General features: G+C 71.0%; 107 protein-coding genes and 3 pseudogenes. 61 read left to right on the plus strand and 49 right to left on the minus strand.

Annotation, left to right across the window (positions count from 1 at the left end; all coding sequences use genetic code 11):
• A pseudogene (locus MKK55_RS15220) lies at nt 1-274 on the plus strand (porin); the annotation flags it as partial.
• Between the two features lie 128 nt (nt 275-402).
• On the opposite strand, the gene MKK55_RS15225 reads toward MKK55_RS15220, so the two are convergent.
• From MKK55_RS15225 to MKK55_RS29340, 7 genes are all read right to left on the minus strand, one after another.
• Nucleotides 403-1,302, minus strand: coding sequence for a hypothetical protein (locus tag MKK55_RS15225; protein ID WP_243935908.1), 900 nt, complete (start codon nt 1,300-1,302; stop codon nt 403-405).
• 156 nt (nt 1,303-1,458) lie between these two features.
• On the minus strand, nt 1,459-1,713 hold the full coding sequence (locus MKK55_RS15230) for a hypothetical protein (RefSeq protein WP_243935910.1): 255 nt from the start codon (nt 1,711-1,713) through the stop codon (nt 1,459-1,461).
• Nucleotides 1,710-4,904: a hypothetical protein gene (locus MKK55_RS15235; protein WP_243935912.1), complete on the minus strand. Its 3,195-nt coding sequence runs from the start codon at nt 4,902-4,904 to the stop codon at nt 1,710-1,712. Before MKK55_RS15235 ends, MKK55_RS15230 begins: the two co-directional genes overlap by 4 nt.
• A 438-nt stretch (nt 4,905-5,342) precedes the next feature.
• Nucleotides 5,343-5,954: a hypothetical protein gene (locus MKK55_RS15240; RefSeq protein ID WP_243935914.1), complete on the minus strand. Its 612-nt coding sequence runs from the start codon at nt 5,952-5,954 to the stop codon at nt 5,343-5,345.
• Between the two features lie 10 nt (nt 5,955-5,964).
• Entirely contained in the window at nt 5,965-6,411 is a 447-nt protein-coding gene (locus MKK55_RS15245) for a hypothetical protein (RefSeq protein WP_243935916.1), read from the minus strand.
• On the minus strand, nt 6,408-6,941 hold the full coding sequence (locus tag MKK55_RS15250) for a hypothetical protein (protein ID WP_243935918.1): 534 nt from the start codon (nt 6,939-6,941) through the stop codon (nt 6,408-6,410). Before MKK55_RS15250 ends, MKK55_RS15245 begins: the two co-directional genes overlap by 4 nt.
• Nucleotides 6,942-8,166: 1,225 nt before the next feature.
• The gene (locus tag MKK55_RS29340; protein WP_409566071.1) at nt 8,167-8,301 is read right to left on the minus strand and encodes a hypothetical protein; all 135 of its coding nucleotides are present in this window, start codon (nt 8,299-8,301) and stop codon (nt 8,167-8,169) included.
• A gap of 243 nt (nt 8,302-8,544) precedes the next feature.
• On the opposite strand from MKK55_RS29340, the gene MKK55_RS15255 reads away from it, so the two are divergent.
• Nucleotides 8,545-8,895: a helix-turn-helix domain-containing protein gene (locus tag MKK55_RS15255; RefSeq protein WP_243935920.1), complete on the plus strand. Its 351-nt coding sequence runs from the start codon at nt 8,545-8,547 to the stop codon at nt 8,893-8,895.
• A 242-nt stretch (nt 8,896-9,137) separates the two neighbouring features.
• Here the strand turns inward: MKK55_RS15255 and MKK55_RS15260 are convergent, their stop codons facing one another.
• Nucleotides 9,138-9,590 (minus strand): hypothetical protein, encoded by a 453-nt coding sequence (locus MKK55_RS15260; protein ID WP_243935922.1) that lies wholly within the window; start codon nt 9,588-9,590, stop codon nt 9,138-9,140.
• 680 nt (nt 9,591-10,270) lie between these two features.
• On the minus strand, nt 10,271-11,446 hold the full coding sequence (locus tag MKK55_RS15265; protein WP_243936112.1) for a helicase RepA family protein: 1,176 nt from the start codon (nt 11,444-11,446) through the stop codon (nt 10,271-10,273).
• Here MKK55_RS15265 and MKK55_RS15270 point away from each other — a divergent pair.
• From MKK55_RS15270 to MKK55_RS15285, 4 genes and pseudogenes are all read left to right on the plus strand, one after another.
• Nucleotides 11,363-12,094: pseudogene (locus MKK55_RS15270) on the plus strand (DUF2891 domain-containing protein); the annotation flags it as partial. The gene MKK55_RS15265 and the pseudogene MKK55_RS15270 sit on opposite strands and share 84 nt — an antisense overlap.
• Nucleotides 12,095-12,331: 237 nt before the next feature.
• The gene (locus MKK55_RS15275; protein WP_187274833.1) at nt 12,332-12,493 is read left to right on the plus strand and encodes a YqaE/Pmp3 family membrane protein; all 162 of its coding nucleotides are present in this window, start codon (nt 12,332-12,334) and stop codon (nt 12,491-12,493) included.
• Nucleotides 12,494-12,518: 25 nt separating this feature from the next.
• Complete coding sequence (locus tag MKK55_RS15280; RefSeq protein WP_243935925.1) at nt 12,519-12,770, plus strand: hypothetical protein; 252 nt, start codon at nt 12,519-12,521, stop codon at nt 12,768-12,770.
• A gap of 131 nt (nt 12,771-12,901) precedes the next feature.
• Nucleotides 12,902-13,105, plus strand: coding sequence for a hypothetical protein (locus MKK55_RS15285; protein WP_147727083.1), 204 nt, complete (start codon nt 12,902-12,904; stop codon nt 13,103-13,105).
• Between the two features lie 175 nt (nt 13,106-13,280).
• Here the strand turns inward: MKK55_RS15285 and MKK55_RS15290 are convergent, their stop codons facing one another.
• From MKK55_RS15290 to MKK55_RS15300, 3 genes are read right to left on the minus strand one after another with little or no spacing between them, the layout of a single operon-like run.
• A complete protein-coding gene (locus MKK55_RS15290) occupies nt 13,281-13,847 on the minus strand; it encodes a YceI family protein (RefSeq protein WP_243935927.1) in 567 nt (188 codons plus the stop codon).
• Nucleotides 13,844-14,449 (minus strand): cytochrome b, encoded by a 606-nt coding sequence (locus MKK55_RS15295; protein WP_243935930.1) that lies wholly within the window; start codon nt 14,447-14,449, stop codon nt 13,844-13,846. The genes MKK55_RS15290 and MKK55_RS15295 overlap by 4 nt, the downstream gene beginning before the upstream one ends.
• A gap of 52 nt (nt 14,450-14,501) precedes the next feature.
• The gene (locus MKK55_RS15300) at nt 14,502-15,077 is read right to left on the minus strand and encodes a YceI family protein (RefSeq protein ID WP_243935061.1); all 576 of its coding nucleotides are present in this window, start codon (nt 15,075-15,077) and stop codon (nt 14,502-14,504) included.
• A 137-nt stretch (nt 15,078-15,214) separates the two neighbouring features.
• Between MKK55_RS15300 and MKK55_RS15305 the strand changes: the two genes are divergently transcribed.
• The gene (locus MKK55_RS15305) at nt 15,215-16,162 is read left to right on the plus strand and encodes a LysR family transcriptional regulator (RefSeq protein ID WP_243934960.1); all 948 of its coding nucleotides are present in this window, start codon (nt 15,215-15,217) and stop codon (nt 16,160-16,162) included.
• Nucleotides 16,163-16,232: 70 nt separating this feature from the next.
• Here MKK55_RS15305 and MKK55_RS15310 read toward each other — a convergent pair whose 3' ends face one another.
• Complete coding sequence (locus MKK55_RS15310) at nt 16,233-16,610, minus strand: hypothetical protein (RefSeq protein WP_147727087.1); 378 nt, start codon at nt 16,608-16,610, stop codon at nt 16,233-16,235.
• A 97-nt stretch (nt 16,611-16,707) separates the two neighbouring features.
• On the opposite strand from MKK55_RS15310, the gene MKK55_RS15315 reads away from it, so the two are divergent.
• Entirely contained in the window at nt 16,708-17,646 is a 939-nt protein-coding gene (locus MKK55_RS15315; protein ID WP_243935932.1) for a LysR family transcriptional regulator, read from the plus strand.
• A gap of 244 nt (nt 17,647-17,890) precedes the next feature.
• Here the strand turns inward: MKK55_RS15315 and MKK55_RS15320 are convergent, their stop codons facing one another.
• From MKK55_RS15320 to MKK55_RS15330, 3 genes are all read right to left on the minus strand, one after another.
• Nucleotides 17,891-19,543 carry an ABC transporter substrate-binding protein gene (locus MKK55_RS15320; protein ID WP_243935940.1) on the minus strand — a complete coding sequence of 551 codons (1,653 nt, stop codon included), beginning with the start codon at nt 19,541-19,543 and terminating at the stop codon, nt 17,891-17,893.
• A gap of 210 nt (nt 19,544-19,753) precedes the next feature.
• Nucleotides 19,754-21,385: an alpha-D-glucose phosphate-specific phosphoglucomutase gene (locus MKK55_RS15325; protein WP_243935942.1), complete on the minus strand. Its 1,632-nt coding sequence runs from the start codon at nt 21,383-21,385 to the stop codon at nt 19,754-19,756.
• A gap of 60 nt (nt 21,386-21,445) precedes the next feature.
• Complete coding sequence (locus tag MKK55_RS15330) at nt 21,446-22,066, minus strand: WHG domain-containing protein (RefSeq protein ID WP_243935944.1); 621 nt, start codon at nt 22,064-22,066, stop codon at nt 21,446-21,448.
• Between the two features lie 205 nt (nt 22,067-22,271).
• On the opposite strand from MKK55_RS15330, the gene MKK55_RS15335 reads away from it, so the two are divergent.
• On the plus strand, nt 22,272-25,691 hold the full coding sequence (locus MKK55_RS15335; protein ID WP_243935946.1) for an acyl-[ACP]--phospholipid O-acyltransferase: 3,420 nt from the start codon (nt 22,272-22,274) through the stop codon (nt 25,689-25,691).
• 151 nt (nt 25,692-25,842) lie between these two features.
• Nucleotides 25,843-28,008, plus strand: coding sequence for a methylmalonyl-CoA mutase (gene scpA, locus MKK55_RS15340; protein ID WP_243935948.1), 2,166 nt, complete (start codon nt 25,843-25,845; stop codon nt 28,006-28,008).
• A 17-nt stretch (nt 28,009-28,025) separates the two neighbouring features.
• Here scpA and MKK55_RS15345 read toward each other — a convergent pair whose 3' ends face one another.
• Together MKK55_RS15345 and MKK55_RS15350 are read right to left on the minus strand one after the other, a co-directional pair.
• Complete coding sequence (locus MKK55_RS15345) at nt 28,026-28,229, minus strand: hypothetical protein (RefSeq protein WP_243935950.1); 204 nt, start codon at nt 28,227-28,229, stop codon at nt 28,026-28,028.
• Nucleotides 28,230-28,342: 113 nt separating this feature from the next.
• Nucleotides 28,343-28,816 (minus strand): hypothetical protein, encoded by a 474-nt coding sequence (locus MKK55_RS15350; protein WP_243935951.1) that lies wholly within the window; start codon nt 28,814-28,816, stop codon nt 28,343-28,345.
• On the opposite strand from MKK55_RS15350, the gene MKK55_RS15355 reads away from it, so the two are divergent.
• From MKK55_RS15355 to MKK55_RS15370, 4 genes are all read left to right on the plus strand, one after another.
• The gene (locus MKK55_RS15355; RefSeq protein ID WP_243935953.1) at nt 28,811-29,425 is read left to right on the plus strand and encodes a hypothetical protein; all 615 of its coding nucleotides are present in this window, start codon (nt 28,811-28,813) and stop codon (nt 29,423-29,425) included. The genes MKK55_RS15350 and MKK55_RS15355 overlap by 6 nt on opposite strands.
• Entirely contained in the window at nt 29,412-29,786 is a 375-nt protein-coding gene (locus MKK55_RS15360) for a transcriptional regulator (protein WP_147727150.1), read from the plus strand. The genes MKK55_RS15355 and MKK55_RS15360 overlap by 14 nt, the downstream gene beginning before the upstream one ends.
• A gap of 48 nt (nt 29,787-29,834) precedes the next feature.
• Nucleotides 29,835-30,560 (plus strand): di-trans,poly-cis-decaprenylcistransferase, encoded by a 726-nt coding sequence (locus tag MKK55_RS15365; RefSeq protein WP_147859727.1) that lies wholly within the window; start codon nt 29,835-29,837, stop codon nt 30,558-30,560.
• Between the two features lie 69 nt (nt 30,561-30,629).
• Nucleotides 30,630-31,160, plus strand: a complete 531-nt coding sequence (locus MKK55_RS15370; RefSeq protein WP_147842496.1) for an ankyrin repeat domain-containing protein — start codon at nt 30,630-30,632, stop codon at nt 31,158-31,160.
• Nucleotides 31,161-31,164: 4 nt separating this feature from the next.
• Here MKK55_RS15370 and MKK55_RS15375 read toward each other — a convergent pair whose 3' ends face one another.
• Nucleotides 31,165-32,331 carry a transglycosylase SLT domain-containing protein gene (locus MKK55_RS15375; RefSeq protein ID WP_243935955.1) on the minus strand — a complete coding sequence of 389 codons (1,167 nt, stop codon included), beginning with the start codon at nt 32,329-32,331 and terminating at the stop codon, nt 31,165-31,167.
• Between the two features lie 314 nt (nt 32,332-32,645).
• Here MKK55_RS15375 and MKK55_RS15380 point away from each other — a divergent pair, with 314 nt between their 5' ends.
• The 11 genes from MKK55_RS15380 (at nt 32,646) to MKK55_RS15430 (ending at nt 44,652) form a co-directional block, all read left to right on the plus strand.
• Entirely contained in the window at nt 32,646-33,839 is a 1,194-nt protein-coding gene (locus MKK55_RS15380) for an inositol-3-phosphate synthase (RefSeq protein WP_147728787.1), read from the plus strand.
• Nucleotides 33,839-34,771, plus strand: coding sequence for an HD domain-containing protein (locus tag MKK55_RS15385; RefSeq protein ID WP_243935959.1), 933 nt, complete (start codon nt 33,839-33,841; stop codon nt 34,769-34,771). The genes MKK55_RS15380 and MKK55_RS15385 overlap by 1 nt, the downstream gene beginning before the upstream one ends.
• 95 nt (nt 34,772-34,866) lie before the next feature.
• Nucleotides 34,867-36,051 carry a class I SAM-dependent methyltransferase gene (locus tag MKK55_RS15390; RefSeq protein WP_243935961.1) on the plus strand — a complete coding sequence of 395 codons (1,185 nt, stop codon included), beginning with the start codon at nt 34,867-34,869 and terminating at the stop codon, nt 36,049-36,051.
• On the plus strand, nt 36,051-37,073 hold the full coding sequence (locus tag MKK55_RS15395; RefSeq protein WP_243935969.1) for a Gfo/Idh/MocA family protein: 1,023 nt from the start codon (nt 36,051-36,053) through the stop codon (nt 37,071-37,073). Before MKK55_RS15390 ends, MKK55_RS15395 begins: the two co-directional genes overlap by 1 nt.
• Nucleotides 37,070-38,659 carry a YcaO-like family protein gene (locus MKK55_RS15400; protein WP_243935978.1) on the plus strand — a complete coding sequence of 530 codons (1,590 nt, stop codon included), beginning with the start codon at nt 37,070-37,072 and terminating at the stop codon, nt 38,657-38,659. Before MKK55_RS15395 ends, MKK55_RS15400 begins: the two co-directional genes overlap by 4 nt.
• Nucleotides 38,656-39,522 carry a sugar phosphate isomerase/epimerase family protein gene (locus MKK55_RS15405; RefSeq protein ID WP_243935980.1) on the plus strand — a complete coding sequence of 289 codons (867 nt, stop codon included), beginning with the start codon at nt 38,656-38,658 and terminating at the stop codon, nt 39,520-39,522. Before MKK55_RS15400 ends, MKK55_RS15405 begins: the two co-directional genes overlap by 4 nt.
• The gene (locus tag MKK55_RS15410; RefSeq protein WP_243935983.1) at nt 39,519-40,754 is read left to right on the plus strand and encodes a glycosyltransferase family 4 protein; all 1,236 of its coding nucleotides are present in this window, start codon (nt 39,519-39,521) and stop codon (nt 40,752-40,754) included. Before MKK55_RS15405 ends, MKK55_RS15410 begins: the two co-directional genes overlap by 4 nt.
• A 17-nt stretch (nt 40,755-40,771) precedes the next feature.
• Nucleotides 40,772-41,530, plus strand: a complete 759-nt coding sequence (locus MKK55_RS15415; RefSeq protein ID WP_243935991.1) for a PIG-L deacetylase family protein — start codon at nt 40,772-40,774, stop codon at nt 41,528-41,530.
• Nucleotides 41,517-42,176: a uracil-DNA glycosylase gene (locus tag MKK55_RS15420; protein ID WP_243935993.1), complete on the plus strand. Its 660-nt coding sequence runs from the start codon at nt 41,517-41,519 to the stop codon at nt 42,174-42,176. The genes MKK55_RS15415 and MKK55_RS15420 overlap by 14 nt, the downstream gene beginning before the upstream one ends.
• A gap of 145 nt (nt 42,177-42,321) precedes the next feature.
• Nucleotides 42,322-43,359 carry a lysylphosphatidylglycerol synthase domain-containing protein gene (locus MKK55_RS15425; RefSeq protein ID WP_243935995.1) on the plus strand — a complete coding sequence of 346 codons (1,038 nt, stop codon included), beginning with the start codon at nt 42,322-42,324 and terminating at the stop codon, nt 43,357-43,359.
• 18 nt (nt 43,360-43,377) lie between these two features.
• Nucleotides 43,378-44,652 carry an ATP-binding protein gene (locus MKK55_RS15430; RefSeq protein ID WP_243935997.1) on the plus strand — a complete coding sequence of 425 codons (1,275 nt, stop codon included), beginning with the start codon at nt 43,378-43,380 and terminating at the stop codon, nt 44,650-44,652.
• Here MKK55_RS15430 and MKK55_RS15435 read toward each other — a convergent pair.
• The 8 genes from MKK55_RS15435 to MKK55_RS15470 all read right to left on the minus strand — a co-directional run bounded on the left by MKK55_RS15435 (nt 44,643) and on the right by MKK55_RS15470 (nt 52,412).
• Nucleotides 44,643-46,007 carry a sigma-54-dependent transcriptional regulator gene (locus MKK55_RS15435; RefSeq protein WP_147727057.1) on the minus strand — a complete coding sequence of 455 codons (1,365 nt, stop codon included), beginning with the start codon at nt 46,005-46,007 and terminating at the stop codon, nt 44,643-44,645. The two genes, MKK55_RS15430 and MKK55_RS15435, sit on opposite strands and share 10 nt — an antisense overlap.
• Nucleotides 46,008-46,090: 83 nt before the next feature.
• Nucleotides 46,091-46,429 (minus strand): flagellar motor switch protein FliN, encoded by a 339-nt coding sequence (gene fliN, locus MKK55_RS15440; RefSeq protein ID WP_147842485.1) that lies wholly within the window; start codon nt 46,427-46,429, stop codon nt 46,091-46,093.
• Between the two features lie 17 nt (nt 46,430-46,446).
• Nucleotides 46,447-47,058 carry a FliH/SctL family protein gene (locus MKK55_RS15445; RefSeq protein WP_147859732.1) on the minus strand — a complete coding sequence of 204 codons (612 nt, stop codon included), beginning with the start codon at nt 47,056-47,058 and terminating at the stop codon, nt 46,447-46,449.
• Entirely contained in the window at nt 47,055-48,107 is a 1,053-nt protein-coding gene (locus MKK55_RS15450; protein WP_147728882.1) for a flagellar motor switch protein FliG, read from the minus strand. The genes MKK55_RS15445 and MKK55_RS15450 overlap by 4 nt, the downstream gene beginning before the upstream one ends.
• Before the next feature lie 50 nt (nt 48,108-48,157).
• On the minus strand, nt 48,158-49,774 hold the full coding sequence (fliF, locus tag MKK55_RS15455; protein WP_147728883.1) for a flagellar basal-body MS-ring/collar protein FliF: 1,617 nt from the start codon (nt 49,772-49,774) through the stop codon (nt 48,158-48,160).
• A gap of 220 nt (nt 49,775-49,994) precedes the next feature.
• Nucleotides 49,995-50,270 (minus strand): DUF1153 domain-containing protein, encoded by a 276-nt coding sequence (locus MKK55_RS15460; protein WP_147728884.1) that lies wholly within the window; start codon nt 50,268-50,270, stop codon nt 49,995-49,997.
• A gap of 92 nt (nt 50,271-50,362) precedes the next feature.
• Nucleotides 50,363-51,043 carry a flagellar hook assembly protein FlgD gene (locus tag MKK55_RS15465; RefSeq protein ID WP_243935999.1) on the minus strand — a complete coding sequence of 227 codons (681 nt, stop codon included), beginning with the start codon at nt 51,041-51,043 and terminating at the stop codon, nt 50,363-50,365.
• A 13-nt stretch (nt 51,044-51,056) separates the two neighbouring features.
• Nucleotides 51,057-52,412 (minus strand): flagellar hook-length control protein FliK, encoded by a 1,356-nt coding sequence (locus tag MKK55_RS15470; RefSeq protein ID WP_243936002.1) that lies wholly within the window; start codon nt 52,410-52,412, stop codon nt 51,057-51,059.
• Between the two features lie 264 nt (nt 52,413-52,676).
• Here MKK55_RS15470 and mnmA point away from each other — a divergent pair, with 264 nt between their 5' ends.
• From mnmA to MKK55_RS15490, 4 genes are all read left to right on the plus strand, one after another.
• On the plus strand, nt 52,677-53,834 hold the full coding sequence (gene mnmA / locus MKK55_RS15475; RefSeq protein WP_243936004.1) for a tRNA 2-thiouridine(34) synthase MnmA: 1,158 nt from the start codon (nt 52,677-52,679) through the stop codon (nt 53,832-53,834).
• Between the two features lie 51 nt (nt 53,835-53,885).
• Nucleotides 53,886-54,536 carry a class I SAM-dependent methyltransferase gene (locus MKK55_RS15480; protein WP_147729569.1) on the plus strand — a complete coding sequence of 217 codons (651 nt, stop codon included), beginning with the start codon at nt 53,886-53,888 and terminating at the stop codon, nt 54,534-54,536.
• Entirely contained in the window at nt 54,533-55,330 is a 798-nt protein-coding gene (locus tag MKK55_RS15485) for a TVP38/TMEM64 family protein (protein ID WP_243936007.1), read from the plus strand. The genes MKK55_RS15480 and MKK55_RS15485 overlap by 4 nt, the downstream gene beginning before the upstream one ends.
• Nucleotides 55,331-55,612: 282 nt before the next feature.
• On the plus strand, nt 55,613-57,025 hold the full coding sequence (locus MKK55_RS15490; RefSeq protein ID WP_243935059.1) for a sensor histidine kinase: 1,413 nt from the start codon (nt 55,613-55,615) through the stop codon (nt 57,023-57,025).
• A 3-nt stretch (nt 57,026-57,028) separates the two neighbouring features.
• Here MKK55_RS15490 and bioB read toward each other — a convergent pair whose 3' ends face one another.
• The 4 genes from bioB to MKK55_RS15510 all read right to left on the minus strand — a co-directional run bounded on the left by bioB (nt 57,029) and on the right by MKK55_RS15510 (nt 61,898).
• Nucleotides 57,029-58,027 (minus strand): biotin synthase BioB, encoded by a 999-nt coding sequence (gene bioB, locus MKK55_RS15495; protein WP_409566072.1) that lies wholly within the window; start codon nt 58,025-58,027, stop codon nt 57,029-57,031.
• A gap of 47 nt (nt 58,028-58,074) precedes the next feature.
• Complete coding sequence (locus MKK55_RS15500) at nt 58,075-59,067, minus strand: DUF808 domain-containing protein (protein WP_243934873.1); 993 nt, start codon at nt 59,065-59,067, stop codon at nt 58,075-58,077.
• A 110-nt stretch (nt 59,068-59,177) separates the two neighbouring features.
• Complete coding sequence (locus tag MKK55_RS15505; protein ID WP_243936024.1) at nt 59,178-60,062, minus strand: fumarylacetoacetate hydrolase family protein; 885 nt, start codon at nt 60,060-60,062, stop codon at nt 59,178-59,180.
• Nucleotides 60,063-60,131: 69 nt separating this feature from the next.
• Nucleotides 60,132-61,898, minus strand: coding sequence for a class I poly(R)-hydroxyalkanoic acid synthase (locus MKK55_RS15510; RefSeq protein ID WP_279596223.1), 1,767 nt, complete (start codon nt 61,896-61,898; stop codon nt 60,132-60,134).
• A 181-nt stretch (nt 61,899-62,079) separates the two neighbouring features.
• Here MKK55_RS15510 and MKK55_RS15515 point away from each other — a divergent pair, with 181 nt between their 5' ends.
• From MKK55_RS15515 to MKK55_RS15530, 4 genes are all read left to right on the plus strand, one after another.
• On the plus strand, nt 62,080-62,523 hold the full coding sequence (locus tag MKK55_RS15515) for a hypothetical protein (protein WP_279593143.1): 444 nt from the start codon (nt 62,080-62,082) through the stop codon (nt 62,521-62,523).
• Between the two features lie 111 nt (nt 62,524-62,634).
• Complete coding sequence (locus MKK55_RS15520) at nt 62,635-63,852, plus strand: LL-diaminopimelate aminotransferase (RefSeq protein WP_243936033.1); 1,218 nt, start codon at nt 62,635-62,637, stop codon at nt 63,850-63,852.
• 128 nt (nt 63,853-63,980) lie between these two features.
• Nucleotides 63,981-64,193 carry a hypothetical protein gene (locus tag MKK55_RS15525; protein WP_147842880.1) on the plus strand — a complete coding sequence of 71 codons (213 nt, stop codon included), beginning with the start codon at nt 63,981-63,983 and terminating at the stop codon, nt 64,191-64,193.
• 152 nt (nt 64,194-64,345) lie between these two features.
• Nucleotides 64,346-64,681, plus strand: coding sequence for a hypothetical protein (locus tag MKK55_RS15530; protein ID WP_243936035.1), 336 nt, complete (start codon nt 64,346-64,348; stop codon nt 64,679-64,681).
• Nucleotides 64,682-64,729: 48 nt separating this feature from the next.
• On the opposite strand, the gene MKK55_RS15535 is transcribed toward MKK55_RS15530, so the two are convergent.
• Entirely contained in the window at nt 64,730-65,101 is a 372-nt protein-coding gene (locus tag MKK55_RS15535) for a DUF3140 domain-containing protein (RefSeq protein WP_243936037.1), read from the minus strand.
• Nucleotides 65,102-65,298: 197 nt separating this feature from the next.
• Between MKK55_RS15535 and prfB the strand changes: the two genes are divergently transcribed.
• Nucleotides 65,299-66,427 (plus strand): peptide chain release factor 2 gene (prfB, locus tag MKK55_RS15540; RefSeq protein ID WP_147728103.1). Its coding sequence is split into 2 segments (ribosomal slippage): nt 65,299-65,367 and nt 65,369-66,427, totalling 1,128 coding nucleotides; the frame shifts between segments, so codons are not numbered across the junction.
• Between the two features lie 106 nt (nt 66,428-66,533).
• Here prfB and MKK55_RS15545 read toward each other — a convergent pair.
• Entirely contained in the window at nt 66,534-67,676 is a 1,143-nt protein-coding gene (locus tag MKK55_RS15545; RefSeq protein WP_243936039.1) for a M23 family metallopeptidase, read from the minus strand.
• Nucleotides 67,677-67,767: 91 nt separating this feature from the next.
• Complete coding sequence (locus tag MKK55_RS15550) at nt 67,768-68,235, minus strand: peroxiredoxin (protein WP_147726636.1); 468 nt, start codon at nt 68,233-68,235, stop codon at nt 67,768-67,770.
• Between the two features lie 171 nt (nt 68,236-68,406).
• On the opposite strand from MKK55_RS15550, the gene MKK55_RS15555 reads away from it, so the two are divergent.
• Nucleotides 68,407-71,871: a DUF3971 domain-containing protein gene (locus MKK55_RS15555; RefSeq protein ID WP_409566069.1), complete on the plus strand. Its 3,465-nt coding sequence runs from the start codon at nt 68,407-68,409 to the stop codon at nt 71,869-71,871.
• A gap of 25 nt (nt 71,872-71,896) precedes the next feature.
• Here MKK55_RS15555 and MKK55_RS15560 read toward each other — a convergent pair whose 3' ends face one another.
• Nucleotides 71,897-72,292 (minus strand): helix-turn-helix transcriptional regulator, encoded by a 396-nt coding sequence (locus MKK55_RS15560; protein WP_147842453.1) that lies wholly within the window; start codon nt 72,290-72,292, stop codon nt 71,897-71,899.
• Nucleotides 72,293-72,399: 107 nt separating this feature from the next.
• On the opposite strand from MKK55_RS15560, the gene MKK55_RS15565 reads away from it, so the two are divergent.
• Nucleotides 72,400-73,146, plus strand: coding sequence for a glucose 1-dehydrogenase (locus MKK55_RS15565; protein ID WP_243936045.1), 747 nt, complete (start codon nt 72,400-72,402; stop codon nt 73,144-73,146).
• Between the two features lie 78 nt (nt 73,147-73,224).
• Here MKK55_RS15565 and tyrS read toward each other — a convergent pair whose 3' ends face one another.
• Nucleotides 73,225-74,499, minus strand: coding sequence for a tyrosine--tRNA ligase (gene tyrS / locus MKK55_RS15570; RefSeq protein WP_147726629.1), 1,275 nt, complete (start codon nt 74,497-74,499; stop codon nt 73,225-73,227).
• A 221-nt stretch (nt 74,500-74,720) separates the two neighbouring features.
• On the opposite strand from tyrS, the gene MKK55_RS15575 reads away from it, so the two are divergent.
• The 4 genes from MKK55_RS15575 to ribB all read left to right on the plus strand — a co-directional run bounded on the left by MKK55_RS15575 (nt 74,721) and on the right by ribB (nt 79,397).
• Complete coding sequence (locus tag MKK55_RS15575) at nt 74,721-75,863, plus strand: anhydro-N-acetylmuramic acid kinase (RefSeq protein ID WP_147842455.1); 1,143 nt, start codon at nt 74,721-74,723, stop codon at nt 75,861-75,863.
• 55 nt (nt 75,864-75,918) lie between these two features.
• Nucleotides 75,919-77,016, plus strand: a complete 1,098-nt coding sequence (locus tag MKK55_RS15580; RefSeq protein ID WP_243936047.1) for a catalase family protein — start codon at nt 75,919-75,921, stop codon at nt 77,014-77,016.
• Nucleotides 77,017-77,155: 139 nt separating this feature from the next.
• Nucleotides 77,156-78,250 (plus strand): chorismate synthase, encoded by a 1,095-nt coding sequence (gene aroC / locus MKK55_RS15585; RefSeq protein ID WP_243936057.1) that lies wholly within the window; start codon nt 77,156-77,158, stop codon nt 78,248-78,250.
• 70 nt (nt 78,251-78,320) lie between these two features.
• A complete protein-coding gene (gene ribB, locus MKK55_RS15590) occupies nt 78,321-79,397 on the plus strand; it encodes a 3,4-dihydroxy-2-butanone-4-phosphate synthase (RefSeq protein ID WP_243936059.1) in 1,077 nt (358 codons plus the stop codon).
• Here the strand turns inward: ribB and MKK55_RS15595 are convergent.
• The 3 genes from MKK55_RS15595 to MKK55_RS15605 form a co-directional block, all read right to left on the minus strand.
• Complete coding sequence (locus MKK55_RS15595; protein ID WP_243936061.1) at nt 79,337-82,522, minus strand: efflux RND transporter permease subunit; 3,186 nt, start codon at nt 82,520-82,522, stop codon at nt 79,337-79,339. The two genes, ribB and MKK55_RS15595, sit on opposite strands and share 61 nt — an antisense overlap.
• 4 nt (nt 82,523-82,526) lie before the next feature.
• On the minus strand, nt 82,527-83,636 hold the full coding sequence (locus MKK55_RS15600; RefSeq protein WP_243936063.1) for an efflux RND transporter periplasmic adaptor subunit: 1,110 nt from the start codon (nt 83,634-83,636) through the stop codon (nt 82,527-82,529).
• Nucleotides 83,637-83,812: 176 nt separating this feature from the next.
• A complete protein-coding gene (locus MKK55_RS15605) occupies nt 83,813-84,739 on the minus strand; it encodes a histone deacetylase family protein (protein WP_243936065.1) in 927 nt (308 codons plus the stop codon).
• A 187-nt stretch (nt 84,740-84,926) separates the two neighbouring features.
• Here MKK55_RS15605 and MKK55_RS15610 point away from each other — a divergent pair, with 187 nt between their 5' ends.
• The 3 genes from MKK55_RS15610 (at nt 84,927) to MKK55_RS15620 (ending at nt 88,509) form a co-directional block, all read left to right on the plus strand.
• The gene (locus MKK55_RS15610) at nt 84,927-85,505 is read left to right on the plus strand and encodes a L,D-transpeptidase (RefSeq protein ID WP_243934834.1); all 579 of its coding nucleotides are present in this window, start codon (nt 84,927-84,929) and stop codon (nt 85,503-85,505) included.
• A gap of 392 nt (nt 85,506-85,897) precedes the next feature.
• Nucleotides 85,898-86,341, plus strand: a complete 444-nt coding sequence (locus MKK55_RS15615) for a hypothetical protein (protein WP_243936074.1) — start codon at nt 85,898-85,900, stop codon at nt 86,339-86,341.
• 149 nt (nt 86,342-86,490) lie between these two features.
• Nucleotides 86,491-88,509: an acetyl/propionyl/methylcrotonyl-CoA carboxylase subunit alpha gene (locus MKK55_RS15620; RefSeq protein ID WP_147726988.1), complete on the plus strand. Its 2,019-nt coding sequence runs from the start codon at nt 86,491-86,493 to the stop codon at nt 88,507-88,509.
• A 41-nt stretch (nt 88,510-88,550) separates the two neighbouring features.
• Here the strand turns inward: MKK55_RS15620 and MKK55_RS15625 are convergent, their stop codons facing one another.
• Nucleotides 88,551-88,724 carry a hypothetical protein gene (locus MKK55_RS15625; protein ID WP_187276108.1) on the minus strand — a complete coding sequence of 58 codons (174 nt, stop codon included), beginning with the start codon at nt 88,722-88,724 and terminating at the stop codon, nt 88,551-88,553.
• 39 nt (nt 88,725-88,763) lie between these two features.
• Between MKK55_RS15625 and MKK55_RS29055 the strand changes: the two genes are divergently transcribed.
• The 6 genes from MKK55_RS29055 to MKK55_RS15650 all read left to right on the plus strand — a co-directional run bounded on the left by MKK55_RS29055 (nt 88,764) and on the right by MKK55_RS15650 (nt 91,796).
• Nucleotides 88,764-88,886, plus strand: a complete 123-nt coding sequence (locus MKK55_RS29055) for a hypothetical protein (RefSeq protein WP_279596219.1) — start codon at nt 88,764-88,766, stop codon at nt 88,884-88,886.
• A 39-nt stretch (nt 88,887-88,925) separates the two neighbouring features.
• Nucleotides 88,926-89,357, plus strand: coding sequence for a gamma-glutamylcyclotransferase family protein (locus MKK55_RS15630; RefSeq protein WP_147726990.1), 432 nt, complete (start codon nt 88,926-88,928; stop codon nt 89,355-89,357).
• Between the two features lie 131 nt (nt 89,358-89,488).
• On the plus strand, nt 89,489-90,295 hold the full coding sequence (locus MKK55_RS15635; protein WP_243936078.1) for a formate/nitrite transporter family protein: 807 nt from the start codon (nt 89,489-89,491) through the stop codon (nt 90,293-90,295).
• A gap of 52 nt (nt 90,296-90,347) precedes the next feature.
• Nucleotides 90,348-90,629, plus strand: coding sequence for an acylphosphatase (locus MKK55_RS15640; RefSeq protein WP_243936080.1), 282 nt, complete (start codon nt 90,348-90,350; stop codon nt 90,627-90,629).
• A 130-nt stretch (nt 90,630-90,759) separates the two neighbouring features.
• A complete protein-coding gene (locus tag MKK55_RS15645) occupies nt 90,760-91,518 on the plus strand; it encodes a DUF599 domain-containing protein (RefSeq protein WP_147726993.1) in 759 nt (252 codons plus the stop codon).
• Between the two features lie 47 nt (nt 91,519-91,565).
• Nucleotides 91,566-91,796: a DUF3253 domain-containing protein gene (locus MKK55_RS15650; RefSeq protein WP_147726996.1), complete on the plus strand. Its 231-nt coding sequence runs from the start codon at nt 91,566-91,568 to the stop codon at nt 91,794-91,796.
• On the opposite strand, the gene MKK55_RS15655 is transcribed toward MKK55_RS15650, so the two are convergent.
• The 5 genes from MKK55_RS15655 to epmA all read right to left on the minus strand — a co-directional run bounded on the left by MKK55_RS15655 (nt 91,769) and on the right by epmA (nt 96,132).
• Nucleotides 91,769-92,593 carry a YdcF family protein gene (locus MKK55_RS15655; protein ID WP_243936082.1) on the minus strand — a complete coding sequence of 275 codons (825 nt, stop codon included), beginning with the start codon at nt 92,591-92,593 and terminating at the stop codon, nt 91,769-91,771. The genes MKK55_RS15650 and MKK55_RS15655 overlap by 28 nt on opposite strands.
• A 27-nt stretch (nt 92,594-92,620) precedes the next feature.
• Nucleotides 92,621-93,265: a dimethylmenaquinone methyltransferase gene (locus MKK55_RS15660; RefSeq protein WP_243936084.1), complete on the minus strand. Its 645-nt coding sequence runs from the start codon at nt 93,263-93,265 to the stop codon at nt 92,621-92,623.
• Nucleotides 93,266-93,384: 119 nt separating this feature from the next.
• Nucleotides 93,385-94,005: a glutathione S-transferase family protein gene (locus MKK55_RS15665; RefSeq protein ID WP_243936085.1), complete on the minus strand. Its 621-nt coding sequence runs from the start codon at nt 94,003-94,005 to the stop codon at nt 93,385-93,387.
• 4 nt (nt 94,006-94,009) lie between these two features.
• Complete coding sequence (locus MKK55_RS15670) at nt 94,010-95,080, minus strand: lysine-2,3-aminomutase-like protein (RefSeq protein WP_243936087.1); 1,071 nt, start codon at nt 95,078-95,080, stop codon at nt 94,010-94,012.
• On the minus strand, nt 95,077-96,132 hold the full coding sequence (gene epmA, locus MKK55_RS15675) for an EF-P lysine aminoacylase EpmA (protein WP_243936089.1): 1,056 nt from the start codon (nt 96,130-96,132) through the stop codon (nt 95,077-95,079). The genes MKK55_RS15670 and epmA overlap by 4 nt, the downstream gene beginning before the upstream one ends.
• Before the next feature lie 202 nt (nt 96,133-96,334).
• Here epmA and efp point away from each other — a divergent pair, with 202 nt between their 5' ends.
• A complete protein-coding gene (gene efp / locus MKK55_RS15680) occupies nt 96,335-96,901 on the plus strand; it encodes an elongation factor P (protein WP_147728635.1) in 567 nt (188 codons plus the stop codon).
• A 19-nt stretch (nt 96,902-96,920) separates the two neighbouring features.
• Here efp and MKK55_RS15685 read toward each other — a convergent pair whose 3' ends face one another.
• Nucleotides 96,921-97,931, minus strand: coding sequence for a DUF1624 domain-containing protein (locus MKK55_RS15685; RefSeq protein ID WP_243936091.1), 1,011 nt, complete (start codon nt 97,929-97,931; stop codon nt 96,921-96,923).
• Between the two features lie 379 nt (nt 97,932-98,310).
• Here MKK55_RS15685 and MKK55_RS15690 point away from each other — a divergent pair, with 379 nt between their 5' ends.
• The 8 genes from MKK55_RS15690 (at nt 98,311) to MKK55_RS15725 (ending at nt 103,819) form a co-directional block, all read left to right on the plus strand.
• Nucleotides 98,311-98,919, plus strand: a complete 609-nt coding sequence (locus MKK55_RS15690; RefSeq protein WP_147728637.1) for a cold-shock protein — start codon at nt 98,311-98,313, stop codon at nt 98,917-98,919.
• A complete protein-coding gene (locus MKK55_RS15695; protein ID WP_409566070.1) occupies nt 98,919-99,428 on the plus strand; it encodes a DUF192 domain-containing protein in 510 nt (169 codons plus the stop codon). Before MKK55_RS15690 ends, MKK55_RS15695 begins: the two co-directional genes overlap by 1 nt.
• Nucleotides 99,429-99,578: 150 nt before the next feature.
• Complete coding sequence (locus MKK55_RS15700) at nt 99,579-99,992, plus strand: hypothetical protein (protein ID WP_147843686.1); 414 nt, start codon at nt 99,579-99,581, stop codon at nt 99,990-99,992.
• A gap of 81 nt (nt 99,993-100,073) precedes the next feature.
• Entirely contained in the window at nt 100,074-100,955 is an 882-nt protein-coding gene (locus tag MKK55_RS15705) for a dienelactone hydrolase family protein (protein ID WP_243936093.1), read from the plus strand.
• A gap of 215 nt (nt 100,956-101,170) precedes the next feature.
• Nucleotides 101,171-101,629 (plus strand): response regulator, encoded by a 459-nt coding sequence (locus MKK55_RS15710; RefSeq protein WP_147729357.1) that lies wholly within the window; start codon nt 101,171-101,173, stop codon nt 101,627-101,629.
• Between the two features lie 131 nt (nt 101,630-101,760).
• The gene (locus tag MKK55_RS15715) at nt 101,761-102,936 is read left to right on the plus strand and encodes a chlorophyllase/cutinase-like alpha/beta fold protein (protein ID WP_243936095.1); all 1,176 of its coding nucleotides are present in this window, start codon (nt 101,761-101,763) and stop codon (nt 102,934-102,936) included.
• Between the two features lie 28 nt (nt 102,937-102,964).
• Nucleotides 102,965-103,561: a glutathione S-transferase gene (locus MKK55_RS15720; protein WP_243936096.1), complete on the plus strand. Its 597-nt coding sequence runs from the start codon at nt 102,965-102,967 to the stop codon at nt 103,559-103,561.
• 57 nt (nt 103,562-103,618) lie between these two features.
• Complete coding sequence (locus MKK55_RS15725) at nt 103,619-103,819, plus strand: hypothetical protein (protein ID WP_147729517.1); 201 nt, start codon at nt 103,619-103,621, stop codon at nt 103,817-103,819.
• Nucleotides 103,820-103,828: 9 nt separating this feature from the next.
• On the opposite strand, the gene MKK55_RS15730 is transcribed toward MKK55_RS15725, so the two are convergent.
• From MKK55_RS15730 to MKK55_RS15740, 3 genes are read right to left on the minus strand one after another with little or no spacing between them, the layout of a single operon-like run.
• Nucleotides 103,829-104,689, minus strand: a complete 861-nt coding sequence (locus MKK55_RS15730) for a formyltransferase family protein (protein WP_243936098.1) — start codon at nt 104,687-104,689, stop codon at nt 103,829-103,831.
• Nucleotides 104,689-105,456, minus strand: coding sequence for an SDR family oxidoreductase (locus tag MKK55_RS15735; RefSeq protein ID WP_147858995.1), 768 nt, complete (start codon nt 105,454-105,456; stop codon nt 104,689-104,691). Before MKK55_RS15735 ends, MKK55_RS15730 begins: the two co-directional genes overlap by 1 nt.
• A gap of 33 nt (nt 105,457-105,489) precedes the next feature.
• A complete protein-coding gene (locus MKK55_RS15740; RefSeq protein WP_243936100.1) occupies nt 105,490-106,797 on the minus strand; it encodes a capsule biosynthesis protein in 1,308 nt (435 codons plus the stop codon).
• A gap of 406 nt (nt 106,798-107,203) precedes the next feature.
• Between MKK55_RS15740 and MKK55_RS15745 the strand changes: the two genes are divergently transcribed.
• The 3 genes and pseudogenes from MKK55_RS15745 to MKK55_RS15755 all read left to right on the plus strand — a co-directional run.
• Nucleotides 107,204-108,724, plus strand: coding sequence for a capsular biosynthesis protein (locus MKK55_RS15745; protein ID WP_243936108.1), 1,521 nt, complete (start codon nt 107,204-107,206; stop codon nt 108,722-108,724).
• 10 nt (nt 108,725-108,734) lie between these two features.
• Nucleotides 108,735-110,231 (plus strand): LTA synthase family protein, encoded by a 1,497-nt coding sequence (locus MKK55_RS15750; RefSeq protein WP_243936110.1) that lies wholly within the window; start codon nt 108,735-108,737, stop codon nt 110,229-110,231.
• 215 nt (nt 110,232-110,446) lie between these two features.
• A pseudogene (locus MKK55_RS15755) lies at nt 110,447-110,650 on the plus strand (sugar transporter); the annotation flags it as partial.

A 110,650-nucleotide genomic window follows, 5' to 3' on the forward strand; every position in this document is an offset into this window, starting at 1 on the left:
CGGCACCCGGTTCTACCAGCTCAGCCAGGCGCTTCGCGACACCTACCAGTTCGTCGCCGGCGCGAGCCTGATCTGGTCGCCGGTGAAGGACCTCGATATCGGTGTGGAAGGCCTCTACACCCAGATCGGCGTCAAGAACGGTCGCGTGATCGACACCGACAAGGATCCGACCGCCTACTCGCGCATCGCCGCGATCAACGCCGGCGGCTTCGTCCGCACCACGGTCAGCGACGACGTCTTCCAGGCCAAGGTCCGCGTCCAGCGCGACTTCTAAGCCACCTTGATATGTGCGCGGCCTCGACTGGTCGCGCACATACTCGTCTAGAAAGCCGAGACTTACTCAGGGCCCAGCTGCGAAGCTGGGCCTTTTGCTTTTTCGACGCCTTTCCTGTTCGTGTTTCGCTAGGGGGCGATCCCCAATCGGGCTCGAATTGCGTGGTCTTCCAACAGAACGCTTTGTCGGTCATGCACGGATGGCCCAAGGGGATGCGCAATTGAAACGATCTTTTCCTCACCGACGCTGATGATTCCAACGTTGAAGAGGCCCAATCTATCTCTGAGAGACAGAAGATCGTCCGTTGATACCCAACTTGGCGCGCACAGGTAATACTGAGCGAAAAATGTTGCTTCAACAGCGGCTTTCAAGGCCGCTTTTGTCGCGACCTGTGAATTGACGTCCCCATAAAATCTCAGCCCCTCAAATGCAACAAGCTGAAGCTTGCGGTCAATCATAAAGTCGACGTAAAAATTAGGATGACAGTAAGGATATCGCCCAGGCCAGATCTTAAGTCGTCCAACTGACGAACCTTCTGCCAAACCCAGGATCTCCTGGAGGGCGTCTTTAACTGACAGGTTCTTGAACAACTTATCTGTAAACGACTTAGACGATTGCAGGCCTGCACTCATTGCAGAAATCTTGCTTGTAGGATCTTTTTTGGTTTGGTCATAGATGTTGCGCAGATTACGCAATGTCAATAAGTCTGTGCTACAAACTATCTTCTTGGCCTGATCTTCGTTTGCTTTCGCAATGCGGGTAATCACTTCAAGATTTGACATGGGCCATTCAAGTGCATGCACTGGCAAATCATGTTGATTGATAAATTTCTGCATGAATGCGTATGTTCTAATGCTGATCCAAAGCTGGCTTGTTGTATAACCGGTTAGGTGTGCAGCTACCTCGACCCAGGGCCTGCCTTGGTCGTCGACGCTGCCTGCTGACATGAGATCGCGAAGAGCTTGCACAATGAGAGGCCAAGGCACTTCCCTCGAACGCGCCCCTGTAAGCACCTCTATCGGACTCATGCGAACTTCCCTCTATTAGACAGCCTTTTGAGCGGGAGAAGCTTTACATCAAGTCGTGGCCTCCGGCTGCGCAGGCGCGTTGCAGAGGTCATAGGTGCCTCCGTCCTCCGAAGGGGCAGTACATGGACGCCTTCACGGCGCTGCCGTCTAATGGGTCTAAGCGTCTTCGAATGCGCTCAGGATCGGCGCACCGCCAAGCCACGTCGTCGCCGCCTCCAGGGTCGGGAATCGGTGCTCGACGCAATCGAAGGGCCGGGGGCGTGTCGCAGCCGGGAGATCCTCCAGCAGTTCCGCGCACCACCCGGTAGGAGCACCACCTGCTGTGGTCTCGCGAACGACACCGCCGACGATCACCCCGTCGAGGGCCAGGTCGTAGCTGCCGGCGGCGAGCTGATGCAGTGTGTATGTCATCGCCTGCCCCCTCGCACCGCGCGCATGACGGGATCTTCGTCCTCGTCGTTCAGCGCGTCCACGACCGTCCCGGCCTCGCTGCCGATCCAGCCCTTCGCGCTGCGCGCGAGCTTCGCCCGGTTGGCCGGATTGTTCTCCTTCAGCAGCAGCGCCGCGGCGTCCGGGTTGACGAGCGCCTCGTCGACCAGCCGGCCGATCGCGCCCTTCTGCGCCGCCGCGACGCTGCGCCGTCCGGCGACGGCCGCAATGGACGTGATGAGGAAGGTGCCCGAGACCTGCCCGCGCTTGTAGGCGTAGAGCCGGCTCTGAAGGGTCTCCGGCGACAAGACTTGGCTCATGCCCTGCGACGTGCCGGACGAGCCCGGCGCGCGGGCGCGCACGGCGGTGTTGCCGCGCTGCATGACGTCGGCGATCTGCTCGACGTTGCGCAGGTGCTGCGGGTTGTCCCGGTAGAGCCGCTCGGCCACGGCGCGGTTGCGGGGCTCGGCCAGGAACTTGCGCAGCGCCGCGCCCTTCCACGGCTGCACGCCGTCGATCGACGCCGTCGTCTCGCCCGAGCTGCGCGCGCGTCCCTCCATGATGTCCCAGAACGTGCGCTTGGCGCCCTCGACCGCCTCCGGCCGGTTGCCGGCGAAGTTGAGCAGCTCGTCCATCGCCTCGGCGGGCTTGGGCGCGTTCATGACGCCCTTCATTGCCGACGTTGAGGCCTCGTCGCCGTAACGCAGATAGCGGCCGACGCTCGACGTGCCCGGGGTGGAGGCGTCGCCGAGGCTGCCGCGCAGCTCCGCCTGCCGGGCCGTCGCCGCGTCGGCCGAGCGCCGCAGCCCCGCCGCGCCCTCGATCTCCTGGCGTAGGTCCGGGAATTGCGACAGGACGCGGCTGTGCTCGCGCGTGAAGGCCTCGATCTGGTCCGGCGTGCGCAGGCGCTCGACCTGCGACAGGATCTGGTCGCGCACGGCGCCCCGCGCCCGCGGGTCGTTGCCGGCTTCGCGCATCAGGGCATCGAAGTCGGACACACGCCCGCTATCCGGCTGCACGAACCGCCCCGGCACGCCGCTGTCCGGGACGCGCGGCAGGCCCTGCTGGCGGTCCAGCGTCTGCGCGATCGCCGTCTGCGGCCGGGTGAAGCGGTCGTTCAGGTCGAGCGACACTGCCCGCGCCTGGTCGTAGGCGCCTTGGTTCGGGTGGTGCTCGGCGAAGTAGGCGTCGACCGCGTCCACGTACCGGCCGATCACCCGGGCCCGGTTGAGGTCGCCGGTCGAGGCGGCCGAGCGCTGCGCGTCGGTCAGCGCCGAGCGCAAGCCCGTAGCCTCGCTCAGCGGGACCGCGACGGGCTCGGGCGCCGCGGGGGCGGCGGGCGGCGCTGCAGGGGGCGGAGCGGCGGGCGGTGCTGGCGCCGGCTCGGGCCGGAGCTCGAAGCCGGCCGAGCGCAGCGACGGGTGGTTGGCCTCGTCGCCCGGGATGAAGATATGCCGCGCGTCGCCGCTGGCGACCTCGATGCCCTTCCGGCCCGCCAGGGTCTTCGGGTCGCTGTACTGCGAAAGCACGCCGCGGTTCTGGCGCTGCAGGTTGAGCAGCCCCGTCCGCAGATCGGCCTCCGACATGTCGGGCAGCGCGGCGCGGATGTCCCAGATGTCCCGGCCCTGGCCGTTCGGCTTGCGCGGCAGCCCTTCGGCCGCGGCCATGATTCGGTCCTCAAGCGACATGGCGGGCGCCGGCGCGGTGGCCGCCGAGGGCGGCGAGAACAGGCGCTCCGCCATGGCCCGCTCCTGCGGGTCCATGCCGTCCAACGCGCTCGGGCTCGGCCCGTGCGGCACCGCTGCCTCGGCGGCTTCGGCCTCCGCCGGTAGGAACCGCCGCGGAATGCCCGTCAGGTGGCTCGGCTCGAACACCGCCTGCTCCGCCTGCGATAGACCGCTGCGCACGTCGGCGAAGCGATCGACGAGGGGGCGGATGTCGGCGCTGCCCTCGGACACACCGCTCCAGGCGCCACGCTCGACCTCGCGTGCCGCGGCCATGGCGTCCTCCAGCGGCGCGCGAATGTCGGCGCCCCGGGCGTCGGCGTGCATGGCGCTCTGCAGCCGGCTCGCGGCGTCCTCGAACCGCGACTGCGCGGCGGTGGCGTCGGTGGCGGCGCCCTGCAGCAACCCGGTGCGCCGATCCTCCAGCACGCCGCGGAATGCGCCGGGCGAGCCGTTCGGGGCGTTGGCCTGGATCGCGTCGTCGACCGCCTTGATGTTGGTCTTGTTCCGCGTGGCGAAGGCGCCCCCGCCGGCGGCCTGCCGGGCGTACTCGAGCCCGGCCAACCCGTCGCTGGCCGTCCGATCGGCGAGGCTCTCCTGATAGCCAGGGATCGTGTCGCCGATGCGCTTGCCGCGCGTGATCGCGTCGATCAGCGGCTGCGTGTCGGTCGCCTCCTTCGCGCCGAGCCGCGCGCTCGGCAGGCCGTAGGCCTCCGAAAGCATGTCGACGGCGCCATCCTTCGCGACTTGGTTGGCGAAGCCCGGGTCGCCACGCAGCGCGTTGAAGACGTCGGCGATCTTCGGCCCGACGTGCCGCGCCACGCCGAGCGCGCCGAGGCCGCCGAACGCGCCGGCGAGATCACCTGCGGCGTGGCCGAGGCTGTCGTCCTTCACCCCGGCGGCGCGCGTGACCTCATTCACGCCGGATGCACCTATCCCTGCCGCAAACGCCGAGCCGATTTCCTTCTGCGCGAACTTGCCGGCGTTGACCGACGCCGGCTCGACGAACATGCGCGCGATCTTCGGCAGGCCGGCGATCGCCTCCGGCGCCATGCGCGCGCCTGCGCTGATCGCACCCCCGACCGGCACCGCCATCGCGCCGACCTCCTCGCCGACCCGGCCCAACACGCGCTCGGGCAGGTTCTGCGGACCCTCGCTCGGCAGGCGCAGGTTCGTCCCGGCGACGGCGTTCACTGCCCGCGGGGCCGCATCGAAGGCGCTGTCGACCGCCTCCTTGTTGCGCTCGGACCCGAACAGGGGCCGCTCGATCTTCTTGCCGCCGAGGCCGATCAGCCCGAGGATGTTCTGGACGTCGCTGTCGTTGTTCAGGGCGAAGGTGGCAGCATCAACCGGCAGGCCGGCAAGCCCGGCCGCGCCGCGCGCCATGCCGCGCAACGTCTGCGACTGCAGGCCGCCGAAGGTGCTGGCCGCGCCTCGGATCTGATCCATGAACGACGGCGCGGCGGCGGGTGGCGGCGGGGGCGCGGCAGGCGCCGGCGTCCCGATCCCCAACTTGGTCTCCGCGGCCTGGACGACATCGCCGACGGCACCCTGCGCGCGGTCGAGCAGCTTCGGCCCGGCAGGCGCCGCCGCGGGCTGAACCACCCGGAAGCCGGGCGGCAGGTCGTCGGCGGGGGTCGGTGGATGAGGCGGGGGCGATCCAGCCTCTAAAATGGAAACGATCTCTGCATCCGTGGCGTCCGAGGGAACGCGGATCGTGCGCCCTTCGAAGCTGATCGTTCGTGTCGATGACGCGCCTTGCTGGACGACGCGGAAGCCCGGCGGAATGTCGTCGAGCCGCGGCGGGGGAGAGGCCGGCTGAACGATACGGTAGCCTGGCGGGAGGTCATCCATTTGATTTTTCCCCAATCCTGCCGATGGACAACATCAACCCGAATTTCGCACTGCGCCTGACGTCCCGAACAAGGTGGCGGCGGTGATGGGTTTGCCCGTCGCAAGCGCCTGCGCTCGGTTCAGCTGCGCCTGCGACGCAAGCCCGCCCGTGATCGCTCCGAAGGCGTCGCCGATTGCGCTGTAGCCCACGGGCTGCGACAGGGCGGCGGAGCGCGCCAGCGCCGAGTTCGCCGCACCGGAGGCGTCGCCGGTGGCGTTCAGCGTCGTGATGAGGTTCGCCCGCGCGTCCTCGACGTTGCCGCGCGCCTGGTTGGCGTAGGTCTGCCCCTGGTCGGCGATAGTTGTCCGATTGGTATCGTACGCCTTCTGCAGCTGACCATTCTGGTACGCCTGCGCCGACGAGTTGAGGTTGCCGTCGCGGGCGAGCGAGAAGGTCAGGTCGCGCTGCGCCTTGCCGTACTGATCGTCGAGCTGCGGCAGGGCGAAGTTCAGATAGTTCTGGCGCTGCTTGTCGAAGAAGGCGTCGTCGAACTGCCCGAATGTGTTGTTGATCTGCTGCGTCCCGTCGCGGACGGTCTGCTGACGGACGGCCTCATCGCGGGTCGCGATGTTGGCATTCCGGTTGGAGGCGCCCTTTTTTGCCATGCTGACCTCCTCAGTGAATGACATGGGAGGGGGTCGACAGCACCTCGGCAAGCGGCGGCCGGCTCTTGCCGCCCCGCTCGATCTCAAGCCGAGCACAGATACTATCGAGGTCGTTGGCAACGATCCGCACGATAAGCCGCGGTACCTCGACGTCCTCGCTACGGGTTCGCACCCCGACCGGCTCTGCCCATGCAATCAGGAGCATGCAGAGGGATTCGACGCCCATGTACAGTCGTTCTGCCGCGAAGTGCTCCGGCAGATGAGGCTGACAGGCCGCCTCGCTCTGACGAAGGGCGCCGGAAATTGCCAAGCGCGTTTCTTCCGACAGTACGCCATGTCCATGACTGCGTAGCGCGATCGCAAAGCCCTCGGACAAAGCGGAGATTGAGTCGGCCTCGGAGGCGGCGCGTTCGAACGCGGCGAGCATTTCGGCGGCGCCGGCAGGTTCGTTGGTCATCGTTTAGTCCCACGACTGTTCGTCGGGAAGGGGATGACGCTGGCGCCGCCGGCCGGGATCACCCCGTGCGAATGGAAGCGGAAGGGTCTTGCGTCGCCCGTCCGCTGGCGTCGATCCGAGATCTCCTTCGCCAAGCGCAGGTTCTTCAGATCGGCCTTGAACATCCCGACGATGCAGTAGCATTCCCAGCTAAGCCCGGGACTATGGTTTCCGCGCTGCTCGATCGGCGTCGACCAGACGCGCAAGATGCACTGCGCTGCGTCGAACGCGGACTTGATCTGATCCCGGCTGTAAGTCTCGGGCATCAGGTCCGTGGCGTGATTGGACGCTTCAAGAAGCAACGCCGAAAGATCGTCACGCTGATCGGCCGTGATAACGCTTCGCTTTGTGCGGTCGCATAGTACCCCGAACAAAAGCTCCAGATCGTAGACCACACCGTCGCATGTGCTGCGCGACAAGGCACTCCAGAGCCACTGAACCGCGCAGGCGTAATCATCGGCTCCAGACGAAAAGCACTGGTCGACTGGCATCGTCACATCGCTGATCCTATCCGCCCGAGGGGCAAGTGTGGCGTCTCGCGCCTTCACCCGCTGCGTTGCTGCGCAAATCACTCGGTTCGAACTGCGATACCTCGCAAAGCGAGGCGCGATGCGGCTGCCCGAGTTCCGCGCATATCGGGACCGGCAGAAGCTAGTCCTTGATCGTTCGCCGAGCAAGCAAATAGTCAGTCTTCGGCCGGAAAAATCGTCGCCCGACGCGCCGAGTTCGCGAACAGGAAGATTAGACGCTGGTATCGTGAAGGACAAGTTGTCCATTTTGATTTTCAGCCAGAATTTTCCAATAGGCGCCCGGCCGGGTCTCCGAGGTTCAGGTTGATGGGTACCCCGGGGGCCGGGCCCCACCCCTCGGCCACCGGGCCAGCCCCACGCCCAGACGGAGCTTAATAGTTTTCATAGAACTATCTCAACCCCTTAGGTGGCACCGACTTAAGTCCCTTCGTTGGGCGCACCTTGGGCGAACGACCGATTTTGATACCCTCAACTGGCGCCTGCGGCGTCGGATGCCGGCGCCAATCTGAAACGGCGAGGGCATTTTCTGAATTCTTTAGTTTGCAGGGTTGACGCGCCGACAACTTGTCCTCTACTTTGAGCTCGGGCTTAGAAAACCCGTCTCGCACGCCGTTCCTACAGCGTCCGGTTAGGCTGTAGTAATCTACCTGGTCCGGGGTCCACGCGACATGTCCAAGGCGAAAGCCCAAAGGCGTGTGGGACCGTCGTGCGCGGTTTTTCTAGCCCCGGACTGTAACCAGCCGCTTAGAAAACGGCTCTTAGAAAGCGCACGACAATGGCACGCGTCAGCAAAGCTGCGTTCAGCACCTACTACCAGAAGCTCCCCGACGACCTAAAGGCTCTACGCATGTTCTTCAGGGCCGCCACAGAGTACCATCAGGCTCACAACAGCAAGGCGTCGGCGACTGTTCAGGAGCGTCGGTGGGCGCGCTCGGAGATCGAAGCAAGGGTTTTCACCGGCATAGGCCCCGATCCGGTCACGCGCCGCTGTGTGCGGATTTTAGCCGCTGATCGTGCTGCGCGCTTGGCCCGCATTCGTGAGCGCCGGAGGCCCCGAGCGGCTGAGGTTTTACGTCTCGACCTCAACGCAGGCGGGGGAGCTGTGGTCGCCTTCGAGAGGCGGCAGCCCGCTCAGCGGGCGGCGGCGTCGGCCTGACGTACGGTTCGCGCGACGCCTGCGCGAGGCTTAGTTATTAGGCAGGGCGCCCGAGAGGGCGCCCGTTTCGTTTGTATTTGTCTGATATATCGGCCGACATTGCCAACAGATCAGACTTTTCTCAATGTTTTTGAGTGTTGACTGAAGTGTTTGCTTGCGAGAAATTGCGCGCGCATTTCTAGGGGATCGCGCTGTGAGCCATCCAAGACTTGAACGTCACTCGAACGGAAAATTTTACATCCATTGGGTGAGGGGGCGCCGCTCCGCGCGTATCAGCACCGGACACGACAGCATACGAGCCGCGATGTTGGTCTACGCCGATTGGATCGTAGCCAACATCGACATGTTGTTTCCGCCACGCGACCCCGAAATCGATCTCCGGCGCATTCGTAGGGCGAAGGGCCTGCCATGACCGGTCTCCCATGCCTTCTCACCGAAGCTGAGGTCGCCGACCGTCTGAAGTGCTCCGTCTCGAAGGTGCGCAAGCTCAGATACGCTGGCCTGATCGCCTTTCTGCCCGGGCGCCCCGTGCTGATCCTCGAGAGCGATTTCGTGGTGCTCCAGCGGCAGCAACAGGAACTGGCCTATGCTCGATGGGCAGGGCGCAAGGTGCGCCGGCGCGCCACCAGACCGCCCGATCCACCGTCAATCACTGAGCGGACATCTGGCCTCAGCCCAGAGGCCCGCGGAAGGTTGAAGGCCCTTCAGCTTGCGAGTTTCGCGGCCACGAAGGCGCGCCGTCAACGCGGCGGTGCGTGAGTTACGTGTCCCCGATTGCGTCGGTCTCAAAAAGCCGTTGCAAAATTCTACCCCTCTGGTCGGGCAGGGCCTGCGAACGGTGGGCGGGACGCAGCGCGCTTCCTCGATCATGCGACCCCATCCGCCTTGGCGATGGCGTGGCACAACCCGTCCGTGGTCATCTGTGGTCTCGCTGATCGCCTACGACGTGCCTGGAAGGCACCCAGGGGGCGATTGCGTCGCCAGCCTCAGGAAAGGACTGCTCAGTCGAATACGGTCCCTGCTGGGGCCTCGTGCTCGATCACGGGCGCATCGAGCTCGGCTAGGATCTCGCGCGCCTGGTTGGCCCGGTGGGCGAGTTCTGCCCGTGAGAGGCTCGACAAGGGCTTCTCGCCGTCGTCCTCACCCTGAGCCACGCCAGAGAGCTGCACGAGCGCCTTCGCCGCCATGACCCTGCTCGCGGCCGGATGCTTCACGTCCTTCGCGATCTCGATCAGCGTCCCGACGCCAACCTCGGCGCCCTCGGTCTTCAGCCGGTACGCCACGGCGGCCTGAACGCTGGCGAGGACGTCTGGTCGGCGCATCAGCACCCCACCCTGCGACGCCGGCTGTGAGTAGCCCGCGCCGCGGGCCGCGAGCGTAGGATTGTTCACATGTGCCATCTGGTCAACGAACGCCTGTTCCTGCCGCGTAAATCGGCCTGACTTCAACGGCATATCACCATCCTCAAATAAAATTTGATACGAAGACGATAGCATCAAACCAAAATTGAGCAATTGAGGAGCTACAAATGGCCCAGCCCGAGCCCGGAACCAGCGGCCAGCCGAACTCGCGAGTGGGTCGTATCTTACTAAGCGAAGGTAATCCGAACCCACTGCCGTCCCGGTTTCGCGATCGCCTGATGAGGTGCCTTCCTCGAATGGAAAGCTATGCCCTGATGTTCCCGGGGCTGTTCTTCCTGCTCGTTGGCCCGTGCCTGATATTCGCAATGCCGGCGCTGGTTGGAGGCTGGGCGGCCCGAAAGGCAATGGAACGCCCCGACGGGCACGATCGGTAAGACCTCGTCGGTGAAGTCTCTCGTCCATCCTATCCCTGACGAATGAGGGGCCCGTCAGCGGCCGCGCGCCCCAACGCCATGAACTGGTCAGCACGTTCGGCTGAACGTTGGCGTCGCTCAACACGCATCGAATAAATCTCGCAGCCAATTTCTCGAATTTATCCGGTGGGCGCTGCGGAGACCGGAGGGCCCCTAGGCCCCCCTCCGGAGCCCTCCGCTTTGTGCCTTGACGTCCTCCGCTTTCCTCCGCTTTCTTCCGCTTCAGTTAAACTATTGCAAAAAAACGATAAATTATCCTCCGCTTTGTCCTCCGCTACGCTCCGGAGGTCAGACGGGCATTTAATCAAACACGCCTCCGACCAGAGGGCTTCCTCCGCTTCGTTCGGGCGAAAGCGGCACTTCCTGCGGCTCGAACCACGTGGTGACGCTGTTCTCGTTCGGACACCTTGTCCGCCAGCACCCGCGACTTACCCGCTCGACGAGGTTTTTCTTGAGCATTTCGCGGAGGTGGAAACGCAGCTTCTCCGGGCCAAATTCCGGCCGGTCGAAGAATGCTACGAGTTCGGCCTGTGGCACCCCCGCCCTCGGATCGGCGGCCGTGTCCGCGCAAGCTTGCAAACCGTCGAGGATCTGTTGCTCAGTTGGCGTAGCGAGGCCTGGAGCAACCTCTGCTCGTCTGGCTACTAGGCGCAGCGTGCACGACGTCACCGGATCGCCGTCTTCGTCCTTGCCGAGCGTCACGACGTCGAGCTCGAACGCGGACGCATAGGACTTTTCGAGGTCACGCTGCTTCGTCACGGTGATCTGCTTCTCGGCGACCTCGATCTCCGTGTCCGTGGCCGCTCGCAGCAGGGAATGCCCGCGGGCACCTCTGGCTTTGTCCTTGCCGGTATGGTGGACCACCAGAACATGTGCGCTGACGGCGTTGCGTATGGCGTCGAGGTTTCGAACGACAGCGCCCATGTCGGTCGAGCTGTTCTCGTCGCCGCCGGCGAGCGCGCGGGACAACGTGTCGATGACGACCAGTCCGAGATCGTCACCGAGTTCCTTGAGCGCTTTGATGAGCGGCCGCAGGTCCGCGCCCTCACGCAACAGGTCGACCGGCTCCGGCAGGATATGAAAATCATCACAGGCGCCATATTTCCTCAGGAGCGCCGCACCGCGCTTGCGGGCGCCTTGGCCGCCCTCCGCGGCGACGTAGGCGGCCACCTTGCGCGTGGTCTTCATGCCGCCCCACGGCATGCCCCTGGCGATGTGAAACGCCAGATCCATCGTCACGAAGGTCTTTCCGACGTTGCTATCGCCGTACAGCACCGACATGGCCCCTTGGTCGAGTAGGCCCTTGATGAGCGGCCGTGCCTGCGCCGTCAGCGCGTCGCCGGCCCATTCTGATAGCTTGACGAAGTCGAGGGTTCGGGTCGCAGCAGGCTGTATCTCGCCGCCCCGACCGCGCGGGGGTTCGAGCGCCCCTACGGATGGGCCTGGCTCCTGAAGCTCGCCGACGAGCTGCGGCACCTGCCGGAGACGCGATGGTCCCGCGCGCTCGCTCCCCTCGCCGGATTGTTCGCGCAACGCTTCCGGGACTTCCTGCCGATCGCCGGCTACCCGGTGCGCGTCGGCACCCACCCCAACACCGCCTTCGGCCTGCGGATGGCCTTCGACCATGCCGAGGGAACCGGCGACGCGGCCCTGGCCGGGCTCCTCGCCGACACGGCCGAGGCCTGGTACGGTGAGGATGTCGACTGCCCAGCCTGGGGCGAGCCGGGGGGCGACGATTTACAGTCGCCCAGCCTGATCGAAGCGGAATGCATGCGACGCCTGCTCCCGTCGGCGCGCTTCCTCCCGTGGCTCGATCGCTTCGTGCCGCGCCTCGCCCACGGCCAGCCCGCAACTCTGTTCGCGCCGGTCGTCCCGACGGATCGCAGCGACGGCAAGATCACCCATCTCGACGGTCTCAACCTGAGCCGGGCCTGGTGCTTCCGCGCGCTGGCCGAAGCCTTGCCGTCGGGCGATCCCCGCCGACCGATGATGCTGGAAGCAGCCGAGGCGCATCTCGACGCCAGCCTCCCGCACCTGACGACGCACTACATGGGCGCCCACTGGCTCGCCAGCTTTGCGGTGCTGGCGATGGATACGGAAACCGCGAACGCCCGGGAGGGATGACCTTCGAGCCGGAGGAGCGGGGCGGCCTGGAGCGGCAGCCGAAAACGCCGACCGCCGATCCGCGACGGTCGGTCAAACGACAACGCATGCCAACCGTGGCGACAGGCTCCCTCACCGCGCCCACGCCGCTTGGGCGAGCCTGAGTCGGAACAAATCGGGCTGAAACAGCCTGAGTGTGCGGGGCAGCATCGGCCGACGCCGTGCGGCCGCCAACATCGTCTGGGGATGCGACGCGCCATGGTCATGATCATCATCTGCTTCCTGGCGCCCTGGCTGGCGATGTTCCTGCGCGGGAAGGTGATCCAGGGCATCCTGTGCATCCTCCTCCACATCACCGTCATCGGCTGGATCCCGGCAACGATCTGGGCCCTGGTGGTCACGCGCAAGGAAGCTGCGTAGGGGCGTCGGACCCGGGGAGGCTTTCATGCAGAGCAGGCTCGCGAAGACGATCATCGGGGCGATCCTCGCCGTCGCCCTGGCCGTCGCCGTGTCCTACGGCTTGATCACCCAGCAGACCGCCGATCAGATCCAGACGAAGGCCGACCAGACATTGCAGACCGGCCCTGGTGTTCCGCCGGCCGGGCCCGGGCAGCCGGCGCCGGCACCGGCGAACCCACAGGCGCCGACACAGCCCGGCACGACGCCGGCAACCCCACCAGCGGCGCCGCGGCCGTGAGGAGGTCGCAGCCGGCAACCGAGGCGCGAGATGTCGGCTCCGCCGCGATGAGGTCGAAGGGCCGCTCCGCATGAGGGCGCCTCCGGACCCGGCAGGCTCCCGGAGTGCACCTCCATCCGAAGGATAGGCCCATGCTGATGACCGTGCTTCTGCTGGCCTTCCTCGGCATCCTCGTGGTGATGCTGGTAACGCGCCGGCATATCGGGCGGCTCGGATCGCTGGCGACGCTGATCGCAGCCGCGGCGCTGGCCCTCTGGCTGATCGACAGCGGCCTGGTCCCAGGGTCCAAGGGCCCGCTCGAGGGCGACCGGGCGACGACGTTTCGCGACCGGTGATCGCCGTTAGTCGACGGGCGCGTTCGCGCCGAGATCCCGACCGGCTGCGCTCTTGCGCCGCCGGTCATTCGCGCATTCGGCCGCTTCGGCTCGGAAGTGGGTCCGGCTCGGCGAAGGACGACCGGCCGCGTGCCGGCCGAGGTCGCAGGCAGCCCGCACTTCGAACATCGCGATCCTAGCGCGCAGCGTCCTTCCGGCGTGCCACGAGATCGAGGTCGACGCCGACCTCAAGGGCGACCCATTGGCCCGACGCCCACGGCCCCTGCCCGACGCCGAAATCGGTGCGCACGAGGTCGAGATGCCCGGTGGCGTGAGCGGCATCGCCGGCAAGGGTGAGGCGGAAGGGCAGGGTCGCGTCGCGGCGGATGCCGCGGATCGTGAGGCTGCCGACGGCCTCGTAGGCGTCGCCGCCCCTGGGCACGAAGCGCGTCGCCTCGAAGCGGGCCTGAGGCGTCGCCTTGGTGGCGAACCAGTCGGCCCGCGGCAGGGCCTCGTCGCGCTGGACGTCGCCGGTCTCGGCGCTGGCGAGGTCGACGGTCACCAGCGCATGCCCGGTCTCCGGGGCGGCCGGGTCGAAGGCGATCTCGGCCTCGAAGCGCTTGAAGCGGCCCTTGAACGGGACGCCGACCTGAACCCCCGAGAAGCCGAGGCGGCTCTTGGCCGGATCGACGGCCCAATCCGCGGCCTCGGCGCAGGCGGGTGCGGCAAGGATCGCGGCGGCGAGCAGCAGGCGATACGTCATCGGGGCGAAACCTCGCGGCGGGTGGGGCCGAGCGACGGCAGCATCCGCCGCAGGGTGTCGTCCCGCAGGACGAAATGGTGCCGCAGGGCGGCGCCGGCATGCAGCACGAGAAGGGCGATCAGGAACCAGGCGCCGGACGCATGGACCAGCTTCAATCCGGCCTCGACCGCCGCCTTGTTCGGGAGGTCCGGGACGATCGGCAGATGCGGCCAGGGCACGACGCCGTACAGGACCGTCGGGATGTTGAACGGCGAGGCCGAGACCAGCGCCCAGCCGACCAGGGGCATCGCGATGATCAGGGCGTAGAGCACGGCGTGGGCGAGATGCGCCGCGCCGCGCTCCAGGGCCGGCATCGCCGCCGGCAGGGGCGGGGGCCTGTGGAAGGCGCGCCAGCCGAGCCGGAGCAGCGACAGCACGAGCACGGTGATGCCGACCGACTTGTGCCACTGGTAGAGCTGGAACCGGCGCATCGGCGCCAGGTCCGCATGCGTCATCGCGAGGCCGATGCCGAGGAGCGCGAGCACCAGGGCCGCGATCGCCCAGTGGAAGGCGATCGCGACGCGGGTGTACCGGAGCGGGGCAGGGGCCACGGCCTCGGGCATGGTCGTTCCTGGCATCGCGATCTCGGGGCCGGCGGTCGTGCGCGGCTTGGGCCTATTCGGTGCGCTCGAACGCGCCGGCGATGGTGAGGTGCAGCTCGTCACCGATCAGCGGCACGTAGGTCTTCACGCCGAATTCCGAGCGCTTGATCGTGCCCTTGGCGTCGAAACCGACCGTGTACTTCTTGCTCAGCGGGTTCACGCCGGCGCCGACCAGGGTCACGTCGAGGGTCACCGGCTTGGTCACGCCGTGGAGCGTCAGGTTGCCGGCGACCTTGGCCTTGTCCTTGCCCTCGGGCGTGACCTTGGTCGAGACGAAGGTCATCTCCGGGTACTTGGTCGCGTCGAGCCACTGGTCGCCCTTCAGCTCGTCGGTGAGCTTGGAGCTGGTGGTGGTGACCGACGCGACGGGAATCGTGATCTTGAGGCTGCTCTGGGCCGGGCTCTTCGGCTGAAGGTCGAGGGTGCCCGAAACCTCGGAGAAGCCGCCGGAATAGTTCGAGAAGCCCATGTGCGACACGGTGAACCCGACCTGGGTGTGGCCGGCATCGACCGCGTAGGCGCCGGCCTGGATCTGGGCCGGGTCGCGGGTCGGCGGTGTCTGCGCCAGCGCCGGGGCGGCGGCGAGCATGAGTGCGATCGACAGGGCGGAGGGGCTGAAGGGCTTCACGAAGAGCTCCGGGCTCGCTGGCACGGCGGGATACGCCGTTCGGAGGCGCCGAGATAGGCCGCTTCCCAGCGGTGCGGAAGCGCGGTAACCGGAGACGCATGGTTGCGATTCCGGAAACCTTCACCGGGCATCTCGACGACGTGCGTGCCTTCTGCGCGGTGGTCGACCTCGGCAGCGTGACCCAGGCGGCGGCCTTCGTGCGCGAGACCAAGGGCAGCGTCAGCCGCCGCGTCTCGCGGCTGGAGGCGGTGCTCGGCGTGACGCTGCTGGCGCGAACCTCGCGCGCGGTCTCGCCGACGGCCGACGGGCTGGCCTTCCACGCCCGCGCCCAGGAGAGCCTTGCGCTCCTCGACGAGGCTTTGGAGACGGCGCGCGGCGCCCGAACCGAACCGCGCGGGCACCTGCGCGTCACCGCCTCCATCGATTTCGGCGTCGAGGTGCTGCCCGATCTCGTGGCGAGCTTCCGCGCGCGCTACCCGCAGATCACCATCGAACTGCTGATCACCGACAACCGGCTGGACCTCGCCGCCAACCGCGTCGACCTCGCCCTGCGGCTCGGCGGCGCGCATCCGGACAGCGGCTACATGGCGCCGATCCTCGCCGAGCTGACGATCGGCCTCTACGCCGCCCCGGCCTATCTCGCCCGGAAGCCGGCTCCGGCCGACCTCGCCGGGCTCTGCGACCACGACGTGGTGTTCTCGCGCGAGCGCGTCGGCGCCTCGCAGATCGCGGTGTCGGACCGGCTCGGGCGCGAGGCGCTGATCGACGTGCGCCCGGTGGTGCGGGCGACGGATTTCGCCACCGTGCTGCGGTTGACGCTGGCCGGCGTCGGCATCGGCCACATCCCGAGCCTCGTCGCCGCGAAGGCGCTGGGCGCCGGCACGCTGGTTCCGGTGATGCCCGATTGGGCGAGCCGCGGCGGGACGCTCCGGGCGGTCAGCCTCGCGGGGCGCGAATTGCCGGCGCGGGTCCGGCTGTTCCGCGAGCATGTCCGCGCGGAGGTGGCGCGCGCGTCGTCCGGTCGGCGGCTCCATGATCCGGCCTGACGGCGTCTGCCGGCTCCCGGCCTCGTCGCGAGGCCGGGAGGGTCGGCACGGCCGGGCATGCCCGGAGCGCTCAGTCGACGGCCGCGGCTTCCAGCGTGACGGCCTTGGTCCGGGAGGGCTGGACTAGGATGCGGTCGCCGACGCGGCTGATCTCGATCGTCTCGGCGGGCGAGTCGGCCGGGCGCGGGGTCGAGAGCGTCACGCTCTGGTCGTCGGCCAGGACCGTCTCGAAGCGGACGGCGGGGGCTGCGGCGCGCGGCGCCAGGGTGACGACGACGCGATACCCTTTCGGCTCGGCGGTGTAGTAGGCGACGCCGGACAGGGTCCCGAGGTCGACGCTGCCGGCCGCGGCCGGCTTGATCTCGGCTGCGCCTGCACTGCCGAGGCCGGCGGTGAGGGCGACGATGGCCGCGAGGGCGACGGTGCGGCTGCGAGTCTTGATGGACATGATCGTGTGACCTTCGTGCTGCCAAGGGCCCGATGCCCTTGCCTTGGTCACGGATATGTTCTGCAGTGCAGCATGGAACAAACCGATCGTATCACTGATGACTATCGATCACATCGATCTTAGCTGCATCGACCTGAATCTGCTCGTCGCCCTCGACGCGATGCTGGCCGAGCGCAGCGTGACCCGCGCCGCGGCTCGCATCGGCATCGGCCAGTCGGCAATGAGCTCGAGCCTCGCCCGCCTGCGCCGGCTGTTCGACGACGAGCTGCTGACCCGCGCCCCCGACGGCATGCGGCCGACGCCACGCGCCCTGGCGCTGGCCGAGCCCGTCCGCGCGGCCCTGCGGCAGATCCAGGCGATCGTCCGGCGCGAGGCGGCGTTCGATCCGGCCACGACCGAGCGGACCTTCACGGTCAGCCTGCCGGACAGCACCGAGGTCCTGCTCGGGCCCCGGCTGCTCGGCTACCTGCGCGCCGAGGCGCCGGGCATCCGCCTGCTGCTGCGCTCGGTCGACCGCACGCACATCCTGGAGGAGCTCGACGCCGACCGGGTCGACCTCGCCATCGGCTTCGGGTTCGAGGGGCAGACCCATCACAAGCAGCGCCTGCTCTACCGCGACACCTACGTCTGCCTGTTCGACGCCGGCCAGGTCGGGCTCGCGCCGCCGATCTCCCTGGACGACTACCTCCGCTTCCCGCACATCCTCACCAGCCTGCGCGAGACCGCCCACGGTGTCGTGGACGACGCGCTGGCCAAGCTCGGGCGGGCGCGGACGCTGGCGCTGACGACGCCGCGGTTCCTGGTGGTGCCGTTCCTGGTGCGCGCCGCCCCGGTGATCACGACGATGCACGCGCGGCTCGCGACCTACTTCGCCGACGCGCTCGGGCTGACGGTGAGCCCGGCGCCGGTGGAGCTGGATGCGGTCTCGGTCTCGATGCTGTGGCACGCCTCCTACGACGACGACCCGGCCCACCGCTGGCTGCGGCAGGTGCTGGTGCGGCTGGCGGGCGAGACGGCCGAGGTCGAGCGGCTTTGACGGGGTGGGGCAGGGGGCCGGCGCATCGCCGACCCCGCATCCCTGACCACGATCTTCCCTCCCCCCTCTGCGGGGGAGGGTGAGCCTCGCGTGAGCGAGGGTTGGGAGAGGGGAGCGACCTCTCCGGACAACGCGTCCCCTCTCCCGACCCGCTTCGCGGAGCATCCTCCCCCCGCAGAGGGGGGAGGGAGTACCCGTCACGCGTCTGCGCGATCCGGTAGCGAAGGAAACCCGCGCCGCCCCATCACGCCAGCGTCGTCAGGTCCTGGAACCAGTGCTGGGCCTGGGTGTAGCCCTTCACCTTCGGCGAGAGCGCGTGCGGGTTGGTGTCGTGCACGACCCAGACCTGTACCGCCTCGTCGACCACGATCTCGTGGATGCGGGCCAGCAGCTTGTCCTGCTCCGCCGGGTCGAGGCTGGCCTTGACCTTGTCGCAGAGCGCATCGACCTCGGCGTTCTTCCAGTGGCTCCAGTTCACGCCGTTCGGGGCGATCTGGCGCGAATCGTAGAAGCGCAGGATCGCGTAGAACGGATCGGAGGTGACGTAGGCGATGTTGCCGGCCGAGACGCCCTTCTGGCTCGGGTCGGCCGCGCCCTGGCGCCAGCCGGTATAGGCGACCTCCAGCTCGACGGTCTTGAACTCGACCTGGATGCCGATCTCGGCCCAGCTCTGCTGGATGAACTCGTTGATCGGCAGGGACAGCATCTGCCCGGTGCCGCCGGTGGGGATCAGGATCGTCGCCTTGACCGGGTTCTTCACCGAGAAGCCGGCCTCCTCCACGAGCGTCTTGGCCGCCGCGACGTCGGTCTTGATCTGGAAGGTCGGCTTGCCGAACCACGGGCTCGACGCCTGCACCTGCCCGACGGCCGGGGCGGCCAGGCCGCCCATCAGCTGCACCACGCCGTCGCGGTCGATCGCGAGGTTGGCGGCCTTGCGCAGGCGGATGTCGCGCCAGGGCGAGCCCTCGACCATCGAGAGGTGGTAGTTCCAGACATGCGGCGTGTCGTTGCCGACGATCCGCATGCCGGCGGCCTTCAGACGCGGCACGGCGTCGGGCGCGGGCAATTCGATCAGGTCGACGTTGCCCGACAGGAGCGCGTTCACGCGGGCGAGGTCTTCGGGCACGCAGGCCAGCGTCAGCTTGGCGAGCTTCGGGGCGCGCTTGGGGTTCCAGTAGGCCTCGTTCGCCACGAGCTCGAGGCGGACGCGGGGCTGGAGCTGGCCGATCTTGTAAGGCCCGGTCCCGGAGGGCTGGAACGCGAACTTCGACCAGTCGCGCCCGGCCGCCTCGAACCCGGCCGGCGACGAGATCAGAAACCACAGCATCTGGTAGGGGAACAGGCTGTCGGCGGTCTTCGTCGTCACCTGCACGGTCATCGCATCGAGCTTCCGATACGACGCCACGCCGGGCAGGCGCGGCCTCACCTGGGCGGCCTGGCGCTGGTCGAAGTGCGGCGCCTCCTTGTTGAGCACCTTGTCGAAGTTCCAGATCACCGCGTCCGCATCGAAGGCCGAGCCGTCGTGGAACTTCACCCCGTCGCGCAGGTGGAACGTCCAGTTCTTGCGGTCGGCCGGGTCGCTCTCCCAGGACGTCGCGAGGCCGGGCACCATCCTGCCGGGGCGGTCCGCAACGTCGAGCTCCCAGGCGATCAGCGGATCGTAGAGGGTCAGCCCGGTGAACTGGTAGCCGCCCGCGCCCTTGTCCGGCTGCCCGGTGGTGAGCGGCAGGTCCGACATCGAGATGCCGTAGGTCAGGGTGCCCGCGGGTTTGCCGCCGGGCGCCGAGCCCCCCTGGGCGAGGGCGCCGGGCGCGGCGAGCGGCCAGCCCACCCCGAGCGCGCCGAGGGCGGCGCTCCCGAGCATGAGGTTGCGGCGCGTGAGCGAAGTCTTGTCCATCGGGCACTTTTCGATCGCGGAACGGGAACGATCCGCGCGTCGAAGGAAACGGCGACGCCCTCCGTCGATCGGACGGCATCACCGATCCACGGGCAAGGAGGACCTCCTTGCGTTCCGCCGCGCGGGCTCGTGCCGACATGGGAGGCACACAATATGCCAAGCGCCGCCCGGCACCTCCGCAACCGGTAGTCTACCGGGATCGGTTCCGGCTCACGTCACCACGCTCGGCTCGGCCCGTCCGGTCAGCGCCTCGATCTCCGCCAGCTCGCGGGCGACGGCGACCAGCGGAGCCAGCACCGCGGCGACCGGCCGCTCGAGCCGGTCCGGCGCCGCCTCGTAGCGCTCGATGTAGACGCGCAGCGTCGCGCCCGCCGTGCCGGTGCCGGACAGGCGGTAGACGATGCGGGCATCCTCCGCGAAGGTGACGCGAATGCCCTGGCGCTCGCTCACCGAGCCGTCGACCGGGTCGACGTAGCGGAAATCGTCCGCCGCCGAGACCGTGACGTCGCCGATCCGCCGGCCGGGCAGCTCCGCGAGCTTGTCCCGCAACCCGTCCATCAGCCGGTTGGCGGCGTCCGAGGCGATCTCCTCGTAATCGTGCCGGGTGTAGTAGTCGCGCCCGTACTCCGCCCAGTGCTCGCGCACGATCGCGTCGGCGCGCTTGCCCGTCGCGGCCAGGATGTTGAGCCAGAGCAGCACCGCCCACAGCCCGTCCTTCTCGCGGACGTGGTTCGAGCCGGTGCCGGCGCTCTCCTCGCCGCAGAGCGTGATCAAGCCGGCATCGAGCAGCGTGCCGAAGAACTTCCACCCGGTCGGCGTCTCGTAGGCACCGATCCCGAGGCGGGCCGCGACGCGGTCGGCCGCGCGGCTCGTCGGCATCGAGCGGGCGATGCCGGCGAGCCCGGATGCGTAGCCGGGCGCGACGCTTGCGTGCGCCGCCAGGATCGCGAGGCTGTCGCTCGGGGTCACGAACAGGCCCGGCGCGACGATCATGTTGCGGTCGCCGTCGCCGTCCGAGGCCGCGCCGAAATCCGGCGCGTCGGGGCCGAGCATCAGCTGGTAGAGGTCGTGGGCGTGGACCGGGTTCGGATCGGGGTGGTGGCCGCCGAAATCCTCCTTCGGCTCGCCGTTGACCACCGTGCCGGGCTCGGCGCCGAGCATGCCTTCGAGGATCGCGTGGGCGTAGGGGCCGGTCACCGCGCTCATCGCATCGAAGCGCATGCGGAAGCCGGATGCGAACAGGCGGCGGATCGCGTCGAAATCGATCAGCTCGGCCATCAGCGCGGCGTAGTCGGCGACCGGATCGATCACCTCCACGACCATGTCGCCGATCCGCGTCGCCCCGACCTGGTCGAGGTCGAGGTCGGGCACGTCGGCGATGCGATATTCCGTCAGCGTCTTCGTCGCGGAATAGATCGCCTCGGTGACGCTCTCGGGCGCCGGGCCGCCGTTGGCGGTGTTGAACTTGATGCCGAAATCGCCGTCCGGCCCGCCGGGATTATGGCTCGCCGAGAGGATGATGCCGCCGATCGCGCCGGCTTTGCGGATCACGCAGGACGCGGCCGGCGTCGAGAGCAGGCCGCCCCGGCCGACGAGGACGCGGCCGAAGCCGTTGGCGGCGGCGATCTTCAGCGCGGTCTGGACCACCGCGCGGTTGAAGAAGCGCCCGTCGCCGCCGAGCACCAGGGTCGCGCCCTCGCGGCCGGCGACGGACTGGACGATCGCCTGGACGAAGGTCTCGACGTAGTGCGGCCGGCGGAAGTGGGCGACCTTCTTGCGCAAGCCGGACGTGCCGGGCTTCTGATCGGAGAACGGCGTCGTCGGCACGCGTTTCAGGACCATGGTTCGCTCGATCTCTCAGGGACTTTCCGCCCAACAACCCGGTTTCGCGGGAGCGGTCAATCAGCCCGCCGGATCCGCCGCCAGGAAGCGGGCGACGAGCATCCGCGCGAGGTCCGCGGGGGCGGCGTCGGTCAGCGCCCCGAGCTTGCCCGAGGTCGAGAGCGAGGCGAGCCCGTGCAGCGACGCCCACAGGGCGGCCACCGCCTGGGCGCGCTCGGCGGCGTCGGGCAGCAGCGGCTGCAGCGTTCCGTCGACGAGGCCGGTCGCGGAGGCCAACGCCTCCCAGTACCAGTCCGGCACCGCGGCGCCGCGCGCGGGCGCCTGGTCGGAGACGAGGCTCCAGATCGCCGGATCCGCGGCGACGAAGGCGAGGTAGGCGGAGGCCAGGGCCGCCGCGTTCGCCCGCGGCGACCCCGCCGGGTCGAGGGCCGCCGCGAGCGCGTCCCGCAGCCGGGCGAAGGTGCGGGCGTTCACCCGCAGCAGCACCGCGTCGAGATCGCCGACCGCATTGTAGATCGAGTTCGGCGCGTAGCCGATCGCGGCGGCGAGCGGCCGCATCCCGAGGGCGCGCACGCCCTGGTTTCGGACGATGCCCTCGGCGGCCTCGCAGACCAGCGCGAGGAAGCCGGCCCGGTCGACGTCGCCGCGCGGGCCGGCGGCGCGCTTCTTAACGGTCTTCACGCTATGCATCCGCGGTGTCCCGTGCGGTCGCGCACGGGATGCAGCGATAGATTGCACGGCGTGCAAGAACAAGCTTGCGCACCGCCCGCGATCGCTTAGTTTGCACGTTGTTCAAATTCCGTCGTCCAGCGTGGATCGCACCGGGCCCGGGATTTGACGCGACCGCACGGGTTGAGCCAGTCATGGCCCAGCCGGGGAGACCGCCATGTTCCGTTCGCTGATGACCGCCCGGCGTTTCGCGCCGCTGTTCTGGTGCCAGTTCTTCTCGGCCTTCAACGACAACTTCCTGAAGAACGCGCTCGCCTTCCTGATCCTGTTCAAAGTCTCGCAAGGCGGCGATTCCGACTCCGGCATCCTGGTGACGCTGGCGAGCGCCGTGTTCATCGGGCCGTTCTTCATCCTGTCGGGCCTCGGGGGCGAGCTTGCCGACCGCTACGACAAGGCGGTGATCGCCAAGCGGCTGAAGTTCGCCGAGATCTTCGCCGCCGGCACCGCGGTGCTCGGGTTCTTCCTCGCCTCGGTGCCGATCCTGTTCGTCGCGCTCGGGCTGTTCGGGACGATCGCGGCCCTGTTCGGGCCGATCAAGTACGGCATCCTGCCCGACCACCTGCGCCGCGAGGAGCTGCCTGCCGGCAACGCGCTGGTCGAGGCCGCGACCTTCCTCGCGATCCTGCTCGGCACGATCGCCGCCGGCTTCGCCAGCGCCATGGGCGGCTCGCACCTCGTCTTCGGCGGCCTGATCATGGCCTTCGCCGTGCTGTGCTGGCTCGCGGCGCGGGCGATCCCGCGCACCGGCGAGGGCGCGCCCGACCTGCAGGTCGACCGCAACGTCGCACGCTCCACCGTGGCCCTGCTGCGCGACCTGTGGAGCGACCGCCGCCTGTGGCGCGGCTCGATCATCGTCAGCTGGTTCTGGCTCGTCGGCGTGGTGGTGCTGTCCTTGCTGCCGCTGCTGGTGCGGCACGACTTCAACGGCTCGGAGACGGTGGTCACGTTGCTGCTCGCGGTGTTCTCGGTCGGCATCGCGCTGGGCTCGGGCCTAGCCTCGTGGCTGTGCAGCGGGCGGATCGTGCTGCTGCCCACCCCCGTCGGCGCGCTGCTGATGGCCCTGTTCGGCCTCGACCTCGCCTGGACGGTCGCCCACCATGCACCCGAGCCCGGCGCGATGATCGGCGCCGCCGACTTCCTGCGCACGGGCTCCGGCCTGCGGGTGGCGATCGACTTCCTCGGGCTGGCCATGGCCGGCGGCCTCTACATCGTGCCGTCGTTTGCCGCGGTGCAGGCCTGGACCGACAAGGACAAGCGCGCCCGCATCATCGGCGCCGTCAACGTGATGACCGCGGCCTTCATGGTCGGCGGCACCTTGGCGCTCGCCGCGCTCCAGGGCGCCGGCTTCTCGAGCGCGACGCTGCTGGCGCTCGTGGCGGCGCTCAACCTCGTCGTCGCGGTCGTGGTCCTTGTCACCCTGGAGACGAGCCCGTTCCGCGACTTCCTGTCGATCCTGTTCCGGGCGTTCTACCGGCTCGAGGTGCGCGGGCTCGACAACGTGGAGAAGGCCGGCGCGAACTGCATCGTCGCCCTGAACCACGTCTCGTTCCTCGACGCGCCGCTCGCCCTGTCGCTGCTCGACCAGGAGCCGGTCTTCGCCGTCGACCACGGCATCGCGCAGCGCTGGTGGGTGAAGCCGTTCCTGCGGGTCACCAAGGCGATGCCGCTCGATCCGACCCGGCCGCTCGCCACCCGCTCGCTGATCAACGCGGTGAAGGGCGGCGAGACCCTGATCATCTTCCCCGAAGGCCGCCTCACCGTCACCGGCAGCCTGATGAAGGTCTACGACGGCGCCGGCCTGATCGCCGACAAGTCCGGCGCGATGGTCCTGCCGGTGCGGATCGAGGGGCTCGAGAAGACCGTGTTCTCGCGGCTGTCCCGCGATCAGGTGAAGCGGCGCTGGTGGCCGAAGGTGGTCGTCACGGTGATGCCGCCGGTCAAGCTCGGGGTCGACCCGGAGCTGAAGGGCAAGGCGCGCCGGCAGGCGGCGGGCGCGGCGCTCTACGGCATCATGTCCGAGCTGGTGTTCGACACCACCGACATCGACCGGAGCGTGATGACGGCGCTGATCGCGGCCGCCGAGCGCTTCGGCTGGCGCCGCACGGCGCTGGAGGATCCGGTCTCGGGCAAGCTCACTTATTCCCGCCTCGTGATGGGCGCCAACATCCTCGGCCGCAAGCTGATGCCGTTGGCGGGGGAGGGGCGGGCGATCGGGCTGATGCTGCCCAACGCGAACGGCGCCGCGGTGACGTTCTTCGCGCTGGCCTCCGCCGGCCGGGTGCCGGCGATGATCAACTTCTCGGCCGGCGCGGCCAACATCCTCTCCGCGTGCACGGCGGCGCAGGTGACGAAGATCCTCACCTCGCGCGCCTTCATCGAGAAGGGCCGCCTCGGGCCCCTCGTTGAGGCGATCAAGGACAAAGTCGAGCTGATCTACCTGGAGGACGTGCGCGCCACGATCACGACGGGCGACAAGATCCGCGGACTGCTGGCGGCGCGCAGGCCCCTCGTGGCGCGGACCGGAGAGGATGCGGCCGCGATCCTGTTCACCTCCGGCTCGGAGGGGACGCCCAAGGGCGTGATGGTCGCCAACCGCGGCATGCTCTCGAACGTCGCCCAGGTCGCGGCCCGGATCGATTTCGGGCCGTCCGACAAGGTGTTCAACGTGCTGCCGATCTTCCACGCCTTCGGGCTGACCTCGGCGCTGGTGCTGCCGCTGGTCTCGGGCGTTCCGGTCTACCTCTACCCGTCGCCGCTGCACTACCGGATCGTGCCGGAGCTGGTCTACGGCTCGAACGCGACGGTCCTGTTCGGCACCGACACCTTCCTGACCGGCTACGCCAAGGTGGCGCACGCCTACGACCTGCGCAGCTTGCGCTACGTCGTGGCCGGCGCCGAGCCGGTGAAGGATTCGACCCGCCGGACCTACGCGGAGAAGTTCGGCCTGCGCATCCTCGAGGGCTACGGCGTCACCGAGTGCGGACCGGTGGTCGCGGTCAACACGCCGATGTTCAACCGCTTCGGCACCGTCGGGCGCCTGGTGCCGGGCATGGAGCACCGCCTCGACCCGGTCCCCGGCATCGAGGAGGGCGGCCGCCTCGTGGTGCGCGGCCCCAACATCATGCTCGGCTACCTGCGCGCCGAGAACCCCGGCGTGCTGGAGCCGCCGCCGGACGGCTGGCACGACACCGGCGACATCGTCGCCATCGACGCGCAGGGCTTCGTCGCGATCAAGGGCCGCGCCAAGCGCTTCGCCAAGATCGCCGGCGAGATGATCTCGCTCGCCGGCATCGAGGCGACCGCCGCCGACCTGTGGCCGGACAGCCCGAGCGCGGTGGCCGCGGTGCCGGACGCGCGCAAGGGCGAGCGGCTGGTGCTGTTCACCCAGCGCAAGGACGCGACGCGCGCCGCCTACCAGACCTTCGCCAAGGGCCGGGGCGCCCCCGACCTCGCGATCCCGGCCGAGGTTGTGGTGGTCGACGCGATCCCGATGCTCGGCACCGGCAAGGTCGATCAGGTGGCGGTGACCAAGCTCGCGAAGGAGCGCGCGGGCGGGCAGGAGGCGACGGCGGCGTGATCGCTTAGGGCACGTCTTCCCTCCCCCTTTGCGGGGGAGGGTGCGACCGGAATATCCTGTCGCCGTGTCGCCTTGTCGAAGAGGGCTGTCGCGTCTGATCGGGTCTCGCCTATAATGGCGAAAAGTCCGGCCCCGATCGAGAAGACCGCCCATGACCTCCCGCATCCCGAACTTCGCCGAGATCGCCTGGGGCGCGGACGCCGTCGCCGTGCCGCCGCCGCCGTCGGGGGAGCCGTGGATGACGCCCGAGGGCATTCCGGTGAAGACCCATTACGGGCCGGACGACCGGGCCGGGCTGGAATTCGTCGACACCTATCCGGGCATCGCGCCGTACCTGCGCGGGCCGTACCCGACGATGTACGTCACCCAGCCCTGGACGATCCGCCAGTATGCCGGCTTCTCCACGGCCGAGGATTCGAACGCGTTCTACCGGCGCAATCTGGCCGCCGGACAGAAGGGCCTCTCGGTCGCCTTCGACCTCGCGACCCACCGCGGCTACGATTCCGACCACCCGCGCGTCTCGGGCGACGTCGGCATGGCCGGCGTGGCGATCGATTCGATCTACGACATGCGGACGCTGTTCTCCGGCATCCCGCTCGACGAGATGACCGTGTCGATGACGATGAACGGTGCGGTGCTGCCGATCCTCGCGCTCTACATCGTCGCCGCCGAGGAGCAGGGCGTGCCGCCGGAGAAGCTCGCCGGCACGATCCAGAACGACATCCTCAAGGAGTTCATGGTCCGCAACACCTACATCTACCCGCCCAAGGGCTCGATGCGGATCATCTCGGACATCTTCGCCTACACCTCGCAGAAGATGCCGAAGTTCAACTCGATCTCGATCTCCGGCTACCACATGCAGGAAGCGGGCGCGACGAACGACCTCGAGCTCGCCTACACGCTGGCCGACGGCGTTGAATACATCAAGGCGGGGCTGGCGGCCGGGCTGACGATCGACAAGTTCGCCCCGCGGCTGTCGTTCTTCTGGGCGATCTCGACGAACTACTTCATGGAGATCGCCAAGATGCGGGCCGCGCGCCTGATCTGGGCCAAGCTCGTGAAGGAGTTCGAGCCGAAGAGCGAGAAGTCGCTGCCGCTGCGCACCCACTCGCAGACCTCGGGCTGGTCGCTGACCGCGCAGGACGTGTTCAACAACGTCACCCGCACCTGCATCGAGGCGATGGCGGCGACGCAAGGGGGCACCCAGTCGCTCCACACCAACGCGCTGGACGAGGCGCTGGCGCTGCCGACCGACTTCTCGGCGCGCATCGCCCGCAACACCCAGCTGTTCCTGCAGCAGGAGAGCGGAACCACCCGCATCGTCGACCCGTGGGGCGGTTCGTACTACGTCGAGAAGCTCACCGCCGACATCGTCGCCCGCGCCTGGGAGCACCTGCGCGAGGTCGAGGAGCTCGGCGGCATGGCCAAGGCGATCGAGGCCGGCATCCCCAAGCTCCGGATCGAGGAGGCGGCGGCGCGGGCCCAGGCCCGGATCGATTCCGGCCGCCAGACCATCGTCGGCATCAACAAGTTCAAGCCCGACGACGAGATGAAGATCGAGCTGATGCGCGTCGACAACGGCAACGTGCGCACGCTGCAGATCGACAAGCTCAAGCGCCTGCGCTCCGAGCGCGACCAGGCCGACGTCGATGCGCGGCTGGCCGCGCTGACCGCGGCGGCGGAAGGGGAGGGCAACCTGCTCGAGCTCGCCGTCGAGGCGGCGCGCGCCAAGGCGACGGTGGGCGAGATCTCGGATGCGCTGGAAAAGGCCTGGGGCCGGCACCGGGCCGAGATCCGGTCGATCTCGGGCGTGTACAAGCGTGAGGTGGGTGGCATGTCGCCAGCGGTCGAGGAGGTGCGGGGGCTGGTCGAGGCCTTCGAGGAGAACGACGGGCGCCGCCCGCGCATCCTCGTCGCCAAGATGGGGCAGGACGGGCACGACCGCGGCCAGAAGGTGATCGCCTCGGCCTTCGCCGACCTCGGCTTCGACGTCGACATCGGGCCGCTCTTCGCGACGCCGGCGGAGGCCGCGCGGCAGGCGGTGGAGAACGACGTCCACATCGTCGGCGTTTCGTCGCTGGCGGCCGGCCACCTGACGCTGGTGCCCGAGCTGAAGGCCGCGCTGACCGAGCAGGGCCGCGGCGACGTCATGATCGTGATCGGCGGCGTGATCCCGCCCGGCGACTACGATGCGCTCTACGCCGCCGGCGCCTCGGCGATCTTCCCGCCGGGCACGGTGATCGCGGAGGCCGCGGTCAAGCTGATCAAGGAGCTGAACGGCCGGCTCGGCTACGCCGCCCGGCAGGCTGCCGAGTAGCGCGCCCCCAAAAAGCGCTATTCCGAAGGCGTCTGCGTCTGCGAGGCCGACGCCGACGGCGTGATCGAGCCGGTGGCCTCGGGGCCGCCGGCGCGAAACATGGCCTGGGCCGACTGCTCCGCCCGCTCGCGATCGAGCTTCTGCGCAGCCAGCAGCGCGCAGACCACGAGCAGGCCCACCCCGAATACCGCCTTGGCCGTCGTCCAGATGCGATCGAGCATGCCAAATGGTGGCATGCCGTCGGTTAGCGGGATGACAACGCCGGCGCTTTTTCCGCGGCCCGGCGCGCCGATCGCCCGGGCGATCCAGGCGCCGGGCGAAAGCGACTGTTGCGCTACTTGGTCTTCTTGCCGGCGGTCTTGATCGCGGCGCTGACCATGTCCTTCGTCGAGGGCGCCGCAGCAATCGTCTTCGAAACCACCTTCTTCGGTTTCTTCGTCTCGCGATTTCCGCGCTTGTTCTCGGATGCCATCATGCTCTCTCGCTGGTGATCGCGGCGATGATGGCACGGTTTTACGAAATCGCGCCCTACAAAACACTTGCCTCGCGCATTCGCGAGACGCGCGAAGACATCCGGGCGGAATGCCCGGGCCCTCGCGACGGGCCCGGTCGGCGGGCGGGCCGCATTCGCGGCGCGCAGCCCGTCACGGCGGTCGACGACGACGAGGTCGCGCCGCCCCCTGATCCACGAGTGCCAGCGACTTCGCCACAAATGAAACCAACGGTTGCAATAATTCGCTTGCCGCGTATGCGGCCTCGGGTTACTTTGCAATGCAAAGCGCGATTCGACGCCGGAGAGCCCATGCACGACCTCGACAAGGCGCTGGCCGACATCGTCGCCATCCGCTCGCAGATCGCGCGGGACACCGCGTTCCGCGGCCTCGGCTCGGCGGCCCTGGCCGCCACCGGGGTGCTCGCCCTGGCGACCGCGTGCGGGCAGGCGCTCTGGCTCGGCGATCCAGACGCGCGGCCGCTTCTGTTCTTCGGCCTGTGGATCGCGACGGCCTGCGCAGCGGGCGGCCTCATCGGCATCGAGACGGTTCGGCGCTCGCGCCAGCTGCATTCGGGCCTGGCGGACGCGATGGTGTGGAATGCGATCGAGGGGTTCCTGCCCGCCGCCGGGGCGGGCGCCTGCCTCGCCCTGGTGATCGCGCGCTTCGCCCCCGATCAGGTCTGGATGCTGCCGGGCCTGTGGCAGGTGCTGGTCGGCCTCGGCCTGTTCGCCTCGGCGCGGATCCTGCCGCGGGCGGTGCAGGGCGCGGGCGCGTTCTACCTTCTCGCCGGCCTGACCGCGCTGGCGATCGCGGGCGAGACCCGGGCGCTCTCGCCCTGGCTGATGGGCCTGCCCTTCGCCATCGGGCAGGGCTGGCTCGCCGTCGTGATGTCCGGCACCGGAGGCGGCGATGGCGATCTCTGATCGGGCCGACGGCCGCTTCTCCTACGACGGTCTCGATCGGGTGATCCACGAGAAGGCGCGGCTCAGCGTGCTGACCTCGCTCGTCGGCCATCCGAAGGGCCTGGCGTTCCCCGACCTGAAGCGCCTGTGCGGGCTCACCGACGGCAACCTCAGCCGCCACCTCGCGGTGCTGCAGGAGGCCGATCTCGTCAGCCTGGAGAAAGGCCACGCCCATAACCGTCCGCAGACCCTGTGCCGGCTGACGCCGGCGGGGCGGGCCCGTTTCCTCGAGTACCTCGGCGTCCTGGAACAGGTGGTGCGCGACGCCGCCAAGGCCGCCCGCCTGCCGGAATCCGGCCACCTCAACACCACCCCGGCCTGACGGCCGACCGCCCGCCATCCGCGCCGCCCCCGACCGGAGCCTTCTACGATGCAAAGCCCCACCGACACCAGGCCGGGCCTTCACGCCGCGATCATCATGGACGGCAACGGGCGCTGGGCGACCCGGCGCGGGCTGCCGCGCGCCGCCGGCCACCGCACCGGGGTCGAGGCGATCCGGCGCACCGCCGAGGCCTGCCCCGAGCATGGGATCGGCACGCTGACCCTCTACGCCTTCTCCAGCGACAACTGGCAGCGCCCGGCCGACGAGGTCGGCGGCCTGATGCGGCTGCTGCGCGTCTACCTGCGCAACGAGACGGCGCGGCTCGCCCGCACCGGCACCCGCCTCAGCGTCGTCGGCCGCCGCGACCGGCTGCCGGCCGGGCTCCCCGAGGCGATCGAGCGGGCCGAGGCCGCGACCGCCGCCGGGCGCAAGCTCCACCTGCGCATCGCCGTCGACTATTCCGCCCGCGACGCGATCCTCGCAGCCGCCGCGCGGCTCGCCGGCCAGCCCGCCTCGCGCGAGGCGTTCGGAGCGGAGATCGCCGGCGCGATGCACGGCTCGCCGGTGGACGTCGACCTGCTGATCCGCACCGGCGGCGAGCAGCGCCTCTCCGACTTCATGCTGTGGGAGGCGGCCTATGCCGAGCTCCACTTCACCGAGCGGATGTGGCCCGATTTCGGCGAGGCCGACCTCGCGGCCGCGATGGCCGAATTCACCCGCCGCGACCGCCGCTTCGGCGGCTTGAGCGCACCGAAGGTCTCGGCCGCGGCCTGACCGGACTGGACAGGACGGGGGGTCGGCGCCAGATCGGCGGTGTCGCTCCCCTGGCTCGAAGATCGCTGCATGTCCGCTGACGCGTCCCCGCCCGCCCTTGACGACGAGACCGTCGCTTTCGCCGGTCGTCTGTTCCAGTATGCGCGGATGGGGCATGCCGCCGAGCTGGCGGAGTTGTTCGGGCAGGGGCTTCCGGCCAACATCCGCAACGATAAGGGCGACAGCCTGCTGATGCTGGCGGCCTACAACGGCCAGGCCGAGACCGCCCGCGTCATCCTGGAGGCCGGCGGCGACCCGGAACTTCCCAACGACCGCGGCCAGACCCCGCTCGCCGGCGCCGCCTTCAAGGGCGACGTCGCGATCGCGACGCTGCTCCTCGTCCACGGTGCGGCGGTGGACGGCACCGGCGACGGCAGCCGCACCGCGCTGATGACCGCGGCGATGTTCGACCGCACCGAGATCGTCGACCTGCTGCTCGCCCACGGCGCCGACCCGGACCGCCGCGACGCCGCCGGCCAGTCGGCCGCCGACATGGCGCAGGCGATGGGCGCGCAGAACACGCCGGCTCAGCTCGCGAACGCGAAGCGACCCGGCGCCTGAGCGATCACTCGCCGTCGGGCGGCAGCGCTTCGGTGACCTGGACGCGCTGGGCCGGCGGCTCCGCCGCGGGCTCGGCCGTCTCGACCGCGGCCGCGACGGCGGCGACGCCCTCGTAGCGCGACAGGCGCCGGTCGATCATACCGTCGATCCGGTCGTAGACCTCGGCCACCGTGAGGTGGCGCCGCGCCTTGCCGGCGGCCTTGTCGGCCTTCTGCGTGAACAGCGCCCGGTTGGCCCGCGCCGCGCTGCGGAACTCGCGCTCGGCGACCTCGTCCGGGCGGTCGGCGCTCATCGTCAGGAATCGCCCGGCGCTCGACGTGCCGAGGAAATGCGCGAAGTACAGCTCCGACGTGGTCAGCGCCCGGCCGACGCGCGCCTCGATGCGCCCGCGGTCGCGCTTGATCAGCTCCGCCGCCATCAGCGCGGCGACGTAGGGGTCCTTGCGCAGCGACAGCACCCGGTCGCGCATCGGCGCGGCGACGGTGATCGCGGCGCCGCGGCCCTTCACGGCGGCCGCCTCGGCGTCGAGGCCGTAGCGGGCGCCGAAGTCGCGGATCATCTCGAGCCAGGTGGCGGTGACGAACTGGAACAGGCCCTCGGCCGACGAGGTCTGCGCCTTCACGTCGGTCGCGAAGCTGGATTCCTTGTCGGCCAGCGCCATCAGGTAGACCGGGTCGACGCCCGCTGCGGCGGCGGCCTTCAGGATCGTGTCGACGATCCGGCGCGGCACGCCGACCTTGCCGAAACGGATGGTGTCGTCGGTCTCCGGCGACGGCTGGGGCAGGGCGGCGAGGTCGCCGGCGATCAGCGCGCTGGTGGCCGGTTCCTGCTCGATGACGGGAACGCCGCTCCACTCGTAGGGGTTGTGGGAAGGTCCGGCGCTGGCCAGGTCGATCGCGGCGCGGGGACGCTCGTCGATCCGGTCGTGGGCCGAGGCCGCCGGCGCGAAGGCGGCCTGCGGCACGACGAACCCGGCGAGCAGGGCGGCCAGCCCCAGCGCGGCGCTTCTGCGGCGCAGGGCGGACGGGCGGCGAAATCCGGCCTCGTTCCGCGGCGTCCCGCACACGGCCCGCGGCAGCCAAACCACGGTGTCCACTTCACAATTCGACTCGATAGGCACGAGTCGGCTCACGTCGTCGGCGCAGAGCGCCGGCTCCGGGAAAACCCCCATTGCTAGTCCTTTTCGTGCCGCGGCGTTCATCGGCCGGGCTTCGATCAAGCGGCGGCTCTATCGCCGGATGCCGTGACCACAATGGGACGGCTCGGTGATCCAAGCGTGGCACGCTTAAGGAGCGGTTAACGCTCTCTTTTCACGCATTCTTAACCAGCCGTTCGGGTCCCATTCAGCCCTAGGTTGGCACAAAGATGTCGCATTCGGGCTTGGAACGTTGCACCCGAGCGCCAGTTAGCATGGGCCACGCAGGGCGGTCCGCATCGGCCCGTTCGAAGTCCCTGCGTCCGAAGCGTTTAAGGAATTTTCTCCCCATGAGCATGCAGACCGGTCGTCGCGTCGGCGTTGCGTTCGTCGGCATGGGTGGCGCCGTCGCCACCACAGCCATCGCCGGCATCGAGATGATCAAGTCCGGATCGAACCGCCTCGACGGTCTGCCTCTCGCGGGCGTCGCAGTCGCCGGAATGGCCGACTACAAGGATCTCGTCTTCGCCGGATGGGATCTGAACGGTGACGATCTCGCCTCCGCCGCGCAGGGGCACGGCGTGCTCACCAAGCAGGACATCGAGAACGGTGCCCAGGTGCTGAAGGGCATCCAGCCCTGGCCGGCCGTGGGCAGCGCGAAGTTCTGCAAGAACATCGACGGCGCAAACCGCATCGTCGCCGCCGACCATCGCGAGGCGGTGTCGATCATCGCCGCCGACCTCCGCCGCTTCAAGCAGGAGAGCAACCTCGACGAGGTCGTGGTGGTGAACCTCGCCTCCACCGAGCGCTGGCCCGACCTCACCGCCGCCGTGCTCAACTCGACCGAAGCCTTCGAGAAGGGCCTCGATACCAGCGACGAGCACATCTCGCCGGCGATGCTCTACGCCTATGCGGCGATCAAGAGCGGCGTGCCCTACGCCAACTTCACCCCGAGCATCGCCGCCGACGTGCCGGCGCTGCTGTCGCTCGCCACCGAGATGAACGTTCCGGTGGCCGGCAAGGACGGCAAGACCGGCCAGACCATGATGAAGACGGTTCTCGCACCGGCCTTCAAGGCGCGCGCCCTTCACGTCGACGGCTGGTTCTCGACCAACATCCTCGGCAACCGCGACGGCCTCGCCCTCAACGACCCGGCCTCGCTGCAGTCGAAGATCAACACCAAGGGCACGGTGCTCGACTCGATCCTCGGCTACCCGGTCGAGGATCACCTGGTCCACATCCACTATTACCGCCCGCGCGGCGACGACAAGGAAGCCTGGGACAACATCGACATCACCGGCTTCATGGGCCAGCGCATGCAGGTGAAGGTCAACTTCCTGTGCAAGGACTCGATCCTCGCAGCCCCGCTCGTCATCGAGATCGCCCGCGTCCTCGACCTCGCCAAGAAGCGCGGCGACGGCGGCGTGCAGGAGCAGCTTTCGACCTTCTTCAAGGCGCCGATGGTGAAGAACGGCCACGGTCCCGAGCACGATTTCGGCAAGCAGGGCAAGATGCTGCTCGATTGGCTGGACGGCGACCGCTGATGTCGGACGGCGTTCCGGCGACCGGCGCGTCCGGGCCTGCGGCGCCCGCCGAGCTGCGCGACCTGCTCGTCGAGATGAACGATCTCAAGCGCGTCCGGTCCGCCGGACGCGTCGGCTCCATCGCCGAGCGTCTGTTCGCGCAGGGTTGGAGTGCCCTGACGGGCGGAGCACCCGCCGAGGATGTGGCGCTCGACGTCGCCGCGACGGCTCTGGCCGCGACGCGGCTGTGCGATCTAGATGCCGCATTCCTGGCCGCTGCGGGCCTGCCGGACGAGGCCGTGTCGAGCGTCCTCGTCGAGGGGTTCGACAGCGTCACGACGGCGCTCGATCCTCACCTGCGCGATGCGCTTCGCGACCGGCTTCGCCATCGTGCCGAGCATCCGCAGGGCACGGTGCCGGGTTTCGTCGCGAGCCTGGCGCAGCAGCCGCGGGCGGGCGTCACCTGTCCCGGGCGTCCCCGCATCCTGCTCGAGCCCCCCGAGAACCATGCCGAGCACTGCCTCGTGGTCGCGGTCTACGGCGTCGTTCTGAGCCCGTTCTACCGGGCCGATCCGGCCACCGTGTTCCTTGCCGCGATGGCGCATCACTTCCACAACGCCGCGATGCCCGATGCCGGCTTCACCGGCGAGATGCTGCTCGGCGACCATCTCGGCCCGATCATGGCGCGGACGACCCAATGGGCGCTCGACGAGCTCGACGGCCCGCTGCGGGAATCGGTCGAGCGCGCTCGCGCGGTGCTGCCGGACGACGCGACGGCGGAAGGCCGGGCGTTTCATGCGGCCGACTGCATCGACCGCGTGCTGCAGATCGCGCAGCACCTGCGCGCGGCCACGCTCACCATGGGCACGGTGCTCGACGAGATGGAGCTGGTCCATGCCGGGCCGGTCAAAGGCTTCCACGATCGCGTGCTCGCGGATATGCGCATTCCGTAGAACCGACGTCGCGGCGCTCGTTCCGCGACGGACATACGACGCCATTCCCGCCATGCCGTCCCTGCCGTGACCGCGCCCGCGGCATCAGAGTTCCGATGATTCCCTTCGACCTGCGGTCGCCCGCGACCGGCCATGCGCTGAAGCCCGACACCGCGCATTCCCTGCGCGATGCCGAAGCCGGCGAGCGCTGGCCGGTGGTCGACGGCATCCCCTATCTCCGGGTCGGCCGCACCGACCTCGTCGCCCGCGTTCTCGCGCATCTCGACGCCGGCGAGGGCGACGCGGCGCTCGCGCTCCTGCTCGCCGATCAGGACGATTGGTGGACCGGCCCGCCGGCCGAGCCGGCCGACCTTTCCGCGCTGATCGCCGGTCGCGCCACGGCGACCCTGCGCGATGCCGTCCGCCTGCTCGGCTGGGGCCGCGTCGGCGATTATTTCCTGCACCGGTGGAGCGACCCGACCTATCTCGCCGGCCTCGCCCTGCTCGAAGCGCACTGGAACGATCCGGTCTGCGTCTTCGAGTTCGCCTGCGGCATCGGCCACTACCTGCGCACCCTGAAGCAGCGCGGCTGCAAGGTCGCGGGCGCCGACGTGGTCTTCGCCAAGCTCTGGGTCGCCCGGCACTGGGTGGTCGGCGCCGGTGCGCAGCTCGTCTGCTTCGATGCCGGCTCGGCGCATTGGCCGATCCCGGGCGCGCCGGTGGACCTCGTCGTCTGCAACGATGCCTTCTACTTCCTCGACGAGAAGGCGACGCTGCTCGACAACCTCCGCCAGAACGCCGGCGACGACGGCTGGCTGGCGCTCAGCCACATCCACAACAGCGACCGCCCCGGCTTCTCGGCCGGCCGCGCCGTCTCGGCCGACGAGATCGCCGAGCTGTTTCCCGACGCCCTCGTCTACGACGACGCCGAGCTGACCCGAGCCCTGGTCGCGGCGCGGGCGCCGAGCCCGCGCGCGCCGTCGGAGCTGCGGGCCTGCGAGGCGTTCTCGGTAGTCGCCGGGCCGGGGATGCGGCCGGCGCCGCGTTCCGTCGTGGACGGGCTGACGCTGCCGAAGGCCGGCGCCGACCTCGTCCTCAACCCGCTCTATCGCCGCGACGAGACGGGCGGGTATGCCATCGCGTGGCCCTCGGAGCGCTACGAGGCCGAGTACGCGCCGCACGTCACCTACCCGCTGCGATCGCACGGTCCCGAAAGGCTGGTCTTTTCCGGCGGCATCGAAGCGGCGGAGATCGGACGCGTGCGCAGCCGGGAATTCGTCGATCTCCCGGAGCGCTGGTGATGGATGCCGTCCGCTGGGGCATCGTCGGCTACGGCTGGGTCGCCCGCGACTACATGGCGCCGGGCATCCGCGCCGCCGGGCACCGCCTCGTCGCGGTGTGCGACCCGGGAGCGGCCTCCCGCGCCGCCGCCGAGGCCGAGGGCGCTCGCGCCTACGACAGCCTGGACCGGCTGGTCGACGACCCGGAGATCGAGGCGGTGTACGTCGCGACGCCCAATCACCTCCACCGGCAGGCGGTCGAGGCGCTGGCGGCGTCGGGCAAGGCGATCCTGTGCGAGAAGCCGATGGCGGCGAGCCTCGGCGACGCCGAGGCGATGGCCGCGGCGGTCGCACGGTCGGGGGCGTTCTACGGCACGGCGTTCGACCAGCGTCATCATCCCGGCCATCGCGCCCTGCGCGACCGGATCGCCGAAGGCCGGCTTGGCACGGTGACGGCGATCCGCATCGTCTACGCCTGCTGGCTCGGGCGCGACTGGGCGGCCTGCCCCGGCCAGGACAACTGGCGCATCGATCCGGCGCAGGCCGGCGGCGGCGCGTTGATGGATCTGGCGCCGCACGGCCTCGACCTCGTCGACTACCTCCTCGGCGAATCGCTGATGGACATCGCGGCCCTCACGCAGGCGCGGGCCCAGGATTACGCGGTCGACGATGGCGCGCTGCTGATCGGGCGGACCGAGAGCGGGGTGCTGGCGAGTCTCAACGTCGCCTACAACTGCCCCGACGCGCTGCCGCGCCGCCGCCTCGAGATCGTCGGCACCAAGGGCCTGCTCACCGCGATCGACACGATGGGCCAGACCGCCGGCGGCACCGTGACCTTCACCGACGGTGCGACCGGCGCCTCCGAGCCCGTCGCCTTCGACGCCGAGGCGTCGCCCTTCACCGAGCAGGTCCGGGCCTTCGGCTCGGCGCTGCGGCGTCCGGCGGAGCGGGAGGCCTACTCGGCGGCACGCGACCTCCACACCATGCGGCTGATCGCGCGGGCCTACGGCGCGCTCGCCCCAGCAGACGGACCGAACACGTGACCGAGAACGACCAGGACGACCGCGCCCGCGATCCGCGCATCAAGGCGCCGCGGCCCTACAGCTTCGGCGGCCCGCGCCGGATCGAGGGGCTGCCGCAGAACCTGCCGGAGCCGGCGCGCGCCTATCTCGACATCCTTCCGCCGGGCCGGATCGTCGGGTTCCCCTTGGCGCCGCTCGACCGCACCGGAATCCCGGTCTGGTTCGTCTCGCTGTTCCTCGACGATCCGTTCTTCGTCGGCGCGATGCCGTCCGGCATCGGCTACGGCGCCACCGACGACGAGGCGCTGATCGGCGCGGTCGCCGAGATCGCCGAGAACCTGATGCCGTCGCTCGCGGTGATGCCGCGTAAGAAGGAGCGCGCGAGCTACCACGACCTCGTCAAGGTCTACGGCGCCGGCTCGGTCGCCGACCCGCTGACCCTCTGCCTGCCGGCCGGCTCCCCGGTGGGGCGCGACACGGTGCTGGAATGGACCGCGGCGACGCGCGCCAGGACCGGTGCGATCGTGCTGATGCCGCTCGACATCGCGGCCACCGATTATTTCGAACTGTCGGAGGGCTACAAGCCCTTCACCAACCTGATCACCAACGGCCTCGGTGCTGGGCCGGACGTGCCGTTCGCGCTCGGCCACGGCGTCCTCGAGCTGCTGCAGCGCGACGGCAACGGTCTCCTGTTCCGTGCGCTCGACCAGGGCGTGATGCTCGACGTCTCGGAGGGCCTCGGACCCGAGACGCGGGCGATGCTCGACCGCCTCGACGCGCTCGGCATCCGGGCGCTGCCGAAATTCGCCACCGACCAGTTCGGGCTGACCAACCTCTACGTCGTCGGCTACGACAAGGATCCGGCCGACGCCCCGGTGCCGATCGCGCTCTCGGCCTGCGGCGAGGCTTGCGACCCGGATCGCGAGCGTGCGCTCCGCAAGGCGTTGCTCGAGTTCCAGGCCGCCCGCGTGCGCAAGGCTTTCGGCCACGGGCCGCTCGCCTTCGCCGAGCGGGTGACGCCGCCGGGCTACGTCGGCGCGTTCATCGAGAAGGCGCTGCCGAGCCTCGACCTCGAGGAGAGCCGGGCGCTGAAGGCCATGCTCGAATGGATCGTGCTGCCCCCCGAGGGCCTGCGCGACGTCCTGAAGGACACGGTCTATTCCGAGCGGGCGACCAAGGCGTTCACCGACCTGCCGACGACCCCGGCCGCCGACGGTCACGCGCGCGGCAAGATCGCCTGCGACCGGCTCGACGAGGCCGGGTTCGACATCCTCTACGTCGACTGCTCGCCGGTGGGCGGCGCGGTCGGCGTTGTCAAGGCGATCGTGCCGGGGCTCGAGGTCGAGACCATGAGCTACTACCGCATCGGCGAGCGCAACGCCCGCAAGCTGATCGAGCGCGACCACCCGCTGATCACGTTCGGCACCCCGAGCGAGACCCTGCTGCCGGTTCGCCTGACGCCGGAGGCGATCGAGCGCTTCGGCGGCCAGCCGCTGTTCGACACCGCGCTGGCGGAGTCGATCGTCGGCAGCCACTATCCGCTCTACCGCGAGCCGGAATCGCACCATGCCCCGTTCCGGCTGGAGCAGACGGGGAGGGCCGCGTGACGCTTCGCTTCGCCTACAACACGAACGGTGCGGCCAACCATCGGCTCGACGACGCGATCGACCTGATCAAGGGCGCCGGCTACGACGGCGTCGCCCTGACGCTCGACATCCACCACCTCGACCCCTTCGCGGAGGGCTGGGCGACGGAGGCCGGTCGGGTTGCCAGCCGCCTGGAGAAGCTGGAACTCGGCTCGGTGATCGAGACCGGCGCCCGCTTCCTCCTCGACCCGCGCGCCAAGCACGAGCCGACGCTCGTCACCGCAGACGCCTCGGCCCGCGCGCGCCGCGTGGGCTTCCTCAAGCGTGCGATCGACATCGGTGCGATGCTGCATTCCGAGGCGGTCTCGTTCTGGGCCGGGGTGCCGCGACCGGGCGTCGACCCGGACGAGGCGCGGGGCTGGCTCGTCGAAGGCTTGACCGAGGTCGTGGCCTACGCCGCCGAGAAGGGGGTGGTGCCGTGCCTCGAGCCAGAGCCGGGCATGCGGATCGAGACGCTGGACGACTTCGCCGCGCTCGAGGTGGGAGGCCTGCGCCTTGCCCTCGACACCGGCCATTGCCTCGTCACCGGCGAGCGCGACCCGGCAGCGGCGGTCCACGAATTCGCCGGACGCATCGGCACGGTGGCGATCGAGGACATGAAGCGCGGGGAGCACATCCACCTGCCCTTCGGCGAGGGCGACATGGACGTGCCCGGCATTCTCGAGGCGCTGGAAGCCATCCGCTACGACAAGCTGATCTGCGTGGAGCTGTCGCGCGAGAGCCATCGCGCCGATGCGATGATCCCGGCCTCGCTCGAATACCTCCGCAGCTGCCGGCGCGACGGACCGCCCCTTCCGGACGACCAGGAGACCCGGCGGCAATGAGGATCTGCTTCGTCAGCCGGCGCTACTTTCCGGCGATTTCCGGCATGAGCGTCTACGCGCAGAACCTGCTGCGCGAGCTGGTCCAAGCCGGCCACGACGTGACGATGGTCTCGCAGTATCGCGGCGACGCGTTCGGCACCCGCGTCTACGGCGGCGGCCCGCCGCCCGCGGTGCCGGGCGTGCGGGTGATCGGCCTCGAGCAGGTCGGCGAGCAGACGAGCGGCGACTTCGAGCGCGACATCGACACGATGGTCGCGACCATCCGCGACGAGCACGCGCGCAAGCCCTTCGACGTCCTGCACGCGCAGTACGGCTACCCGACCGGGTGGGCGGTGCTGCTGGCGTCCAAGGCGCTCGGCGTGCCGAACGTGGTCTCGATCCAGGGCGGCGACGGGCACTGGGTCGGGTCGTGCTGCGAGACCCACCGGGTCGCGATGTGCGAGGTGCTGGCCCACGCCAACGCCCTGCTGATCGGCGGCGCCTCCTTCGTCGACGAGGTCTGCGACCGGCTCGGCTCGGACCCGGCCCACTTCACCATCGTGCCCGGCGCCGTCGACACCGCGCGGTTCGCCCGCGGCGGCGACGGCCTGCCGGCGCCCCATGACGGACCGGTCCGCCTGTTCTATCACGGCCGCGTCGACCGCCGGAAAGGCGTGCTCGACTTCATCCAAGCCCTGGCGATCCTGCGCGAACGCGGCACGCCGTTCGCCGCCACGATCTCGGGCATCGGCCCCGACGTGGAGTCCTCGCACGCGCTGGCCGCGGAACTCGGGTTCTCGGACGTCGAGATCCGTTTCACCGGCTACGCCGATTACGACACCGTTCCGAGCCTCTATCGACAGGCCGACGTCTTCGTGTCGCCGACCTACGCGGAAGGCTTCTCCAACACGATCCTGGAGGCGATGGCCGCGGGGCTCGCGGTCGTGTCCTGCCACGCGGTCGGCGTCTCGGACTGCCTGCGCGACGGGGAGAACGGCCTCCTGACGATGCCCGGCGACGTGCCGGCGCTGGCCGAGGCGCTGACGCGGATCGTCACGGACGCGACCTTGCGCCGCCGCCTCGCCGGGGCCGCCCTGGAAGAGTGCCGCCGGGTGTACTCCTGGACGGCGGTCGGCCGTCAGATCATGGCGGTCTACGGCGAGGTCGTGCACGCGGCCCCGGCGACGGACTTCGCGGACACGCTCCCGCACGATCCGGCCTGCCGCTTCCGCGCCGAGCCGCACCTGCTCTAGCCGCAAGCCCCGATCCGATGCCCACCGCGCTCGCCCTGTCTCCCCACCTCGATGATGCCGCCTTCTCCTGCGGCGGCACGCTGGCGACCCTGGCCGCGTCGGGCTGGCGCGTGGTGATGGCGACGGTGTTCACGCAGAGCGTCCCCGGCCCGACCGGGTTCGCGCTCGCCTGCCAGCTGGACAAGGGGCTCGACGCGTCGGTGGACTACATGCGCCTGCGCCGCGCCGAGGACGAGGCGGCGGCCCGCTGCCTCGGGGTCGAGGTGCGTCACATGCCGTTCCGCGAGGCGCCGCACCGCGGCTACGGCTCGGCGCCGGACCTCTTCGCCGAGCCCCGTGCCGACGACGGCATCGTCGAGCACCTGGTCCCCGCCTTCCGGGCGCTGATCGACGACATCGCACCGGACCTGATCCTCGCGCCGCAGGCGATCGGCGGCCATGTCGACCACCTGCAGGTGGTCGCGGCCTTCCGCAGGACCGGGTCGCGGCAGCCGGAGCTGTGGTGGCGGGATTTCCCCTACACCGTGCGCGACACCGTGCCGAAGGCGCCGCTCGCCGCCTCCTTCGCCGGCCTGCCGGTCCGCCAGGTCGACCTCGATCGGGCCGCGCAGGAGGCGAAGGCCGAGGCCTGCGCCGCCTACGCGACGCAGCTCGGCTTCCAGTTCGGCGGACGCGCGGCGCTGATGGACCGTCTCGGTGCCGAGGGCGGGCGCGAACGCGTCTCGGTCGCGGGCATCCTGCCCGACGGCTGTCCCGGTTTCGATGCGGCCGCCTGAGCCCGGCACGCCGAAGAGCCTGGCCGATCCGGAGGTTCTGGCAGCGCGACGGGCGATCCGCGATGCCGGCCACGTCGCGCCGCTCCGCGCGATGGCAGCCCGGATCGCCCGAGAGTTCGACGCCGCCGTTCCCGACCCGGATCCCCTCGACGGCGGCATCCACGCACGCCTGCTGCTCCTGCTGGAGACGCCCGGACCGGCGATCGTCCGCACCGGCTTCGTCTCGCGCGACAACCCCACCGGCACCGCGGCCAACCTGTTCCGCTTCCTCGCGGAGGCGGGAATCGCGCGGGCCGACACGCTGATCTGGAACGCGATCCCGTTCGTGATCCATGCCGAGGGCGCCCTGAACCGGGCACCGCGCCGCTCCGAGATCCGTGCCGCGGCGCCCTGCCTCGCCCCGCTGCTCGCGCTCCTGCCCGACCTCGCCGTCGTCGTCCTGTCCGGCCGCGTCGCCGGCATGGCGCGTGAATCCATCGCCGCGCTGAGGCCGGGTCTTCCGGTGGTCGCGATCCCGCATCCGAGCCCGACCTACGTCTGCACCGCGCCGGACGTGGCCGCGCGCATCCGCGCCGGGTTGGGCGAGGCCGGCGTCATCCTGCGGACATGCGGCACGGCGAGAACCGGCTTTTCCGTGCCCGATTGAGAACGAGCCGGTGCGGTCGCTGGCCTTGGAGCGCCGATGGTTCTACATGCGGGGCAACGGGCAACGGCCCGAAACATCCGGCATCGAACCCGCGGCCCGCTCGCCGGCCGGGCGGGATATCCGGCGGAGGCGGACGCCGATCGGAATGAACGTCCACGATCAGCATCGCGGAACGCGCGATCATGCCGAGACGGCCGCGCCAGACGCGCCGATCCCGGCCGATGCCACGGCGAGCAAGGGCCGGCACAGCCGCTACGCCTGGCTCGGCACTGCGGCGAGCATCATCCTGTTCGCCGTCTCGCTCGGCGTCCTGTGGAAGCTGGTCCAGACCGTCACCTGGGCGGATCTGCGCAAGGCGTTCGTCGAGGCCAGCTCCAACCAGCTCGGCCTCGCCTTCCTGTTCGTCTTCGTCAGCTACCTCTTCCTCACCGGCTACGACGCGCTCGCCCTGCGACAGCTGCGGATCAAGGTGCCCTACCGGATCACCGCGCTCGCCTCGTTCACGAGCTACGCGGTGAGCTTCACGCTCGGCTTCCCGCTGCTGACCGCCGGCACGATCCGTTACTGGATCTATGCGCGCCAGGGCCTCACCGCGGCGAAGATCGCCGCGCTCACGGTCATCGCCGGCTTCACCTTCTGGCTCGGCATGGGCGTGGTGCTGGGCTTGAGCCTGATCATCGAGGCGAGCCAGCTCGCGGGCCTCGCCTTCACGTCGATCCGGATCAACCAGGGCGTCGGGCTGTTCGCGCTGGCCCTGGTGCTCGGCTATCTCGGCTGGGTCTCGGCCAAGCGCCGGCACGTCACCATCCGGCAATGGCGCCTGGAGCTGCCGGGCGCCTCCGTCTCCCTGGGGCAGATGGTGGTCGGCATCGGCGACGTCTGCGCGGCGGCCGCCGTGCTGTACGTGCTGATGCCGGCGGGCCTCTCCATCGGCTTCACCACCTTCCTGGCGATCTACGTCCTCGCGGCGATGCTCGGCATCGCCTCGAACGCGCCCGGCGGGCTCGGCGTGTTCGAGGCGACGATCCTGCTGGCGCTGTCGAGCCTGCCGCGGGAGCAGGTGCTGGGCTCTCTGCTGCTGTTCCGGATCTGCTACTACGTCGTGCCCTTCGTCACCGCGCTGGCGATGCTCGGCGCCTACGAGATCGTGAAGCGGGCGGGCCGCGCGCGCGGAGAGCCGTGAGCCTCGGCGGCCGCGAGCATGCCTGAGGCCGCCACGAGCCGGACGGCCTGGACCAGCGCGGCGACGGCGGTCTCGCTCGTCGGTCTCTTCGCGTACCACCGCGGCCTCCTCGACGGGCCGATGATCGCGGCGGGGCTCGCGGCGATCTGCGTCGGCGGCTTCCTCGCCACCCGCGGGCGCGACGCGATCGCCGCCGCACCGAGCCTGCGCCAGACCGATCGCCACGCGGTCGCCGAGGCGCTGCTCGCCAACATCCCCGACCCGGTGATCCTCATCGACCGCCGCGCGGTGGTGATTGAGGCGAACCCGGCGGCGCGGGCCCTGCTGCCGGCCTTGCGCCTGCGCCACCCCCTCTCCTTCGCCCTGCGCGCGCCGGACGTGCTCGACGCGGTGGAGGCGGTGCTGCGGACCGGCGCGCCCGCGAAGACCACCTACGCCGTCCGCGTGCCGACCGAGCGCGCCTTCGAGGTCCAGATCGGCGCGCTGCCGATGCCGGAGGGCGGCCAGCCGAACGTGGTGCTGTTCCTGCGCGACCTCACCGCCGCGCGGCGCCTCGAGGCGATGCGGGTCGATTTCGTCGCCAATGCCAGCCACGAGCTGCGCACGCCGCTGGCCTCGCTCCTCGGCTTCATCGAGACGCTGCAGGGCCCGGCCCGTGCCGACGCGCCGGCCCGCGAGCGCTTCCTCGGCATCATGCACAGCCAGGCGCAGCGGATGACCCGGCTGATCGACGACCTGCTCTCGCTCTCGCGGATCGAGCTGCGCGAGCACGTGGCGCCGACCCAGGTGGTCGACCTCGGCACGATCGCCCGCCAGATGGTCGATGCGCAAGGGGCGCTCGCGGCGGCCCGCGGCGTCGCGGTCGTCCTGGAAGCGGGGGAGGGCGCGTATCCGGTGCTCGGCGAGCCGGACGAGCTGCTGCGCGTCGTCGAGAACCTGATCGAGAACGCGGTGAAGTACGGCGGCCGCAGCGTCGTCGTCGGCCTGGCGCGGACGCGCGACGCGCTGCTCGGCAGCCGCATCGTGCTGAGCGTGCGCGACGACGGGCCGGGCATCGCCCCCGAGCACCTGCCGCGCCTGACCGAGCGCTTCTACCGCATCGACGTGGCGTCGAGCCGCCAGAAGGGCGGCACCGGGCTCGGCCTCGCCATCGTCAAGCACAGCCTCAACCGCCACCGGGGCCGCCTCGCCTTCGAGAGCGAGGTCGGTGCCGGCACGGTGGTGCGCGTGACGCTTCCCGAGCACCGCCCCCGCGCCGCGGCGGAGCCGACGGCGGAGGCCGATCAGCCGTAGGCGGCGATCGCCCGGGCGGAGCCGGGCTCGGCCACCTCGAGCCCCGAGCCGACATACTCGTTGAGCTTGTTGCGCAGCGTCCGGATCGAGATGCCGAGGATCTTGGCCGCATGGGTGCGGTTGCCAAGGCAATGGTCGAGGGTGTCGAGGATCAGGTCGCATTCGACCTGCGCCACGGTGCGGCCGACGAGCCCGCGGGTCGCGGCTTCCGCCACCTGGGCCGCGCGCGTCGCGGCACCGACCGGCGCGGCGATCGAGTCGCCCTCCGGCGTCAGGATCGCGTCGGCGCCGATCTCAGGGCCGGAGGCGAGCAGCACCGCCCGGTGCAGGGTGTTCTCGAGCTCGCGCACGTTGCCGCGCCACGGGTTCTTCAGCACCATCTCCTGCGCCGCCCGCCCGAGCGGCCGCACCGGCACGCCGTTCACCTCGGCATACTTCTTGGCGAAGTGCGCGGCGAGCTCGAGGATGTCGGCCGGGCGCTCGCGCAGGGGCGGCAGGCGCAGGTGGACGACGTTGAGGCGGTAGAACAGGTCCTCGCGGAACGTGCCCTTGCGGACCTCCTCGGCGAGGTTGCGGTTCGAGGTGGCGAGCACGCGGATGTCGACCTTGACCGGGGCCGAGCCGCCGACGCGGTCGATCACCCGCTCCTGCAGCGCCCGCAGCAGCTTGGATTGCAGGCGGACGTCCATCTCCGAAATCTCGTCCAGCAGCAGCGTGCCGCCGTTGGCCTCCTCGAAGCGGCCGATGCGCCGGGCGACCGCGCCGGTGAAGGCGCCCTTCTCGTGGCCGAACAGCTCGGATTCGAGCAGGGCCTCGGGGATCGCGGCGCAGTTGACCGAGACGAACGGCTTGTTGCCGCGTGCCGACTTCTGGTGGACGTGGCGGGCGAGCACCTCCTTGCCGGTGCCGCTCTCGCCGGTGATCAGCACCGAGGCCTCCGAGCGGGCGATCTGCTCGGCCAGGCGCACCACCTTCTCCATCGAGGCGTCGCGCCAGACGAAGGCGCGTCCGTCCGCCGAGACCGCCTCGAGCACGGCGGCGATCAGGTCCGGGTCCGGGGGGAGGGGGATGTACTCCTTGGCGCCCGCCTGGATCGCGGCGACGGCGGCCTTCGCGTCGGTGGTGACGCCGCAGGCGACGACCGGGGTGCGGATGCGCTCCTCGCTCAGCGCCGCGACGAGGTCGCGGATCGAGAGCCCGACATCGATCATGATGAGGTCGGCGCCCTTGGCGCGCAGGACGTTCAGCCCCTGCGCGACGCCGTCGGCCTGGGTCACCGCCGCCCCGCGGTTCATCGCGATCTTCGAGGCGGTGATCAGCTCGCCGTTGAGCCGTCCGATGATCAAGAGCCGCATCGCGGTGTCTCCGTTCTAACTGTGTCGGCGCCGCGGACCGCCCCGTCGTGCACGGCGGAGCGCGGGGCCCGGGTCTCAAGAGGTCAGCGGTCGCCCTTGACGATCTCGGTCATCGTCACCCCGAGGCGGTCCTCGACCAGGACGACCTCGCCGCGGGCGACGAGGCGGTTGTTGACGAAGATGTCGACCGCCTCGCCGACCTTGCGGTCGAGCTCCAGCACCGCCCCGGGGGCGAGGCGGAGCAGGTCGCCGATCGGCATCCGCACGGCACCGAGCACCGCCGACACCATCACCGGCACGTCGAAGAGCTGCTCGAGGTCGGAGGCGCTCTTGGGCGTCGTCGGCACGTCGCGGATCGAATCCTCGCCCGCGAAGGCCGGATCCTGTTCGCCGAGCTGCGGCAGGCTGAAATCGTCGGACATCGGGCTCTTTCGATCTCTCAGGGTTCGACGGTGGTGCCGAGGGCATCGAGGACCGCGGCCTCGATGCGGGCGCGCTCGCGCACGATCCCGCCGTCGGCCCACTCGATGCGGGCGTCGCCCGACGCCATGTCGGGATCGCCCAGCACGACGAGGCGGCCCTCGTAGCCGCGCTCGCGCGCCAACCGCTTCATCAGCCCCTCGGCCTCCTCGACGAGGCCGTCATGGACGCGCACGACAAGGTGCGGCACGCCGCGCAGGTGCTGGAGGGCGGCACGCGCCGCCTCGCCGATCGCGGCGAGCGGCCGGGCGTCGAGGGCGTCGCCCGCGATCTTGCGGGCGAGCAGCACCGCCACCTCGACCGCCTGGTCCTCGCGCGCCACGTCGCGGGCGTCGGCCTGCGCGATCAGCCCGGCGGCGGCGAGCGACAGGCGGGTCATCGCATCGGACAGCCGCGCCTGCGCCTGGGCCTCGGCCTGAGCGCGGCCCTCCTGCACGCCGCGGGCGTGGGCGTGGGCGGCGGCCTCATCGGCTGCCTCGGCCGCGCGCACGCTCTCGCGGCTCGGCTGCGGCCGGCGGAAGTCGGTCTCGAACAGGAACGGCGTCTTGGCCGGAGCGGGCTTGGCGTTCAATAGACCAGCTCCTCCTCGGCGCTGTTCTTGGCGATCATGATCTCGCCCTTGTCGGCGAGGTCCTTGGCGAGCTCAGTCATCTTGGCCTGGGCCTCGTCCACCTCCTTGAGGCGGATCGGGCCGATCGAGCCCATCTCGTCGGTGAGGTTCTTGGCGGCGCGGGTCGACATCTGCGCCAGGAAGAAGCCGCGCACGCGCTCGTCGGCGCCCTTCAGCGCCCGGCACAAGGTCTCGTTGTCGACCGAGCGCATCAGCGTCTGCACGCTGCCGGGATCGAGCTTGAGCAGGTCCTCGAAGGTGAACATCAGCTCGCGGATGCGCTTGGCCGAGCCGCGGTTGCCCTGGTCGAGGGCGGCCAGGAACCGGCCCTCGGTCTGGCGGTCGAAGGCGTTGAAGACGTCGGCCATCATCTCGTGCGCGTCGCGGCGGGCGGATTGCGCGATGGTGGCGACGAACTCGACGCGCAACGTCTCCTCGATGTGGCGAAGCGCCTCCTTCTGCACGGTCTCCATCCGCAGCATCCGGTTGAGCACGTCGATGGCGAATTCCTCCGGCAGCAGGGTGAGCACCTTGGCCGCGTAGTCTGAGCGCACCTTCGACAGCACCACGGCGACGGTCTGCGGGTACTCGTTGCGCAGGAAGGCGGCGAGGATCTCGGGATCGACCTGGGCGATCGAGGCCCAGACCCGCTTGCCCGAGGCGCCCTTGATCTCGGCCATGATCATCGAGACCTGCTCGGTGGGGAAGATCTTCAGCAGCAGCGACTCCGTGCGCTCGAAGTTCGAGGTGATGCCCCCGCCGGTCGACAGCCGCGAGACGAAGTCGATGATCAGCTTCTCGACCGTCTCGGCCTCCAGCGATCCGAGCTGGACCATCGCGTGCGAGACCGTCTTGATCTCGTCCTCCTCCAGGCGCTGCCAGATCGGCGCCCCCTCGGCCTCGCCGAGGAGCAGCAGCAGCGCGGCGGCACGTTGCGGCCCCGGCATCGACGCGAACGCCGATCCCCCGAGGTCCTGCAAGCTCTCACCCAGTCCCGCACCCGCCGCCATCGTCCCGTCCCCTCCTCAAAGCCACTCGGTCGTCGTTCGCATCGTGCCGGCTACGGCGTTTCCTGGATCCAGTTGCGCAGGACCTCGACCGTCTCGGACGGGCTGGCGCGGACCATGTCGACCACCCGCTGCACGGTGTCGGCCTGGATCTGCCCGTTGATCTTGGCGAATTCCATCAGCCGGGCGGTCTGGTTCTCCCGCGGCACCAGGATCGTGCCGCCGGCTTCGATGTCCACCCCGCCCGCCGCGCCCGCCGCACCGAGCAGCGGCGTCGCCGCCGGGTCGGAGGCGAGCACGCGGCGCAGCAGCGGACGCACGACGACGAGCAGCACGATCAGGGTGAGCAAGGCGAGCACGCCGAGCTCGACGAACCGCATCACGTCTTCCTTGGTCGGGCTGAGCAGCGACTGGATCAGCGTCGGCTCGACGAAGTCGGCCGGGGTCGGCGCCTCGGCGAAGCGCAGGTTCACCACCTCGATCTGGTCGCCGCGCGCCTTGTCGAAGCCGACGGTGCTGCGCACCAGGGCCGCGATCCGCTCGATCTCCGCCGCCGGCCGGGGCTGGTAGGCGACCTTGCCGTCGGGGCCGGGCGCGTAGGCGCCGTCGACCAACACCGCCACCGAGAGGCGCTTCACCCGGCCGCCCTCGACCACCTCGGTCCGCGTGACCTTGGAGATCTCGTAGTTCGTGGTCTCCTCGTTCTTGTTCGAGGAATCCTTCGGCGCGGGCGCCTTGTCCTGGGCCGCGCCGGGCAGCTCGTTGCCGACGCTGACCGAGCCCTCGTTGTTGGCGGTCTGCGAGGCCTCGGTGCGGGTCTGGCTCGAGCGTACCACGCGGCTCTCGGGGTCGAAGGTCTCCGAGCGGCTCTCGACGCGGTTCATGTCGAGCTCGGCCGAGACCTGGACGCGGGCACGGCCCGGCCCGACGATGCCGGCGACGATCTCCTCGATCTGCGAGCGCAAGCGGCGCTCGAGTCCGGTCTGCTTCTCCTCGAAGGCGCCGGCCTCGCCCTGCTCGCCGCGGGCGCCGTCGGCCAGGAGCCGGCCGCGCTCGTCGACGATCGAGACGCGCTCGGGCTTCAGGCCCTCGACCGCGGAGGCGGCCAGGTGCCGGATCGCGCGGACCTGGCCGGCATCGAGGTCGCCCATCAGCTTCAGGACGATGGCGGCGCTCGGGAGCTCGCGGTCGCGCTCGAACAGGCGGCGCTCGGGCAGGACGAGGTGGACGCGGGCGGCCTGGACCCGGCCGATCGCCCGGATCGAGCGCGACAGCTCGCCTTCGAGGGCACGCAGGTGGTTCACGTTCTGGACGAAGTTGGTCGACGAGAACGCGTCGCCCTTGTCGAAGATCTCGTAGCCGACGCCGGCCTGGCTCGGCAGGCCCTTGCCGGCGAGGTCCATGCGCAGGCGGGGCAGGTCGGCGCGCGGCGCCATCACGGTCTGGCCGGTGTCGCCCCGGGTCTCGTAGCGGATGCCGCGGGCATCGAGGTCGCGCACCACGGCGGCCGCATCCTGGGCCGACAGGTCGGCGAACAGCACGCCCATGTCGGGGCGCGAGACCCGCAGGATCACGAAGGCGAAGAAGCCGATGAGGGTCAGCGTCACCGCCGCCATCGCGGCGAGGCGCGCCGGTCCGAGCTTGGTGACGAGATCGAGAACCGGCTTCACGGCTGTTACGCGCCCACCCCAGGCGGGCGCCGCGATCGGCCCCGCCCGGCAGAATTTGCCCAGGCCGTGGTTAGCGGGCGGTTAACGAATGGCCGCCGCCCCTCCATCGCCGAGGCCCTCCAAGCAGCGAAGCCGCATCCGCGGGAGGCGGATGCGGCTTCGCGTGAAACCGGCGGCGACCGCGCGGGCTGAACCGCGCCGGCCGGGGCACGAGGTCGAGTCAGTGGCGGTAATGCTGGATGCGCGTGGTGCGCAGGCCGGCAAGGCCGTGCTGGTCGATCGAGAACTGCCAGCTCAGGAACTCCTCGGTGGTGAGGGTGTAGCGCTGGCAAGCCTCTTCCAGGCTCAGGAGGCCGCCGCGGACGGCGGCCACCACTTCGGCCTTCCGGCGGATCACCCATCGACGGGTGCTCGTGGGCGGCAGGTCGGCGATCGTCAGGGGACTTCCATCGGGCCCGATCACGTATTTCACTCTCGGGCGGTGCGGTTCGGTCATGATACGCTCTACAACTCGACTGACCTGTCGAGCCATCAACCTACTTGCGCGGGCTTAAAACATGTTGAAGCGGATCACTCGGAAGTGATTCGTTATCCCGAGGTTGTGGACAACCCGATCCCGGTGACGCTGGAGAGCGGCACGCGCGAGGTGCCGATGACCAGGACCGGGTTGGCCCCGCTGAGGTCGACCTCGTCCACGGTGCCGGTCGTCTCGGTCGCGACCGAGACGGCGGCGCCGGTCGCATCGGTGGCCGAGACCTTGATCGAGTAGGTGCCCGCCGCCGAGGCGAGCCCGGACGAGTTCTTGCCGTTCCAGGAGAAGGTCTGGGGGCCGGCGGCGAGCGACGTCGTCTGTGTGCCGACGACGTTGCCGTTGGAATCGGAGATCGTCACCACCGCCTTGGTCGCCGCGCGCGCCGGCGTCAGGCTCCAGGTCGCGGAGCCGTCCTTGAGGTCGGCCGTGGTGCCGTCGGTGGTGATGGTCTTGCCGATGTAGCTCGTGGCCGAGGCCGAGCTCGCCGCCTTGCTGCTCGCCAGGATGCTGTCGAGGCGGTCGTTGCCCTTGAGCTGCTGCTCCACCTGCGCGAACTGCACCAGCTGCTGGGTGAACTGGTTGGTGTCCATCGGGTCGAGCGGGTTCTGGTTCTTCAGCTGCGTCGTCAGCAGGGTCAGGAACTGCGTGAAGTTGCTCGCCAGCGTCGCGCTGTCGGCGGTCTTGCCCGTGCTGCTCGATGAGGCCGCACTGGTCAGGCTGGAAATGCCGCTGGTCATCGTGGGAGCCTCCTCAGATTCGGATGTCGAGGCCGCTCAGGCCCCGGAGCGCGCGCGTCGGCGCGATCTCCGCGACGGCGGCCTCGGAAGGGGTGCCGGACGGGGCGCTGCCGCGGCCGGGCTGCCCGCCGCGCTGCGCGGTCTCCCCGCCGGATCCGCCGTCGCCGCGCAACGACATCGTGATGCCGCCCTGCGACGGGTCGAGCCCGGCCTGGGCCAGTGCCTGCTGCAGGCTGCCGGCATCGCGCTGGAGCATCGCCAGGGTCTCGACGCGCTCGACGACGAGATGCGTCGTCACGGTGCCCTTGTCCTTGTCGATGTCGAGGGTGACGTCGACGCGGCCCAGCTCGAGCGGATCGAGCCGGATCTGGAACTCGCTCGATCCGGCGAGCGACCGCAGCCCGATCGTCATCGGCACCTGGCCGAGCGGCACCGGCGCCGCTGTCGGCTGGGCCGCGGCCTTGTCCGCGGCGATCGGCGAGGAGCCGGACGGCGCGGCCTGGGCCTTGGCGACGGGGTCCGGCGTCGCGGGTCCGGCCGACGCGGCGTCGGTGAGCGCGGCGAAGAGGTCGGCCTTGGCCGCCGTGCCCGGCCCGGCATCCGCGCCGACCACCGCATCGTCACCCGTCGCGTCCGCGGGCGATGCCGTCCCGCCGGCGATCTCGGCCAGCCCGGCGGCCGCCGTCGTGCCCGCGACGCCGACGCCGGCTGCCGCCGTCGCGCCGGTGCCGGCCGACATCGCCTTCGCGGCGGCGCCGAGACGCGTCGGAGGCGCAGCGCCAAGGACGAGCGCGAGGGTCGGGGTCGCGAGAGCGACGTCGGCCGCCTTCGGGTCGGCACCCTTCGCGTCGGCGGCCTTCGCGTCGGTGACCTTGCCGTCCTCGGTCTCGGCCGCCGCGGTCTTCGTCGGCGCCGGCTTGCCGGCGGAGGCCGCCGAAGCGTCCTTCGTCGGCGGCGCATCGTCCTGGGCCGGTGCTTCGGCCTCGGGCTGGGTCGGGCCGGCATCGCGGGCGGTCGCCGCCGTGCCGGATCGCGAGGGAGCGGGATCGGACGGCGCGGCACCCGCGCCCGGCGCGGCCGGATCGGCCTTCGCGGAAGCATCGCGGATTGCAGCGGCGCGGGCCGTTTTGGCGTCGGCGGCAGCGAGGTCGGCGGCCTTGGCACGGTCGGCCCGGCCGGCGGCGGTCGCGTCCGCGCTGCGCTGGCGCTCGGCGGCGTTGCGGGCCTGGGCGTTGTCCTTGGCGGTGGCGGCTTCGAGATCGCGGCCGAAGCGGGCATGCGCCGCCGCCGCATCCGCCAGGTCGCGCGTCGTCGCGCGGGCGGATGCCCGCGCCGCCGCATCCACGAAGTCCGTCGTTCCCACCGCCATGCACGCTCTCCTGCGGGAGGCGGAGCAAGCGACAGGCCAGCGCGTGCGCCGAGCCAAGAGACTGAGAAACATCGTCTTTCGGCGACGGACCGGCTGGGGGATCATGCCGCCGCGGGCCGATGCTGCCGCGTGCCCGGCAGGACTTGCCGGGGCGGTCGACCGCGGCGATCGGGACGCGCCCTGGAAACGCCGAACGACACACACTATAGACAGGCCCGTGCGGCGGGATCTTCGCAGACCCGTGCCGCCGTCAGACCCGGCGCCATGAACTCCTTCGATCTTGCCAAGCCCCCGCACGAGACGCGCGTCGTCGTCGCCATGTCCGGCGGCGTCGATTCCTCCGTCGTGGCCGGGCTGCTGAAGCGCCAGGGCTACGACGTCGTCGGCATCACCCTGCAGCTCTACGACCACGGCGCCGCGACCCATCGCAAGGGCGCCTGCTGCGCCGGCCAGGACATCCACGACGCCCGCCGCGTCGCCGAGCGCCTCGGCATTCCGCACTACGTCCTCGACTACGAGGACCGCTTCCGCGACGCGGTGATCGACCGGTTCGCCGAGAGCTACCTCGCCGGCGAGACGCCGATCCCGTGCGTCGAGTGCAACCGCTCGATCAAGTTCCGCGACCTGCTGGCGACCGCCCGCGACCTCGACGCCGACTGCCTCGCCACCGGCCATTACGTCGCGAGCCGGGCGCTGCCGGGGGAGGGCGGGCGCCGCGCGCTCTACCGCGCCCTCGATCCGGCGCGCGACCAGAGCTACTTCCTCTACGCCACGACGCAGGACCAGCTCGACTTCCTGCGGTTCCCGCTCGGCGAGCTGCCCAAGGACGAGACCCGGCGCCTGGCGCGCGAGCTGGAGCTGGTGGTGTCGGAGAAGCCAGACAGCCAGGACATCTGCTTCGTGCCGCAGGGCCGCTACGCCGACGTGATCGCGCGGCTCCGCCCCGACGCCGCGCGGCCGGGCGAGATCGTGGATCTCGACGGCCAGGCGCTCGGGCGCCACGAGGGCATCATCCACTACACGGTCGGCCAGCGCCGCGGCCTGCGCGTGGCCTCGCCCGAGCCGCTCTACGTGGTCCGGCTCGAGCCCGACACCGCCCGCGTGGTGGTCGGCCCGCGCACCGCGCTGGCGACCCACCGCATCCGGCTCACCGACGTGAACTGGCTCGGGGCACCGGGCCCCGTCTCCGACATGGCGGTCGCGGTGCGCGTGCGCTCGACCCGCGAGCCGCGCCTTGCCCGGCTCGACTACGACCCCGCGACCGGCGCCGCCGAGATCGTCCTGGCCGTGCCCGAGGACGGGGTCTCGCCGGGCCAGGCCTGCGCGATCTACGCCGACGAGACCCCGCGCGGACGCGTGCTCGGCGGCGGCACGATCCGCCGCATCGACGCGGCCTCGGCGGGCGCGGCGAGAGCCGCGTGATCCGACGCGGCCCGCTCTGAACATCCCCCTCGAGACCGGAAGAGAACACGAATGCTGAGCGAGCCGGAGGCCGGGCCGAGCACCGCCCTGATGCGCAAGGCCTATGCCCGCTGGGCGCCGGTCTACGACGTGGTCTACGACAAGCTCACCGAGCCGGCCGCCCGGGCCGCGGTGGCCGCCGCCGCCGAGAGCGGCCCGCGCATCCTCGAGGCCGGCGTCGGCACCGGCCTGTCGCTCGGCTACTACCCGCGCGCCAGCTTCGTCTGCGGCGTCGACCTGTCCGAGGACATGCTGAAGCGCGCCCGCCGCAAGGTGCAGCGCCGCGGCCTTACCCACGTGAAGGGCCTGCAGGTGATGGACGTCTGCCGCCTCGGCTACGCCGATGCGTCGTTCGACGCGGTGGTGGCGCAGTTCCTGATCACCCTGGTGCCCGACCCGGAAGCCGCCCTGTCCGAGTTCCTGCGGGTGGTCCGCCCCGGCGGCGGCATCGTGCTCGCCAACCATTTCGGGCAGACCGAGGGACCGGTGGCGAAGGTCGAGGAGATCGTCGCGCCGCTCTGCACGAAGATCGGCTGGTCGTCGGACTTCAAGTCGACCCGGATCGAGGCCTGGGCGCGGCGCAACGGCGTCGAGTTCATCGGCGTCGCGCCGACCTTCCCGGGCGGGTTCTTCAAGATTCTGCGGATGCGTAAGCCCGCGTGACCGCGGCCGGCGCGACGTCGCCCGAGCGTCCGCGCTCCGCCCGCCGCCGCGCGCTGCGCTGGCTGCCCCTGGCGCTGCTGATCGCGCTGTCGATCGCCGTGCTGGTCTCGGGCGCGTCGCAGCTCCTCAGCCTCGACCGGCTGCTCGAGTCGCGGCAATGGCTGCGCGCCTTCGTCGAGGCGGACCGCCCGCGCGCCCTCGTGCTGGCCTACCTGATCTATGTCGGCTCCGTCGTCGTCTCGGTGCCGGCGACGCTGATCCTTACCATGGTGTGCGGCTTCCTGTTCGGCATCGTCACCGGCGCGATCGTCGCCGTCTGCGCCGCCACCACAGGCGCCGCGATCGTCTTCGCGATCGGCCGCGGGCCGGCCTCGGACCTGCTGCGGCGGGTGGCCGGCCCGCGGCTCGGCGCGCTCGCCGAGGGGTTCCGCAACGATGCCTTCGGCTACATCGTGTTCCTGCGCCTGCTGCCGCTGTTCCCGTTCTGGATGACCAATCTCGGGCCGGCCGCGTTCGGCGTGGCGCTGCGCACCTTCGTGCTCGCCACCGCCTGCGGCCTGCTGCCCGGCGCCTTCGTCTACGCGGCGACCGGCGCCGGCATCGAGGACGTGGTCGCGGCCCATGCGGACGCGAAAGCAGCCTGCCTGTCCGCCGGCGGCAGCGATTGCGACAACGCGCTGAGCTTCCGTGCGCTGGTGACGCCGCGGATGGTGATCGGCCTCGGCGGCCTCGGCCTGTTCGCGCTGCTCTCGATCGGCCTGCGGCGGCGCTTCATCCGGCGCAACGCGGGCTGATCCGCGGGACCGCTCGACCTTCGCGGGACGCGATTATCCCCACGCTGCGTACTGAAAATCGCGTTCGCGCGCCGATCCCGGGGGTGATGCCCCCTCGACGCTTCCTCGGCCCGCGGGCTACGAGGGATGATCGTGCCACCGTCTCGGCCAGGGGATGCGGGTGGCGACGGGACGTTCGCGAAGAGGCACGGGGTCGCCGCGCTTTCCGGGGCCGGGATAGCAGTGGTCGCAAGGACTGACACGGACTCGACGGAGGCGGCAGAGCGCGACGCGCCCGTCGCGGTGCCGCGTTCCGACCGCTGGCTCAAGCGCCTCGGCCTTTCCGGACGGCTCTTCCTCGTCACCGTCGCCTTCGTCGCGGCGATCGAGATCCTGATCTTCGTGCCCGCGGTCGCGAATTACCGCCTGTCCTGGCTGTCCGACCGGATCAGCGCCGCGCAGGTCGCGGCCCTCGTGCTCGATGCCAGCGAAGGGCACCCGGTGTCCGACGAGCTCGCCCGGCGCCTGCTGGCCGGCGTCGGCGCCCGCGCGATCGCGGTCCGCGACGGCGACACCCGCCAGCTCCTGTCGATCGAGCCGATGCCGGACCGGGTCTCCGACACGGTCGACCTGCGCAACCGATCGATCTGGTGCGCCATCCGCGGCGCCTGGCGGACGCTGACCGAACCGGTCGACGAGCCGATCCGCATCGTCGGCCAGGGCTGGGAAGGCTTCGACCTGGTCGAGATCATCCTCGACGACGCACCGCTGAAGCAGGCGGTGGTCGATTTCGCGATCCGGCTGGCGGTGTCGTCGCTGATCATCGCCACCGCCGCGGCCGGCCTCGTCTTCTTCGTGCTGCAGACCCTGATCGTGCGGCCGGTGCGCCGGCTCGCGCGCAACATCACCGCCTTCGCCGACGACCCGGAGGGGGCCGACCGGATCATCACGCCCGCGCCGCGCAGCGACGAGATCGGGCTCGCCGAGACCGCGCTGGCGCGGATGCAGCGGACGCTCGCGGACCAGCTGCGCCAGAAGCGCCGGCTCGCAGAGCTCGGGCTCTCGGTCGCCAAGATCAACCACGAGCTGCGCAACCTGCTGACCGGAGCGCAGCTGCTCGGCGACCGGCTCGAGGAAACCTCGGACCCGACGGTGCAGCGCGTGGCGCCGCGCCTCGTCGCGACGCTGGGGCGGGCGATCCGCTTCTGCGAGGCGACGCTGGCCTACGGCCGCGCCGCCGAGCGCACGCCGCGCAGCCGCGCGTTCGCGCTGGCCCCGGTCCTGGCGGAACTCGCCGATCTCGCGGCGCTCTCCGCCCACGGCCGCGTCCGGGTCGTGACCGAGGTCGCCCCCGAGCTGACGGTGTTCGCCGATTCCGAGCAGATCGGGCGGGCGATCGGAAACCTAGTGCGCAACGCCGTGCAGGCGCACGACTTCACCGAGGCGAACGTGGCCTCGCCGGAGGTGCGGATCACGGCCGGGCGCGAATGCGCCGGTGCGGTGACGATCCTGGTGGCCGATAACGGTCCCGGCCTGCCGGCGCGGGCGAAGGAGCACCTGTTCGAGGCCTTCCAGGGCTCGATGCGCTCGGGCGGCACCGGGCTCGGCCTCGCCATCGCCTCCGAGCTCGTGCGGCTGAACGGCGGGACGCTGTCGCTCGACCCCGCCGCCGAGGGCACCCGGTTCCGGATCGTGCTGCCGGACGCCGAGGCCTGAGGCCTACTCGGCGGCTTCCATCATGGGCGCGGCCACCGTGATGCCGATGTCGCGCAGCAGGGCGGCGTCGGAATCGGTCTCGTTGTTGGCGGTGGTCAGCAGGCGCTCGCCGTAGAAGATCGAGTTGGCGCCGGCGAGGAAGCACAGGATCTGCGCCTCGCGGGTCAGCCCCTTGCGCCCGGCGCTGAGGCGCACCCGCGCCTTCGGCATCACGATCCGCGCGGTCGCGCACATCCGCACGAGGTCGAGCGGGTCGACCGGCGGGCGGTCCTCCAGCGGCGTGCCCTCGACGGCGACGAGGGCGTTGATCGGCACGCTCTCGGGATGCGGCGCGTGGTTGGCGAGCACCTGGAGCATCGCGGCCCGGTCGGTCACGCCCTCGCCCATGCCGACGATGCCGCCGCAGCACAGGCCGATGCCGGCCTCGCGCACGTTATCTAGGGTCTGGAGCCGGTCGGCGTAGGTCCGGGTTGAGATGATGTCCTCGTAGAAGTCCGGGCCGGTGTCGAGGTTGTGGTTGTAGGAGGTCAGCCCGGCCTCGGCGAGCCGCCCGGCCTGGGACGGCGTCAGCATGCCGAGGGTGACGCACGCCTCCATGCCCAGGCCGCGCACGCCGCGGACCATGGCCAGCACCGCGTCGAATTCCGGGCCGTCCTTCGGCTGGCGCCAGGCGGCGCCCATGCAGAACCGATGCGCCCCGGCCGCCTTCGCCTCGGCGGCCTCGCGCAGAACCGCGTCGACCGGCATCAGGCGCTCCTTGGCCATGCCGGTGCCCTTGTGATGGGCCGATTGCGGGCAGTAGGCGCAATCCTCGGGGCAGCCGCCGGTCTTGATCGACAGGAGCGAGGCGCGCTGGATGTCGGCCGGATCGTTGTGGGCCCGGTGCACGGAGGCGGCGCGAAACACGAGGTCGAGCAGCGGCAGGTCGTGGATCGCGCGGATCTCCTCGACCGTCCAGTCGTGGCGGATGGCGGGGGCGGCGGGGAGCGGGGTCGGCTGCATCATGCGCCCATGAGGCGAATCCGCGGGCGAAAATCAAGCCGTCCGGCTCAGGCCGCCGCACCGCGCAGGCGCGACAGGCCATGCCAGGCCGGCGCGATCACGAAGCTCGTCAGCGGAATCAGCAGGCCGCCGACGACGAGGCCGACGAGACCGGAGCCGGCGGCCGTCACCAGCCATTCGGCAAGGCCGGACAGGGCGGGCGGCAGCAGGCCGGCGACCGCTTCGGAGGCCGCATGCAGGGCGTGGGCGACCTGCGGCAGGCCGTAGGTCTCGAGCCCGTGGACCAGGATGCCGCCGCCGACCCAGATCATCGCCGCCGTGCCGACGATGGCGAGCAGGGCCAGGAACGGCGGCATCCCGGTGACGATGCCCCGGCCGAGCGCGCGGGTGACGCCGCCGAACGCGGAGGTGGAGGTGCTCGCCGCCATCGCCAGACCGGCGTCGTCCGCCTTCACGATCAGCGCCACCGCGCCGTAGACGAAGGCGGTGATGCCGACGGCCACCAGCGCCATCACGGCGGCCTTCGTGGCGACGCCGCCGTCGGGCAGCGCCGCCAGGGTGATCGCCATGATCTCGGCCGAGAGGATGAAGTCGGTCTTGATCGCGCCCGAGACCTTGCGGTCCTCCATTGCCCGGCCGTCGCCGGCGGCATCGCGCGGGGTGTCGTCGGCGTGGCCGGCATGCGGGAACAGCGCCTCGTAGACCTTCTCGGCGCCCTCGTAGCAGAGGTAGGCGCCGCCGAGCATCAGCAGCGGCGTGATCGCCCAGGGCGCGAAGGCGCCGAGCGCCAGGGCGGCCGGGAGCAGGAACAGCAGCTTGTTGCGCAGCGACCCCAGCGCGATCCTGCCGACGATCGGCAGCTCGCGCTCGGCGGCGAAGCCGACGACGTAGCGCGGCGTCACCGCCGCATCGTCGATCACCACGCCGGCCGCCTTCACGCCGGCCTTGGCCGCCTGGGCGGCGACGTCGTCGAGCGAGGCCGCGGCGACCTTGGCGATCCCGGCGATGTCGTCGAGAAGGGCGATCAGACCGATGCTCACGTGACGGCGTCCTCCGAGGTACAGAGCCTTCTGTGCAGAGGACGTTCACGAAGTCGAGAGCGGATCGCCGTCCGTCGTGGCGGCACGACCGCAGCCATCGAGGAAAAGCGTCAGTTCGTGGGCTCGCCGGCGGAGACCTTCGCGGTCCAGTCGTCGAAGGCGATCACCGGCTGGCGCTGCTCGCCCAGCCCCTCAATGCGCACGATCATCTCGTCGCCGGCCTTGAGATAGCGCGGCGGCTTCATGCCGAGGCCGACGCCGGGCGGGGTGCCGGTGGTGATGATGTCGCCGGGCTCGAGCATCATGAAATGCGAGACGTAGGCGACGAGCTGGGGCACGTCGAAGATCATCGTCGCGGTCGAGCCGGTCTGCATCCGCTGCCCGTTCACGTCGAGGCTCATCGCGAGGTTGCCGAGGTCGGGGATCTCGTCGATGGTCACGAGCCACGGGCCGAGCGGCCCGAAGGTCGGGCAGCCCTTGCCCTTCGTCCAGGTCGGGCCGCGCTCCATCTGCCATTCGCGCTCGGAAACGTCGTTGCAGATGCACACGCCCGCCACGTAGTCGAGCGCCTCGTTGGCGTGGACGTAGGAGGCGCGGGAGCCGATCACCACGGCGAGCTCGACCTCCCAGTCGGTCTTGGCCGATCCCTTGGGGATGATCACCGTGTCGTTGGCGCCGACGATGCAGGACGGCGCCTTGTTGAAGACGATCGGCTCGGACGGGATCGGCGAGCCGGTCTCGGCGGCGTGATCCGCGAAGTTCAGGCCGATCGCGACGAAGTTGCGGGTGCCGCCGACGCATGGGCCGAGCCGGGTCGAAGCCGCCAGGAGCGGCAGCGTCTCCGGGTCGATCACGCGCAGGCGGTCGAGCGCTTCGGGCGAGAGCCCGGGCCCGGCGATGTCGCGCAGGACCGCGGACAGGTCGCGCAGGCCGCCGTTTCCGTCGATCAGGCCCGGCTTCTCGTCTCCCGTCGCTCCGTGCCGAACCAGCTTCATGTGCGCCCCCCGTTTCGAACGATCCTGACGCGGAAGGTGGTCGCCGCGGCAGGTGGGTCAAGCCGACGCTCAGGCCTTCATGCGCACGTAGGTGCCGGGGGCGGGCGCCAGCGAGGGCAGCGCGTCGCCGCCGGGCTTGCGGGCGGGCACACGCTCGGGCGCCTGCGCCTCGAGCCACTTGAACCAGTACGGCCACCACGAGCCCTTGGTCTCGGTGGCGGCCCCGAGCCAATCCTCCAGGCGCCCTTCCGCCTTTCCGCCGGTCCAGTAGCCGTATTTCGGCTTGGAGGGCGGGTTGACGACGCCGGCGATGTGGCCGGAGCCGGCCAGCACGTAGTCCACCGGGCCGCCGAACTTCGACGAGCCCTCGAACACCGAGATCGCCGGCGCGATGTGGTCCTCGCGGGTGGCGAGGTTGAACACCGGCACCGTCACCTTCTTCAGGTCGAGGCGGATGTTGCCGAGCACCATCCGGCCCTGCGCGAGGTTGTTCTCGAGGTAGCAGTTGCGCAGGTAGAAGGCGTGGTTGGCCGCCGGCATGCGGGTGGCGTCGGCGTTCCAGTACAGCAGGTCGAAGGCGCTCGGCGGCTTGCCCTTGACGTAGTTGTTGACGACGTAGGACCAGATCAGGTCGTTCGGCCGCAGCATGTTGAACGCGTTGGCCATCTTGGCGCCGTCGAGGTAGCCGCGCTCGGCCATCTGGGTCTCGATCTGCCGGATCTGCCCCTCGTCGGCGAAGACCTTGAGGTCGCCGGCATGGGTGAAGTCGACCTGCGTGGTCAGGAAGGTCGCGCTCTTGATGCGCTTGTTGCCGGTGGCGGCCTGCATCGCGAGCGTGACGGCGAGCAGCGTGCCGCCGACGCAGTAGCCGGCCGCCGCCACTTCCGTCTCGCCGGTGGCGACGCCGATCGCGTCGATCGCCGCCTCGATGCCCTCGCGCATGTAGGACTCGAAGTCCTTGTCGCGGTGGCGCTCGTCCGGGTTGACCCAGGAGATCACGAAGACGGTGAGGCCCTGGTCGACCATCCAGCCGATCAGGCTTTTCGCCGGATTCAGGTCGAGGATGTAGAACTTGTTGATCCACGGCGGCACGATCAGGAACGGGCGCTTCAGCACCGTCTCGGTGCGCGGCGCGTACTGGATCAGCTCCATCAGGTCGTTGCGGAACACCACCTCGCCGGGCGTCACCGCGACGTCGACGCCGAACTCGAACGCGTTCCGGTCGGTCTGGCGCACCCGCAGCTCGCCGGCGCCGGCCTCGATGTCCTCCTGCAGCATCTTCATGCCGCGGACGAGGTTGGCGCCGTTCTCCTGCAGCGTGTGCCGGATCAGCTCGGGGTTGGTCATCACGAAGTTCGAGGGCGAGAGCGCGCCGGCGAGCTGGCGCAGGTAGAACTGCGCCTTGTGGCGGGTGTGCTCGTCGATGCCCTCGGCCTCGTTCACCAGGCCTTCGGCCCAGCGGGTGGTGATCAGGTAGCCCTGCTTGATGAAGTCGAAGTACGGGTTCGACGACCATTCGGCGTCGGCGAACCGCGCATCCTTCGGCTCGGGTTGCGCCACCGGCTCGGCCTCCTGACCCTGGAGGCGCATCCACGTCGTGCCCCACAGGGCGACGAAGGCCTCGCTGAGCTTGGCCTGCGCCTCGAGCGTCCGCTTCGGATCGGAAAGCCACGTCTCGGCCACGGTGCCGAGGGTGCGCACGAGCTCGCTCGCCTCCTGCGGCGGCTTGGGCTGGACCGGCAGGCCGTCCTCGGGAGCGACGTAGCGCGCGGCGGCCCGTCCGAGCTGTTCCATGAACTGGCCCGCATTGCGCGAGAGGGCCTCGAAATCGAGCATCGCGGGCGTCGTCGGCTGCGTCGTCACGCGTGATCCACTCCCTGGCTTCGTCCGCGCCGGCAGCGCGGGCGGACCCGAGCACCCGCCCCGGAGGGCGGTCCGAGCCTCGTTTCCGCCAAATTAACGCGCCAACCCCGAATTTGCCCAGCGCGGCAGGCGCGAACGGCGATATAACTGCGGCATGACCTCAACTTGCGACAAGGTTCCGGATCCCGGCACGACTTCTCCGGGCAGGCCGTCGAATCCGTCCGGCTCCGCAGCGCAGGGCATCGCGTTCCGGCGCCTCCTCGGCACGCTCGCGCTCTGCGCGGCGGCGGCCACGGGCGCCTGCTCCTCCGACCTCTCGCCGATCAAGACGCTGGCGGTCGAGGCCGGCTACGGCCCGAAAACCGTCGCCGCGCCGGACTTCGTGGCGAACTCGCGGCCGAAGGGCGGGACCGAGTTCATGCCGGTCGGCGTCTCCGCTCCGGCGCGTCCGGTGCGGGCGAAGTCGGCCGAGAGCCAGAAGGCGCTGGAAGCCGAGCTCGAAGGCGCCCGCGGCCGCAACGAATCGCGGGGTCGGGCCGCGGAGAGCGCCGGCAAGGCGACGAAGCCGGCGAGCGCGCCGGCCCAGCCGGCACAATAAGGCCGATATTCGGGGTCGGCGGCAGGCCGCTTCGATGTTAGAGAGGCCGACCGCCACCCGTCGGGGCCGCCAGTGCCGCCCCACGGGATCCGCGCCGATGGACAGATGGCCATGACCGATTTTCACCGCATCAAGCGCCTGCCCCCCTACGTGTTCGAGCAGGTCAATCGGATCAAGGCCGCCGCCCGCGCCAACGGCGCCGACATCATCGACCTCGGGATGGGCAACCCGGACCTCGATGCCCCCAAGCACGTCATCGCCAAGCTGTGCGAGACGGCCGGGCGCCCGCGCACCGACCGCTACTCGGCCTCGAAGGGCATCGCCGGCCTGCGCCGCGCCCAGGCGGGCTATTACCAGCGCCGCTTCGGCGTGAGCCTGAACCCCGACACCCAGGTGGTCGCCACCCTCGGCTCGAAGGAGGGCTTCGCCAACATGGCGCAGGCGATCACCGCGCCGGGCGACGTGGTGCTGGTGCCGAACCCGAGCTACCCGATCCACGCCTTCGGCTTCCTGATGGCGGGCGGCGTGATCCGCTCCGTCCCGGCCGAGCCGACGCCCGCGTTCTTCCCGGCGCTGGAGCGCGCCATGGCGCACTCGATCCCGAAGCCGGTGGCCCTGGTGGTCTGCTACCCGTCGAACCCGACGGCCTACGTGGCGACGCTCGACTTCTACCGGGACCTCGTCGCCTTCGCGAAGCGCCACGAGATCATCCTGCTCTCGGACCTCGCTTATGCCGAGGTGTACTTCGACGGCGAGCCGCCGCCCTCGGTGCTGCAGGTGCCGGGTGCGATCGACGTGACGGTGGAGTTCACCTCGCTGTCGAAGACCTATTCGATGGCCGGCTGGCGCATGGGCTTCGCCGTCGGCAACGAGCGCCTGCTCGCCGCGCTGTCGCGGGTGAAGTCCTATCTCGATTACGGCGCCTTTACGCCGATCCAGGTCGCGGCCACCGCCGCGCTCAACGGGCCGGACGATTGCATCCACGAGATGCGGGCGATCTACAGGAAGCGCCGCGACGCGCTGGTCGAGTCCTTCGGCAAGGCCGGCTGGAAGATCCCGGCGCCCGCCGCCTCGATGTTCGCCTGGGTGCCGATCCCGGAGAAGTTCAAGGCGCTCGGCAGCCTCGAATTCTCGAAGCTCCTCCTCGAGAAGTCGGACGTCGCGGTGGCGCCCGGCATCGGGTTCGGCGAGTTCGGCGACGACTTCGTCCGCATCGCCCTCGTCGAGAACGAGCAGCGCATCCGCCAGGCGGCCCGCAACGTCCGCCGCTTCCTCGAGACCGCGGACAAGACGCTGCACAACGTCGTGCCGCTGGCCAAGAGCGCCTGATCCCGATTGTTGCGGCGGGGCGACAGGCCCGGCCAAAGCGCGATGGGTGTGCTGCATGTGCTTGTCACCCGCCGGCCCCGTGCGCAGGGTCGGCGGCAATGATCCGCACTCGCGTCCCCGAGGCTTGCATGCGTCGCCTGTCCCTGCCCGCCGCCCTGCTGCTGGCGGCAGCCGCCTCGGCCTGCGCGCCGAACCCGATCGTCGCCCGCGACCCGATCCCGGCGCCGGGCCCCGATGCGGCCTTCGCCTGCGATTCGCGCCCGCTGGTGCTGAACGCCTTCGACACGACCTGCAAGCCGATCGCCCGGCAGCCGGCGGTCGTGCTGCATTCCAAGGGCTGATCGAGGCTGATCGAGAGCCGACCGACCGGGGCTTCCGGTCGGTTTTTCCGGGGGCGATGCCGCGGCCGGCGCGTCGCGGCGACGGACACGCGGCCGCGCATCGGGCATGATGCCCCGACGATCGAACCCGCCCCTCAGCGACGGAGCACGCGATGAACACCTTCCTCCGACACGGCCTCGCCGCCGGCCTGTTCGCGCTCGCCGGTGTCGGTGCCGCCCAGGCCCAGTCCGGGGCCTACGTGTTCCAGGGTCCGGACGGCCCCACCGTGCTGCAGGTCGACGGCGCCAACCGCCCGATCGTCCCGCCCGCGCGCCCCGACCTCGCGGTGCCGGCGATCGCCGTGCCGCAGGTGATGAACGGCGGCGGCTACGGCATCACCGGCTTCAACTACTACGACAGCGGCCTCATGGAGGGCCGCACCGATCCCCGCGTTAAGCGGCGCTACGTGCTGGCACCGGCCTGGATCGCCGGCTACGGCCAGCACTGACGGGCTCGACGCGGCGCGCTGTTTTTCCAACGCGCCGCGCGATCCGGCTCAGTCCTTCGACGGGTCGTGGCCCCAGTTCATCAGCGACAGCGCCCAGGCCGAGTCGGGATCGTTGCGCGACTTGCCGCCCTGCGCGAGGTGCCGGCGGACGTAGCCGACGACCTTGCGCATGTGGCCGTAATCGTCGTCCGTGAGGTCGGCCTTCTTCTTGGCCTTGATCTCGAGGATGCGGCGCCCCTCCTTGTGCCCGGTGGCCTCGCCGCCGCCGGACTTCTGCCCGACCGACTTGCTGGCGTCGGAGTCGAGATGCTTCCTCAAGGCGGCGGGCGTCATGTTCACCGCCGCGTCGAACTCCTTCCGGGTCTGCTCGCGGTCGTGCTCGGCGTCGTCCCGCGAATCCTTGTTCTCGGCCTTGGTCATCGCGCGTCCCTCCCGATTGGGGTGAAAATCCCCGGTCAACGCACGAGGCGGCCGTGGTTTCACGGGTCGGCGCGGGTGGGAGCGTCGCATGAGCTCGGCACGCGCCATGGGATGGGAGCCGTTTACAGGAGCGCCCGCCGCCGGTATCACCCCGCTCGACCTCTTTGAGCCCCCGACACAAGCGACACACCCTCGAAATGCGCGCCGAGATCGAGCAAGCCTCGGATGCCGCCAAGCAGTCGATCGGACTGCTGAGGAGGCATCTTTGACTGGGATACCGTCGATAAACGACTCGCGGAGCTGAATGCGGCGTCCGAGAACCCGGAACTGTGGAACGACGCCGACGCCGCGCAGAAGGTGATGCGCGAGCGCCAGCAGCTCGACGAGGCCGTGGCCGCCATCCGCAAGCTCGAGCAGGACCTCGACGACGGGGCGATGCTGATCGAGCTCGGCGAGACGGAGGGCGACGAGGCCTCGATCCGCGAGGGCGAGGCCACGATCCTCACCGTCGAGAAGGAGGCGGCCGGCCGTCAGGTCGAGACGCTGCTGTCGGGCGAGGCCGACGGCTTCGACACCTATCTCGAGGTCCATGCGGGCGCCGGCGGCACCGAGAGTCAGGATTGGGCCAACATGCTCCAGCGCATGTACGGCCGCTGGGCCGAGCGCCGGAAGTACAAGGTCGACATCGTCGAGTGGTCCGACGGGGAAGAGGCCGGGATCAAGGGCGCGACGCTCCTGATTAAGGGCCACAACGCCTACGGCTGGCTCAAGACCGAGTCCGGCGTTCACCGCCTGGTGCGCATCTCGCCCTACGATTCGAGCGCGCGGCGGCACACCAGCTTCGCCTCCGTCTGGGTCTACCCGGTAATCGACGACCGGATCGAGATCGAGATCAAGGAATCCGACTGCCGGATCGACACCTACCGGTCGTCGGGCGCGGGCGGGCAGCACGTCAACACCACCGACTCGGCGGTGCGCATCACCCACAACCCGACCGGGATCGTGGTGGCGTGCCAGCAGGAGCGCTCGCAGCACAAGAACCGGGCGACCGCCTGGAACATGTTGCGCGCCCGCCTGTACGAGGCCGAGCTGAAGAAGCGCGAGGAGAAGGCCAACGCCGAGGCCGCCTCCAAGACCGACATCGGCTGGGGCCACCAGATCCGCTCCTACGTGCTGCAGCCCTACCAGCTCGTGAAGGACCTGCGCACCGGCACGCAGTCGACCGACCCGGACGAGGTCCTCGACGGCGACATCGACCCCTTCATCGAGGCGTCGCTGGCGCAGCGCCTGTACGGGGCGACGGAGAAGGTCGAGGACATCGACTGAGGCGGCAGGACGGGAACCGTCCTTCGTCCATCTAACGCTTGCCATTCCGGGCTCGCCTCGGGCGCCCCGGAATGGCGGGACACGCGACGTCGCGCCGGCCGCGACGTCAGGGCCCACCGCCCTCGACGAGTTCGCGCCCCGCCTCCAGGAACCCCAGCGGGTCGACCGGCTCGCCGTCGATCCGGGTCTCGTAGTGCAGGTGCGCGCCGGTCGAGCGCCCGGTCGAGCCGACGCGGCCGACTAGATCACCGGCGCGGAGCCATTGGCCGGCCCGTACCGCCATGCGCGACAGGTGCGCGAAGCGCGTGACCACGCCGTGGCCGTGGTCGATCTCCACCATGTTGCCGTAGCCGCCGGTGGCCTCCGCCGTGACGACGCGCCCGGGCGCGGTGGCCAGCGCGGGCTCGCCCATCTCCGCCTTCAGGTCGAGCCCGGTATGCAGCGCGAGCCCCCGCGTGAACGGGTCGAGCCGCGGCCCGAAGGTGCTGGCCACGCCGCGGTCGCGCGGCAGCGGGCGGTCGAGCGGCAGGCGGGCGGCGAGCCGGCGCAGCGCCTGGGCATCGCCGACGGTGCGGGACGCGACCGCGAGGGCGTCGGCGAACGGGCTCGGATCGATCGGCACGAGCGGCCCGCCCAGGCCCGCCGCGGCCGGACGCTGCAGGTCGATTCCGGTCCGCTCCAGGGCGCGGCGCAGGCGTCCGAGATCGCTCGCCGCCCGCTCGGTGATGCGGTCGAGCCCGAGCACCTGCGCCGCCGCGAGGCCGTCGAGCCGCCCGGCGAGGGCCGCAACCTGCAGGTCGGTCTCGCGCGCGCTGCGACGCCCGGGCCGCGCCTCGACCCCGCGCAGGCCGAGCTCGCTCTCGCCCGCCGAGGATGGGCCGGGCAGCGAACCGGTAGTCGGCGGATCGATCGGGTCGGACGACGCGTCGTCCGGCCGCGCGAGGCGGGCGAGCACGGCCTGCCGCCGCTCCAGATCGTTCTGGCGCGCCGTCAGCCCGTCGAGGCGCGCCGCGACGGCGACCTGCGCCTCCGCCCGCGCCGAGCCGCCGCGGTCGAGCTCGGCCCGCAACGCGGCGAGGCGCGCCTCGTAGGCCGCCTGCATCGCGCCCTGCCGCGCGACGAACCCGGCGAGGATGTCGTCGTGGAACAGCACCAGCCCGCTCGCGCCGGCGGCCCACAGGCCGGTGACGAGAAGGGCAGCGGCGAGAAGCCGGCTCCTGCGGTGCGGAAGGCTGGCGGAAGGGGTCATCGATTCGGGCCCGATGCCGAGGGCGCCATCGAAGGCCGGCAGGGTTAAGAAACCGAGAACCCTCATGCCTCCCGCGGGATGCGGGATCGGCTCAGGGGAGGGCGCGGGCGGCCTCGAGCACCTCCTCGGCATGGCCCGGCACCTTCACCTTCGGCCAGATCCGCGCGATGCGACCGTCTCGGTCGAGCAGCATCGTGGTGCGCTCGACGCCCATGTACTTGCGCCCGTACATGCTCTTCTCGACCCAGACGCCGTAGGCCTCGAGCATCGCCTTGCCCTCGTCGGAGGCGAGCGGGAAGGCGAGGTCGTGCTTGGACGCGAACTTGTCGTGGCTCTTCACCGGGTCGGGCGAGACCCCGATCACGACGGCGTCGGCCGCGTCGAAGTCGGCCAGCCTCGCGTTGAAGGCCTGCGCCTCCAGAGTGCATCCGCTGGTGTCGTCTTTCGGGTAGAAGTAGAGCACGATCTTGTGACCGACGTGCTCGCCGAGCTGGAGCGTCTTGCCGCCGGAGCCGGGAAGGGTGAAGTCGGGAGCGCGTTCGCCTTGGGCGAGGGGCATCGTGCCATCCTTTCGGCCGATTGATGGTGTGCTTTGGCGCGGTGCCGGACCATCCGATGCCCGCGCTTCGGGCGCGAGAGCCGGACACGCTCCGGAAACGCGTCGTCACGAGGTTGCGTCCTAGAATGAGCGCACGTTGCGAAACAGCGGACGCGCCGATGCAAGGTCTTCATGCCTGAGGAAGAGGCCCGGCCTGAGGATACGCCCGGCGGCGGGCAGACGCGCAAGGCCGTTCGGTGCTGGACGCGGCGCTGCCTGTGGACGGCCGCCGCCCTCGTCGTCGTGCTCGGCCTCGGCCTCGGGGGCGGGGTCATGCGCCTCGCATACGGGCCCCTGCAGATCGACGGCCTGTCGGCCCGGGTGTCGTCGGCGCTCGCCGACCGGATCGGGCCGGGCTGGCGCATCAGCCTGCGCGACAGCACCCTCGAGCTCGACTCCGAGAACGCCCTGGCGCTGCGCGTCAGCGGGCTCGATATCCGCAACCCGCAGGGCGCCCTCGTGGTCCGCGCGCCGCTCGCCCTCGTCAGCATCGATCCCTGGAGCCTGCTGAAGCTCGCGCCGACGCCGCGCTCGATCGAGTTCCGCGACGTGCAGATGACGGCGCTCGTCCACCGCGACGGCTCGATCGCCTTCGCGGCCGCCGAGCCGGCGCATCCGGGCGACGCCTCGCCGCACACGCCGCCGAGCGTGGACGCGGCGCGCGGCATGGTCTCGCCGCTCTCGGCCGCAACGGCCTCGATCTTCGGCGTCGTGCTCGACTCCGCCGGCGTCGTCGGCGCGCTCGATCGCGCCCGCATCACCAATGCCCGCCTCACGCTGATCGACGACGACGCCCGCGAGCGCGCGGTGTTCGAGCACGTCAACGGCCTGTTCGGCCGGGACCCGAACCAGGACGCGCGCCTGTTCGAGCTGCGCATCGACGGGCCGCACGGGCAATGGCGCTTCGGCGGCACCCTGCGCGAGGCCGGCGGCCCGCGCCGCACCGGGATCATCACCCTCGACGACCTGCCGGCCACCGACCTGCTGCTGCTCTCCGGCCAGTCGAAGCTGCCGATCACCACCGACCTGAAGCTCTCGGCGCGGGCCGACGTCGCCCTCGACGGCGGCCGCATCGAGGCGATGAAGGCGACGCTGCGCACCAGCGACGGCACCTTCCTCGTCGAGGAGAAGGACTTCAACCCGGTCACCGTCGAGAGCCTGAAGGCCACGGTGAGCTGGGACGAGACCGCCCGGGTGATGACGCTCGACGGGCTCGACTACCTCGGCGCCGGCAACGCGGTGAACCTCACCGGCACCTGGGCCGTGGCCAAGCCGGGCGAGGACTTCGCCTGGACCGCGACCCTGTCGAGTCGGAACGCGACGCTCCGGGGCGCCGCCCCCAAGGACAAGCCGATCACCATCGCGGCGATGGACGGGCACCTCACCGGCCGCGCCGGCGGCGTCGCGATCGACAGCTTCGCGATGAGCGGCGACGGCATCCACGGCAACATGTCCGGCACCCTCGGCACCACCGCCGACGACGACGGCCTCACGCTCCACGTCACCGCCAGCGACAGCGAGGCCCGCACGGCGCTGCGGCTCTGGCCGGAGAACATCGCGCCGGGGGCGCGCAACTACCTCGTCGACGAGCTGCGCGCCGCCCGCATCGAGGCGGTCGACATCACCGTCGACATGTCGGGCGCCGAGCTCGCCGCGGCGACGCGGGGCGACCCGATGCCGGACAACGCGGTGCATATCGACTTCCGTGTCTCGGACGCGACGCTCGAGGTCTCGCCCGACGCGCCGCCGCTGACCCGAGGCAACGTCGCCGGCACGATCACCGGGCGCTCGACCCGGATCAGGAACGTCACCGCCGACATCCGCATGGCCGACGGGCGCGCGCTGAACATCACCGAGGGCGCCTTCGTCATCCCGGAGATCTCGCCCGACAAGGTCGTGGCGGATATCGGCCTTCGCCTGTCGGGCGGCGCAGACGCGCTGGCGGCCCTGCTGCAGACCAAGATGTTCAAGGCGCTGTCGGGCGTCGATCTCGACCCGTCGACGGTGAAGGGCCAGGCCGACCTGCGCATCGGCTTCCCGCTCGACCTCAAGCACATCCCCGACCTGCCCGACCTGCCGGTCGGCGTCTCGGGCACGCTGAACGACCTCGCCGTCGACAAGGTCGTCGGCAAGGACAAGCTCGAAGCCGGCCGCTTCGCCGTGACCTACGACCCGCGCGGCTTCACCCTGAAGGGCGACGCCAAGCTGTCGGGCGCGCCGGTCTCGATCGACATGCATCAGGCCAAGACCGGCGGCACCGGCGAGGTGCTGGTGAACCTGACCGTCGACGACGCCCTGCGGGCGCGCAAGGGCCTGCCGACGGCCCCCCAGCTGAGCGGCCCGATCGCGGTCAAGGCCACCATCCCGCTGGTCAAGGCCGGCGCCACGAAACCCCCGATCCGGGTCGAGGCCGACCTCGCCCGCGCCGGGATCGACGGCCTGCTGCCGGGCCTAAGCAAGGCCGCGGGCAAGGCCGGGCGCCTGACCTTCTCCCTGGTCGATACCGGCCCGGGGATGGACCTGCGCGACATCGCCCTCGATGCCGGCTCGACCACGGCCCGCGGCAGCGCCTCGATCACCGGCGAGGGCGGCCTCGAGCGGGCGGACCTGACCAACCTCAAGCTCTCGCCCGGCGACGACATGCGCGTCACGCTGGATCGCAACGGAAACGGCTACCGCGTCGCGGTGAAGGGGGCGGTGGCCGACGCGCGCCCGTTCCTGAAGATGCTGACCGCGCCCGAAGGCAAGTCGCAGCGGGACGCCAACCCGAAGGACATCGACGCCGACATCCAGCTCGGCATCCTCACCGGCTTCAACGAGGAGGCGCTGACCAACGCCAGCGTGAAGCTGTCCATGCGCGGCAAGGACGTGCGCGCGGCGGCGATGAGCGGCAAGTTCCGCTCCGCCCCCTTCGTCGCGAGCGTGACCAAGGGCGAGCGCGGCACGCCGACGCTGGCGATCGAATCCGGCGATGCCGGCGCGACGCTGCGCTTCGTCGACGTCTACCGGCGGATGTACGGCGGCCGGCTCAATCTCGGCATCGTGCTGAGCGACGGGCCGCAGGCCGGCGTGGTGCAGATCCGCGAGTTCGCGCTGCGCAACGAGCCGGCCCTGTCCAGCATCATGGCCCAGGGACCGGAGACGGTGGAGACCGTCGATGCCCGCGGGCGCAAGCGCACGGTCGCGGGCCAGGGCAGCGCGGTCTCGTTCGACCGGATGCGGGCGAACTTCGTCCGCTCGGGCTCGCGCGTCGACTTCTCCGATGCGGCGATCTCGAACGCGGCGATGGGCTTCACGCTGTCGGGTTTCCTCGACACCGCCCGCGAGCGCACCGACATCAACGGCACCTTCGTGCCGCTCTACGGCCTGAACAACATCGTCTCGCAGGTACCGCTGATCGGACCGCTCCTCGGCGGCGGCCACAACGAGGGCCTGTTCGCGGTCAACTTCCGGGTCGCGGGCAAGCTCAACGCGCCGGACGTCAGCGTGAACCCGCTCTCGGCGGTCGCGCCGGGCTTCCTGCGAAAACTCTTCAGCGCGGGCGGCGGCTCGAACTTCGCCGACGGCGTGCCCCCGGCGGTGCAGGGCGACCGCTGAGGCAGCCGATCCACCGGCGGGCGGCCTACTCCGCGGGCGACGCTTCGCTGCCGCGTGCCGCGGGCGCCGACGGGCCGGCACCGGGCGACCCGTCGCAGGCTCCGGACGCGTAGGCGTTGATGATCGCGCCGAGCAGGCCCGGAAAGCGCGCCTCGACCTCAGCGTAGCGCGACTCGTTGCGCATCTCCACGCCGTGGCGCGCACTGCGGATCAAGCCGGCTTCGCGCAACACCTTGAAGTGGGTCGACAGCGACGATTTCGGGATCACCCGGTCTCCGAGGGCGGAGACGGCCGAGCACGCCTCGACGCAGCCCGCGCGCATGATCCGTGCGAAGATCGCCGCGCGGTTCGGATCGGACAGGGCGTGGAGGATCGCGTCCGGGCGCACGTCCTCCATCGCGGGATGGAACAGGGATCTCATGATTTCGGCATATGGGGGCTTGATCCGCGCGACATTAGTTCCGAAATCCCGAACTATGGGAATACGGCGGCCATCCCGGTGCCGGCCCATGCTGAGGGTTAGCATACATGTCCAAGCTCGCAGGCAAAGTCGCCGTCGTGACCGGCGCATCGAAGGGCATCGGTGCCGGCATCGCCAAGGCGCTGGCAGAGGATGGCGCGGCGGTCGTCGTGAACTACGCATCGAGCAAAACCGGCGCGGAGGCGGTCGTCGCCGCGATCACCGCGGCCGGCGGCCGGGCGATCGCGGTCCAGGGCGACGTCTCCCAGGCCGCCCAGGCGCAAGCGGTGATCGAGGCGGCGGTGACGGCATTCGGCCGGCTCGACGTGCTGGTCAACAATTCCGGCGTCTACGACTTCGCGGCGATCGAGGAGATCACCGAGGCGCATTACCGCAAGCTGTTCGACGTCAACGTGCTCGGCGTGCTGCTGGCGACCCAGGCGGCCGCCAAGCACCTCGGCGAGGGCGGCAGCATCGTCAACATCTCGTCGGCGATCACCCACGTGCATACGCCAACGGCGGCGGTCTATGCCGGGACGAAGGGCGCCCTCAACGCGATCTCGGGGGTGCTCGCCAACGAGCTGGCGCCGCGCCGGATCCGGGTCAACACGGTCAGCCCGGGCTACGTGGTGACCGAGGGCACCCATTCGGCCGGCATCGCCGGATCCGAGATGGAAGCCGGCTTCGTCGCGCAGACCCCGCTCGGCCGCGCCGGCGCGCCGGACGACATCGCCCGGGTGGTCGCCTTCCTCGCCTCCGACGACGCGCGCTGGCTCACCGGCGAGGTGATCACCGCGAGCGGCGGCATCCGCTGACGAACGGCCCCGCATGACGAACGGCCCCGCATAAAGACGAAGCCGAGCCCGGTCCGGGCCCCGCTTCGCCGCGAGCGGTCACGCCACGCGCAGCAGCACGTGGCGCTTCTTGCCGAACGAGAGCTTGATCACGCCGGTCTTGGCGAAGTCGGCGGTGCGCAGCACGGCACGCTCGTCGGTGAGGACCACGTCGTCGATGCGCAGGCCCCCGCTCTTGATCTGGCGGCGGGCCTCGCTCGTGGACGGCACCAGCTTGGCGTATTCCGGCCCGAAGGCGCTGAGCACGCCGAGGCCGGCATCGACGAGGTCGCGCGAGACGGTGACGCTCGGCAGGTCCTCGGCCAGCGTCCCCTCGACGAAGGTCTTCCGCGCGGTCTCGGCGGCGGCGTCCGCCGCCTCGCGGCCGTGCATCAGCGCCGTCGCCTCGGTGGCGAGCCGCACCTTGGCCTCGTTGATCCCGGCCCCGCCCTTCGCGGCGAGGTCGGCGATCTCGGGCAGCGGGAGGAAGGTGAACAGCTTGAGGAAGCGCGCGACGTCGGCATCCTCGGTGTTCCGCCAGAACTGCCAGTAATCGTACGGCTTCAGCATCCCGGCATCGAGCCAGACCGCGCCGGCGGCGGTCTTGCCCATCTTGGCGCCCGACGCGGTGGTCAGCAGCGGGCAGGTCAGCCCGAGCAGGCCCGGGACGCCCATGCGGCGGCCGAGATCGATGCCGTTGACGATGTTGCCCCACTGGTCCGACCCGCCCATCTGCATGGTGCAGCCGTGGCGGCGGTTCAGCTCGACGAAGTCGTAGGACTGGAGGATCATGTAGTTGAATTCCAGGAACGAGAGTTCCTGGTCGCGCTCCAGCCGCATCCGCACGCTGTCCATCGACATCATGCGGTTGACCGAGAAATGGCGACCGACGTCGCGCAGCATCTCGATGTAGTTCAGCTTGGTCAGCCATTCGGCGTTGTCGACCATGATCGCGCCGGTCGCCGAGCCGTCGAAGGCGAGGAACCGGGCGAAGGTCTTCTGGATGCCGGCCTTGTTGGCCTCGATCTGCTCCAGGCTGAGGATCTTTCGCGATTCGTCGCGCCCCGAGGGGTCGCCGACGCGGGTGGTGCCGCCGCCCATCAGCGCGATCGGCCGGCCGCCGGTCTTCTGCAGCCAGTGCAGCATCATGATCGACAAGAGGTGGCCGATATGGAGCGAGGCCGCGGTGCAGTCGTAGCCGACGTAAGCCGTGAGCCGCCCCTCGGCCGCGGCCGCGTCCAGCGCGGCGAAGTCCGAGCACTGGTGGACGTAGCCGCGCTCGCTCAGGACTTTCAGGAACTCGGATTTCGGCGCGAAGGGCTCGGCGGCGGTCATGGGAGGCTCGGACTTCTCGGTTCGAAGCGGGCGGCTCCGGCACGGGACCGGACCGGTCCTGCTCGCTGGCGCGTCCGCTCGCAAAAGGGCATGAGGCGGCTGAGTGTCACTCGCAAAACCTCCGTCGCGTCGTCGTCGCCATCTCGGGCGCCCGCAGGGATCGGAGGTTTTGCGAGGGTCACCCATAGCAGGACGACCGGCGAAAGGCACGGGGGCAGGTCATGACCATGATGCGCGCGATCGGCCTGATGAGCGGCACGTCGCTCGACGGCGTGGACGTCGCCCTGATCGAGACCGACGGCGAGGCCGTCCACGTGGTCAAGGGCCACAACAACTACCTCGAGCCCCTGGGGCCGACCGGCTACCGCGGCTATTCCGAGGACGAGAAGGTCCTGCTGCGCGCCGCCACCAAGGACGCCGAGGGCGTCGTCGCCCCCGGCGACCGGCCCGGCCGGCTGCCCGAGGCGGAGGCCTTCGTCACCGAGGCGCATGCCCAGGCGGTCGAGCAGTTTCTCGCCGAGAACGGGCTCTCGGCCGCCGACATCGACGTGATCGGCTTCCACGGCCAGACGGTGATCCACCGCCCGGACCAGCGCATCACGATCCAGATCGGCGAGGGGCAGGCGCTCGCCGACCGGTTGCGCATTCCGGTCGTCTCCGACCTGCGCCGCGCCGACATCGAGGCGGGCGGCCAGGGGGCGCCCCTGGTGCCGGTGTTTCACCAGGCGCTGGCCGCGGCCTCGGGGTTCGAGGGCGCCTACGGCATCCTCAACATCGGCGGCGTCGCCAACGCGACCCTGGTCGACGCGAAGGGCGGCGTGATCGCCTTCGACACGGGGCCCGGCAACTCGCTGATCGACGAGTGGATGCAGGAGCGCGAGGGCAAGAACCTCGACGACGGCGGCCGCACCGCCGCGCGCGGGCGAGCCGACGAGCCGCTGCTGGCGTGGCTGCTGACGCACCCGTTCTTCTTCCGGCGGCCGCCGAAATCGCTCGACCGCAACTGGTTCTCGCACAAGCTCGCGGGCCAGCTCTCGACCGAGGACGGCGCGGCGACGCTCACCGCCTTCACGGCCCGCGCGGTCGCCCGGGCGCTCGACCATGCCCCGGAGATCCCGGCCCGCTGGATCGTCGCGGGCGGCGGCGCCCGCAACGGCGAGTTGGTGCGGCTCTTGAACTATCACCTGCGCGCCGAGATCACGACGGCCGACGCCATCGGCTGGTCCTCGGCCTTCCTCGAGGCGCAGGCCTTCGCGCACCTGGCCGTGCGCTCGCTCAAGGGTCTGCCGATCACGTTTCCGTCGACCACCGGCGTGCGCGAGCCGATGACCGGCGGCGTCCTGGCGCGACCGCGGGATACCTGAGCGCCAAGCGCGGTTCACCCTGGAGCGATTCTCGAAGAGCTTCAAAGCGAGCCCCATGACCGACCGCGCGAACCCGATCCGCTACCACGACAACGTCGAAACCCCGGCCCCCGACGAAAACCACGTCATCGACGAGATCATCGCCTCGATGACCCGCGAGAGCGAGACCACCGCCGCACGCTACAAGCACGCCGTGCGCGCCTCGCACGCCAAGATCAGCGGCATCGTCGTCGGCGAGCTCCAGGTGCTGCCGAACCTGCCCGGGGAGCTGGCCCAGGGCCTGTTCGCGACGGCGGGCACGCATCCGGCGATCGTGCGGTTCGCACAGGGGCCGGGCGAGCTCCTGAAGGACAGCGTCTCGACCCACCGCGGCATGGCGATCAAGGTGCTCGGCGTCGCCGGCGAGAAGCTCGCCGGTCACGCGGCCGACACCCAGGACTTCGTGCTCGCCACCGGGCCGGTCTTCCCGAACCCGGACGCGAAGGGCTTCCTCGGCAGCATGAAGCAGCTCGAAGCCGGCACCAAGGCGCCGGAGGCGGTGAAGGTCGCGGTCTCGGCGACGGCGCGGGCGGCCGATTCGGTCGTGAAGGCGGTGACCGGCAAGAGCGCGCCGCTGCTCGATTTCTTCGGACACCAGCCGCTGCATCCCCTGGCCGAGCCGTACTACTCGCAGGCGGCGCTGCGCTACGGCGACCACATCGCCAAGATCGCCGCGTTCCCGGCCGCGCCCGCGCAGGAGGCCCTGGCGAAGGAGGAGCTTCACCCCGGCGACGACCCGGACACCTTCCGCCACGCGGTCGCGGCCTTCTTCCGCGGCCAGGAGGTGGTGTTCGAGATCCGCGTGCAGCTCTGCCTCGACCTGAACGACATGCCGATCGAGGACGCCTCGAAGGAATGGTCGGAGGAGGCCAGCCCCTACCGCACCGTCGCCCGCCTCGTGCTGCCGGCGCAGGACGCGACGAGCGAGACCCGCCGCGCCTACGCCGACGACGTGCTCTCCTTCCGTCCCGCCCACAGCCTCGCGGCGCACCGTCCGCTGGGCTCGCTGATGCGGGCGCGGCTGAAGACCTACCAGGCGCTCTCGAGCTTCCGCCATGCCCGCAACGGCGTGCCGGAAACCGAGCCGCGCGCCATCGAGGAGGTGCCGGCTTGATCGCCCGCATGGGCGCCGCCAGTCGGCGTCGCGCCGAACGCTCTCCCTTCCCTTCGGGGGAGGGAGGCGGCCACCCGACGCAGACGCAACGCGGCCCCGATTTGTGCCTCCGCCGCCCGCGCGCTAGAGCACGCGCACGATGTCCCACAACACGTTCGGCCACCTGTTCCGCGTCACCACCTTCGGCGAGAGCCACGGGGTCGCCCTCGGCTGCGTCGTCGACGGGTGCCCGCCCGGGCTGGCGCTGGAGGCCGAGGAGATTCAGGCCGAGCTCGACCGGCGCAAGCCCGGACAGTCGCGCTTCACCACCCAGCGGCGCGAGCCGGACCAGGTGAAGATCCTGTCGGGCGTGTTCGCCGACGACCGCACCGGGGGTCGCCAGCTCACCACCGGCACGCCGATCGCGCTGATGATCGAGAACACCGATCAGCGCTCGAAGGACTATTCGGAGATCCGCGACAGCTACCGCCCGGGCCATGCCGACTACGCCTACGACGCCAAGTACGGCATCCGCGACTATCGCGGGGGCGGGCGCTCGTCGGCGCGCGAGACCGCGGCGCGGGTCGCGGCCGGCGCCATCGCGCGCAAGGTGATCCCCGGCGTCACGATCCGCGCGGCTTTGGTGCAGATGGGTCCGCACGCGATCGACCGGTCGCGCTGGGATTGGGAGGCGGTCGGCGCCAACCCGTTCTTCTGCCCCGACGCGGCGACCGCGAAATTCTACGAGGACTACCTCGACGGCATCCGCAAGGACGGCTCGTCGATCGGCGCGGTGATCGAGGTGGTGGCCGAGGGCGTGGCACCCGGCCTCGGCGCGCCGATCTACGGCAAGCTCGACGCGGAGCTGGCCGCCGCGATGATGTCGATCAACGCGGTCAAGGGCGTCGAGATCGGCGACGGCTTCGCTTCGGCGGCGCTCCGCGGCGAGGACAACGCCGACGAGATGCGCGCGAGCAACGACGGGCGCCCGACGTTCCTGGCCAACCATGCCGGCGGCGTGCTCGGCGGCATCTCGACCGGCCAGCCGATCGTGGTGCGGTTCGCGGTGAAGCCGACCTCGTCGATCCTCACGCCCCGGCGCACGGTCACGGGCGACAACCGCGACGTCGACCTGATCACCAAGGGCCGTCACGATCCCTGCGTCGGCATCCGGGCCGTCCCCGTCGCCGAGGCGATGATGGCGTGCGTGCTCGCCGACCACCATCTCCGCCATCGGGGGCAGGTCGGCACCTGACTTCGGCGCCTCACGTCGGCGCCCGACGCCCGACCGTCCCCGGACGCAAAGCCCATTCGAGTACCGAACCGTGCCCCACATCTCCGTCACCTCCGCCATCGAAGCCTTCGCCCGCGGCGAGATCGTCGTCGTCACCGACGACGACGATCGCGAGAACGAGGGCGACCTCGTCGTCGCCGCGATCCATTGCACGCCGGAGAAGATGGCGTTCATCGTCCGCAACACCTGCGGCATCGTCTGCGCGCCGGTGACGGTCGCGGAGGCGCGCCGCCTCAACCTCGCCCCGATGGTCGCCTCGAACGACGCGCCGCTCGGCACCGCCTTCACCGTCACGGTGGACGTGAAGCACGGGCTGACCACCGGCATCTCGGCCGAGCAGCGCTGCAACACCGTGCGGGCGCTCGCCAACGGCAACATGGGCGCCGACGACTTCGTCCGCCCCGGGCACGTCTTTCCGCTGATCGCGCGGGACGGCGGCGTGCTGATGCGCTCAGGCCATACGGAAGCCGCGGTCGACCTGTGCAAGCTCGCCGGCCTGCCGCCCGTCGGCGTGATCTGCGAGCTCGCCAACGACGACGGCACGGTGATGAAGGGGCCGCAGATCGCGGCGTTCGCCGAGACGCACAGCCTCGCCCGCGTCTCGGTGGCCGACCTGATCGCCTACCGCCAGGCGCGCGACAAGCTGGTCGAGCGCGTCGGCCACTTCCCGGTCGAGACCGAGTTCGGCCCGATGACGGGCTACGCCTACACCACGCCGTTCGAGGCGATCCAGCAATTCGCCTTCGTCCACGGCGACATCGGCGACGGCCGCAACGTGCTGGTCCGGCTCCATCGCTCGGACGTCGTCGCCGACGTGATCGAGGGCGGTCGCCAGATCGAGACGGTGATGCGCCGGTTCGCGCGGGAGGGCCGCGGCATCCTCGTGTACCTGCGCGACGGCACCGCCGGGGTTCCGCTGAACCGCGTCGCGGACGAGGGCACCGAGGCGCAGCGCGTGCGCCAGTGGCGCGAGGTGGGCCTGGGCGCGCAGATCCTGCGCGACCTCGGCGTGGTCTCGATCCGCAACCTCTCGACCTCGGCCCGCGCCTATGTCGGCCTGTCGGGCTTCGGGATCGAGATGCTCGGCGACGAGCCGCTGGAGGGATAGTCCGCGACGAACCGGCCGTAGCGCAGCGCCAAGGCCGGCAGGATCGCGATGTTCAGCACCGTCGAGGTGACGAGCCCGCCCAGGATCACGATCGCCATCGGCCCCTCGATCTCGCGCCCCGGCTCGCCGGCGCCGAGCGCCAGCGGCAGCAGGCCGAGGCCGGTGACGAGGGAGGTCATCAGGATCGGCACCAGCCGGTCGCCGGCGCCCTCCGCGGCGGTGGCGGCGTCCCAGCTGCGCTCCTCGCGGGCGACCATGTGCTCGTAATGGACGATCAGCATGATCGCGTTGCGCAAGCTGATCCCGAACAGGGTGACGAAGCCGACGATCGAGCCGAGCGAGACCACCGCGCCGGTCGCCGCCACGGCGAGCACGCCGCCGACGAAGGCGAAGGGCAGGTTGACCAGCACCAGGACGAGGTTGCGCACCGACCCGGTCACCACCGCGAGCAGCAGCACGATGCCGAGGCCGGCGAGCGCGGAATAGGTCAGCAGGTCGGCGCGCGCCCGCGCCTGCGTCTCCGCGGCGCCCTCGAAGGCGACGTAGACGCCGGGCGGAAGGGTCACCTCCTTGGCGACCTTGCGCTTGGCCGCCTCGACGAAGGAGGCCACGTCGCGCCCCGTCACGTTGGCGGTCACCGCCTGAACCCGCTGCGCGCCCGCGTGCTGGACCTGGTAGCGCCCGGCCGTCTCGTAGACGTCGGCGACCTGGGCCAGCCGGATGTAGCTGCCGCTCGTGGTCCGCAGCGGTAGGTCGCCGAGGCGGGTGAGGTGCGCGCGGGTCGCCCGGTCGAGGACGACGATGACGTTGAAGACGGCGTTGCCCTCGTAGGCCTGGCCGACCACGTCGCCCTGGTAGGCGGTACGGACGATCTCCAGCACCTCGATCGCGTCGAGGCCCCAGTGGCGCAGGTCGTTCCGGCGCAAGGACACGGTGATCTGCGGCAGGCCGGCGGGCGATTGCTGCTGCACGTCGGCGGCGCCCCGCACCTCGGCGAGCTCGCGGGCGACGTCGCGGGCCGCCGCCTCGATCCGGTCGAGGTCGGCGCCGAACACGTTGATCACCACCGGCGCGGTGTAGCCCGAGACCGTCTCCTCGATGCGCTCGGTGAGGAAGGTCTTGAGCGAGAACGCGGCGCCGGGCGTGCCCGCCATCAGCGCGCGGATGCCGGCCTCGCTCCGCCCCTGCGCCGCGCCGTCGAGGCCGGGCTCGAGGTCGATGTGGATCTCGCTGTAATGCGTGCCGGCCGTGTCCTGGCCGGCCTCGGCCCGTCCGACCTGCTGCGCCACGGCGCGGACGCCGGGCACCGCCTTGAGCCCGGCGGTCATGCGCGCGCCGAGCCGCAGCGATTCCTGCAGCGAGGTGCCCGGCGCCGCCGCCATGTGCAGGATCAGGTGGCCCTCCTTGAGGTCCGGCAGGAAGGTGCCGCCGAAGAAGGGCAGGGCGGCCGCGCCGGCGAGGGTGAGGAGGACGGCCGCCGTCGCCGCCCAGCCGAAGCGCCGCTCGACGGCCCCAAGCATCCGCGCGTAGGCGGCGCGCGCGATCCGCATCACCGGGGGATCGCGCGCGGGCAGGTCCTTGCGCGCGACCAGCGCCATCGCGAGCGCCGGGGTCACCGTGAGCGCCACCGCGAGCGAGGCCACCACCGCCAGGATGTAGGCGAGCGCCAGCGGGCCGAACAGGCGCCCGGCGACGCCGGTGAGCGCCAGCACCGGCAGGAACACCAGCAGCACGGCAAAGGTGGCGTAGGCCACCGCGCCCCGCACCTCGAGGATCGCGTCGCGCACCACCCGCGCGACCGGAAGCGGCACGGCGAGGCGGCGGTTCTCGCGCAGGCGCCGCACCGCGTTCTCGATGCCGATCACCGCGTCGTCCACCACCTCGCCGATGGCGATGGCCAGCCCCCCGAGGGTCATCGTGTTGAGGCTCTCGCCCATCGCCCCGAGCACCAGCACGGCGGCGAGCAGCGAGAGCGGGATCGCCACCGCGCTGATGACGGCCGTGCGCCAGTCGAACAGGAACACGAACAGCACCACGACGACCAGGATGCCGCCGAGCGCCAGCGCCTGCAGCACGTTGCCGTTGGCCTGGGCGATGAAGTTCGCCGGGCGGAAGAGGTCGCCGCGCAGCACGATGCCGTCGCGCTCCAGCCCGGGCCGAAGCTCGTCGAGGGCCGCCTCGACCCGGCGCGTCGCCTCCAGGGTGTTGGCGCCGATCTGCGCACCGACCATCAGGAGGATGCCGGGCCGGCCGTCGACGAGCGCCGCGCCGATCGGCGGCTCGGGGGCGGCGACCACGGTGGCGACGTCGCCGAGCACCACGCTCGCGCCGCCCTCGTTGACGAGCACCGTGCGGGCGATCTCCTCCGGCGTCACCGACTGGCCTTCCGTCTGGAGGGCGATGCGCTGGTTGGGGGTGTCGACGAAGCCGGCGCCGCGCACCCCGGTGGCCTTGCGCGCGGCCACGAGCACGTCGTTCAGGCCGAGGCGGAAGCGGATCAGGTCGTGCGGCCGCACCTCGACCTGGAAGGCGCGCACCGCCCCGCCGTAGACCGAGACCTGGGCGATGCCGGGCACCGCGAGCAGCCGCAGGCGCACCCGCCAGTCGGCGATCGTGCGCAGGTCGAGGGCGGAGCGGCTCTCCGAGGTCAGCCCGACCAGGAGCACGGTGCTGGTCGAGGAGGTCAGCGCGGTCATCGCCGGCGGCAGCACGCCCTGCGGCAGGCGCCCGGCGAGGCTCGCCAGCCGCTCGGTCACGAGCTGGCGCACCCGGTAGATGCTGCTGCCGGCGTTGAAGGTGGCGGTGATGACCGACAGGCCCTGGATCGAGCTCGACCGCAGGCTGGCGAGGCCGGGAAGCCCGTTGACGGCGACCTCGACGGTCTGGGTCACCAGGATCTCGACCTGCTCCGGGTTGAGCCCCGGCGCCTCGGTCTGGATCACCACCGAGGGCGGCGCGAACTCGGGGAAGACGTCGTACTTCGCCTGGCCGAGGCTGGCGGTGCCGTAGACCAGCAACGCCAGCGCCAAGGCCACGACGATGCCGGGGAAGCGGATCGCGAAGGCGACCAGGGCGGCCTGCGGGCCGACGGGATCGGGCGCGGCGGGGCTTTGATCGGACGACATCGGCTCAGTCGTCGTCCGCGCCACCGGCGGCCTGCACCTGGGCCTTCATCTCCTCCGACAGCAGGGCCTGCGCGCCCCGCATCACGATCTCGGTCTCGCCGGCGAGATCCGCGACGACGAAGCCGTCGCCCGAGAGCGCGGGGTCGGCGCCGAGCGCGTGGCGGGCGAACCCGGTCTCGCCGACCGCGCGGTAGAACCAGGCCCCGCCCTGCCAGTGCACCACCGCCTCCTCGGGCACGAGCACGCCGGTGGCGGCCCGCGACGAGGTGATGAAGGCCAGCGTGCTCATGCCGGGGAGGAGGCCGCTGTCGCCGGAGACCGTGTAGAACGAGCTGAGGCCCTGGATGCGCTGGTCGGTGCGGGTCGCGGCCGAGACGAAGCGCAGCGCCACGCGCTCGCTCTGCGGCGGCACCTCCGCGAAGGCCGCGCCGGGCCGGCCCTTCAGCGTCTCCCCGGGCGGCAGCGTCACCTGCACCAGGAAGTCGGCGCGCTCGATCAGCCGGGTCACGAGGACCGAGCGCTCGACGATGCCGCGGCCGATCACCGGCCCCCATTCCTGCTGCGCGGTGGCGCTGAGCGTCCGCACCTGCGACTGCGCGGCGGCGAGCGCCGCCTGGTCGGTCTGGAACGTGCCCTCGGTGGTCTCGATCTGAACCTGCGTCGTGTAGGGCCCGAGGGATTTGGCGCGCTGGAACGCGGCCCGCGAGACCTCGACCCGCGCCTGCGCGGTCTGCAGCTGCGCCGTCGCGGCGGCGTAGGAATTCGTGAGCTCCGTCACCCGCGCGAGGTCGAGGACGCTGCCGTAGGCCTGGATCTCGATCGGGTGCGATTCGGGCTGCCGCCGTGCGGTCTCGAGGCCGATCCGGGCGCGTTCCTCGGGCGTGAGCGCCACGACGACGCGTCCGCCCTCGACCGCGGTGCGCTGGGGGGCAGCGAATGGCGTGGGCTTGACGGGGGCGGGGGCGGACCTGGCCGCATCGCGCGCCACGAAAAGGTTCGTCAGCCGTGAAGCGACCTGCCGAACGTCGTCGCCGGCGAAAGCCGCGACGAGCGCCACACCGGCCAGCCCGATCGCCGTCGCCCAAACCAGCCCGTAGCCACGCCTCTGCCGCACCCGATCCACCCCATCGACGAGCGGCCGCCATGCCGGCCGACGCCGGGCGTGGCATTACCACATAATCCCGGTTCCGATTGCCGAATTATCCTGAAACCCGACGATGACGATCGTTGGCTACACTTTCCGACGATCCCCCCCCTCCTCGGGGGAGGAAAGGGCACCCGATCTCTCCCTCATCGCCCCATCAGCGCGTCGACATGCGCCGACACCGAGCGGCCGAGGCCGTCGAGGCTGTAGCCGCCCTCCAGCATCGAGACGAGGCGGCCGCCGGCGTGCCGGTCGGCGACCTCCATCAGCTTGCGCGTGGCCCAGCCGAAATCGGCTTCGGTCAGGCGCAGGTTGGCCAGGGGATCGAGGTGGTGGGCGTCGAAGCCGGCCGACAGGATGATCACGTCGGGCGCGAAGGCGTCGACCCGGGCGAGGATGCCGGCTTCGAACGCCTCGCGGAAGACCGCGCCGTCGTCGCCCGGGCGCAGGGGCACGTTGACGATGGTGTCCTTCGCGCCGCGCTCGGAGGCCGCGCCGGTGCCGGGAAACAGCGGCATCTGGTGGGTCGAGGCGTACATCACGTCGGCATCGTCCCAGAAGATGTCCTGCGAGCCGTTGCCGTGGTGCACGTCCCAATCGACCAGCGCCACGCGGGTCGCGCCCTTGGCGCGGGCGTGGCGCGCGGCGATGGCGGCGTGGTTGAACAAGCAGAATCCCATCGCCCGGGTGCGCTCGGCATGGTGGCCGGGCGGGCGCATGGCGACGAAGGCGTTGCTGCATTCGCACCCCATCACCGCATCGACCGCCATGATGCCGCCGCCGACGGCGCGAAGCGTCGCCTCCAGGCTGCCCGGGGACATCAGCGTATCCGAATCGATCGCGACCATCCCGTCCTTGGGCGAGGCGGCGACGATCGCCTCGACATAGGCGGCGGGGTGGGCGAGCGTGGCGACCGAGGCCTCGGCCTGCGGCGCCATGGTGCGGACGAGGCCGGAGAAGCGCTCGTTCTCCAGGACGCGCTCGATCGCGCGGATGCGGTCGGGCCGCTCGGGATGCCCCTCGGGCACGGCGTGGTCGAGGGCGGCCGGGTGGCTCACGTACAGGGTCGTCACGATCATCCCTCCGGCTGTGCGCGCCGCCTCGCTGCGGACGCACCTGTCGCAAAGCGGCAACAGCGCTTGGCATTGTGCCCGCGGGCAACGCGGGACGCTACGCCGAAGTGCCTCGTCCGCCTATGCTTGGGTCAGTTTCCGTCAACCCTGGTTCGAACGGCGGAAGCCCACTCGAGAGAGGCCCGCCATGCGCTTCGCCCCGATCATCGCGTGTGCCGTGCTGCTCTCGGGCTGCAACTTCAAGGCGGTGCCCGATCCGGCCCTGTCGGCACGGGACACCGCCTTCATGGCGCTGGTGCCGGACGCCGAGTTCGACCCGCACTTCGCCCGCTACCAGGTCACCGACCCGACGAAGGAGCAGCCCGGCACCATCGTGATCGAGACGATGGAGCGGCAGCTCTACCTCGTGCTGCCCGACGGCAAGGCGATGCGCTACGGCGTCACCGTGGGCGACGAGGCCTATGGCTGGAAGGGCACCGCGACGGTCGACCGCAAGGCGGAATGGCCGGCCTGGAACCCGCCGGCCGAGATGGTCAAGCGCTGGCCGCACGTCCACCCGATGCAGGGCGGGCCGGGCAACCCGCTCGGCGCCCGCGCGCTCTACCTCTCCGACAAGGGCCGCGACACGCTCTACCGCATCCACGGCACCAACGAGCCGGAGAAGATCGGCCAGGCCGCGTCGTCCGGCTGCATCCGCATGCGCAACATCGACGTGGTCGACCTGTTCAACCGCGTGCCGGTGGGCGCGACGGTGATCGTGCGCTGAGGGCGGACGACCTTCGGTCCGTTTCCCCTCGTCGTTCCGGGGCTGCGAAGCAGAGCCCGGAACCCAGAGCCGCCGACGCCAGCCGGATCCGCCACCGCCGGCGGCTCTGGATTCCGGGCTCGCCTGCGGCGCCCCGGAATGACGGGATAGCGGTGAGCGGGTGACGTTTCATCTGCGTTCCCGGAGAGCGGGCGACGATCGTGCGGTCTCGACAGATGCCGGCATGTCGCTCGAAAAAAGCAAGATTCTCGAAACGCTCATTCGTGAGCACGCTTTAACCTGAACGCCGGTTCAGATTTGGCCGTTAACCTCTGAAGACGATCTCGTCTCCTACAGTCCAATACACACGAGGACAGGCGGCGACCGAACAAAGGTCGCGGAGGAATTCGGTCATGATCAACGTTTCTCTTCAAGACTTCTGCAACCATGCCGTCGCCGAGGGCCGTATCGCGTCGGCCGACGTGCAGGCCCTGCTGCGCGACGTGCTGCCGGACGGCATCGCCCATCGCGACGAGGCCGACATGCTGATCGCCCTGGAGCGGGCGGTGCCCGACGCCGATCCGGCCTTCGCCGACGCGCTGGTCGCCCTCGTGGTCGACTTCGCGGTCTGGGGCGAGCGTCCCTCGGGCTACGTCGACCGCGCGGTCGCCGCCTGGCTTTCGGCGTCGCTCGCCGGCCTCACCGGCCCGACGCCGGCCGGCGCGCGAATCGCCGTCGAGGTCGTCCGGGAGGCGCAGGGGAGCGCCGAGGCGCTGATGGTGTTCGCGATGGAAGCCAACCGCTGGACCCGCGAGCCGGCCAGGACCGACCGGCCGCGCTTCGCGCTGGCCGCTTGAAACGAGACCAAAAACTTTTGACCGCGGTCGCCCAGGCATCGGCCGCCGGCACAGCTTCCGTCGCCTGCGGATCTGCTTTATCGGGAACGCTCTATCCGGCTCACGCCAAGCCGCTTCCTGAAGACGACCAGACCCGAGCGCGATAAAAGATGTTCGACAAGATCCTGATCGCAAACCGGGGCGAGATCGCCTGCCGCGTCATCAAGACGGCGCGGCGCATGGGCATCAAGACCGTGGCGGTCTACTCGGACGCCGACCGCGACGCGGTCCACGTGGCGATGGCCGACGAGGCCGTCCACATCGGCCCGGCGGCGGCGGCGCAATCGTACCTCGTCATCGAGAAGATCATCGACGCCTGCAAGCAGACCGGGGCGCAGGCGGTGCATCCGGGCTACGGCTTCCTGTCCGAGCGCGAGGCCTTCGCCAACGCGCTCGCCGAGGCCGGCATCGTCTTCATCGGCCCGAACGCCGGCGCCATCGCCGCGATGGGCGACAAGATCGAATCCAAGAAGGCGGCGGCCGCCGCCAACGTCTCGACGGTGCCGGGCTTCCTCGGCGTGATCGAGAGCCCCGAGCACGCCGTCGAGATCGCCGACGGCATCGGCTACCCGGTGATGATCAAGGCGTCCGCCGGCGGCGGCGGCAAGGGCATGCGCATCGCCTACGCCTCGGGCGAGGTCGCGGAGGGCTTCGCCCGCGCGAAGTCCGAGGCCGCCTCGTCCTTCGGCGACGACCGGGTGTTCATCGAGAAGTTCATCACCGATCCGCGCCACATCGAGATCCAGGTGATCGGCGACAAGCACGGCAACGTGGTCTACCTCGGCGAGCGCGAGTGCTCGATTCAGCGCCGCAACCAGAAGGTCATCGAGGAGGCACCCTCGCCCCTCCTCGACGAGGCCACCCGCCGGAAGATGGGCGAGCAGGCGGTCGCCCTGGCGAAGGCCGTGGACTACGATTCCGCCGGCACGGTCGAGTTCGTCGCCGGCCAGGACAAGTCGTTCTACTTCCTGGAGATGAACACCCGCCTCCAGGTCGAGCATCCGGTCACCGAGATGATCACCGGCGTCGACCTCGTCGAGCTGATGATCCGGGTGGCGGCCGGCGAGACGCTGCCGCTCACGCAGGATCGGGTGACGCTCGACGGCTGGGCGGTGGAGAGCCGCGTCTACGCCGAGGATCCGACCCGCAACTTCCTGCCCTCGATCGGCCGGCTCACCACCTACCGGCCGCCGGAGGAAGGCACGTTCGGCACCGGCAAGGTCCGCAACGACACCGGCGTGGAGGAGGGCGGCGAGATCGCGATCCACTACGATCCAATGATCGCCAAGCTCGTCACCTGGGCGCCGACCCGCGCCGAGGCGATCGAGCTCCAGGCCGAGGCGCTCGACGCCTTCGCCATCGACGGCATCCGCCACAACATCCCGTTCCTCGCCGCCCTGATGGCGCATCCGCGCTGGCGCGAGGGGGCGCTGTCCACCGGCTTCATCGCCGAGGAGTTCCCGGAAGGGTTCTCCGCGCCCGAGCCGAAGGGCGCGGTGGCGCAGCGGATGATGGCGGCCGCGGCCGCCATCGACCACAAGCTCAACGCGCGCAAGCGCGGCATCTCCGGCCAGATGCGCGACCCCGCGCTGCTGCACTTCGAGCGCGACCGGGTGGTGATGCTGGCCGGCGAGGCCTTCCCCGTCACCGTCGATCCGCACGAGGATGCGCTGGCGCAGAACTGCCTCGTCGTCACCGAGGCCGACGGCACCGCCCACGTCGTCGAGAGCGACTGGCGCCCGGGCGAGCCGGTCTGGACCGGCACGATCGGCGCGCAGCGCGTCGCGATCCAGGTGCGCGGGCTGCTCAACGGCGTCGCGCTCCAGCATGCGGGCGCCGCGGCCGAGGCCCGCGTCTACACTCGCCGCGAGGCCGAGCTCGCCGCGCTGATGCCGGTGAAGGAGGATGCCGGCTCCGGCAAGCAGGTGCTCTGCCCGATGCCCGGCCTGGTGAAGCAGATCCTGGTCACCGAAGGCCAGGAGGTGAAGAACGGCGAGGCCATCGCCATCGTCGAGGCGATGAAGATGGAGAACGTGCTCCGCGCCGAGCGCGACGCCACGGTGGCGAAGGTCTACGCCAAGGAGGGCGAGAGCCTCGCCGTCGATGCGGTGATCCTGGAATTCGCCTGACTCGCGTCAGCGTCCTGAGACCCGGCGGCGATGAGCCTCGTTCACAACGAGCAGACGAAACTGCTTGCGACCGGGCTCAACACGATCGCCGCGTTCATCATCATCGGGGTGGTGACGCCGGTGACGGCCGTGAGCTTCGGGATCGCGAACGCCCCCAAACCGACCGCCGTGGCCGTGTTCTTCGCCGGGGTCTGGCTTTGCACCGGGTTCGGCATACATTGGATCGCAAGGCGCGTCCTGCGGAGCCTCAAACCATGAACTCCGGTGAGATCTTCGTCATCTTCGTCATTCCGGCCATCATGCTGACCGTGGCCTATCTCGCCATGCGCGCCAATGAATGGGCGATCCGCCGCGACGATCGGAAGTCCGGCGAGTAACCGGGGGTTCCCCGACCCGACCGGTTCGCACCGAAATCCATGCCTCTCTACTTCGCCTACGGCGCCAACATGGATGCCGCCGCCATGGCCTCCCGCTGCCCGGCTTCGCGGCTGATCGGGCAGGGCCGGCTGCACCGCCACCGCTTCATCGTCATGCGCGAGGGCTACGCCTCGGTGGTGCGCGACGGGCGCCACACGGTCTGGGGCGTGCTGTGGGAGCTGGCCCTCGCCGACGTCCCCGCCCTCGACCGCTACGAGGGCGTTGCCGGCGGCCTCTACGTGAAGGCCTCGCAGCCGGTCGCGACCGCGGGCGGCGTCAAGCGCGCGCTGATCTATCTCGGCCGCTCCACCGCCTGCGGCGTGCCGAAGCCCGGCTATCTCGAGGCCGTGCTCGCGGCGGGCGAGGCGGCGCAGCTGCCGCCCCCCTACCTGCGCGAGGTGCGCGGCTGGCGTCGCGGAGCGCCGACCTAGGTGCGACGCAGATGCCGCGGCTTCAACGTCCGGTTTGGCCCTGACCTTGCCTGCTCCCGGATCGCAGAACATCGAACACCGGGAGCCTTCCGCCAATGGACTTCGTTAAACCTACGGACATGGCCGCGACCATGAGCGATTCGGGCGTCATGCGCGCCGAGCTGTCGATCCGCGACATGCTCGTGCGCGGCATGATGGCGGGCGCGCTGCTCGGCATCGCCACCAGCCTCGCCCTCACCGGGGCGGTGCAGACTGGCGTGCCCTTCGTCGGCGCCATCGTCTTTCCCGTTGGCTTCGTGATGATCGTGTGCCTCGGGCTCGAGCTCTGCACCGGGAACTTCGGCATCCTGACGCTGTCCTGGATGGAGAACCGGATCGGGTTCGCGCCGATGATGCGCAACTTCGCCTGGAGCTTCATCGGCAACCTGCTCGGCAGCGTGCTGTACGCGCTGCTCCTGGTGATCGCGCTGACCAATGCGTGGCACACGCCCGTCGCCGGCGTCGCGCAGAAGCTGGTCGAGATCGCCTCGGCTAAGACGATCGCCTACGAGAACCTCGGCACGGCCGGGATGCTGACCTGCTTCGTCAAGGCGATGCTGTGTAACTGGATGGTCTGCCTCGGCGTGACGATGTCGATGATGTCGACCTCGACCTACGGCAAGATCCTCGGCGCCTGGCTGCCGATCTTCCTGTTCTTCGCGCAGGGGTTCGAGCATGCGGTGGTGAACATGTTCGTCATCCCCGCCGGCATGATGCTCGGCGCGCCGGTCCATTTCAGCGAGTGGTGGCTGTGGAACCAGATCCCCGTCACGCTGGGCAACTTCGTCGGCGGGGTGCTGTTCATCTCGGTGGCCTGGTACCTGACCTACCGTCAGAGGACCGTCGATCCGGCCCGCGTCGAGGGCCGTCCGCAGGGCCGCGCCGCCATCGCCCGTTGAGAACGACCCGACGCGGCCGGACACCTCGGGCGTCCGGCCGCGTTGTGCCGTCATGAGCGAGATCACAAGCGTCGCCGTCGTCGTCGTCGGCCGGGTCCAGGGCGTCACCTATCGCGCCTGGACCCGGCGCGAGGCCGAGGCGCGCGGCCTGTCGGGGCACGTGAGCAACCGCGCGGACGGGGCGGTCGAGGCCGCGTTCACCGGGCCGGCCGACGCGGTCGAGGCGATGGTGCAGGCGTGCTGGGCCGGGCCGCCCGGCGCCCGCGTCGAGCGGGTCGAGGTGACGGCCGGCGAGCCGGCCGCCGGCGCCTCCGGGTTCGCGATCCGGCGGTGAGGGGACCCGCGCATGGACGGCCTGCTCCGGCGCGTCTCGACAGCGCGCGCCGCGCCGGGGTAGCCATCCCGCGGTCCCGATGCGCCCACGGCCGGCGCGGCGCGCGGGCCCGATGGGCACCCCGGGGACGATGACCGACCTCCCTTCCACCACGCTGCTCGCCGCCTACCTGCCCTCCGGGTTCTCGCCGATCGACCTCGGCGCGCTGATCTACTTCGTGCTGGCCTGGGTCGGCTACGGCCTCTCCGTCGGGCGCCTGCGCGGACGGATGGTGTCGCTGAGCCAGATCATGAACGCGCAGCGCGAGGAATGGGCGCGCCAGCTGATCGTGCGCGACAACCGCGTGGTCGACACCACGATCAACGCCTCGCTGCAGAACGGCACCGCCTTCTTCGCCTCGACGTCGCTGATCGCGCTCGGCGGCGTGCTCACCCTGTCGCGCTCCGGCGACGACGTGCTCAACCTGTTCGGCACGCTGCCCTTCGGCACGATCGCCACGCGCACGACCTGGGAGATCAAGGTCGCAGGGCTCGCGGTCGTGTTCGTCTATGCCTTCTTCAAGTTCGCCTGGGCCTACCGGCTGTTCAACTACAGCGCGATCCTGCTCGGGACCGTGCCGCCCAAGGGCTCGGGGGCGAGCGAGTCCGCGATGCTGCGCGCCGCGCGGCGCGTGGCGGCGATGAACACCGCGGCCGGGCTCCACTTCGCCCGCGGGCAGCGTGCGTTCTTCTTCGCGTTGGCGTATCTCGGGTGGTTCGTCAGCCCCTATTTCCTCGTCGCCTCGACGACGGCGGTCGTGTTCGTGATGTGGCGGCGCCAGTTCGTCTCCGAGATCCGCGCGATCCTGCTCGCCGACGGCGCCCCGCCCGCCGAAGGATCCACGCCGTGAGCGACGACCGCACCGGAACCCGCAGCGAAGACGCGATCGAGGAGACGATGCTGCGTCTCGTGGCCGAGCGCGGCCCCGGCAAGACCATCTGCCCTTCGGAGGTCGCACGCGCGCTGGCGGGGTCGGATCCGGACCAGTGGAGCCCCCTGATGCAGCCGGTGCGCCGCATCGCCGTGCGCCTGACCAAGGCCGGCCGCCTCGCCATCCTGCGGAAGGGCAAGCCCGCCGATCCGGACGATTTTCGCGGGATCTACCGGTTGTCGCTCCCCGAGGGCTGATCCGCCGGCCCCGGCAGCAGCGCGTCGGTGTAGCCGGCGAGCCGGTAGACCGCGAGGCCGATCCATTCCTTCACCGCTAGGTCGAGCACCAGCAGCCCCTCCGAGGCGAAGCTGCCGAAGCGCAGCGCGTCGCGCGGGCCGCGGGTGCGGTAGTCGACGGGGAAGGCGACGACGTGGAAGCCGGCCGCGCGGAAGCAGCCCATCGCCCGCGGCATGTGGAAGGCCGAGGTCACCAGCAGCCAGCGCTCGCCCGGCTTCGGCTGGGCCATCGCGGCGGAGAACAGCGCGTTCTCGCGGGTGTTGCGCGAGCGGTTCTCCAGGATCAGCCGGGTGCGCGGCAGGCCGAGGGTATCGGCGTCGCGGCTGACGATGTCGGCCTCGGCGATCGCCCCGTCGACGAGGCTGCCGCTGCCGCCGGAGAACATCAGCCGCGCCTGCGGGTAGCGCCGGGCGAGATCGGCCATGTAGATCGGCCGCTCGCCGGCATCGTTGACGACCACCTGCCCGCGGCCGGACGACAACCCGGCCTCGATCCCGCCGCCGAGCACGATGATGCCGTCGGGCGGGCGATCGTCGGCGTAGGCCGGGAAGCGCTGCTCCAGCGGCAGCACCGCCCAGGCCGAGAGCGGCGACAGGCCGCCTGCGAGCAGGCCGAGGAGGCCGAACGCGCTCAAAGCTCCGCCGAGGCGCCGCCGCGCGGTCGCGAGCGTCAGCGCGACGCCGACGAGCCCGACGAGGGCGAAGACGTTCGACGGGGTGATCAGGAAGAAGATCACCTTCGAGAGCGGGAAGAACATCGGCGCGGGTCCGGCGGGCGTCGGGCCTCAGGCCTTCGTCTCGGCCTCGTAGCGGGCCAGGGTTTCGGCGTCCGGCGGCAGCAGGGTGGCGAGGCTCGCGCCCTTCTCCGCCTCGCGGGTGAGCCAGAGATCGAGGCGCTGCTGCTCGACCGCCTCCAGCGCCACCGCCTCGGCGATGTCGGCCGGGATCACCACCACGCCGTCGGGGCCGCCGACCACGACGTCGCCGGGATGCACCGCGGCCCCGGCGCAGGCGATCGGCTCGCCGGAGCCCGCAAGCTGAAGCGTACCCTCGCCCGGCACGAACGCGGCGTCCCAGACGGCGAGGCCGCTCTCGGCTGCGAGGCAGCCGTCGGTGACGAGGCCGGCGACGCCGCGGGCGGAGAGCCGCGCGGCCAGGATCGCGCCGAAGGGGAGGGCGAGCCCGGAGCGGCCGGTATCGACCACGACGACGGCGCCCTCGGGCACCGCCTCGATCGCCTCCGCGAGCGAGCGCGCGACCTCGCCGCGCGCCGGGATCATCCGCAGCGTCACGGCCGGCCCGACGGCTCGGCCCGAACCGGCGATGCCGGAGAGCGCGCAGGCCGGGACGCCGCGGCGCGCCAGGGCGCGGGCGAGGCTCGCCACGGTGACCGCGGAGAGGGCGTCGCGCAGGGTCGGGTCGAGGGCCATCGGGGTGCGGTCTCCGGGCAGGCTGCCTGACGCCCAAGTGGGTCGCGCAGGGGCGGGGGCAAGGCGGGCAACGGTTGAGCAGGGCAGGGGCAAGGCCGATCGGCGAGGACGTGCGGGCGTCAGCTGATCGGCGCGGCGAAGATCCGGGCGGCGGCGGGCCGCTGCGCCAGCGCCGCGTACCAGCGCCGGATCTCGGGCCGCTCGACGCGCTCCGCCGGCAGGGCGAGCCAGCGGTGGGCGGCGCAGCCGAGCGCGATGTCGGCGATCGAGAAGCGCGTGCCGACGACGAAGGTTCGGTCGGCGAGGTGCCGGTCGAGGATCGCGGCGAGGGCCTCGGACCGTTCGAGCGAGGCGGCGATCAGCGTGTGGTCGCGCGCATCCGGCGCGGCGCGGTAGAGCTGCCAGAACGCGTCGCGCATCGACGGGGTGAAGCTCGTCGCCTGCCAGTCGAGCCATTGCTGCACCTGCGCCCGCTCGCGCCGGTCGTCGGGCAGGCGGAGCACGCCCTCCGCCCCGTCCGCGAGGTAGCGCAGGATCGCGTTCGACTCCCACAGGGCGAAGTCGTCCTCCTGCAGCACCGGCACCAGGCCGTTCGGGTTCATCGCCCGGTAGGCGGGGTCGGCGACGACGCCGTGCGCGCCGCCGGCCTCGACCCGCTCGTAGGCGAGGCCGGATTCGTCGAGCCCCCAGAGGGCCTTCTGCACGTTGACGGAGTTCGCCCGCCCCCAGAGCCTGCGCATCGGCTTATTCCTGCTCGCTCGCCTCGGGCCGATACGGCTCGGGCGGATAGGCATGCACGCCGCCGTTCGGATCGGTGATCCGGGTGCCGTCGCGATCCGCCGCGACGTAGCCCGGCCCGACCGGCACCTTGCCGTGGCCGCCGGGGATGTCGAGGACGTAGGTCGGCTGGGCCAGCCCCGAAAGCCGGCCGCGGAGCGTGCGCATCAGCGCCTGCCCGGCATCGAGCCCGGTGCGCAGGTGCGCCGTGCCCGGCGCGAGGTCGCCGTGATGCAGGTAGTACGGCTTGATCCGGTTCTCGACGAAGCTCCGCATCAGCGCCTCCATCACCGCCGCATCGTCGTTGACGCCGGCGAGCAGCACCGTCTGGCTCACCATCGGGATCCCGGCATCGACCAGCCGCGCGCAGGCGGCCCGCGCCTCGGCGCCGAACTCGCGGGCGTGGTTGGCGTGCAGGGCCACGAACACCGCCCGGCCGAAGCCTTTCAGCGCGGCGATCAGAGCGTCGGTCACCAGGGCGGGGCTCACCACCGGCACGCGGGTGTGGACCCGCAGGACCTTGACGTGGGGCACGCACTCGAGCCGCCGCGCGATATCGGCCAGCCTGCGCGGCGAGAGCGCGAACGGGTCGCCGCCGGTCAGCACCACCTCCCAGATCGCCGGGTCGGCGGCGATGTAGGCCAGCGCCGCATCGAGCTCGGCCTCGCTCAGCGTGCCGGCGCCTTCCGGCCCGACCACCTCGCGGCGGAAGCAGAAGCGGCAATAGACCGGGCAGACGTGGAGCGGCTTCAGCAGCACCCGGTCGGGATAGCGGTGGACGAGGCCGGGCATCTTCTCGTGGACGGCGTCGCCGATCGGGTCGGCGCGTTCCTCGGCCGCGGTGACGACTTCCTCCGCCCGCGGCACGAACTGGCGGGCGATCGGGTCATGCGGGTCGGCGGCGTCGATCAGCTCGGCCATGTCGGGGGTGATCGACACGGCGTAGCGCGCGGCCACCGCCCGCAGGGCCGGCAGGTCGGCCGCCGCCACGAGGCCCGCGGCGGCGAGCTCGTCCGGGCTGCGCAGCGGGCGGTTCATCGCGTTCCGCCCGCGACGGGGGTCCAGATCACGTCCTCGATATGCGGCGCGCCGGTCGCGAGCATCACCAGCCGGTCGAAGCCGAGCGCGCAGCCCGACGCCTCCGGCATCACCGCCAAGGCGTCGAGGAAGTCGTCGTCGATCGGATAGGTCTCGCCGTAGACGCGATGCTTCTCCGCCATCTCGCAGGCGAAGCGCCGGCCCTGCTCGGCGGCGTCGGTCAGCTCGCCGAAGGCGTTGGCGAGCTCGACGCCGCAGGCATAGAGCTCGAACCGCTCCGACACCCGCGGGTCGTCCGCGCTCGGGCGGGCGAGCGCCGCCTCGCTCACCGGGTACTCGCTCAGGATCGTCGGCCGCCCGTGCCCGAGATGCGGCTCGATCCGCGCCACCAGCACGCGGCTGAACAGGTCGGCCCAGGTGTCGTCGGCGGCCACCCGCAGGCCCGCCTGCGCAACCGCAGCGGCGAGCCCGTCGCGGTCGGTGGCGCCGTCCCGCGACAGGGTGGCGAGGAGGTCGATGCCGGCATGCCGGTCGAAGGCGTCGGCCAGCGTCAGCCGCTCCGGATCGGCGAAGGGATCGCAGGTCCGATCGCGATGGCGCAGCCGCGCCGTCGCCGCCGTCTCGGCGGCGAGCCGTAGCAGGTCGGCGCAATCGGCCATCAGCACGGCGTAGGGCTCGCCGGCGCGATACCATTCCAGCATCGTGAATTCGGGATGATGCAGCAACCCGCGCTCGCGGTTGCGGAAGACGTGGCCGAGGCTGAACAGCCGCGATTCGCCGGCCGCCAGCAGCTTCTTGCAGGCGAATTCCGGCGAGGTGTGGAGGTAGAGCGGCGCGCGTAGCCCGTCGCCGCCGATCGCCTCGGTGGCGAAGGCGGAGAGATGCGCCTCGTTGCCGGGCGAGACCTGGAGGCAGGCGGCCTCGACCTCGACGAAGTCGCGGGCCGCGAAGTGGCCGCGGAGCGCATGGGCGATGCGGTTGCGCAGGATCAGCAGCGGGCGCCGGTCGGCGTGCCGGTGCGGCGCCCACCACGGGGAGGGGGCCGCCGTCACCGGGCGGCCCTGCGATCGGCGGATCGGACGTTTCCGGCTTCGAACACGCGCGCTCCCGGCGGACCGATACTGGCGCGGCTGGCAACCGGGCCGCGGATAGGATAGTGCCGGAGCCCGATATCGCTCTCGAGGGATATGCCTCTCCCGCGGGGCACCGCGCTAGGCGCGCGAACCCCGCCTTGTCAACGCAGGACCTGACCCCGTGAAGGTGATCGCTTCTACCCTCCGCAAGGGCAACGTCGTCGATAAGGACGGCAAGCTCTACGTCATCCTGTTCGCGGAGAACATCCATCCCGGCAAGGGCACCCCCGTGACGCAGCTCGACATGCGCCGCATCACCGACGGGGTGAAGGTGTCGGAGCGCTACCGCACCACCGAGCAGGTCGAGCGCGCCTTCGTCGAGGACAAGGAGCACACCTTCCTCTACAGCGACTCGGAGGGGTTCCACTTCATGAACCCGGAGAGCTACGAGCAGATCCAGGTGCCGGCCGACGTGGTCGGCGACGCCGCCCCCTACCTGCAGGAGGGCATGGCGGTGATGGTCTCGCAGCACAACGGCGTGGCGCTGACGATCGAGCTGCCGCAGCGCGTCGTGCTCGAGGTCGCCGAGACCGAGCCGGCGATGAAGGGGCAGACCGCCTCGTCCTCCTACAAGCCGGCCACCCTGTCGAACGGCGTCCGCACCACCGTGCCGCCGCACATCGCCGCCGGCACCCGCATCGTGGTGATGACCGCCGACGGCGCCTACGTCGAGCGCGCCAAGGACTGAGGCATCCCGGAACGGGGGGCTACGGCGGCGGCGCCGTGCCCTCGGAGGCCTCGTAGCAGCGCTGCGACAGGCCCTGCGCCCGCATGCGCTCGGGCACGGTGAAGCGGCGGCCCTCCACCGACCACAGGCCCTCCCTGCGCAGGGCGTCGGCGGTGCAGCGCGCCGCGATCCGGCACGAGCCCGGCTCGCCCCCGGTGCGGGTGCAGGTCTCGACGTAGTCCGCCCGGAACTTCGCCAGCCCGGCGCGCGGATGCGGCCCGGTCAGCGCGACCAGGCCCGTCAGCGCCCCGAGCAGGAGCGGCTGGTGCACGAGGTAGATCGCCAGGCTGTGGCGGCCGGCGAAGGTCGCGGCCCGTGCGCCTCGGCTCCGCGGCTGCCAGAGACCCGCCCGCGAGCGCGCGAACCAGGGCAGGGCGATCCGGCCGAGGGCGACCCCGAGCAGCACGATCCCGAACCACGGGAACAGCGGCACGTAGTCGTTGGTCTGCGGCGTCAGCCGGCCGAGGCCGAGGAAGAACAGCGCGGGCGCATCGAGCAGCGGATGCGCCACGAGGTGCGGCAGCGCCACGACCAGGGCGCCGGCCAGCGCCGTCACCACCGCCGGCACGAACAGGAACGGCAGCGCCAGCACGCTCGACACCGCGATGCAGTGCAGGATGCCGAAGAAGATGAAGCTGTCCGGGAAGGCGTAGAACGTCGCCAGGGTGATCAGCGCCGCCGCCCCGCCGACCCGCAGCAGCCGCAGGGCGGTCGGCCGCAGCCGCACGCCGCGGCCGTTCATCAGCACCAGACCGACCCCGACCAGGACCAAGAACGTTCCGGCGATGACGTGCGCCGCGACCCGCCCCGCGGGCGACAGCGCGACGTTCTCGGGCGTGAGGCGGAGGTACCCGAGGTCCCAGGTCAGGTGATAGGCGGCCATCGCCGCGAGCGCGGCGGCACGCCCCGCATCGATCGCCGGGATCCGGCGGGACGCGACGGTAGGCGCTTCCGGCGCGTTCGTCGGGGCGAATGTGGGATCGGGTGGCATGGCCGGCCCCCTAAGCACCATTCGCCGCGCGCGGCCATGGGCGGCTCCGAAGATTCGTGCGGCGGACGGCGCGTCGACGGCGCTCCCGCCACCTGCTGCGCCGCAGCAACAGTCACGAGAAAGTGACCGAACTCGGTTGTTTCCGCCGGGAGCGTTCCGATGGGGTCGGCCGGCGCAAAAGCGTGAGTCCGGACACGGACTTGGGCCTGCTCTATGCTCGCCGAACCGGCACGGATCGCTGCGGAAGCGTGCCGATCGGGCCGGCCATTGCCGTCGGACCGTCCAGGCCTGCCGGGCAAAGAGGCTTTCGCCGCTTCAAGACTTCGTTAATCCTGGCCGGGAAACGCACGTCGCGATTCGGTGTAGGTTGCTTATCGACATGTCTGACGGGTTCGGATCAGGGCCGGCGAGCTCACGGGCAACGGACGGCGCGGGCATCGGCGCCTCATCGCAGGCCGACGTCGAGGAGCCGCTCGACCTCGTCGAGGTGTCGGGCCGGATCAAGTGGTTCGACGTCGCCAAGGGGTTCGGCTTCATCGTCCCCGACGACGGCATGCCCGACGTGCTGCTCCACGTGACCTGCCTGCGCCGCGACGGCCACCAGAACGCCAGCGAGGGCGCCCGCATCGTGGTCGAGGCGACCGAGCGCGCCCGCGGCTGGCAGGCCTTCCGGGTCCTGTCGCTCGACCAATCCTCGGCCACGCACCCGTCCGAGCTGCCGCTGCCGCGCACCCATGTCAGCGTGACGCCGACGAGCGGGCTCGAGACCGCCGTGGTGAAGTGGTTCAACCGCCTGCGCGGCTTCGGCTTCCTGACGCGGGGCGACGGCACGCCGGACATCTTCGTGCACATGGAAACCCTGCGACGCTACGGTATCGCCGAATTGAAGCCCGGCGAGACGGTGCTCGTGCGATACGGCGACGGCTCCAAGGGCGTGATGGCCGCCGAGGTCCGGCTGCCCGACGGAGCCGTTCCGTCCTCGCATTGATGGTGTTGCGCTTGTCTCGCGTCCGAAACCTTCTCGCCGGCGGCCTGGCCCTCGGCCTCCTCGGCATGGGCGCCCTGCCGTCGGCGCTCGCTCCCGCCTCGGCCCAGGAGGCGCGACAGGCCAGGAGCCAGACGGAGCCGCTGAGCATCCGCTCCAAGGACGGCACCCACCGCTTCGACGTCGAGGTGATGCGCGACGATGCCGGCCGCACCCGCGGGTTGATGTTCCGCCGCACGATGGCGCCGAACCACGGCATGCTGTTCGACTTCGAGCGGTCCGAACCGGTCGCGATGTGGATGAAGAACACCTACCTGCCGCTCGACATGCTGTTCATCCGCGCCGACGGCACCATCGCCCGGGTCGCTGCCGACACCGAGCCGCTGTCGACCGCCATCATCGCATCGCCGGAGCCGGTGCTCTCGGTGCTGGAGCTGAATGCCGGCATCGCCGCCAAGCTCGGGATCAAGGCCGGCGACCGCGTCGAGCACTCGCTGTTCCAGGCACGCTGACCCGTAGCGCCGTCGCGCCGGGAAAATATGAACACATCGAGAACATCGCGCTTGACGCCCGTTCCGTTGCGGATCACTGTTCCTCGTATGTTCCAAGCGGAACAGGCGCGCGATCGTCGCGCCTCTTCCGCGAAGGTGGCGAGGATCCCGATGATCGACGCAACTATCGCCTCTTGCGCAAAGGCCGTCCTGTTCCGCAACGCCGACTGGACCCTGTCGGGCGAGGGCCTGGAACACCGCACGACCGGCTACTTCATCGGTCGCGACGTGCTCGCCGCCCGCCGCGCCGAGGGCCTGTGGGACTGGCCGCTGCAGATGGCCGAGAAGAGCTGGTGCCGGCCGAGCCTGTTCCGCGAGGCGTTCCTGACTGCGCTCGACGCGTTCGGCATCGCGCGCGATGCCGGCCTGAGCCAGGCCTTCGCTCTCGGCTTCGGCTTCCGCGCCGGGCAGGCGCCGCAGGCCGACGGGTTCGTCGCGCTCGCCGACCTGCTGCGGCCGCAGCCCGCGCCGCGGCCCGTCCCGGTGCCGGCGCGCCGGCCGGCACGGGTCTCCGCCGGCGCCTGAGCGTCCCGCCCGGGCGGCTCCGCACGGTTGACCCGGGCCCGGCGGCGTGGTGCGCTGGCCGGAGGGTTCGAGGAGCACGGCATGACGCACGACAACGAAGGCGGCGGCGAGGGCCTCGATGGATTGATCGTCCCGCCGCTGTCGCGGCGGGGCTTCGTGATGACGAGCCTGATCAGCGGCTTCACCCTCGCGGTGACGCCGGTGGAGGCGCAGGTCATCCACACCGACGACACCGGGATCGAGGCCGGCGAGGTGCGGATCCCGGCGGCCGACGGGCCGATGCCGGGCTATCGCGCGGTTCCCGAGGGGGCCGGGCCGTTTCCGCTGGTGCTGGTGATCGAGGAGATCTTCGGCGTCCACGAATACATCAAGGACATCTGCCGTCGCCTGGCCAAGGCCGGCTACTGCGCCGTTGCGCCGGAGCTCTACGCCCGGCAGGGCGACCTGTCGCAGATGACCGACCCCAAGCTGATCATCCGCGACGTGATCTCGAAGACGCCGGACGCGCAGTGGATCGGTGACCTCGACGCCACCGTCGCCTGGGCGACCTCCGCCGCCAAGGGCGATCCGGCGCGCCTCGGGGTGATGGGCTGGTGCCGCGGCGGCCGTGCCGCCTGGCTCTACGACGCCCACCGCCGTGACCTGAAGGCGGCGGTCGCCTGGTACGGCCCGCTCGGCGGCGACGCGACCGACATCCAGCCGCGCAGCGCCGGATCGGTCGCCGGCCAGCTCAACGCACCGCTGCTCGGCCTCTACGGCGGCGCCGACACCGGCATCCCGGTCGCGACCGCCGAGGCCGCCCGCGACGCGGCGAAGGCCGCCGGCAAGCCGGTGGAGCTGGTCGTCTACCCGGACGCCCCGCACGGCTTCCATGCCGATTACCGGCCGAGCTACCGCAAGGAGGCGGCCGAGGACGGCTGGCGCCGCGCCCTCGCATTCCTGAAGGCGAACGGCGTCGGCTAGGTCGCGCCGACGCGCCGCGACCAGCGGTCACGGCGGGGCGGGCACGCTCCTTCAGGGTTGTGTGCCCTATCCGACACGGCGGGGACGACCGGTTTATGCCAGGATGGGGCCGGGCGGCGCGTGCACGCACGGGTCGACCCCCGTTCGCATCGACGATGGCGATGAACGACCGATCCGAGGGGCCGACCATCCGGCCCGCTTAGAGTGTCCCGGCTATGACCGACGTGAACCCGCCCGGACAGAAGCCCGTCATCCTCGTGGTGGAGGATCAGCCGGACGAGCGCTTCCTCGCCGCGACCCTCCTGGAGGAAACCGGCTTCACCGTGATCGAGGCGGAGACCGCGGAGCGGGCGCTCGCCATCCTCAACGATCGCGGCGACGAGGTCAGCGTGGTCTTCTCGGACGTGCGAACGCCGGGACCGATCGGCGGTTTCGAGCTGGCGCGGATCATCGGCGTCACGTGGCCGCGGGTGCGCGTGCTCCTCACCTCGGGCGATGCCGGCGACCAGCCGAGCGACCTGCGCGTCTCGGCGACCTTCATCCCGAAGCCGTGGCGGGCCGAGGACATCCTGGCCTGGGTCGAGCAGGCGGCCGGGCGCCCGGCCGGATCGTCGACGGGGCCGTCGGTGATCGGCCCCGGCGGCAAGCTGGTCCCGCACGCCCTCGAACCCTGAGGCTTCGCCGTGCGAACCCCGCCCCGGTGCAGGGCCTGCCGCGAGGCGGCCGGCGCATCACCCCGGGGGCCGAATCTGCTATGCCGGCCCGCGAGCGGTCCGCCCCCCTTCTCGAAGCGATCGAGCCGTCCATGTTCCTGAAAGACCATCGCGGCCCGTTGGCCGCGGGCCTGTTCGGCCTCCTCGTCTCGGTGCTGCCCGCCGCGGCCGCGGCGCCGCCGGCCCAGCCGAACGACGGGCCGGGCGGCGTCGGCGACCGCAAGCTCACCATCGTCAAGCGCGCGGTCGGGCGCACCGGCGCCGCGACCTTCGTGTTCCACGCCGCCGGCGCGGCCCCCGCCGAGGGGCGCCCGGTCGCGGTGCTCCTGCACGGCTGGGGCGCCACCAACCCGCAGAGCTACGGCGCCTGGATCGACCATCTCGCCCGCAACGGCTGGCTCGTCCTGTTCCCGCGCTTCCAGGACGTGAACCGGACCCGGCCCGTCGATGCGGTCGCCAACGCGGAGGGCGCGCTCAAGACCGCCTTCGAGGCGCTGACCGCCGACGCGGAGGGCAAGCCCGACCTGGGGAAGGTCGCGCTGATCGGCCACCTCGCGGGCGTCCCGCTCGCCATGGACATCGCGGCCGACGCGAAGGCGCAGGACCTGCCCGTGCCGAAGCTGGTGTTCGGGGTGATGCCGGGCGGCATCGCCAGCGGGCCGAAGTCGCGCGGCATCGTGCTCGGCGATCTCGCGAAGATCGCGCCGCAGACGCTGCTGATCGCCATGATCGGCGATCGCGACGCCCGCGCGGCCGACCTGGCCGCCCGCCGGCTGCTGCGCGAGGCGAGCGCCGTGCCGACGGAGCGCAAGCTGTTCATGCGCGCGCTTTCCGACGACCACGGCTTCCCGGCGCTCACCGCGACGCTTGCGGCGCCGGCCGGGCTCGATGCCGCGTTCGACGGCGCGGCGATCAAGCTGCCGGCCGACCCGAAGGACACCAAGCCGCCACCGTTCAAGTGGTCGGCCGACATGTCGCTCTCCGGCGAGCAGCAGACGCTGGTGGCGCAGATCAACAACGCCCGCGCCGACACCCTCGACTACCTCGCGTTCTGGAAGACCTTCGACCTCGCGGCGACCGCGGCCTTCGCCGGTCAGGACGCCACCGGCCTGAAGACCAATCCGCGCTTCGGCGACATGGAGCGCTGGGCCGACGGCTGGCCGGTGAAGCGCCTCTTCGTCGAGACGCCGCGCGCGAGCCCGCCCGCCGCCGTCACGCCGGCGGCGACGGCCGGCACCGTCCCGGCCAAACCCGCCGCCCGGCGCTGATCGCGCCGCCCACGCCGACGAGACCCCGATGAAGCTGTTCCATTCCCCGACCTCGCCCTTCGTCCGCAAGGTGATGGTGGCCGCCCACGAGCTCGGCTTGGCCGAGCGCATCGAGACGCTGCCGAGCGCCGTCCACCCGGTGACCCGGGACGGGCGCGTGCTGAGCGTGCATCCGCTGGCGCAGGTCCCGACCCTGATCCTCGACGACGGCGCGGCGATCGCCGACAGCCGGGTGATCTGCGAGTACCTCGATGCGCTCGCCGGCGGCCACCTGTTCCCGGCGCCGGGCGCAGCGCGCTGGGCCGCGCTGAACCTGCAATCGACCGCCGACGCGGTGCTCGATGCCGCCCTGCTGATCCGCTACGAGCTGACCGCGCGACCCGAATCCGAGCGCTCGCAGGCGTGGATCGACGGGCAGACCGCCAAGATCGTCAGCGCCCTCGACTGGTTCGAGACGCAGGCGCCGTCGCTCGCGGGCGTCGACATCGGCACCATCGCGCTCGCCTGCGCCCTCGGCTACCTCGACCTGCGCTTCGTTGAGCTCGGCTGGCGCGCGAGCCGACCGGGCCTGGCCGCCTGGTTCTCGACCTTCGGCGAGCGGGCGTCGATGCGGGCGACGGCCTGACGCGACCGGCGCGGTTCTTGCGGCGGCCGGCATCGTCCGAGAGTGGGATGCCGAGCCATGCCCGATTTCGTCGCCGCGCTGCTTGCCGCCGCCGCCTTCTGCCTCGTCCTCATGGCCCTGAACGCGCTCACGCGCGGGCTGGTCCACTGGCACCTGGCGCCGTCCGACCTCGCCGAGAACGGCTTCCTGCAGCTCGGAGGCGCCGTGGTTCTGGCCCGCGTCGCCTACCGGCGCGCTCCGGTCCGCCGCATCACCTAGGCCGCCGTATCAAGCGCCGCGCGCCGACAGGCTCAGGGCTTCGCGCAGGTCGCCGACATCGGTGAGATAGCGGCCCCGGCGGCGCATCGCCTTGAGGAAGCCGGCATCCGGGAACGGGCAATAGGGCAGCACCGGCACGGTGCGGCCTTCCGGCACCGCGCCGTCGCGGGCGATATCGGCCAGCACCGCATCGAGCAGGTTCCGGCCGTGCTCGTGCAGCAGTACGGCGGCGCGGGTCGCGGTCACGTCCGCGGGCAGCGCGACCGGCGCCTGCTCGAGGATCGCGCCGGCATCGATCGCCACGGCGAGCCGGTGGACCGTCACGCCGAAGGCGTCCGGCCCCTCGGCCAGCGCATGGATCGTCGGCACCGGCCCGCGATGGCGCGGCAGCAGGCCGGGATGGACGTTGAGGCCGCCGAGCCGCGCCCGCGCGATCGTCTCGCCCGCGAGGATCTGGTCGAAGTGAAAGGTGACGATCAGGTCCGGCGCGTGCCGGCGCAGGAGATCGGCGACGTCGGCACCGTTGACGTCGTCGACCGTCAGCGTCGGGATGCCGTGCTGCCGGCACAGGGTCGCGAGCGGCGTCGCCTCGGGCGAGCCGGTGGTGCCGGCGATGCGCTGGGTCAGCGGCGCGACCGGGCGGAGCAGGTCGGGCAGGCCGAAATTCACCGCGAGGTAGGGCAGGAAGGCCGGCCCGGAGCGGGCAAGATGGCGCCGGACCTGCCCGACGAGGCCGCCGGTCGAGGGCCGCTCGGCGTTCGACAGGCCGACGAAGGCGATCTCCGCGGCGTGGTCGGCCACGAACCGGCGCACGGCGCGCGCGTTCGGCAGCGCCTCGAGGGCGAAGAGCGCGATGCTGGGCTTGGGCATCAGCGGCGCGGCCGCAGCTGGAAGCGGAAGGCGCGCATGGCGGCGGTGCGCAGGAATTCCGGTGCGACGAGGCCGGCCCGGGCGAGGTGGAAGAGCACGCTCGGGAAGGTAACGATCTCCCGGTTGCGCACCAGCCCGCGGGCGATGCGCTCGGCGGCCTGGTCGGCGCTCATCTCGAGCGGCCGCCAGCCCTTGAGCTGGCCGCCCATCGGCGTCTTCACGTAGCCCGGCATCACCACGTTGACCCGCACGCCCCTCGGCGCGAGCTTGGCGCGCAGGGCCTGCCCGTGCGCGACCAGCGCCGCCTTGGTGCCGCTGTAGGATGGGGCGTCGGCGAGCGGCGCGTAGGCGGCGAGCGAGGAGATCAGGGCGATCTGCCCGCGCCCCCGGGCCGCCATGGCGGTGACGCAGGGCAGCACGACGTTGAGGCAGCCGACGAGGTTGATGTCGAGGGTCTCGAAGGCGACGTCCTCGCTCTCGACCTCGCCGGTCGGATGGCCGCCGTTGACGCCGGCATTGGCGATCACGAGGTCGATCGGGTCATCCCCGTCGAGGGTCCTGATCCAGGCGCGGACCGCCTCGCGGTCGCGCAGGTCCAGGGGCACGACCGTCGCCTCGGCGCCGCGGGCGCGGCACGCGGCGGCCACCGTTTCGAGGCGGCCGCGGTCGCGGGCGTTGAGGGTCAGGCGGTTTCCGGGCAGGGCATAGCGGCGGGCGAGCGCCGCGCCGATGCCGCTCGACGCGCCGGTGATCAGGATGTGGGGCATGATCCGGGTGCTACCGCGCGCCGGTCGGCCGAATCAATACACCTCGGCGAGACGGCCGGCATCGGCCTCGCCCTCGCGGATCGTCCGGGCGGCCGCGACCCGGGCGTCGGGGAGCGCTGCCTCCATCCGCGGGACCGTCGCGGCGACGGCGCGGGCGATGGCGGCCTTGGAGAAGTAGCCGCCGTTCACCTGCGTCCGGTGCAGCACCACGCGGCGGAAATCCGACATCAGGCCGAGATCCGGAGCGGTCGGTGCGGTCCAGAACCCGTCGATGTCGCCCTGATGGGTGAGGCCGGGCATGTTGTAGATCGCGGTGCCGAGCGCCATCGTCGGCCGGCCCATCTCCAGCGAGAGCATGCCGACGGTGCTGTTGACGATCACCACGCCGCGGGCACCGGCGATCAGGCTGGGCAGCTCGCCGCCGTCGATGAAGTCGAGGCGCTCGCTCACCCCGTGGCGGCGGGCCGAGGCGCGGGCGAACTTGCGCCAGTTAATCAGGCCGGCATCGAGGGGGTGGAGCTTCACCAGCAGCCGGGTCGGCGCCTGCGAGGCCTCTGCGAAGGACTTGATCACCCGGTCCATGAAGCCCTCGACCCCGAGGAAGGGGGAGTGCACGCGGATCTGGTAGTCGCTGTCGAGCTGGAGCGGCAGCAGGAAGTAGTCGCAGCCGACCGCGTTGTAGATCTCGTTGCAGCGGGCGGCCTCGCGCCTGGTCCGGCCGCGGTGGGAGAACTTCTTGATCCAGCCGGCATATTCCATCGCGATATGCGTCGGGCGGTGGCTGCGGAAGCGCGGGTAGAGGTAGGGGAAGCAGACGTTGGCGACGTTGTAGCCGACGTCCCAGATGCTGCGCAGGGCCATGTCGCCGGTCGAGGGCATCGCGCGGCCGGGCTGCGGCAGGCGGCGCGCCAGCGCCCGGACGCCCTCGGCGGTCTTCGGCAGGGTCGAGTACCCGTTCACGCCGCCGAGCTCGCAGGTGATCCAGTTCGGGCGGATGTAGCCCTCCTCGAACACGTGAACGCGCAGGCCGCGGGCGACCGCGACGGCGCGCGCGACGACGTGATAGGGGCGGCAATCGCCGAACAGGACGATGTCGGTCACGCCGTAGGTGGCGACGTAGGCGTCGAGCCAGCGCTCCCAGCCGGGCCGGGTGCCGCGGTAATGGTCCGCGTCGCCGCGCCAGAACAGCCAGTCGCCGGGACAGAAGTTGATCCGCCGCACCCGATGCCCGCGGGCGGCCAGGGCGCCGCCGAGATCGGAGAAGAAGGTCGAGGCGAGGCCCTGGAGGAAGAGGAACGTCGCCGGGCTCGCATCGACGGAATCTGGGCGAGGCTGAAGCATTCCGGGGCGCTCTGTACCTTCAGCGGACGGGACGGGGCAGCCACCACGGGTCGCACGGCCGAGTCGGCCCGGCAATCCGGGGCCGTTCCGCCCCGCACGATTCCGCCGGGCCGTGGCCGTCCCGCAACGCCGTCGCGGCCGGCCCCGAACGGGTAACGAGCTAGGAGCCAATCGCGGCGGCGATATGTCCGGGGGGTGTCCGTTCATGTCCCGCTCATCCGCCCGCCCCAGGAAGCATTCGCCTGCCGCGGATGAATTGGGCTAAAGCCCGCGGGTCCGGGCAGGAACGCGTCGAGGCCGGCGCGACCCGTCGCTCGGCCCTCACGATGGGTCGCGGGATCCCGGCAGGCGATGCCGGGCGCCGCCGCGCGACCCGCCCGGCCCGGAGCCCTCGACCGAAATGGTGATGCGCCCGATCCTTCCCGACACGCTGTTTCCCGTCGGCCGCACGATCCGGCTGCTGCGCGCCGAGATCGAGGCCGCCACCGGCAGCCGCTTCGGCGCGCCCGGCCTTCGCGGCCGCGCCGTCGTCTGGCGCGACGGGCCGGCCGCCCGGCTGCTGCGGCTCGCCGGCCGTCCCCCGCTCGTCGTGGCGCCCGGGCCGCTGCTCAGCCCTTATGACAGCGCCGAGACCGGGTTCTCGAGCCTGATCCTGACCTTGGCCGGCGAGCCGGTCGGAGGGCGCGAGACGCCGGGCCTGCACCATTTCGACCCCTGGACGCGGGCGCCGATCGACCGCGCGGCCTGCGCCGAGCGCGTCGCCTGGCTCCGGGCGCGGTTTTCCGAGAACGCGCGGCGCGTCGTCTACGTCGGCATCTCGCGCTGGAAGCGGCCGGCGCTCGACGCCTTCGCCGTCGGCCCGAAGGGTACGCCGATCCACACCATGACCGTCGCCGACGCGGTCGCCGCCGCGAAGCGCCACGACGGGCAGGTGCTCGCCTGGGCGACGCGCGCGCCGGAGGCCCTGGAGGCGGCCTGCGCGGAGGCCGGCCTGCCGCTGGCGCGGGTCGAGGACGGCTTCCTGCGCTCGGTCGGCCTCGGGGCGAGCCTGCAGCCCGGCGCCTCGATCGTGGTCGACGATCGCGGCATCTACTACGATCCGCGGCGCGAGAGCCGTCTCTCGCGGATCCTGGCCGAAGCCGAATTTTCCGACGCCCTGGTCGCCCGGGCGAAGTCCTTGCGCGAGACGATCGTCGCGCGGCGCCTGAGCAAGTACAATGTCGGCCTCACGGTCGCCGCAGGCGCTTGGCCGGCGGACCGGCGGATCGTGCTGGTGCCGGGCCAGGTCGAGGACGACGCCTCGGTCCGCTACGGCTCGCCGAACGTGCGCTCGAACCGGGCGCTGCTGCAGGCGGCGCGGGCGCGCAACCGGGACGCCTTCCTGCTCTACAAGCCGCATCCCGACGTGGAGGCCGGGTTCCGCCCCGGCGCGATCCCCGAAGCCGAGGCCCTGGGGCTCGCCGACCGGATCGTCTCGGGCCTGAGCATCGTCGACCTGCTCGACCGGGTGCACCACGTCGAGACGATGACCTCGCTCGCCGGCTTCGAGGCGCTGATCCGGGGCCTGAGCGTCGCGACGCACGGGCGGCCGTTCTATGCCGGCTGGGGCCTCACCGAGGATCTCGCGCCCGGCGCCGACCGCGGCCGGACGCTCGCCCTCGACCAGCTCGTCGCCGGCGCGCTGATCCTGTATCCGCGCTACCTCGATCCGGTGGCGATGAAGCCGTGCGGCCCCGAGCAGCTGCTCGACCGCCTCAGCGCCGCCCGCGCCGCAGCGCCCCCGAGCGCCCTCGCGCTCGGCCGGCTCGCCGGCTTCGGCATGCGGGCGCGCTACCGCCTGCTGAACCCGATCGTGCGGGCCCTGCGCGTCCGGCGCGGCGTCGCGTCCGGCGACAAGCCCGTCACCCGGAAGCCCGGGCAAGGTTGAGCCGAGCACGATGTCCTTCCTCCTCGCGACGGTGGTCGCCTTCGTCCTCTGCCTCGCGATCGAGTTCCGCTTCGGCGACGTGCCGGGGCGCGCGAGCCGCAGGCCCGGCGACCTCGCCATCCGGCTCGGCGCCTACGGGCTGATCCTGCTGTTCTGGTTCGTGTTCTCGTGGCGCCCGTGGCTCGCCGCGTCGAGCTGCGTGCTCACCGTCGCGATCCTCCACCTCGTCAGCCACTTGAAACGCGCGGTGATCGGCGAGCCGCTGGTGTTCAGCGACTTCGCGCTGCTGCCGCAGGTGCCGCGCCATCCGCAGCTCTACTACGTGCCGCCGGTCACCAGCCCGCGGATCGCCGTGCCGCTCCTGCTCGGGCTGGCCGGCATCGCGCTGTGGTACCGGATCGAGCCGAGCCTGCTGCCCGCCTCCGCCGGCGGGGCCCTGGCCGCCGTCCTGGGCCTGCCGCTCGGCCTCGCCGCCCTGCTCGTCGCCGCCGATCGCGGGCCGTTCGCCGGCCGGGTCGCCCGGCGGTTCCCGCAGCCGGAGCTCGAAGCCGACCTCGCCCGCTACGGCCTGCCCGCTTGCCTGATCGCCTACGCGCTGCGGTGGCGGAGCGAGCGCGGCGGCCCCGCGACCGTCGCAGCGCCCGCGATCGCGCAGCCGCCGGGCGACGACGTCGTGGTGGTGATCCAGCTCGAATCCTTCCTCGACCCCGAACGGCTCGGCGGACCGCACCTGCCGCTGATGGACCTGATCCGGGCGCGCGCCAGCGAGCACGGCCGCCTGCGGGTGCCGGCGCACGGCGCCTACACCATGCGGACCGAGCACGCCGTGCTCACCGGGCGCGGCGCGTGCGATCTCGGCTTCGGCGTGTTCGACCCCTATCTCGCCTCGCGCGGGAACGAGCCGGGCAGCCTCGCCCGGACGGCCCGGCGGAACGGCTACGCGACCACCTTCGTCCACCCGTTCCACCGCGACTTCTTCCAGCGCGCCCGCGTCATGGAGGCGTTCGGCTTCGACACCCTCGTGATGGAGGAGGCGTTCGGCGACGCGCCCCGCGTTGGACCCTATGTCGGCGATGCGGCCTTCGGCGAGCGCGTGCGCGCCGAGGTCGCGGCACGGCGCGGGCCGCTGTTCCTGTTCGGCGTCACCATGGAGAACCACGGCCCCTGGAAGCCGGGACGCCTGCCGGGGATCGACGACCCGGTCGCCCAGTACCTCCACCACGTCGCCGCCGCCGGGCGCATGGTCGAGGACCTCGTGGCCGCGCTCGCGGGCCTGAACGCGACGCTCTGCATCTACGGCGACCACGCGCCCGCCCTGCCGACCTGCCGGCCCGGCTTTGGCGACACCGCCACCGACTACGCGCTGTTCCGGTTCGGCCACGCCGACCCGGCCGCGCCGCGTCGGGTCGACCGCACCGCCGACGATCTCGGGCGCCGGCTGCGAGCCGCAATCGGCCGGGCCGCGACGTCGGCGGATGGGCCAAGCGTGGCCGTGCCACGGTCGTGACGCAATGCCGGGCGATGTCCGGCGCGCGTGCTCGAGCCGTCGTTAAAGCGATCGCAGGCTTTGGCGCGCAACGTCGAGGCTCCAGCCATGCGCGCGTCGTCCGCCGACACTTCGGCACGGACCTCGGTGGCGCGGGCTCGCGACGAAGACGACAGGGTCATACGGGTGTTGCGTGCCGGTCTCACGGAGACGGGCACGGCTCCGGGAGTTCGAAGATGGTTCGTTTCACGGCGCTGTTCGCGCTGACGGCCTGCCTCGTCGGCGGCTGCTCGGTTCTCCCGGCTTCGGGTCCGACGGCGCGTGCCGTGGAGGCGGGGGCGGAGCTGTCGACGCCGGAGGGGCTGCTGGCGCGCTACGAGCTGGTGGACGTGACCCCGGCGGTGATCGAGGCCCTGCGCGGGCGCCCGCTCGACAGCCTG

Source organism: Methylobacterium sp. J-059, from assembly GCF_022829485.1.
Lineage (GTDB): Bacteria > Pseudomonadota > Alphaproteobacteria > Rhizobiales > Beijerinckiaceae > Methylobacterium.

What these genes read in the sequence shown, in the direction of transcription:
- MKK55_RS15225 (WP_243935908.1), bottom strand. Translation starts at nt 1,302, where the DNA reads ATGAGTCCGATAGAGGTGCTTACAGGGGCGCGTTCGAGGGAAGTGCCT.
- MKK55_RS15230 (WP_243935910.1), bottom strand. Translation starts at nt 1,713, where the DNA reads ATGACATACACACTGCATCAGCTCGCCGCCGGCAGCTACGACCTGGCC.
- MKK55_RS15235 (WP_243935912.1), bottom strand. Translation starts at nt 4,904, where the DNA reads ATGGATCAGATCCGAGGCGCGGCCAGCACCTTCGGCGGCCTGCAGTCG.
- MKK55_RS15240 (WP_243935914.1), bottom strand. Translation starts at nt 5,954, where the DNA reads ATGGCAAAAAAGGGCGCCTCCAACCGGAATGCCAACATCGCGACCCGC.
- MKK55_RS15245 (WP_243935916.1), bottom strand. Translation starts at nt 6,411, where the DNA reads ATGACCAACGAACCTGCCGGCGCCGCCGAAATGCTCGCCGCGTTCGAA.
- MKK55_RS15250 (WP_243935918.1), bottom strand. Translation starts at nt 6,941, where the DNA reads ATGCCAGTCGACCAGTGCTTTTCGTCTGGAGCCGATGATTACGCCTGC.
- MKK55_RS15255 (WP_243935920.1), top strand. Translation starts at nt 8,545, where the DNA reads ATGACCGGTCTCCCATGCCTTCTCACCGAAGCTGAGGTCGCCGACCGT.
- MKK55_RS15260 (WP_243935922.1), bottom strand. Translation starts at nt 9,590, where the DNA reads ATGCCGTTGAAGTCAGGCCGATTTACGCGGCAGGAACAGGCGTTCGTT.
- MKK55_RS15275 (WP_187274833.1), top strand. Translation starts at nt 12,332, where the DNA reads ATGGTCATGATCATCATCTGCTTCCTGGCGCCCTGGCTGGCGATGTTC.
- MKK55_RS15280 (WP_243935925.1), top strand. Translation starts at nt 12,519, where the DNA reads ATGCAGAGCAGGCTCGCGAAGACGATCATCGGGGCGATCCTCGCCGTC.
- MKK55_RS15285 (WP_147727083.1), top strand. Translation starts at nt 12,902, where the DNA reads ATGCTGATGACCGTGCTTCTGCTGGCCTTCCTCGGCATCCTCGTGGTG.
- MKK55_RS15290 (WP_243935927.1), bottom strand. Translation starts at nt 13,847, where the DNA reads ATGACGTATCGCCTGCTGCTCGCCGCCGCGATCCTTGCCGCACCCGCC.
- MKK55_RS15295 (WP_243935930.1), bottom strand. Translation starts at nt 14,449, where the DNA reads ATGCCCGAGGCCGTGGCCCCTGCCCCGCTCCGGTACACCCGCGTCGCG.
- MKK55_RS15300 (WP_243935061.1), bottom strand. Translation starts at nt 15,077, where the DNA reads ATGCTCGCCGCCGCCCCGGCGCTGGCGCAGACACCGCCGACCCGCGAC.
- MKK55_RS15305 (WP_243934960.1), top strand. Translation starts at nt 15,215, where the DNA reads ATGGTTGCGATTCCGGAAACCTTCACCGGGCATCTCGACGACGTGCGT.
- MKK55_RS15310 (WP_147727087.1), bottom strand. Translation starts at nt 16,610, where the DNA reads ATGTCCATCAAGACTCGCAGCCGCACCGTCGCCCTCGCGGCCATCGTC.
- MKK55_RS15315 (WP_243935932.1), top strand. Translation starts at nt 16,708, where the DNA reads ATGACTATCGATCACATCGATCTTAGCTGCATCGACCTGAATCTGCTC.
- MKK55_RS15320 (WP_243935940.1), bottom strand. Translation starts at nt 19,543, where the DNA reads ATGGACAAGACTTCGCTCACGCGCCGCAACCTCATGCTCGGGAGCGCC.
- MKK55_RS15325 (WP_243935942.1), bottom strand. Translation starts at nt 21,385, where the DNA reads ATGGTCCTGAAACGCGTGCCGACGACGCCGTTCTCCGATCAGAAGCCC.
- MKK55_RS15335 (WP_243935946.1), top strand. Translation starts at nt 22,272, where the DNA reads ATGTTCCGTTCGCTGATGACCGCCCGGCGTTTCGCGCCGCTGTTCTGG.
- scpA (WP_243935948.1), top strand. Translation starts at nt 25,843, where the DNA reads ATGACCTCCCGCATCCCGAACTTCGCCGAGATCGCCTGGGGCGCGGAC.
- MKK55_RS15345 (WP_243935950.1), bottom strand. Translation starts at nt 28,229, where the DNA reads ATGCTCGATCGCATCTGGACGACGGCCAAGGCGGTATTCGGGGTGGGC.
- MKK55_RS15355 (WP_243935953.1), top strand. Translation starts at nt 28,811, where the DNA reads ATGCACGACCTCGACAAGGCGCTGGCCGACATCGTCGCCATCCGCTCG.
- MKK55_RS15360 (WP_147727150.1), top strand. Translation starts at nt 29,412, where the DNA reads ATGGCGATCTCTGATCGGGCCGACGGCCGCTTCTCCTACGACGGTCTC.
- MKK55_RS15365 (WP_147859727.1), top strand. Translation starts at nt 29,835, where the DNA reads ATGCAAAGCCCCACCGACACCAGGCCGGGCCTTCACGCCGCGATCATC.
- MKK55_RS15370 (WP_147842496.1), top strand. Translation starts at nt 30,630, where the DNA reads ATGTCCGCTGACGCGTCCCCGCCCGCCCTTGACGACGAGACCGTCGCT.
- MKK55_RS15375 (WP_243935955.1), bottom strand. Translation starts at nt 32,331, where the DNA reads ATGGGGGTTTTCCCGGAGCCGGCGCTCTGCGCCGACGACGTGAGCCGA.
- MKK55_RS15380 (WP_147728787.1), top strand. Translation starts at nt 32,646, where the DNA reads ATGAGCATGCAGACCGGTCGTCGCGTCGGCGTTGCGTTCGTCGGCATG.
- MKK55_RS15385 (WP_243935959.1), top strand. Translation starts at nt 33,839, where the DNA reads ATGTCGGACGGCGTTCCGGCGACCGGCGCGTCCGGGCCTGCGGCGCCC.
- MKK55_RS15390 (WP_243935961.1), top strand. Translation starts at nt 34,867, where the DNA reads ATGATTCCCTTCGACCTGCGGTCGCCCGCGACCGGCCATGCGCTGAAG.
- MKK55_RS15395 (WP_243935969.1), top strand. Translation starts at nt 36,051, where the DNA reads ATGGATGCCGTCCGCTGGGGCATCGTCGGCTACGGCTGGGTCGCCCGC.
- MKK55_RS15410 (WP_243935983.1), top strand. Translation starts at nt 39,519, where the DNA reads ATGAGGATCTGCTTCGTCAGCCGGCGCTACTTTCCGGCGATTTCCGGC.
- MKK55_RS15415 (WP_243935991.1), top strand. Translation starts at nt 40,772, where the DNA reads ATGCCCACCGCGCTCGCCCTGTCTCCCCACCTCGATGATGCCGCCTTC.
- MKK55_RS15420 (WP_243935993.1), top strand. Translation starts at nt 41,517, where the DNA reads ATGCGGCCGCCTGAGCCCGGCACGCCGAAGAGCCTGGCCGATCCGGAG.
- MKK55_RS15425 (WP_243935995.1), top strand. Translation starts at nt 42,322, where the DNA reads ATGAACGTCCACGATCAGCATCGCGGAACGCGCGATCATGCCGAGACG.
- MKK55_RS15430 (WP_243935997.1), top strand. Translation starts at nt 43,378, where the DNA reads ATGCCTGAGGCCGCCACGAGCCGGACGGCCTGGACCAGCGCGGCGACG.
- MKK55_RS15435 (WP_147727057.1), bottom strand. Translation starts at nt 46,007, where the DNA reads ATGCGGCTCTTGATCATCGGACGGCTCAACGGCGAGCTGATCACCGCC.
- fliN (WP_147842485.1), bottom strand. Translation starts at nt 46,429, where the DNA reads ATGTCCGACGATTTCAGCCTGCCGCAGCTCGGCGAACAGGATCCGGCC.
- MKK55_RS15450 (WP_147728882.1), bottom strand. Translation starts at nt 48,107, where the DNA reads ATGGCGGCGGGTGCGGGACTGGGTGAGAGCTTGCAGGACCTCGGGGGA.
- MKK55_RS15460 (WP_147728884.1), bottom strand. Translation starts at nt 50,270, where the DNA reads ATGACCGAACCGCACCGCCCGAGAGTGAAATACGTGATCGGGCCCGAT.
- MKK55_RS15465 (WP_243935999.1), bottom strand. Translation starts at nt 51,043, where the DNA reads ATGACCAGCGGCATTTCCAGCCTGACCAGTGCGGCCTCATCGAGCAGC.
- MKK55_RS15470 (WP_243936002.1), bottom strand. Translation starts at nt 52,412, where the DNA reads ATGGCGGTGGGAACGACGGACTTCGTGGATGCGGCGGCGCGGGCATCC.
- mnmA (WP_243936004.1), top strand. Translation starts at nt 52,677, where the DNA reads ATGAACTCCTTCGATCTTGCCAAGCCCCCGCACGAGACGCGCGTCGTC.
- MKK55_RS15480 (WP_147729569.1), top strand. Translation starts at nt 53,886, where the DNA reads ATGCTGAGCGAGCCGGAGGCCGGGCCGAGCACCGCCCTGATGCGCAAG.
- bioB (WP_409566072.1), bottom strand. Translation starts at nt 58,027, where the DNA reads ATGCAGCCGACCCCGCTCCCCGCCGCCCCCGCCATCCGCCACGACTGG.
- MKK55_RS15505 (WP_243936024.1), bottom strand. Translation starts at nt 60,062, where the DNA reads ATGAAGCTGGTTCGGCACGGAGCGACGGGAGACGAGAAGCCGGGCCTG.
- MKK55_RS15510 (WP_279596223.1), bottom strand. Translation starts at nt 61,898, where the DNA reads ATGCTCGATTTCGAGGCCCTCTCGCGCAATGCGGGCCAGTTCATGGAA.
- MKK55_RS15515 (WP_279593143.1), top strand. Translation starts at nt 62,080, where the DNA reads ATGACCTCAACTTGCGACAAGGTTCCGGATCCCGGCACGACTTCTCCG.
- MKK55_RS15520 (WP_243936033.1), top strand. Translation starts at nt 62,635, where the DNA reads ATGACCGATTTTCACCGCATCAAGCGCCTGCCCCCCTACGTGTTCGAG.
- MKK55_RS15525 (WP_147842880.1), top strand. Translation starts at nt 63,981, where the DNA reads ATGCGTCGCCTGTCCCTGCCCGCCGCCCTGCTGCTGGCGGCAGCCGCC.
- MKK55_RS15530 (WP_243936035.1), top strand. Translation starts at nt 64,346, where the DNA reads ATGAACACCTTCCTCCGACACGGCCTCGCCGCCGGCCTGTTCGCGCTC.
- MKK55_RS15535 (WP_243936037.1), bottom strand. Translation starts at nt 65,101, where the DNA reads ATGACCAAGGCCGAGAACAAGGATTCGCGGGACGACGCCGAGCACGAC.
- MKK55_RS15545 (WP_243936039.1), bottom strand. Translation starts at nt 67,676, where the DNA reads ATGACCCCTTCCGCCAGCCTTCCGCACCGCAGGAGCCGGCTTCTCGCC.
- MKK55_RS15550 (WP_147726636.1), bottom strand. Translation starts at nt 68,235, where the DNA reads ATGCCCCTCGCCCAAGGCGAACGCGCTCCCGACTTCACCCTTCCCGGC.
- MKK55_RS15555 (WP_409566069.1), top strand. Translation starts at nt 68,407, where the DNA reads ATGCCTGAGGAAGAGGCCCGGCCTGAGGATACGCCCGGCGGCGGGCAG.
- MKK55_RS15560 (WP_147842453.1), bottom strand. Translation starts at nt 72,292, where the DNA reads ATGAGATCCCTGTTCCATCCCGCGATGGAGGACGTGCGCCCGGACGCG.
- MKK55_RS15565 (WP_243936045.1), top strand. Translation starts at nt 72,400, where the DNA reads ATGTCCAAGCTCGCAGGCAAAGTCGCCGTCGTGACCGGCGCATCGAAG.
- tyrS (WP_147726629.1), bottom strand. Translation starts at nt 74,499, where the DNA reads ATGACCGCCGCCGAGCCCTTCGCGCCGAAATCCGAGTTCCTGAAAGTC.
- MKK55_RS15575 (WP_147842455.1), top strand. Translation starts at nt 74,721, where the DNA reads ATGACCATGATGCGCGCGATCGGCCTGATGAGCGGCACGTCGCTCGAC.
- MKK55_RS15580 (WP_243936047.1), top strand. Translation starts at nt 75,919, where the DNA reads ATGACCGACCGCGCGAACCCGATCCGCTACCACGACAACGTCGAAACC.
- aroC (WP_243936057.1), top strand. Translation starts at nt 77,156, where the DNA reads ATGTCCCACAACACGTTCGGCCACCTGTTCCGCGTCACCACCTTCGGC.
- MKK55_RS15595 (WP_243936061.1), bottom strand. Translation starts at nt 82,522, where the DNA reads ATGTCGTCCGATCAAAGCCCCGCCGCGCCCGATCCCGTCGGCCCGCAG.
- MKK55_RS15610 (WP_243934834.1), top strand. Translation starts at nt 84,927, where the DNA reads ATGCGCTTCGCCCCGATCATCGCGTGTGCCGTGCTGCTCTCGGGCTGC.
- MKK55_RS15615 (WP_243936074.1), top strand. Translation starts at nt 85,898, where the DNA reads ATGATCAACGTTTCTCTTCAAGACTTCTGCAACCATGCCGTCGCCGAG.
- MKK55_RS15620 (WP_147726988.1), top strand. Translation starts at nt 86,491, where the DNA reads ATGTTCGACAAGATCCTGATCGCAAACCGGGGCGAGATCGCCTGCCGC.
- MKK55_RS15625 (WP_187276108.1), bottom strand. Translation starts at nt 88,724, where the DNA reads ATGCCGAACCCGGTGCAAAGCCAGACCCCGGCGAAGAACACGGCCACG.
- MKK55_RS29055 (WP_279596219.1), top strand. Translation starts at nt 88,764, where the DNA reads ATGAACTCCGGTGAGATCTTCGTCATCTTCGTCATTCCGGCCATCATG.
- MKK55_RS15630 (WP_147726990.1), top strand. Translation starts at nt 88,926, where the DNA reads ATGCCTCTCTACTTCGCCTACGGCGCCAACATGGATGCCGCCGCCATG.
- MKK55_RS15635 (WP_243936078.1), top strand. Translation starts at nt 89,489, where the DNA reads ATGAGCGATTCGGGCGTCATGCGCGCCGAGCTGTCGATCCGCGACATG.
- MKK55_RS15640 (WP_243936080.1), top strand. Translation starts at nt 90,348, where the DNA reads ATGAGCGAGATCACAAGCGTCGCCGTCGTCGTCGTCGGCCGGGTCCAG.
- MKK55_RS15645 (WP_147726993.1), top strand. Translation starts at nt 90,760, where the DNA reads ATGACCGACCTCCCTTCCACCACGCTGCTCGCCGCCTACCTGCCCTCC.
- MKK55_RS15650 (WP_147726996.1), top strand. Translation starts at nt 91,566, where the DNA reads ATGCTGCGTCTCGTGGCCGAGCGCGGCCCCGGCAAGACCATCTGCCCT.
- MKK55_RS15655 (WP_243936082.1), bottom strand. Translation starts at nt 92,593, where the DNA reads ATGTTCTTCCCGCTCTCGAAGGTGATCTTCTTCCTGATCACCCCGTCG.
- MKK55_RS15660 (WP_243936084.1), bottom strand. Translation starts at nt 93,265, where the DNA reads ATGGCCCTCGACCCGACCCTGCGCGACGCCCTCTCCGCGGTCACCGTG.
- MKK55_RS15665 (WP_243936085.1), bottom strand. Translation starts at nt 94,005, where the DNA reads ATGCGCAGGCTCTGGGGGCGGGCGAACTCCGTCAACGTGCAGAAGGCC.
- MKK55_RS15670 (WP_243936087.1), bottom strand. Translation starts at nt 95,080, where the DNA reads ATGAACCGCCCGCTGCGCAGCCCGGACGAGCTCGCCGCCGCGGGCCTC.
- MKK55_RS15685 (WP_243936091.1), bottom strand. Translation starts at nt 97,931, where the DNA reads ATGCCACCCGATCCCACATTCGCCCCGACGAACGCGCCGGAAGCGCCT.
- MKK55_RS15690 (WP_147728637.1), top strand. Translation starts at nt 98,311, where the DNA reads ATGTCTGACGGGTTCGGATCAGGGCCGGCGAGCTCACGGGCAACGGAC.
- MKK55_RS15695 (WP_409566070.1), top strand. Translation starts at nt 98,919, where the DNA reads ATGGTGTTGCGCTTGTCTCGCGTCCGAAACCTTCTCGCCGGCGGCCTG.
- MKK55_RS15700 (WP_147843686.1), top strand. Translation starts at nt 99,579, where the DNA reads ATGATCGACGCAACTATCGCCTCTTGCGCAAAGGCCGTCCTGTTCCGC.
- MKK55_RS15705 (WP_243936093.1), top strand. Translation starts at nt 100,074, where the DNA reads ATGACGCACGACAACGAAGGCGGCGGCGAGGGCCTCGATGGATTGATC.
- MKK55_RS15710 (WP_147729357.1), top strand. Translation starts at nt 101,171, where the DNA reads ATGACCGACGTGAACCCGCCCGGACAGAAGCCCGTCATCCTCGTGGTG.
- MKK55_RS15715 (WP_243936095.1), top strand. Translation starts at nt 101,761, where the DNA reads ATGTTCCTGAAAGACCATCGCGGCCCGTTGGCCGCGGGCCTGTTCGGC.
- MKK55_RS15720 (WP_243936096.1), top strand. Translation starts at nt 102,965, where the DNA reads ATGAAGCTGTTCCATTCCCCGACCTCGCCCTTCGTCCGCAAGGTGATG.
- MKK55_RS15725 (WP_147729517.1), top strand. Translation starts at nt 103,619, where the DNA reads ATGCCCGATTTCGTCGCCGCGCTGCTTGCCGCCGCCGCCTTCTGCCTC.
- MKK55_RS15730 (WP_243936098.1), bottom strand. Translation starts at nt 104,689, where the DNA reads ATGCCCAAGCCCAGCATCGCGCTCTTCGCCCTCGAGGCGCTGCCGAAC.
- MKK55_RS15735 (WP_147858995.1), bottom strand. Translation starts at nt 105,456, where the DNA reads ATGCCCCACATCCTGATCACCGGCGCGTCGAGCGGCATCGGCGCGGCG.
- MKK55_RS15740 (WP_243936100.1), bottom strand. Translation starts at nt 106,797, where the DNA reads ATGCTTCAGCCTCGCCCAGATTCCGTCGATGCGAGCCCGGCGACGTTC.
- MKK55_RS15745 (WP_243936108.1), top strand. Translation starts at nt 107,204, where the DNA reads ATGCGCCCGATCCTTCCCGACACGCTGTTTCCCGTCGGCCGCACGATC.
- MKK55_RS15750 (WP_243936110.1), top strand. Translation starts at nt 108,735, where the DNA reads ATGTCCTTCCTCCTCGCGACGGTGGTCGCCTTCGTCCTCTGCCTCGCG.